The sequence below is a fragment of the Frankia casuarinae genome (genome assembly GCF_000013345.1).
Classification (GTDB): Bacteria; Actinomycetota; Actinomycetes; order Frankiales; family Frankiaceae; genus Frankia; species Frankia casuarinae.
In genome coordinates, this window is sequence record NC_007777.1 from 3,554,033 (window position 1) to 3,669,375 (window position 115,343).

The 115,343-nt window shown below is 71.4% G+C and carries 100 protein-coding genes, 1 tRNA gene, 2 pseudogenes and 1 riboswitch (2 of these 104 running past the window's edge); of the genes and pseudogenes, 30 read left to right on the forward strand and 73 right to left on the reverse strand.

Annotated elements, in window-relative coordinates:
- Together FRANCCI3_RS15080 and FRANCCI3_RS15085 are read left to right on the forward strand one after the other, a co-directional pair.
- Positions 1 to 89: the 3' end of a hemolysin family protein gene (locus FRANCCI3_RS15080; protein ID WP_011437384.1), read on the forward strand. Its footprint begins 1,423 nt before the window's first position; the window shows 89 of its 1,512 coding nt (coding positions 1,424–1,512); the start codon falls outside the window, past its left edge; the stop codon is at positions 87 to 89.
- Entirely contained in the window at positions 86 to 1,153 is a 1,068-nt protein-coding gene (locus FRANCCI3_RS15085; protein ID WP_011437385.1) for a hemolysin family protein, read from the forward strand. Before FRANCCI3_RS15080 ends, FRANCCI3_RS15085 begins: the two co-directional genes overlap by 4 nt.
- A 106-nt stretch (positions 1,154 to 1,259) precedes the next feature.
- Here FRANCCI3_RS15085 and FRANCCI3_RS15090 read toward each other — a convergent pair whose 3' ends face one another.
- The gene (locus FRANCCI3_RS15090) at positions 1,260 to 2,078 is read right to left on the reverse strand and encodes a class I SAM-dependent methyltransferase (protein WP_023840798.1); all 819 of its coding nucleotides are present in this window, start codon (positions 2,076 to 2,078) and stop codon (positions 1,260 to 1,262) included.
- A gap of 181 nt (positions 2,079 to 2,259) precedes the next feature.
- Here FRANCCI3_RS15090 and FRANCCI3_RS28770 point away from each other — a divergent pair, with 181 nt between their 5' ends.
- A complete protein-coding gene (locus FRANCCI3_RS28770; protein ID WP_011437387.1) occupies positions 2,260 to 4,767 on the forward strand; it encodes a WD40 repeat domain-containing serine/threonine protein kinase in 2,508 nt (835 codons plus the stop codon).
- A 190-nt stretch (positions 4,768 to 4,957) separates the two neighbouring features.
- Here FRANCCI3_RS28770 and FRANCCI3_RS15100 read toward each other — a convergent pair whose 3' ends face one another.
- From FRANCCI3_RS15100 to trpC, 15 genes are all read right to left on the reverse strand, one after another.
- Positions 4,958 to 7,765 carry an Hsp70 family protein gene (locus tag FRANCCI3_RS15100; protein WP_011437388.1) on the reverse strand — a complete coding sequence of 936 codons (2,808 nt, stop codon included), beginning with the start codon at positions 7,763 to 7,765 and terminating at the stop codon, positions 4,958 to 4,960.
- 247 nt (positions 7,766 to 8,012) lie between these two features.
- On the reverse strand, positions 8,013 to 9,095 hold the full coding sequence (gene meaB, locus FRANCCI3_RS15105) for a methylmalonyl Co-A mutase-associated GTPase MeaB (RefSeq protein WP_049761101.1): 1,083 nt from the start codon (positions 9,093 to 9,095) through the stop codon (positions 8,013 to 8,015).
- Positions 9,096 to 9,134: 39 nt separating this feature from the next.
- Positions 9,135 to 11,399 (reverse strand): methylmalonyl-CoA mutase, encoded by a 2,265-nt coding sequence (gene scpA, locus FRANCCI3_RS15110; protein WP_011437390.1) that lies wholly within the window; start codon positions 11,397 to 11,399, stop codon positions 9,135 to 9,137.
- Entirely contained in the window at positions 11,399 to 13,381 is a 1,983-nt protein-coding gene (locus FRANCCI3_RS15115) for a methylmalonyl-CoA mutase subunit beta (protein ID WP_011437391.1), read from the reverse strand. The genes scpA and FRANCCI3_RS15115 overlap by 1 nt, the downstream gene beginning before the upstream one ends.
- 92 nt (positions 13,382 to 13,473) lie before the next feature.
- On the reverse strand, positions 13,474 to 14,733 hold the full coding sequence (locus FRANCCI3_RS15120; protein WP_108913795.1) for a type IV toxin-antitoxin system AbiEi family antitoxin domain-containing protein: 1,260 nt from the start codon (positions 14,731 to 14,733) through the stop codon (positions 13,474 to 13,476).
- Between the two features lie 258 nt (positions 14,734 to 14,991).
- Positions 14,992 to 15,843 (reverse strand): sulfite exporter TauE/SafE family protein, encoded by an 852-nt coding sequence (locus tag FRANCCI3_RS15125; protein WP_011437393.1) that lies wholly within the window; start codon positions 15,841 to 15,843, stop codon positions 14,992 to 14,994.
- A gap of 68 nt (positions 15,844 to 15,911) precedes the next feature.
- The gene (locus FRANCCI3_RS15130) at positions 15,912 to 16,367 is read right to left on the reverse strand and encodes a tellurite resistance TerB family protein (protein ID WP_011437394.1); all 456 of its coding nucleotides are present in this window, start codon (positions 16,365 to 16,367) and stop codon (positions 15,912 to 15,914) included.
- A 92-nt stretch (positions 16,368 to 16,459) separates the two neighbouring features.
- A complete protein-coding gene (locus FRANCCI3_RS15135) occupies positions 16,460 to 18,643 on the reverse strand; it encodes a membrane protein (protein ID WP_011437395.1) in 2,184 nt (727 codons plus the stop codon).
- Positions 18,644 to 18,646: 3 nt separating this feature from the next.
- A complete protein-coding gene (locus tag FRANCCI3_RS15140; RefSeq protein ID WP_011437396.1) occupies positions 18,647 to 19,261 on the reverse strand; it encodes an adenylate kinase in 615 nt (204 codons plus the stop codon).
- A gap of 169 nt (positions 19,262 to 19,430) precedes the next feature.
- Positions 19,431 to 20,873 carry a glutamate synthase subunit beta gene (locus FRANCCI3_RS15145; RefSeq protein WP_011437397.1) on the reverse strand — a complete coding sequence of 481 codons (1,443 nt, stop codon included), beginning with the start codon at positions 20,871 to 20,873 and terminating at the stop codon, positions 19,431 to 19,433.
- Positions 20,874 to 20,932: 59 nt separating this feature from the next.
- Complete coding sequence (gene gltB / locus FRANCCI3_RS15150) at positions 20,933 to 25,489, reverse strand: glutamate synthase large subunit (RefSeq protein WP_011437398.1); 4,557 nt, start codon at positions 25,487 to 25,489, stop codon at positions 20,933 to 20,935.
- A 281-nt stretch (positions 25,490 to 25,770) separates the two neighbouring features.
- The gene (gene lgt, locus FRANCCI3_RS15155) at positions 25,771 to 26,964 is read right to left on the reverse strand and encodes a prolipoprotein diacylglyceryl transferase (protein ID WP_373420605.1); all 1,194 of its coding nucleotides are present in this window, start codon (positions 26,962 to 26,964) and stop codon (positions 25,771 to 25,773) included.
- 223 nt (positions 26,965 to 27,187) lie between these two features.
- Complete coding sequence (gene trpA / locus FRANCCI3_RS15160; RefSeq protein ID WP_011437400.1) at positions 27,188 to 28,009, reverse strand: tryptophan synthase subunit alpha; 822 nt, start codon at positions 28,007 to 28,009, stop codon at positions 27,188 to 27,190.
- 129 nt (positions 28,010 to 28,138) lie between these two features.
- On the reverse strand, positions 28,139 to 29,476 hold the full coding sequence (gene trpB / locus FRANCCI3_RS15165; protein WP_011437401.1) for a tryptophan synthase subunit beta: 1,338 nt from the start codon (positions 29,474 to 29,476) through the stop codon (positions 28,139 to 28,141).
- A gap of 54 nt (positions 29,477 to 29,530) precedes the next feature.
- Positions 29,531 to 30,334, reverse strand: a complete 804-nt coding sequence (gene trpC / locus FRANCCI3_RS15170) for an indole-3-glycerol phosphate synthase TrpC (RefSeq protein ID WP_035732068.1) — start codon at positions 30,332 to 30,334, stop codon at positions 29,531 to 29,533.
- A gap of 562 nt (positions 30,335 to 30,896) precedes the next feature.
- Between trpC and FRANCCI3_RS15175 the strand changes: the two genes are divergently transcribed.
- On the forward strand, positions 30,897 to 31,247 hold the full coding sequence (locus FRANCCI3_RS15175; RefSeq protein WP_011437403.1) for a hypothetical protein: 351 nt from the start codon (positions 30,897 to 30,899) through the stop codon (positions 31,245 to 31,247).
- On the opposite strand, the gene FRANCCI3_RS15180 is transcribed toward FRANCCI3_RS15175, so the two are convergent.
- The 10 genes from FRANCCI3_RS15180 to hisD form a co-directional block, all read right to left on the reverse strand.
- Positions 31,248 to 31,949, reverse strand: a complete 702-nt coding sequence (locus FRANCCI3_RS15180) for a Trp biosynthesis-associated membrane protein (RefSeq protein ID WP_082456682.1) — start codon at positions 31,947 to 31,949, stop codon at positions 31,248 to 31,250.
- Positions 31,946 to 33,523: an anthranilate synthase component I gene (locus FRANCCI3_RS15185; protein ID WP_011437405.1), complete on the reverse strand. Its 1,578-nt coding sequence runs from the start codon at positions 33,521 to 33,523 to the stop codon at positions 31,946 to 31,948. The genes FRANCCI3_RS15180 and FRANCCI3_RS15185 overlap by 4 nt, the downstream gene beginning before the upstream one ends.
- A complete protein-coding gene (gene hisI, locus FRANCCI3_RS15190; RefSeq protein WP_011437406.1) occupies positions 33,520 to 34,017 on the reverse strand; it encodes a phosphoribosyl-AMP cyclohydrolase in 498 nt (165 codons plus the stop codon). The genes FRANCCI3_RS15185 and hisI overlap by 4 nt, the downstream gene beginning before the upstream one ends.
- On the reverse strand, positions 34,014 to 34,184 hold the full coding sequence (locus FRANCCI3_RS24760) for a hypothetical protein (RefSeq protein WP_023840792.1): 171 nt from the start codon (positions 34,182 to 34,184) through the stop codon (positions 34,014 to 34,016). Before FRANCCI3_RS24760 ends, hisI begins: the two co-directional genes overlap by 4 nt.
- A gap of 68 nt (positions 34,185 to 34,252) precedes the next feature.
- Positions 34,253 to 35,017, reverse strand: coding sequence for an imidazole glycerol phosphate synthase subunit HisF (hisF, locus tag FRANCCI3_RS15195; protein ID WP_011437407.1), 765 nt, complete (start codon positions 35,015 to 35,017; stop codon positions 34,253 to 34,255).
- The gene (priA, locus tag FRANCCI3_RS15200) at positions 35,014 to 35,772 is read right to left on the reverse strand and encodes a bifunctional 1-(5-phosphoribosyl)-5-((5-phosphoribosylamino)methylideneamino)imidazole-4-carboxamide isomerase/phosphoribosylanthranilate isomerase PriA (RefSeq protein ID WP_011437408.1); all 759 of its coding nucleotides are present in this window, start codon (positions 35,770 to 35,772) and stop codon (positions 35,014 to 35,016) included. Before priA ends, hisF begins: the two co-directional genes overlap by 4 nt.
- Before the next feature lie 108 nt (positions 35,773 to 35,880).
- Positions 35,881 to 36,513 carry an imidazole glycerol phosphate synthase subunit HisH gene (hisH, locus tag FRANCCI3_RS15205; RefSeq protein ID WP_011437409.1) on the reverse strand — a complete coding sequence of 211 codons (633 nt, stop codon included), beginning with the start codon at positions 36,511 to 36,513 and terminating at the stop codon, positions 35,881 to 35,883.
- The gene (gene hisB, locus FRANCCI3_RS15210; protein ID WP_011437410.1) at positions 36,510 to 37,097 is read right to left on the reverse strand and encodes an imidazoleglycerol-phosphate dehydratase HisB; all 588 of its coding nucleotides are present in this window, start codon (positions 37,095 to 37,097) and stop codon (positions 36,510 to 36,512) included. Before hisB ends, hisH begins: the two co-directional genes overlap by 4 nt.
- A gap of 63 nt (positions 37,098 to 37,160) precedes the next feature.
- The gene (locus tag FRANCCI3_RS15215) at positions 37,161 to 38,354 is read right to left on the reverse strand and encodes a histidinol-phosphate transaminase (protein WP_011437411.1); all 1,194 of its coding nucleotides are present in this window, start codon (positions 38,352 to 38,354) and stop codon (positions 37,161 to 37,163) included.
- Positions 38,351 to 39,646, reverse strand: coding sequence for a histidinol dehydrogenase (gene hisD / locus FRANCCI3_RS15220; RefSeq protein ID WP_011437412.1), 1,296 nt, complete (start codon positions 39,644 to 39,646; stop codon positions 38,351 to 38,353). Before hisD ends, FRANCCI3_RS15215 begins: the two co-directional genes overlap by 4 nt.
- Positions 39,647 to 39,716: 70 nt before the next feature.
- On the opposite strand from hisD, the gene FRANCCI3_RS15225 reads away from it, so the two are divergent.
- The 5 genes from FRANCCI3_RS15225 (at position 39,717) to FRANCCI3_RS15245 (ending at position 45,735) form a co-directional block, all read left to right on the forward strand.
- Positions 39,717 to 41,549, forward strand: coding sequence for a bis-aminopropyl spermidine synthase family protein (locus FRANCCI3_RS15225; RefSeq protein WP_011437413.1), 1,833 nt, complete (start codon positions 39,717 to 39,719; stop codon positions 41,547 to 41,549).
- Between the two features lie 93 nt (positions 41,550 to 41,642).
- Positions 41,643 to 42,440 carry a response regulator transcription factor gene (locus FRANCCI3_RS15230; protein ID WP_011437414.1) on the forward strand — a complete coding sequence of 266 codons (798 nt, stop codon included), beginning with the start codon at positions 41,643 to 41,645 and terminating at the stop codon, positions 42,438 to 42,440.
- A gap of 13 nt (positions 42,441 to 42,453) precedes the next feature.
- Positions 42,454 to 44,184, forward strand: coding sequence for a sensor histidine kinase (locus FRANCCI3_RS15235; protein WP_011437415.1), 1,731 nt, complete (start codon positions 42,454 to 42,456; stop codon positions 44,182 to 44,184).
- A gap of 145 nt (positions 44,185 to 44,329) precedes the next feature.
- Complete coding sequence (locus FRANCCI3_RS15240) at positions 44,330 to 45,088, forward strand: O-methyltransferase (protein ID WP_011437416.1); 759 nt, start codon at positions 44,330 to 44,332, stop codon at positions 45,086 to 45,088.
- 215 nt (positions 45,089 to 45,303) lie between these two features.
- Entirely contained in the window at positions 45,304 to 45,735 is a 432-nt protein-coding gene (locus FRANCCI3_RS15245; protein WP_011437417.1) for an RrF2 family transcriptional regulator, read from the forward strand.
- Positions 45,736 to 46,004: 269 nt separating this feature from the next.
- On the opposite strand, the gene FRANCCI3_RS15250 is transcribed toward FRANCCI3_RS15245, so the two are convergent.
- Positions 46,005 to 46,340, reverse strand: coding sequence for an indolepyruvate ferredoxin oxidoreductase subunit alpha (locus FRANCCI3_RS15250; RefSeq protein WP_011437418.1), 336 nt, complete (start codon positions 46,338 to 46,340; stop codon positions 46,005 to 46,007).
- Between the two features lie 507 nt (positions 46,341 to 46,847).
- Positions 46,848 to 47,471 (reverse strand): hypothetical protein, encoded by a 624-nt coding sequence (locus FRANCCI3_RS15255; RefSeq protein ID WP_236701503.1) that lies wholly within the window; start codon positions 47,469 to 47,471, stop codon positions 46,848 to 46,850.
- A 248-nt stretch (positions 47,472 to 47,719) separates the two neighbouring features.
- On the opposite strand from FRANCCI3_RS15255, the gene FRANCCI3_RS15260 reads away from it, so the two are divergent.
- The gene (locus FRANCCI3_RS15260) at positions 47,720 to 48,433 is read left to right on the forward strand and encodes a VIT1/CCC1 transporter family protein (RefSeq protein ID WP_023840787.1); all 714 of its coding nucleotides are present in this window, start codon (positions 47,720 to 47,722) and stop codon (positions 48,431 to 48,433) included.
- A 127-nt stretch (positions 48,434 to 48,560) separates the two neighbouring features.
- Here the strand turns inward: FRANCCI3_RS15260 and FRANCCI3_RS15265 are convergent, their stop codons facing one another.
- The 3 genes from FRANCCI3_RS15265 to FRANCCI3_RS15275 form a co-directional block, all read right to left on the reverse strand.
- Complete coding sequence (locus FRANCCI3_RS15265; RefSeq protein WP_235186994.1) at positions 48,561 to 49,430, reverse strand: MurR/RpiR family transcriptional regulator; 870 nt, start codon at positions 49,428 to 49,430, stop codon at positions 48,561 to 48,563.
- 163 nt (positions 49,431 to 49,593) lie between these two features.
- Entirely contained in the window at positions 49,594 to 50,895 is a 1,302-nt protein-coding gene (locus tag FRANCCI3_RS15270) for a YncE family protein (RefSeq protein WP_011437422.1), read from the reverse strand.
- A 99-nt stretch (positions 50,896 to 50,994) separates the two neighbouring features.
- Positions 50,995 to 53,847 carry an AAA family ATPase gene (locus FRANCCI3_RS15275; protein WP_011437423.1) on the reverse strand — a complete coding sequence of 951 codons (2,853 nt, stop codon included), beginning with the start codon at positions 53,845 to 53,847 and terminating at the stop codon, positions 50,995 to 50,997.
- Between FRANCCI3_RS15275 and FRANCCI3_RS27085 the strand changes: the two genes are divergently transcribed.
- Positions 53,798 to 53,965 (forward strand): hypothetical protein, encoded by a 168-nt coding sequence (locus FRANCCI3_RS27085; RefSeq protein ID WP_162238922.1) that lies wholly within the window; start codon positions 53,798 to 53,800, stop codon positions 53,963 to 53,965. The two genes, FRANCCI3_RS15275 and FRANCCI3_RS27085, sit on opposite strands and share 50 nt — an antisense overlap.
- Entirely contained in the window at positions 53,962 to 54,378 is a 417-nt protein-coding gene (locus FRANCCI3_RS15280; protein WP_011437424.1) for a Dabb family protein, read from the forward strand. Before FRANCCI3_RS27085 ends, FRANCCI3_RS15280 begins: the two co-directional genes overlap by 4 nt.
- 91 nt (positions 54,379 to 54,469) lie before the next feature.
- Here the strand turns inward: FRANCCI3_RS15280 and FRANCCI3_RS15285 are convergent, their stop codons facing one another.
- On the reverse strand, positions 54,470 to 55,288 hold the full coding sequence (locus FRANCCI3_RS15285) for an alpha/beta fold hydrolase (protein ID WP_011437425.1): 819 nt from the start codon (positions 55,286 to 55,288) through the stop codon (positions 54,470 to 54,472).
- An 87-nt stretch (positions 55,289 to 55,375) separates the two neighbouring features.
- Between FRANCCI3_RS15285 and FRANCCI3_RS15290 the strand changes: the two genes are divergently transcribed.
- Positions 55,376 to 55,798: a MarR family winged helix-turn-helix transcriptional regulator gene (locus FRANCCI3_RS15290; protein ID WP_011437426.1), complete on the forward strand. Its 423-nt coding sequence runs from the start codon at positions 55,376 to 55,378 to the stop codon at positions 55,796 to 55,798.
- Positions 55,799 to 55,866: 68 nt separating this feature from the next.
- On the opposite strand, the gene FRANCCI3_RS15295 is transcribed toward FRANCCI3_RS15290, so the two are convergent.
- Positions 55,867 to 57,777: an acyl-CoA dehydrogenase family protein gene (locus tag FRANCCI3_RS15295; RefSeq protein WP_011437427.1), complete on the reverse strand. Its 1,911-nt coding sequence runs from the start codon at positions 57,775 to 57,777 to the stop codon at positions 55,867 to 55,869.
- Positions 57,778 to 57,987: 210 nt separating this feature from the next.
- Here FRANCCI3_RS15295 and FRANCCI3_RS15300 point away from each other — a divergent pair, with 210 nt between their 5' ends.
- Positions 57,988 to 59,157 carry a hypothetical protein gene (locus FRANCCI3_RS15300; protein WP_011437428.1) on the forward strand — a complete coding sequence of 390 codons (1,170 nt, stop codon included), beginning with the start codon at positions 57,988 to 57,990 and terminating at the stop codon, positions 59,155 to 59,157.
- 265 nt (positions 59,158 to 59,422) lie between these two features.
- On the opposite strand, the gene FRANCCI3_RS15305 is transcribed toward FRANCCI3_RS15300, so the two are convergent.
- The 5 genes from FRANCCI3_RS15305 to FRANCCI3_RS26320 all read right to left on the reverse strand — a co-directional run bounded on the left by FRANCCI3_RS15305 (position 59,423) and on the right by FRANCCI3_RS26320 (position 62,112).
- Positions 59,423 to 60,271, reverse strand: coding sequence for a hypothetical protein (locus FRANCCI3_RS15305; protein WP_011437430.1), 849 nt, complete (start codon positions 60,269 to 60,271; stop codon positions 59,423 to 59,425).
- A 7-nt stretch (positions 60,272 to 60,278) separates the two neighbouring features.
- Complete coding sequence (locus FRANCCI3_RS27525; RefSeq protein WP_198030986.1) at positions 60,279 to 60,518, reverse strand: hypothetical protein; 240 nt, start codon at positions 60,516 to 60,518, stop codon at positions 60,279 to 60,281.
- A 190-nt stretch (positions 60,519 to 60,708) separates the two neighbouring features.
- Positions 60,709 to 61,170 carry a radical SAM protein gene (locus FRANCCI3_RS15310; RefSeq protein WP_011437432.1) on the reverse strand — a complete coding sequence of 154 codons (462 nt, stop codon included), beginning with the start codon at positions 61,168 to 61,170 and terminating at the stop codon, positions 60,709 to 60,711.
- Positions 61,171 to 61,224: 54 nt separating this feature from the next.
- On the reverse strand, positions 61,225 to 61,437 hold the full coding sequence (locus tag FRANCCI3_RS15315) for a DUF397 domain-containing protein (protein ID WP_011437433.1): 213 nt from the start codon (positions 61,435 to 61,437) through the stop codon (positions 61,225 to 61,227).
- Positions 61,438 to 61,632: 195 nt separating this feature from the next.
- Positions 61,633 to 62,112, reverse strand: a complete 480-nt coding sequence (locus tag FRANCCI3_RS26320; RefSeq protein WP_023841280.1) for a hypothetical protein — start codon at positions 62,110 to 62,112, stop codon at positions 61,633 to 61,635.
- A 162-nt stretch (positions 62,113 to 62,274) separates the two neighbouring features.
- On the opposite strand from FRANCCI3_RS26320, the gene FRANCCI3_RS15325 reads away from it, so the two are divergent.
- Together FRANCCI3_RS15325 and FRANCCI3_RS15330 are read left to right on the forward strand one after the other, a co-directional pair.
- Positions 62,275 to 63,588 (forward strand): hypothetical protein, encoded by a 1,314-nt coding sequence (locus tag FRANCCI3_RS15325; protein ID WP_011437435.1) that lies wholly within the window; start codon positions 62,275 to 62,277, stop codon positions 63,586 to 63,588.
- Entirely contained in the window at positions 63,588 to 64,172 is a 585-nt protein-coding gene (locus FRANCCI3_RS15330) for a GNAT family N-acetyltransferase (RefSeq protein ID WP_011437436.1), read from the forward strand. Before FRANCCI3_RS15325 ends, FRANCCI3_RS15330 begins: the two co-directional genes overlap by 1 nt.
- 51 nt (positions 64,173 to 64,223) lie before the next feature.
- Here FRANCCI3_RS15330 and FRANCCI3_RS29125 read toward each other — a convergent pair whose 3' ends face one another.
- The 3 genes from FRANCCI3_RS29125 to FRANCCI3_RS15345 form a co-directional block, all read right to left on the reverse strand.
- Positions 64,224 to 65,093 carry a tyrosine-type recombinase/integrase gene (locus FRANCCI3_RS29125; RefSeq protein ID WP_011437437.1) on the reverse strand — a complete coding sequence of 290 codons (870 nt, stop codon included), beginning with the start codon at positions 65,091 to 65,093 and terminating at the stop codon, positions 64,224 to 64,226.
- Between the two features lie 192 nt (positions 65,094 to 65,285).
- Positions 65,286 to 65,357: transfer RNA gene (locus tag FRANCCI3_RS15340), tRNA-Val, on the reverse strand.
- 101 nt (positions 65,358 to 65,458) lie between these two features.
- Positions 65,459 to 65,917 carry a peroxiredoxin gene (locus tag FRANCCI3_RS15345; protein WP_011437438.1) on the reverse strand — a complete coding sequence of 153 codons (459 nt, stop codon included), beginning with the start codon at positions 65,915 to 65,917 and terminating at the stop codon, positions 65,459 to 65,461.
- Between the two features lie 460 nt (positions 65,918 to 66,377).
- Between FRANCCI3_RS15345 and FRANCCI3_RS15350 the strand changes: the two genes are divergently transcribed.
- Positions 66,378 to 66,980, forward strand: a complete 603-nt coding sequence (locus tag FRANCCI3_RS15350; RefSeq protein ID WP_232235024.1) for a DUF4234 domain-containing protein — start codon at positions 66,378 to 66,380, stop codon at positions 66,978 to 66,980.
- 240 nt (positions 66,981 to 67,220) lie between these two features.
- Here the strand turns inward: FRANCCI3_RS15350 and FRANCCI3_RS15355 are convergent, their stop codons facing one another.
- Together FRANCCI3_RS15355 and FRANCCI3_RS15360 are read right to left on the reverse strand one after the other, a co-directional pair.
- Entirely contained in the window at positions 67,221 to 67,658 is a 438-nt protein-coding gene (locus FRANCCI3_RS15355) for a DUF3052 domain-containing protein (protein WP_011437440.1), read from the reverse strand.
- Between the two features lie 219 nt (positions 67,659 to 67,877).
- A complete protein-coding gene (locus tag FRANCCI3_RS15360) occupies positions 67,878 to 68,282 on the reverse strand; it encodes a secondary thiamine-phosphate synthase enzyme YjbQ (protein ID WP_011437441.1) in 405 nt (134 codons plus the stop codon).
- A gap of 388 nt (positions 68,283 to 68,670) precedes the next feature.
- Here FRANCCI3_RS15360 and aceE point away from each other — a divergent pair, with 388 nt between their 5' ends.
- A complete protein-coding gene (aceE, locus tag FRANCCI3_RS15365) occupies positions 68,671 to 71,508 on the forward strand; it encodes a pyruvate dehydrogenase (acetyl-transferring), homodimeric type (protein ID WP_011437442.1) in 2,838 nt (945 codons plus the stop codon).
- 1,150 nt (positions 71,509 to 72,658) lie between these two features.
- Positions 72,659 to 73,495, forward strand: a complete 837-nt coding sequence (locus FRANCCI3_RS15370) for a hypothetical protein (RefSeq protein WP_011437443.1) — start codon at positions 72,659 to 72,661, stop codon at positions 73,493 to 73,495.
- 41 nt (positions 73,496 to 73,536) lie between these two features.
- Here the strand turns inward: FRANCCI3_RS15370 and FRANCCI3_RS15375 are convergent, their stop codons facing one another.
- On the reverse strand, positions 73,537 to 75,048 hold the full coding sequence (locus FRANCCI3_RS15375; protein WP_023841278.1) for a bifunctional phosphatase PAP2/diacylglycerol kinase family protein: 1,512 nt from the start codon (positions 75,046 to 75,048) through the stop codon (positions 73,537 to 73,539).
- Between the two features lie 216 nt (positions 75,049 to 75,264).
- Positions 75,265 to 75,651: a DUF5999 family protein gene (locus tag FRANCCI3_RS28580; RefSeq protein WP_011437445.1), complete on the reverse strand. Its 387-nt coding sequence runs from the start codon at positions 75,649 to 75,651 to the stop codon at positions 75,265 to 75,267.
- 403 nt (positions 75,652 to 76,054) lie between these two features.
- Between FRANCCI3_RS28580 and FRANCCI3_RS15385 the strand changes: the two genes are divergently transcribed.
- The gene (locus FRANCCI3_RS15385; RefSeq protein WP_011437446.1) at positions 76,055 to 77,497 is read left to right on the forward strand and encodes a glycosyltransferase family 2 protein; all 1,443 of its coding nucleotides are present in this window, start codon (positions 76,055 to 76,057) and stop codon (positions 77,495 to 77,497) included.
- A gap of 18 nt (positions 77,498 to 77,515) precedes the next feature.
- Positions 77,516 to 79,285 (forward strand): hypothetical protein, encoded by a 1,770-nt coding sequence (locus FRANCCI3_RS15390; RefSeq protein ID WP_011437447.1) that lies wholly within the window; start codon positions 77,516 to 77,518, stop codon positions 79,283 to 79,285.
- Here the strand turns inward: FRANCCI3_RS15390 and FRANCCI3_RS15395 are convergent.
- A complete protein-coding gene (locus FRANCCI3_RS15395; RefSeq protein WP_235462795.1) occupies positions 79,227 to 79,667 on the reverse strand; it encodes a CoA-binding protein in 441 nt (146 codons plus the stop codon). The genes FRANCCI3_RS15390 and FRANCCI3_RS15395 overlap by 59 nt on opposite strands.
- 182 nt (positions 79,668 to 79,849) lie before the next feature.
- On the opposite strand from FRANCCI3_RS15395, the gene FRANCCI3_RS15400 reads away from it, so the two are divergent.
- Positions 79,850 to 80,167, forward strand: coding sequence for a type II toxin-antitoxin system RelE family toxin (locus FRANCCI3_RS15400; RefSeq protein WP_011437449.1), 318 nt, complete (start codon positions 79,850 to 79,852; stop codon positions 80,165 to 80,167).
- Between the two features lie 27 nt (positions 80,168 to 80,194).
- Here the strand turns inward: FRANCCI3_RS15400 and FRANCCI3_RS15405 are convergent, their stop codons facing one another.
- The 12 genes and pseudogenes from FRANCCI3_RS15405 to FRANCCI3_RS15460 form a co-directional block, all read right to left on the reverse strand.
- A complete protein-coding gene (locus FRANCCI3_RS15405) occupies positions 80,195 to 80,776 on the reverse strand; it encodes a TerD family protein (protein ID WP_011437450.1) in 582 nt (193 codons plus the stop codon).
- Between the two features lie 47 nt (positions 80,777 to 80,823).
- A complete protein-coding gene (locus FRANCCI3_RS15410) occupies positions 80,824 to 81,915 on the reverse strand; it encodes an MBL fold metallo-hydrolase (protein WP_011437451.1) in 1,092 nt (363 codons plus the stop codon).
- Between the two features lie 216 nt (positions 81,916 to 82,131).
- The gene (locus FRANCCI3_RS15415) at positions 82,132 to 83,199 is read right to left on the reverse strand and encodes a hypothetical protein (protein ID WP_148214916.1); all 1,068 of its coding nucleotides are present in this window, start codon (positions 83,197 to 83,199) and stop codon (positions 82,132 to 82,134) included.
- A 322-nt stretch (positions 83,200 to 83,521) separates the two neighbouring features.
- Positions 83,522 to 83,809 (reverse strand): annotated as a pseudogene (locus tag FRANCCI3_RS29130) (lycopene cyclase domain-containing protein); the annotation flags it as partial.
- Entirely contained in the window at positions 83,806 to 84,186 is a 381-nt protein-coding gene (locus FRANCCI3_RS15425) for a lycopene cyclase domain-containing protein (RefSeq protein WP_011437454.1), read from the reverse strand. The gene FRANCCI3_RS15425 and the pseudogene FRANCCI3_RS29130, both read right to left, overlap by 4 nt.
- Positions 84,187 to 84,215: 29 nt before the next feature.
- Positions 84,216 to 84,929, reverse strand: coding sequence for a thiamine phosphate synthase (locus FRANCCI3_RS15430; RefSeq protein ID WP_011437455.1), 714 nt, complete (start codon positions 84,927 to 84,929; stop codon positions 84,216 to 84,218).
- Positions 84,910 to 85,167 (reverse strand): sulfur carrier protein ThiS, encoded by a 258-nt coding sequence (gene thiS, locus FRANCCI3_RS15435; RefSeq protein WP_011437456.1) that lies wholly within the window; start codon positions 85,165 to 85,167, stop codon positions 84,910 to 84,912. The genes FRANCCI3_RS15430 and thiS overlap by 20 nt, the downstream gene beginning before the upstream one ends.
- Before the next feature lie 65 nt (positions 85,168 to 85,232).
- Entirely contained in the window at positions 85,233 to 85,556 is a 324-nt protein-coding gene (locus tag FRANCCI3_RS15440; RefSeq protein WP_023841271.1) for an Rv2175c family DNA-binding protein, read from the reverse strand.
- A 127-nt stretch (positions 85,557 to 85,683) separates the two neighbouring features.
- Entirely contained in the window at positions 85,684 to 87,333 is a 1,650-nt protein-coding gene (locus FRANCCI3_RS15445) for a Gfo/Idh/MocA family protein (protein WP_011437458.1), read from the reverse strand.
- 237 nt (positions 87,334 to 87,570) lie between these two features.
- Positions 87,571 to 88,806: an NAD(P)/FAD-dependent oxidoreductase gene (locus FRANCCI3_RS15450; protein ID WP_011437459.1), complete on the reverse strand. Its 1,236-nt coding sequence runs from the start codon at positions 88,804 to 88,806 to the stop codon at positions 87,571 to 87,573.
- A 39-nt stretch (positions 88,807 to 88,845) separates the two neighbouring features.
- Positions 88,846 to 90,012 carry a 2-iminoacetate synthase ThiH gene (gene thiH / locus FRANCCI3_RS15455; RefSeq protein WP_011437460.1) on the reverse strand — a complete coding sequence of 389 codons (1,167 nt, stop codon included), beginning with the start codon at positions 90,010 to 90,012 and terminating at the stop codon, positions 88,846 to 88,848.
- On the reverse strand, positions 90,009 to 91,022 hold the full coding sequence (locus FRANCCI3_RS15460; protein WP_011437461.1) for a thiazole synthase: 1,014 nt from the start codon (positions 91,020 to 91,022) through the stop codon (positions 90,009 to 90,011). The genes thiH and FRANCCI3_RS15460 overlap by 4 nt, the downstream gene beginning before the upstream one ends.
- A riboswitch (TPP riboswitch) is annotated at positions 91,018 to 91,131 on the reverse strand. Its footprint overlaps the gene before it by 5 nt.
- Before the next feature lie 269 nt (positions 91,132 to 91,400).
- Here FRANCCI3_RS15460 and pknB point away from each other — a divergent pair.
- Both pknB and FRANCCI3_RS15470 read left to right on the forward strand, forming a co-directional pair.
- On the forward strand, positions 91,401 to 93,515 hold the full coding sequence (pknB, locus tag FRANCCI3_RS15465; RefSeq protein ID WP_236701474.1) for a Stk1 family PASTA domain-containing Ser/Thr kinase: 2,115 nt from the start codon (positions 91,401 to 91,403) through the stop codon (positions 93,513 to 93,515).
- Positions 93,516 to 93,605: 90 nt separating this feature from the next.
- Positions 93,606 to 95,321 (forward strand): DUF5667 domain-containing protein, encoded by a 1,716-nt coding sequence (locus FRANCCI3_RS15470; RefSeq protein ID WP_011437463.1) that lies wholly within the window; start codon positions 93,606 to 93,608, stop codon positions 95,319 to 95,321.
- Positions 95,322 to 95,340: 19 nt separating this feature from the next.
- Here the strand turns inward: FRANCCI3_RS15470 and FRANCCI3_RS25690 are convergent.
- Positions 95,341 to 95,583, reverse strand: a pseudogene (locus FRANCCI3_RS25690) (IS5/IS1182 family transposase); the annotation flags it as partial.
- 134 nt (positions 95,584 to 95,717) lie between these two features.
- Here FRANCCI3_RS25690 and FRANCCI3_RS15480 point away from each other — a divergent pair.
- Positions 95,718 to 97,073, forward strand: coding sequence for an IS4 family transposase (locus tag FRANCCI3_RS15480; RefSeq protein WP_011437465.1), 1,356 nt, complete (start codon positions 95,718 to 95,720; stop codon positions 97,071 to 97,073).
- Here FRANCCI3_RS15480 and FRANCCI3_RS24775 read toward each other — a convergent pair whose 3' ends face one another.
- Both FRANCCI3_RS24775 and FRANCCI3_RS15485 read right to left on the reverse strand, forming a co-directional pair.
- Positions 97,074 to 97,319 carry a helix-turn-helix domain-containing protein gene (locus FRANCCI3_RS24775; protein WP_011437466.1) on the reverse strand — a complete coding sequence of 82 codons (246 nt, stop codon included), beginning with the start codon at positions 97,317 to 97,319 and terminating at the stop codon, positions 97,074 to 97,076.
- Between the two features lie 11 nt (positions 97,320 to 97,330).
- Positions 97,331 to 98,110, reverse strand: a complete 780-nt coding sequence (locus FRANCCI3_RS15485; protein ID WP_011437467.1) for an aminotransferase class IV family protein — start codon at positions 98,108 to 98,110, stop codon at positions 97,331 to 97,333.
- Between the two features lie 323 nt (positions 98,111 to 98,433).
- On the opposite strand from FRANCCI3_RS15485, the gene FRANCCI3_RS15490 reads away from it, so the two are divergent.
- Positions 98,434 to 98,808 (forward strand): hypothetical protein, encoded by a 375-nt coding sequence (locus FRANCCI3_RS15490; protein WP_035731665.1) that lies wholly within the window; start codon positions 98,434 to 98,436, stop codon positions 98,806 to 98,808.
- Here FRANCCI3_RS15490 and FRANCCI3_RS28235 read toward each other — a convergent pair.
- The 7 genes from FRANCCI3_RS28235 to FRANCCI3_RS15520 form a co-directional block, all read right to left on the reverse strand.
- Positions 98,757 to 99,497, reverse strand: coding sequence for a hypothetical protein (locus tag FRANCCI3_RS28235; RefSeq protein ID WP_236701473.1), 741 nt, complete (start codon positions 99,495 to 99,497; stop codon positions 98,757 to 98,759). The two genes, FRANCCI3_RS15490 and FRANCCI3_RS28235, sit on opposite strands and share 52 nt — an antisense overlap.
- A 125-nt stretch (positions 99,498 to 99,622) precedes the next feature.
- Positions 99,623 to 100,267, reverse strand: coding sequence for a DUF4277 domain-containing protein (locus FRANCCI3_RS28240; protein WP_235187024.1), 645 nt, complete (start codon positions 100,265 to 100,267; stop codon positions 99,623 to 99,625).
- 89 nt (positions 100,268 to 100,356) lie between these two features.
- Positions 100,357 to 101,757, reverse strand: coding sequence for a class II 3-deoxy-7-phosphoheptulonate synthase (locus FRANCCI3_RS15500; RefSeq protein WP_011437469.1), 1,401 nt, complete (start codon positions 101,755 to 101,757; stop codon positions 100,357 to 100,359).
- 188 nt (positions 101,758 to 101,945) lie between these two features.
- Positions 101,946 to 102,971, reverse strand: coding sequence for a 6-phosphofructokinase (locus FRANCCI3_RS15505; protein ID WP_011437470.1), 1,026 nt, complete (start codon positions 102,969 to 102,971; stop codon positions 101,946 to 101,948).
- 127 nt (positions 102,972 to 103,098) lie between these two features.
- Complete coding sequence (locus tag FRANCCI3_RS15510; protein WP_011437471.1) at positions 103,099 to 103,629, reverse strand: polyadenylate-specific 3'-exoribonuclease AS; 531 nt, start codon at positions 103,627 to 103,629, stop codon at positions 103,099 to 103,101.
- A gap of 4 nt (positions 103,630 to 103,633) precedes the next feature.
- Positions 103,634 to 104,899: a hypothetical protein gene (locus FRANCCI3_RS15515; protein ID WP_108913565.1), complete on the reverse strand. Its 1,266-nt coding sequence runs from the start codon at positions 104,897 to 104,899 to the stop codon at positions 103,634 to 103,636.
- Positions 104,900 to 105,207: 308 nt separating this feature from the next.
- Positions 105,208 to 106,089, reverse strand: coding sequence for a lysophospholipid acyltransferase family protein (locus tag FRANCCI3_RS15520; protein WP_011437473.1), 882 nt, complete (start codon positions 106,087 to 106,089; stop codon positions 105,208 to 105,210).
- A gap of 614 nt (positions 106,090 to 106,703) precedes the next feature.
- Here FRANCCI3_RS15520 and FRANCCI3_RS15525 point away from each other — a divergent pair.
- Genes FRANCCI3_RS15525 through FRANCCI3_RS15535 form a run of 3 tightly spaced genes read left to right on the forward strand, consistent with a single transcriptional unit; the run spans position 106,704 to position 109,655 of the window.
- Positions 106,704 to 107,501, forward strand: coding sequence for an alpha/beta hydrolase (locus tag FRANCCI3_RS15525; RefSeq protein ID WP_011437474.1), 798 nt, complete (start codon positions 106,704 to 106,706; stop codon positions 107,499 to 107,501).
- On the forward strand, positions 107,494 to 108,360 hold the full coding sequence (locus tag FRANCCI3_RS23570; RefSeq protein ID WP_011437475.1) for a hypothetical protein: 867 nt from the start codon (positions 107,494 to 107,496) through the stop codon (positions 108,358 to 108,360). The genes FRANCCI3_RS15525 and FRANCCI3_RS23570 overlap by 8 nt, the downstream gene beginning before the upstream one ends.
- Positions 108,361 to 108,410: 50 nt before the next feature.
- Positions 108,411 to 109,655, forward strand: coding sequence for a hypothetical protein (locus tag FRANCCI3_RS15535; protein ID WP_011437476.1), 1,245 nt, complete (start codon positions 108,411 to 108,413; stop codon positions 109,653 to 109,655).
- 100 nt (positions 109,656 to 109,755) lie between these two features.
- On the opposite strand, the gene FRANCCI3_RS15540 is transcribed toward FRANCCI3_RS15535, so the two are convergent.
- From FRANCCI3_RS15540 to FRANCCI3_RS15560, 5 genes are all read right to left on the reverse strand, one after another.
- Entirely contained in the window at positions 109,756 to 110,700 is a 945-nt protein-coding gene (locus tag FRANCCI3_RS15540; protein ID WP_035958555.1) for an ROK family glucokinase, read from the reverse strand.
- 110 nt (positions 110,701 to 110,810) lie between these two features.
- Positions 110,811 to 111,386: a hypothetical protein gene (locus FRANCCI3_RS23575; RefSeq protein ID WP_011437478.1), complete on the reverse strand. Its 576-nt coding sequence runs from the start codon at positions 111,384 to 111,386 to the stop codon at positions 110,811 to 110,813.
- Positions 111,383 to 112,597 carry an ArsA family ATPase gene (locus FRANCCI3_RS15550; RefSeq protein ID WP_011437479.1) on the reverse strand — a complete coding sequence of 405 codons (1,215 nt, stop codon included), beginning with the start codon at positions 112,595 to 112,597 and terminating at the stop codon, positions 111,383 to 111,385. Before FRANCCI3_RS15550 ends, FRANCCI3_RS23575 begins: the two co-directional genes overlap by 4 nt.
- Before the next feature lie 6 nt (positions 112,598 to 112,603).
- Complete coding sequence (locus FRANCCI3_RS15555) at positions 112,604 to 113,038, reverse strand: SRPBCC family protein (protein WP_011437480.1); 435 nt, start codon at positions 113,036 to 113,038, stop codon at positions 112,604 to 112,606.
- Positions 113,039 to 113,190: 152 nt separating this feature from the next.
- Positions 113,191 to 113,958, reverse strand: a complete 768-nt coding sequence (locus FRANCCI3_RS15560) for a metallophosphoesterase family protein (protein WP_023841261.1) — start codon at positions 113,956 to 113,958, stop codon at positions 113,191 to 113,193.
- 308 nt (positions 113,959 to 114,266) lie between these two features.
- Between FRANCCI3_RS15560 and FRANCCI3_RS15565 the strand changes: the two genes are divergently transcribed.
- Positions 114,267 to 115,343 carry the 5' portion of an AMP-dependent synthetase/ligase gene (locus FRANCCI3_RS15565; protein WP_011437482.1) on the forward strand. It continues 723 nt past the right edge of the window, so the window shows 1,077 of its 1,800 coding nt (coding positions 1–1,077); its start codon is at positions 114,267 to 114,269; its stop codon lies off the right edge, out of view.

Sequence of the window (115,343 nt, forward strand, 5' to 3'; positions counted from 1 at the left end):
CGGCAGACCCGGCAGACCCGGCAGACCCGGCCGCCGAGGGGGCCGAGGAGGCCGAGACCGCCTCGGCCGGAAGGGCGGGGTGGGGATGACCGACCTGCTGGCGATCGTCGCCACCGTCGTCCTGCTGGCGCTGAACGCGCTGTTCGTCGGGGCCGAGTTCGCGCTGATCTCGGCCCGGCGGTCGAACTTGGAGCCGATGGCCGAGGCGGGCTCACGACTGGCAAAGATCACCCTTGGGGCGATGGAGAACGTCTCGTTGATGCTCGCCGGGGCGCAGCTTGGCGTCACCGTCTGCACCCTGGGCCTCGGCGCTCTCGGGGAACCGGCGGTCGCGCATCTGCTCCGCGGGCCGTTCGAGGCGGCCGGGATGCCCTCCGCCCTGCTGCACCCGGTGGCCTTCGCCATCGCGCTGGGCCTGGTGACCTTCCTGCACGTGGTCGTCGGCGAGATGGTCCCGAAGAACATCGCGCTGGCGATGCCGGAGCGTGCGGTCCTGCTGCTCGCCCCGCTCCTGGTCGGAGTCGTCCGAGGCGGCAAGCCGGTCATCGCGCTGCTCAACACGATCGCGGCCGTGTCGTTGCGGCTCGTCGGTGTCGAACCGAAGGACGAGATCGCGAGCGTCTTCACCCGCGACGAGGTCGCCGGACTCATCGAGGAGTCGCATCGGGAGGGTCTGCTCGCCGAGGACGAGCACGACCTGCTGACCGGGGCGCTGTCGTTCGAGGAACGCACCGCGCGTGCCGTCCTGCTCCCGCCGGACGGGCTGGTCACCGTGTCCCCGGCGGTCACTCCCCGGCAGGTCGAGCAGCTCGCCGCGCGCACCGGATTCACCCGCTTCCCGGTGCGGGACCCCGAGGGCGGGCTGATCGGCTACCTGCACCTCAAGGACGTGCTGGAGACCCGGCCGGAGCGGCGGTCCAGCTCGGTCGCGGCCAAGTGGATCCGGCCGCTGGCCCGGGTCGGCGCCGACGACAACCTGCGGACGGCACTGGCGACAATGCAGCACTCCGGCGCGCATCTGGCCAGGGTCACCGACGCCGACGGTACGGTCCTCGGGCTCGTCGCGCTGGAGGACATCCTGGAGGAGCTGGTCGGGGAGATCCGCGACGACGCCGTTCGCACGGCCGTGGTCCCCACCCACCAGCCCGCCTGAACCGTCCGGTCCCGTATCTCCCGTATCTCCCCGGCTACCTTGCCTATCCAGGCCTATCCAGAGGCTTTTGTGCCTGATTTATCCCTCTGGATAGGCAAGGTGGGGATCAGCGGCGGGGGTCCCGGGCGACGATGACCGCCATCGACGGCGCCCACCAGTAGCTGCAGTCCGCCGGCGGCTGCAGGCCGTCAACGACGCGCACGCTGAAGGTGCGGAAGTAGCGGAGCAGGGCCCGCTGATGCCGCCGGGACACCGAGTCGATCTCGTTCGAGTAGTAGGTGAACGAACCGCCGTCGGCCAGGTGGTCGGCGGCGTGCGCGAAGAAGTGCTCGGCGAAGGTGGAACTGCGCACGAAGTACTCGTCGACCTCGGTCTCGTCAAGGGGGTAGGTGTCAAAGAGGATGCCGTCGAACCGGCCGAGGCCGGGCATGGTCTCCTGCCAACGCCCGGTGACGATCTCCACCCCGCGGCGCCCCGCGGGGCGGGCCCACTGCTCGGCGACGCGCACCGTGGCCGGGTTCGCCTCGATGATCGTGTGCCGGGCCGGACCGATCTCCTGGACGAACCCGGCGGACAGGCCCAGGCCGAACCCGACCTCGAGGACGGTACCGCCCGGCCGGGTCACCTCGGCGGCCAGCGCCCGCATCAACGGCGCCTCCCAGGTCTGCATCACCTCCTGGCCGGAGACGAGCAGCGTGCCGTCGACCACCGCGGGGACCGCCGCGTCGATGGCTGTGTCGATCGTCGGACGAGGCGCCCCGGCCACCATCGTGCCGGCCGTCTCATCCAGCGCGCTGAGATCGGCGACGAACTCGTCAAGGGCCCGGTCGAGCAGCAACCGCCGTGGCTCCTCGGAGACCGGGGCGAGCAGGGAGCGCGAGGTCGGGGTCAGTGTCACGTCGAACTTCGCCGCACGGCGGAGCACAGGACCTCCCAGATCATGCATCTTTGCCGGTATTGCGCTATGTTCCATCCATACTGGTTCTGTCCATACTGCGATCTTCCATCCCTTACTGCGATACTCGGCCTGTGCACCCGCACCCGTCCAGGCATCCGCCATATCTGAGAGGGTCGCCGGTCTCGGCGCACCTTGGGAGCGGGGCACGGTGACGGGGACGACACCACCTCCGCTGCCCGGCGACGCCGTGCGCCCGCTTCAGCTGACCGATCCGCGGCGGCTCGGGGTCTACCAGGTGATCGGCCGGCTCGGGCAGGGCGGCATGGGCACCGTCTTCCTCGGCCGGGCACCCGACGGAAGCGCCGTCGCGATCAAGATGATCAGGCCGGAGCTCGCGCAACGGCCCGAATTCCGCGCCCGGTTTGCCCGCGAGGCCGAGAGTGCTCGTCGGGTCCGCCGGTTCACCACGGCCGCCGTGCTGGACGCTGATCCGTACGGGCCCCAGCCCTATCTCGTGACCGAGTTCGTCGAGGGTCCGACGCTGTCGAGGCGCGTCTCCGTACGGGGGCCGCTGCGGCCCGCCGATCTCGAACAGCTCGCGGTCAGCGTGACGACCGCCCTGAGCGCCATCCACGCGGCCGGGATCGTGCACCGCGACCTCACCCCCGGCAACGTCCTGCTGTCCCCGGTCGGCCCCAAGGTGATCGACTTCGGCCTGGCCCGCGAGTTCAACGCGGACACCGACCTGAGCCACAACGTCCGGCACGCCATCGGTACGCCCGGTTACATGTCCCCGGAGCAGATCCTCGACGCACCGATCACCTCGGCGGTCGACATCTTCGCCTGGGGCGCCGTCATAATCTTCGCCGCCACCGGGCACGCGCCGTTCGGCACCGGTCGCATCGACGCCATTCTCTACCGCATCGTCAACGAGCCGCCGCGGCTCGACGGAGTTGGCGGCGAGTTGCGCAACCTCGTCGAGATCGCGATGGCGAAGGACCCGGCGGCCCGGCCGAGCGCGGAGGAGCTGCGGACGGCGCTGATCGGCGGGGGTACCCTCCCCGCGCGCCCGGAGCCCGGCTCCATACCGTCCGGACCGCCCGGCGCCGGGCCCACCGGACGTGCCCGCCGCTGGGCTCGGCGCCGGCCGTCAGGCGCCGCGGGGTCGGCGCCCAGGTCGGAGCCGCCGCCCCGCGGCACGGGCAGCACCGGCAGCACCGGCGGTACCGCCGCGAACGTGGCGGACATGCCCGTCACCCAGCTGTCCCCGCCGCCTGTCGCCTCGCCGCCGCCGATCCCAGCCCGGACCCCGCCGCCGATACCGGCCCGGACCTCCCCGCCGCGTGGACAGCCCGGGTCGGTACCCCCGCATCCAGCAGGAACCCCACACCCGCCGGCACCCAGCCCATCACCGGCCCCATCCAGGCTGCGGTGGTCTCGGACGGCACTGCTCGTCGCCGGACTCGCCATCGCGATCACCGCCGCAACGGTGCTGATCATCGTGCCGCGCGGCGGTGGCCCGTCGCCGGTGTCGGCGGCCGACCGCGCGTCCATCTCGTCGCGCCTGGCCGCGGACGCGGCGGCCCAGCGGGCCCGGCAACCGGACCTGGCCGGCCGGCTGAGCCTCGCGGCCTACCGGATCGCCCCGACGGAGGCCGCGCGCGCGGCCGTCCTCGCGTCCTTCGCCCAGTCCACCGCCGCGCGGATCCCCGCCGGCCCCGCGGCCTTCTCCGACATCGCGCTCAGCCCGGACGGCACGACCCTCGCCGGCACCGACGACACCGGCAGCCTCCACCTCTGGAAGGTCGACGCTGCCGGCCGGCCCACCGCCACCACCGGGGGCTCCGCGAACGACCATGCGCACGGCGTCGTGTTCGACCGCTCGGGCACCCGACTCGCGACGGGTGGGGAGACCGACGCCGGCCGGCTATGGGACATCGCCGATCCGGCGCGCCCCCGGCCGCTCAGCACGCTCGACCCCCAGGCCACGCCGGTCCATCGGCTCGCGTTGTCGAGCAGCGCGCATCTGCTCGTCACCGCCGGCGAGGACTGGTCGGTGGGGCTGTGGGACGTCGCCGACCCGGCGCGGCCCGTCTCGATCCAGTTGCTGATCGGCCGCGCCGGGCCGGTGACGGATGTGGCACTGCGGCCGGACGGCGCCGTCCTCGCCATCGCCGGCGCCGGCGGCCCCGTGCAACTGTGGAACGTCCGCGACCCCCGCAGGCCCGTCCAGACGGCCTCGGTGCCCGGCCACACCGGTGCGGTGAACACCGTCGCGTTCAGTCCGGACGGACGGCGGCTGGCCACCGGCGGCGACGACCGGATCCTGCAGGTCTCCGACGTCGGCGATCCCGACCATCCGCGGGTCCTGCGCCGGCTGTCCGGCCACACCGCCCCCGTCGCCGCCGTCGCCTTCACCACCGACGATCATCTGGTGAGCGCGGACGGCGGTGGCGCGGTCGCCTACTGGGACCTCTCCGCCCCCACACCCCCGATGACCCCCCTGGGCGTCCTGGACGCACCCGCCCGGGCGGTGGCCGGGACCGGCACCGAGACCGTCGCGCTGACCACCGACAAGGGGTCGGTCCTCCTCGGGACGCTCGACCCGGCCAGGCTGCGCCGGCTGGCCTGCGCCAAGCCGGGCGCGGCCCTGAGCCCGGCCGAATGGAGCCGGCTCGTTCCCCGCCTCCCCTACACCGACTCCTGCTCCGGTTAGGACCGCTCCCCGGTCCGGTTAAGGCCCGTTCTCCCGCTCCGGTGCGGACCGCTCCCCGGCGCCGTCCGGCACGTCACGCCCCGGGGCCCGGCGACGCCGACAGCCGAGCTCACCCGCACGCCCGGTCCTCACCCGCGGCCGCTCGCCGGTGACCGCCCCCGCACGCGGGGGCGGTCGGGGGCGGGGGCGGCTAGGCCGGTACGGGTCCCACGCCGGCCGTCAGGCTCGCGAGCTTGGCGACGTTCTCCCCGACCGTGTCGTCGTTGCGGGGGACGTAGTGCGCGTCGAAGGCGATCTTCCGGCCGTTCGCCAGGTAGTAGCGCAGGAAGGCGGCGGTCGCTGGCCGGCGCAGGGCGTCCGTGCGGGCGTAGACGAACAGCGGCTTGCACAGCGGCAGGTAGAGGCCGGTACCGACCGACACGGCGTTCGGCGCGACGCACCCGTCACCATTGTTGATTTCGACACCGCGCAGCTTGGTGCCGAAGGTCTCGTAGGTGGGGAAGTCGAGGTAGCCGATGGCCGAGCGGTCGGCGGCCACGTCGTTGGCGACCCCGCTGAGATCGGTCTGCCGGTAGTCGCGGGACCGGTCACTGGCGTCACTGATCGTGGCGTTGAACACCTGCGCCTGCACGGAGCCGCGCGGCGGCCCGACAAACGTGATCGGCTCGTCCGGGAACGACGGGTCGATCTGGCTCCACCGGGTGACGGCGGAACCGGCCCCCCACACCTGCTTGACCTGCTGCAGGGTCAGACAGTGCAGCCAGGTGTTCCGCGGGTTGACCACGATCGGCAGGGTGTGGTGCGCCACCTCGAACCCGACGACCTTCTTCTCGCAGTCGGGGTTCTTGATGAACCCGGGATTGAGTTCGAACGAGGCGTCGGCGATGTCGGCCTTGCCGCTGCACAGCGCGGCGAAACCGTCCTCGGTCGTCGTGGACTCGATGCTGACGGTGACGTTGCGCTGGACCTGACGAAATTCGTTATAGGCGGTCTCGGTAATCGGGGCGACCTCCGAGGATCCCGCCACCCGGACGAGGTTCGCGGCGGAGGCGGGTGGCCCGGTCGGGCCGGTGGCGGATGGGGCCGGCGACGCGGTGACCGCCGGGGCGGCCACCGCATCCGCCCCGGAGCCCGCCCCGGAGTCACGGCCGGTCAGCACCACGGCGAAGGTCGTCCCGAGAGCCAGGAAGAGGACCACGACAATGGCGGCGACGACCGCGGCCCGCCGGGAGCCGAAGATTCCCCGGCCGTCCCCGGCGGAGGCACCGTGCGGGCCGCCCACACCGCCCGTCGAGAAGTCCGAGGGCAGGTCGAGCTTCCCCGGCTGCCCGAGCAGAACGTGGTCCCGATCGGCGCCCACCGTCATGAGGCCGGGTGGGATCCGGTGACCGGACGTGTCGGACGGGCCCGGCCCGCCGACGACGATCCCCGGCGGCGGGGAATCCGCCGCGCCACCCGAGGAGATCATCGTGTCGTCCCCGGCGCCCAAGCCGTGCGGCGCGGAGCCGTCCGGGCCGCTGAGCACCGTCGCCGCGGCCGTCACGCCGTCCGCCTCCGGCACGCCTCGGATCCCGGCCGGACCCGCCGCGCCCGCGAACCCCCTCGGCCCGGACAGCCCCCTCGGCCCGGACAGGAAGGGCGGCCGCGAGACCAGGTCCGCGGCGTCCGGCGGCCGGATCACCGCGGTGACGTCGGAGGGTTCCTGAGCAGAGGGTTCCTGGGCGTCACCGACCTCGCCCGACGCGCCGAAACCGCCGGCGGTCACCGCCCCGACGGCTCCAAAGGCCGCGGGCGCACCCGGAACACCCGGAACACCCGGAACACCCGGAACACCCGGTGCACCCGGTGCACCCGGTGCACTCCCGGCGCCGACGGCGCCGAACCGGTCAGCGAGGTCGGCGGCGAGCAGTGCCGCGCCCATCGCCACATCCGCGTCCGAACCGTGGTCGATCCGGCCGATCCCGCTGAAGGTCTCCCGCAGCCGGCGGGCCACCAGCGGAAGGTGGGAGATCCCGCCGGACAACAGGATCCGGGACAGCTCGGCGGAGGTCACCGGCACCGAGCGGAGCGCCCGGCGAAAGGTCATGATTGTGTCATCGACAATCGGGCCGATGAGGGTCTCCAGCTCCGCCCGGCTCAGCGTGACGAAGGTATCGGCTCCGGGAAGGGAGACCGGAACGTCAACCTCGTCCTCACCGGAAAGGATCTCCTTCGCCTGCGCGCATTCCCGCCGCAGCCTGCCGAGCGCGGTCCGGATCATCGGGTCGGAACGGTCGAGCGCCGCACGCTCGACACCCGCGCCGGTCAGCACCCGGTCGACCAGGAGCTCGTCGAGCTCGAGGCCGGCGCCGTGGCGCAGACCCGCGGCCAAGCCGAGCAGCTGGAACCCGAACGGCGAGAAGGACAGGATCCCCGTGTCGAGGAAGCCGGCGCCGAAGTCGTACCATCCGACCAACTCGACGGTCTGGGTCGAGGAGCCGTGAGACAGCAGGGTTCCGATCGCGTCGGCGGCCGGGAACGCCGCGACGGGCACCGTGACATCGGAGAGCTGGCTCACGGCGTCCGCGAACACCTCGCGCCGGGCCGCCGACCAGAACGTCGGGAACGTCACGACGACCTGGTCCGGTTCCGACCCGAGCTGCTCGGTGGCGGCCGTGACGAGGTAGGACACCAACCGGGCAATCAGCCCCTCCCGGCTGTAGGCGGCACCCCCGAGCAGAACGGGACCGCTGTCCCCGAGCGGGCGCAGGAGGTCGGTTGCGGCACGCTCGGGGTCGACCAGCGACCGGCGGTCCGCCGAGCGCGCGAACTGCAGGCCACCGGCCGGGGCGGCGTAGATCACCGACGGCAGGCGACGCTGACCGCTCAGTTCGAGCACGCGGGGCCAGCCTCCGTCCGCCACCCCGACGATCGTGTTCGCGGACCCGAGGTCGATACCCAGCTGATAGCTCACCGCGTCTCCCGAAACCCACGCGATCATCACGGCGACCGGAGCCACGGTACTCCGCTCGGCCGCCGGAGATCCTTCCACTCCCGTTACCACGATCATCGTAGACGTTTGACCAGGCAATATTTGTGTCCGGGAGCGGACAAAATATTTCCGGCTCCCGTTGAGCCGGTGAGCAGGTCCCTGAGTTGCCGAATGGTGCCGGACGGTGCCGAATGGTGCCGAGCCCCGGCCCGACCGGCCTGCCGTGGGCGGAACTGTGGAGGGTTAGGCACAGTCCAGCGGCCGTGGGCCGTTCCTAACCCTCCACACTTTTCCGTCGTGGCTTTCCGTCGCGGCTTTCCGCGGCGTCGGAGGGTGCCGCGGCCCGGCCCTCGTGGGCGGCCAGGCCATCATGCGCGGCGAGGATGGCGTCGGCGGCCAGGCTCGGGGGGAGGGTGCCGTCGCGGACCCGCCGTTCAAGGTCCGGAGTGATCTCGCGGACCCCCGGATCGGCCCGCAGGCCCGCGAGCAGCCGATCGTGGACCATCGCCCACATCCAGTCGACCTGCTGGCGGCGGCGGCGGGCGGCGAGTTCGCCGGAGGCGTCGAGGGTGTCCTGATGCTTGACGATCTGCGCCCAGACAGTGTCCAGCCCCGTCCGCTCCACCGCGCTGCACGTCAGCACCGGGGTGTTCCAGTCCCGGAGACCGGCGGGGCCCTGCAGCAGCCGCAGCGCGCCGGCGAGTTCCCGGGCGGCACGGCGGGCGTCGAGCTCGTGCGGCCCGTCGGCCTTGTTCACCGCGATGACGTCGGCGAGCTCCAGCACCCCCTTCTTGATGCCCTGGAGCTGATCCCCCGTGCGGGCCAGGGTCAGGAACAGGAAGGTGTCGACCATGTCGGCGACGGTCGTCTCCGACTGGCCGACGCCGACCGTCTCGACCAGGACAACGTCGTAGCCCGCCGCCTCCATGACGACCATCGCCTCGCGGGTCGCCTTGGCGACGCCACCGAGCGTCCCCGCGGTGGGCGAGGGCCGGATGAACGCCGCCGGATCGGTGGACAGCGCCGCCATCCGGGTCTTGTCCCCCAGGATGCTGCCGCCGGTACGCGTCGAGGAGGGGTCGACGGCGAGCACCGCCACCTGGTTTCCCTTCCCGGTGAGCATGGTGCCCAGCGCGTCGATGAACGTCGACTTGCCCACCCCGGGCACCCCGGTGATGCCGATCCGACGGGCCTTGCCCGCGTGCGGCAGCAACGTCACCAGCAGCTGCTGCGCGAGCTCCTGGTGGTCGGGCCTGGTGGACTCGACGAGGGTGATGGCCCGCGCGATCCAGGTCCGCGACGAGGCCAGCACCCCGTCGGCGTACTCACCCGGATCGATCGGTCGTCGGGTCACCATGCCGGATACCATGCCGGATCTGCCGTCACTCGGGGCGGGTCAGGCCGCGGGGTGAGCGGGGTGAGCGGGGTGACCGAGCTGGGCCGACAGGGTCGCGAGCAGGTCCAGCGCGGCGTCGGCGATGACCGTGCCGGGCGGGAAGATCGCGGCGGCGCCGGCGGCCCGCAGCTCGTCGAAGTCGCCGGGAGGGATGACCCCGCCGACCACGATGAGGATGTCGGGCCGATCGAGCGCGGCGAGCTCCTCGCGCAGCGCGGGCACCAGGGTGAGGTGGCCGGCGGCCAGCGAGTTGACGCCGATGATCTGGACGTCCGCCTCGACGGCCTGGCGGGCGACCTCGGCCGGGGTCTGGAACAGCGGGCCGACGTCCACGTCGAAGCCGAGGTCGGCGAACGCGGTGGCGATCACCTTCTGGCCGCGGTCGTGACCGTCCTGGCCCATCTTCGCGACCAGGATCCGGGGCCGGCGACCCTCGGCGCGTTCGAAGGCGGCGGCGGCCTCGCGGGCGGCGACGATGTTACCGGCGGGTCCCGCCTCGTCCCGGTACACCCCGGAAATGGTACGGATCTGGCCCGCGTGACGCCCGTAGACCTTCTCCAGCGCGTCGGAGATCTCCCCGACCGTCGCCTGAGCCCGGGCCGCGTCGACGGCGAGCGTCAGCAGGTTCTGCTCCAGCCCGGGGCCGCGGCGCCCGTCGCGGGCCGCGTCGGCCGCCGCGGTCAGGGCGTGCAGCGCCGCCTCCACCGCGGCCGGGTCACGGTCGGCGCGCAGCCGGCGCAGCTTCTCGATCTGCTCGGCGCGCACCGCCGAGTTGTCGACCTTGAGCACCTCGATGCCCTCGTCCGCGTCGACGCGGTACTTGTTCACTCCGATCAGCGGCTGGCGGCCGGAGTCGATGCGGGCCTGGGTGCGGGCGGCGGCCTCCTCGATACGCATCTTCGGGATCCCAGCGTCGATGGCCTGCGCCATGCCGCCCGAGGCCTCGACCTCGTCGATGTGCTCCCAGGCCCGGCGGGCCAGGTCGTGGGTGAGCCGCTCGACGTAGTAGCTGCCGCCCCACGGGTCGATCACCCGGGTGGTGCCGGACTCCTGCTGCAGCAGCAGCTGGGTGTTGCGGGCAATACGGGCCGAGAAGTCCGTCGGCAGGGCCAGCGCCTCGTCGAGGGCGTTGGTGTGCAGCGACTGGGTGTGCCCCTGGGTGGCGGCCATCGCCTCCACGCAGGTGCGCACCACGTTGTTGAACACGTCCTGGGCGGTCAGCGACCAACCCGAGGTCTGCGAGTGGGTCCGCAGCGACAGCGACTTGGCGCTCTTCGGGGTGAACTGGTTGACCAGCCGCGACCACAGCAGCCGGGCCGCGCGCAGCTTGGCGACCTCCATGAAGAAGTTCATGCCGATCGCCCAGAAGAACGACAGCCTTGGTGCGAACGCATCGATGTCCAGCCCCGCGCCCAGCCCTGCCCGGATGTACTCGACCCCGTCGGCCAGGGTGTAGGCGAGCTCCAGATCGGCCGTCGCCCCGGCCTCCTGCATGTGGTAGCCGGAGATCGAGATCGAGTTGAACCGCGGCATCCGCCGCGAGGTGAAGGAGAAGATGTCCGAGATGATCTGCATCGACGGCTGCGGCGGGTAGATGTAGGTGTTGCGGACCATGAACTCCTTGAGGATGTCGTTCTGGATGGTCCCGGCGAGCTGCCCCGGGGCCACCCCCTGCTCCTCGGCCGCGACGATGTAGAGTGCCAGCACCGGCAGCACGGCGCCGTTCATGGTCATCGACACGCTCATCTTGTCCAGCGGGATACCGTCGAACAGCTGGCGCATGTCGAGGATGGAGTCGATGGCGACGCCGGCCATGCCGACGTCGCCGGTGACCCGTGGGTGGTCGCTGTCGTAGCCGCGGTGGGTCGGCAGGTCGAAGGCGACCGACAGGCCCTTCTGCCCGGCGGCGAGGTTGCGCCGGTAGAAGGCGTTCGACGCGGCGGCGGTGGAGAACCCGGCGTACTGGCGGATGGTCCACGGCTGGGTGACGTACATCGCCGGGTATGGGCCGCGCAGGAAGGGCGCGATCCCCGGGTAGGTGCCCAGGAAGTCCAGGCCCGCGGTGTCGGCGGCGGTGTAGAGCGGCTTCACCGCGATGCCCTCGGGGGTATCCCAGGTCAGCGCGTCGGCGTCCTTGCCGGTCGCCGCCTCCAGGGCGGCCCGCCACTCACCCTCCGCCGTGTCCGCCCCGGCCGGCGTGGTGCCCAGCTCCACCGCGGAGAAGTCCGGGATCATCGTGGCACGTTGCGAGCTGTCCGTGGACATCAGGCCACCCCAACCTCGGCGAGCGCCGCCCGCAGCACGGCGACGGCGTCGCATCCAGTGAACACGTACCCGCCGATGCCCGCGGCGGCGTCGGTCCGCGCGCGCGCACCGGCCTGGCCCGCGAGCCACACCCGGCTCGCCCCGGCGGCCCGCAGCGCCTCGGCGACCGGCCCGGCGTGCTCGGCGTATACCTTGTCGGCCGAGCACAGACAGGCCACGGTGGCCCCGGAGGCGCTGAACGCCGCCGCGATCGACGCCGGGTCCGTGCCCGGGCCGGACGTCGGAGTCTCGAACCCGCCCGCCTGGAACAGGTTGGCGGCGAAGGTGGCGCGCGCGGTCGAGGCCGCCGCGCTGCCCAGGGTGGCCAGGAAGACCACAGGCCGGCCGCCCGTCGCCGCCAAGTGCGCGTCGGAACGGGCGCGCAGCTCCTCGAAGGTGAGGTCGTAGGTGACCTCCGGCAGCCCGGCGCCCACCGCCGTGGCGGCCTCCCCGCCGGCGCCGGCGGGGCTCGCGGCGGGCACGGGGCTCGCGGCGGGCACGGGGCTCGCGGCGGGCACGGGGCTCGCGGCGGGCACGGCGGGCCGCTCGGGGAGCTTCTCGCCCAGGTTCGGGAACTCGCTCACCCCGGTGATCGGGTCCCGCCGGTGGGCGATCGCGTCGGAGCGCGTCGCCCAGGTGGCCGCGATCCGCTCGGCGACGAGCCCGGACCGCAGGCCGGCGACGATCCCGCCGGCCCGCTCGATCTCGGTGAACCAGGCCCAGGCCGCCTCGGCGAGCCCGGCGGTGAGCGACTCGACGTACCAGGAGCCACCGGCCGGGTCGGTCACCCGGATCAGGCTCGACTCCTCCTGCAGGAGGGCCTGGGTGTTGCGGGCGATCCGGCGGGAGAAGTCGTCGGACCGGCCGAGGCGCGTGTCGAACGGCAGGACAGTGACCGCGTCGGCGCCGCCGACACCGGCGCCGAAGCAGGCCAGCGTCGTGCGCAGCATGTTCACCCAGGGATCCCGGCGGGTCATCATCGCCGCCGAGGTGACCGCGTGCTGACGCTGGGCCCGGTCGGCCGGCTCAGCGCCGCACATCTCGGCGACCCGTGACCACATCCGGCGGGCGGCCCGCAGCTTCGCGATCGAGGAGAACTGATCGGCGGTGACCGCGTAGCGAAACTCGATCTGGGCGAGCGCCTCGGCAAGGCTCAGGCCGGCCTCGGTGAGCTCCCGCAGGTAGGTGACGCCGGTGGCCAGTGACGCCCCAAGCTCCTCGGCGTCACTGCCACCCGCGCGGTGGTACGGCTGGGCGTCGACGACGAGGGCGCGGATCCCGGGGAACTCCCGCACGCACCGGCCGGCGAGCGACACCGCCTCGGCGAGGCCCACCGGGCCGCCGGCCGGCAGGCCGGTCCGCGCGGCCAGACCGATCGGGTCGGCGCCGAGGCTGCCCGTGAGCTGCGAACCGGGCAGGCCGCGGGCGGCGACGAGGCCGAAGAACTCCTCGGCGGCCGCGGCGGTGAGCTCCCCCGCGTCCAGCACGATCGGCGCGAGGTCGAGGTAGACCTCGCGCAGCACCGCGCCGAGCCCGCCGATCGGCAGACCGGCGGGCCCCAGCCGCAGCCAGAGCGAGGTGGCGCCGTTCTCCAGATCGGCGAGGACCGCTTCGGCGGCGAGCGTGGCATCGGGGTTGTCATGCAGCGCGCGGACATCCCACCCGCCGGTGCCCGCGCCCTGCGCCCGCCCACCCCGCACGAACGGGGCGAACCCCGGCAGGCCCACCCCGCCGGCGGGGGTGTTCTCGGCGGTGTAGAGCGGACGGATCCGCAGACCGTCGTAGGTCCGCGTGGCCAACAGCTCCTCGACCTCGCCGGGAGTAGTCGCCTCGGTCGCCACGCCGGACTTGCGCAGCACCTGCAGGACGAGCGTCTGCCAATCGGCGCGCGTCGCCTCCGGAAAGTCTGCGGCCAGCGACAACCCGGCCGATGGAACGCTCATGTTCCGGATCGTAGGCCCGGGGGACCCAGGCGGCCTGGAATGTACTTCCCGTCACAACGCCTTGCGCGCGTTTCGCCGGATCGTGTCCCTGCTCACGATGCCCACAGCCGCTCAGCCACCGCGGCTGTGCCGGCGGCGGACGCCTCAGCGACCGCTCTGGACGCCTCGGCCCGCTCGGCCGCCCGCGCCGCCAGGACCCGGGTCACCGCCGAGACGACCCGCTCCGGATACCAGGTCACGTCGGCCACGCTGAAGCGCAGCACCGTCCAGCGCAACGCGGCGAGGATGTTGCCGCGATGACGGTCCTGGTAGATCATCGCCGGCGGGCTGGTGGCCGAGAAGGTGTCCGCCTCCACGTCGAGTCGCTGCGCCGGCCAGGCGAGATCCAGCCGGGTGATGATCTGACCGGTCCCGTCCATGACCGGCCACTGCAATTCCACGGGCGCGAGCCCGTTGTCGGCCAACAGCAGCCGCAGCCGGGTCTCCAGGGGGGTCTCGGCCCGGCCGTCGGCCAGCGACCACCAGTCGGTCGTCTGCCGGAAACCGCGCCGCCCCTCGGCGGCCGCCCGTGCCCCCGCCAGGCTCGGCACCAGGCCGCGGTGCAGGGCTGCGTCCAGGTGGGCGACCGCCACCTCACGCGACTGGGCGGCCAGCACGAGATCCGCCAGCGTCCGCTCCGGCGAGGTGAGTGGGATCCCACCCAACTCGACGCGCTGGTCGACGTCGAGATCGCTGAAGTGCAGCCGGATCCCGCGCGGCTGGGCCCGGGTCTGCCGAGCCGGAAGAAGAAGGTGCACGGGTTCGGCGGAGCTTTCCGGAACCTCGAGCGGAAAACCGTGGAGCCGGGCGGCGGTGATCCCGCAGACGACGGCTCGGGGACGCCCGATGAGCGCGGCCCTTACCCGTGCCGAAAATGGCGAGAAGAAGACCGGGAGAATCGGCGTTGTATTTTCACCGCCGACGACCGACGCCGCGTGTCCGGGGCCCGCGGTGATGGCACCATGGCGCTTTCTTCGTCGGCGCGCGACGTCGTTCCGGACAAGTCCGGCGGATTCCTTCTCCCGGATTTCAGAATGCTCGGCGCGCCGCCGGTCCCCCGGCCGCGGGACGTCGTTGACGGAGCCGGGGAGCTCCGTCGGGCCGAGAGGTACGACGAAGACACCGCGCACCGGATGGCTCCACTGGCCAGAGTGGACGAGCTGGCGCAGCTGGCCGCGGGTCAACCCAGCGGCCATCGCCTGCCGGTAGGTGATCGCACCCCCCTGGCGACCGGCGATGCGGACCGCGGGGTCGAAACCGGGATAGCGCACGGGACGGGTCGGCGGGGACGAGGCCGAAGCGGAAAACGTCATGGACCGAGAATCCATCAGGTAGCCCCGGTAATCCAGCGCCACAGGCCACCTGTGGATAACTCCTCACAGGAGGACGACGAACGTAGGGCCCAGCGGTAACCCAGCCGGCTGTCACCGGAACCATTTCCTCAAGCTGGCTTCGGAAGCGTAGCCGCTACCTGGCCGAGTTGCTTGCGCGAATGTACGATAACGACGGCGTGCACCGTCCGATAACGTAAGATAGTCCACGGACGGCCGGTTCGACGGACGGCCGGCTGGTCAGCCACGGATCAGCAACGCGATCGCCACGGTCGCACCGAGCGTGATGACCACGCCACGTAGAACGTTCGGTCGTAGCCGGCGGGCCACCCGGGCACCGATCGTCCCACCGAGCAGGGATGCGACCACGAGGATGCCGGCGAACCCCCACGAGGCCTTCGCGGTGACCAGGAAGACCGCCACTCCCACCGCGTTGGCCCCGAACGCGAGCAGCGTCTTCAGCGCGTTGGTGCGCTGCAGGTCGTCGGTGAGCAGAATGCCCAGCACCCCAAGGAGCAGCACCCCGAGCCCCGCGCCGAAATACGATCCGTAGGCTCCCGCGACGAAGATCCCGAGCCGAGTCGGCCAGGTCACCCGGTCGGAGGCGAGCGAACCGGAGGCGGGCGACAGCAATGCGGCCGCGGGCGAACCGGATGGCCCGGATGGCGCCGACTCCGGCGGCCCGCCACCCGCCGCCGTGCTGGCTCTCCGGCGTGCCACCACGGCCGCGAGCCGGGACTGAGCCGCCAGAAGCAGACAGGAGACCAGCACCAGGTACGGAACCAGCGCCCGGAAGCTGTCGGAGGGCGTGGCCAGCAGCACAACGGCGCCGGCCAGACCGCCGAGCAGAGCCGGCGGTCCCAGGGCACGCAGCCGGACGGCCTGCCCGGCAAGCTCGCGGCGGTAGCCCAGCGCCCCACCGGCGTACCCGGTGACCAGCCCCACCGATGAGGTGATGTTGGCGGTCAGCGCCGGCAGACCGGTGGCGAGCAGCGCCGGGAAGGCGATCAGGGTCCCGCCGCCCGCGATCGTGTTCACCGCGCCCGCGAGCAGACCCGCCCCGCCCGCGAGCAGGGCATCGGCTGGTCCCACGTGTCCTCTATGCCGATGGAAGGAAGGGTGACGGGGTGACGGGTTCGGCGCAGTGCGGCCGGTCCGGCTCAGAGGTCGAACTCCTCCGGGTTGATGCCGACCGCGAAGCACGCCTCCCGCACGACGGCCTGCTCCGTCTTGTCGAAGTTGCCATCGGCCCCGCCGATGACGATCCCGATCTGGATGACCGCCCTGGCCTCCGCCGGCTTCTTCTTCGTCTTCCCGATCTCCTGGAGGATGGAGACCTTGCCGAACTCGAAATCGGCCTGCAGCTTGCCGACATAGTCGTTGAAGCGACGCTGGAGATCATCCGCGGGAAAGTTGTTGAGCACGTCGTTGGAGATGATCAGTGCGGCGACCCGCTGCCGCTCGGCCGGGTCGATGGTCCCGTCCGCCGCGGCGACCAATGCGCACATCGCCATGCTGGCATCGCGGAAGGCACCGCTCTTCAGGTCGTTTTTCTTGGCGTTCAGCTGGCCCTGCATCGTCTGGGCGGACTGACGCAGCTGGTTCCAGATCGGCACCTGGGCTCCCTCGCACGGTGACGTATCACTAGATGGTTCCTCGCAGGTCAACGCATGACCGCCCGGACATGCTCCCACCGGCTGGCCGAGGGTCAGGAACCGGCACCGCCGCGAACGCGGTTGAGCCGGTCCACCGCCGCCTGCGCGTCACCGATCGTGGCGAAGTCGACCGCGACGAACGTCGGGATCCGCCCGCGCTCCTGGCGACAACGCTGTGCCCGGGTAAACACGGTCTCGGCGGCGTTCGCGCCGAGGGCGGCACGGCGGCTGGGCGCGGCGGCGGTGAGCCAGTGGTTCATCAGGAGCAGCGAGGCACCGTCCACGCCCCGGTTGCGGGCGCAGGTTCGCAGATCCTCGGGTTTCTTCGCATCGAACGGAGTGTCCTCGGCATACCGGTAGAAGCTGCGCAGGAACGTGCCCGGCAGGTCCTGCCGCTCGGTGAAGACCACCAGGCGTCGGCCCGAGGCGACCATCTCGCGCAGGGTCGGCCATCGGCCATGCGGATCCTCCGGCGGCGTCGTCACCATCCCCGCGAGGCCCGCGGCCGCCACGCCGCCGGCGATCTCGCTCGCCGGCACCTCATTATCCTGGATGATCAGCGTCACGACCTCGGTGGGATTACGGTTCATCCAGTCCCGGACCCGAGTCAGCTCCGCCACGAAGTCGAGGGAGCCGAGCTGGCACAGGTCATGGCACAGCCAGGTGCCGGGGCGTTCCGACCGGGCGCCTCGCGTCAGCGGGGCGAGCGCGTCGCGGGTCGCGGGCGGCAGGGTCTGCAGATAGGCGTCGACCTGGGTCGGCGATGTCCAGTGGTGCACGTCGAGCAGCAGGGCGCGCACCCCCAGGTCGAGCTGGTGCGTGATCGCCGGGTCCTGGGCAGGCCCGAGAAACCGGTCCTCGCTGGTGGCCATCGCGTTGTGGGTGGCCAGGTAGCTCACCTGGTCATAGCGCCGGTCGCACAGCGCCTGCTGGCTGTTGCAGAGCTTGCGGGCCTCGGCGGCGGCGCCCGGGAAGGCCGTCCAGGTCACGATGATCATCAGGGGCGCCGCGAGGGCGAACGCCGTGGCGACCCGGCGCCGCCGGCCGGTCCGGTTCCACCGGGCGGACACCGCGACGAGCCGCGACAATCCGTAGCCGACCAGGCCGGCCACCAGCGTCCAGGCCACGATCCGCAGGAAGTCGCTCTCGAGCGTGCCGTAGGCGCGCGAGGAGAAGTCGACCAGCACTGCGCCGGCTCCCGGCGGCAGGGGCGACGACGACCTGTCCAGCGAGGTCAGCGGATTCGGCAGCGCGATGCGCAGGACGACGCCGAGCAGCCCCGCACCAACGCCGGCGAGGACCACCGCACCGGTCGCGGCCCGGACCCGGGACACCCCCCGCCGCCCGGCCAGCACGACGATGCTGACCATGGCCGCCGTCATGATCAGGGCGAGCAGGAGGGAGACCCACACCAGGGTCGCGGCGACGTCGTGCAGCCGGTCGATCGCGACGATCATCGGCCGGTCACGCAGATCCGACAGACGGACCCCGAGATCGAGGGTGGATCCGTGGAGATACACCTGGAGCCGGCCGATGGCCGTCTCGTCGCCCCGGAAGACCTCCGGACCGACCAGCGCCAGCGCTCCGGCGATGTTGCCCGACCTCAGCAGGGCGCGCAGCGGAGCCTCGATGCGCGCCCGGGTGTCGGCGTCCACCCGGTCCAGCACCACGGGCAGGACGCGGTCGGTGTCCTGCGGGGAGAGCTCGATCGTGGGCAGGGACTTCGGCGGGCGCCCGGCGGCGATGTCGTCGAGCGCGGTGACGACACCGTGGGTGAACTCCTGCACGGTGGTGACCTGGTAGCTGGTGCCGGCGCCCAGTTCACCGGCGACGTACCGGTTGGCCAGGCCCGAGATGTTGTCGAAGATCGGCCGGAGATCGACGGCGAGTTCGACGTCGTCCGTGTCGGCCCGCAGGTAGGCGACGATCCGGTTGATCTGCTCGTCGGTCATCGCCTGGATCGTCGACGGGGGCAGCACCGTGCGCAGGTTCGCGGTGACGAGGGAGCTGTCGATCGGGAGGCCGGCCAGCAACGTGTCGACCGCGGGATCGGGCAGTACCTGGGTGTAGACGCGGTCGAAGGCGTCGGCCCGGTTCAGCGACTGCGAATAGAAGGCCGGGTTCAGCACGGTCCGCCACGCGGTGATGACGACGACCAGCGGCAGCCAGCAGAGCACGACGAGGGCGACGAGGGCGACGTGCGCGAGGCGCCCCCGCTCCCCTCCTCGGCGACCCATGGCCTACCGACAGACAGGCAGACCCGGATGGGCCCGCAGACCCGGATGGGCGACGTCCGCCAGCATCTCCTCGATGCGGGCCGCAACCTCGTCCGGGCTGCCGGAACCGTCCACCGTGCGCAGTAGGCCACCCCGCTGGTAGTAGCGGCGCAGTGGTGCGGTCTCCTGCTCGAAGACCTTCAACCGGCGACGGGCGGTGTCCTCCGCGTCGTCAACCCGGTCCTCGGTGCGGGACCGGCGCCGGATGCGGTCGAGCACCTCGTCGACGTCGACGTCGAGGTCGACGACCGCGTCGAGCGGGCCGCGGGTCGCCACGAGCATCCGGTCCAACGCCTCGGCCTGGGGGTAGGTCCGGGGGAACCCGTCGAACAGGAACCCCACCGCACAGTCGACGCCGCTCTCGAGCCGGTCGGCGACGATGTCGAGCACGATCTCGTCGGGGACCAGCTCGCCCGCGCGGACGTAGCGCTCCGCGCGACGGCCCAGCGGCGTACCCGCGGCAATCTGCCGGTCGAACAGCCGGCCGGTCGAGATCGAGGGGATGCCGTGCCGGGCGCTGATGCGAGCGCCCTGGGTTCCCTTGCCGGAGCCAGGTGGACCGAGCAGCACGAGCCTCATGGCACTGAACGGTACCGCCGCAGGTCACCAGGCGGGTCGGCGAGTCCGGTCAATCGCCGCGGATCCGGCATGGAGCAAGGCAGATCACATGAATCTTCGGCCGAAAAGTGCTCCGATGTTCCGGCCGCACGCCGGGGCTGGCTGCACGCCGGGGCTGGCCGGCTCCCGGTCAGCGACGCGTCGGCGTGATGGGCTCGGGCAGGTCCGTCCTGCCCATCAGCCAGCGGTCAGTGGCGGCGGCCGCGGCACGTCCCTCGGCGATCGCCCAGACGATCAGCGACTGCCCGCGTCCCATGTCCCCGGCGACGAACACGCCGGGGACCGAGGAGGCCCACCCGGCGTCGCGCGCCACGTTGCCGCGCGCGTCCAGCTCCACCCCGAGATCGGTCAGCAGGCCGGACCGTTCCGGACCGGTGAACCCCATGGCGAGCAGCACCAGCTGGCAGGGCAGCTCGGTGTCGGTACCCTCGACCTTCTCGAACTTCCCGCCGACGAGGCGCACCTCGTGCATGCGCAGCGCCCGCACGTTGCCGTCCTCGTCACCGAGGAAGCGCTCGGTGGAGACGGCGAAGACCCGCTCGCCGCCCTCCTCGTGCGCGCTGGAGACCCGGTAGATGATCGGGTACGACGGCCACGGGTTGGCCGGGGCCCGCAGCTCCGGCGGCCGGGGCATGATCTCGAGCTGGTGCACGGAGAGCGCGCCCTGGCGGTGGGAGGTGCCCAGGCAGTCCGCGCCCGTGTCACCGCCGCCGATGATGACCACGTTCTTGCCCTTGGCGGAGATGGGCGACTCGGGCAGGTCCCCCTGCGCGACCCGGTTCGCGGGCACCAGGAACTCCATCGCCAGCTGGACGCCACCCAGCTGGCGGCCGGGAACGGGCAGGTCCCGGCCGACCGTCGATCCGCCGGCGAGGACCACCGCGTCGTGGGAGGAACGCAGCTCGTCCGCGGAGATGTCGAGGCCGACGTTGCAGGACGTGACGAACGACGTGCCCTCGGCCGCCATCTGCGCGAGCCGGCGGTCCAAGACCCGCTTCTCCATCTTGAACTCGGGGATGCCGTAGCGGAGCAGGCCGCCGATCCGGTCGGCCCGTTCGTAGACCACGACCTCGTGGCCGGCCCGGGTGAGCTGCTGGGCGGCGGCGAGACCGGCCGGGCCGGAGCCCACGACCGCCACCCGCTTGCCGGTACGCAGCGACGGCGGAACCGGGACCACGGTGCCGTCGGCCCAGGCGCGGTCGATGATGCTGACCTCGATCTGCTTGATGGTCACCGGATCGTCGCCGATGCCGAGCACGCAGGCCGCCTCGCACGGCGCCGGGCACAGCCGCCCGGTGAACTCGGGGAAGTTGTTCGTCGCATGCAGCCGCTCGATGGCGTCCACCCAGTCGCCGCGCCGGGTCAGGTCGTTCCATTCCGGAATGATGTTCCCGAGCGGACAGCCCTCGTGACAGAACGGGATGCCGCAGTCCATGCACCGGCTGGCCTGCGTGCGCAGATGCTCCTCGGGGAACGACTCGTACACCTCGCGCCAGTCGGTGATCCTGACGTCCACGGGACGGCGCTTCGGCAGCTCCCTGCGGTGCTTGAGGAAGCCGGTCGGGTCAGCCATGCCGCTCCTGTCGGGTCCGTGCGATCGCGATGATGGTCGGGTCGTGCTTGGCGGCCCGGTCAGCCACGAGCCGCCGCCATGATGACCTCGTCGGCGACGAGCCCCTGCTCCTGCGCCTGCCGGATGGCGGTCAGCACCCGCTTGTAGTCCCGTGGCATCACCTTACGGAACGACCCGCGCACGGTGTCCCAGTCGGTGTAAAGCCGGGCGGCCACCGTCGAACCGGTCTCCCGGCGGTGCCGGACGAGCAGGTCCCGCACGATCGTCTCGTCGGCGTCGTCCAGCGCCTCGACGTCCACCATCTCGGTGTTGATCCGCGCCTCGACCGGGTCGTACAGGTAGGCCACGCCGCCGCTCATGCCCGCGGCGAAGTTGCGCCCGATGGCCCCGAGCACCAGCACGGTGCCGCCGGTCATGTACTCGCAGCCGTGGTCGCCGACCCCCTCGACCACCGCGGTCGCCCCGGAGTTGCGCACGCAGAACCGCTCGCCGACGATTCCGCGGAAGAACGCCTCGCCGCCCGTCGCCCCGTAGAGCAGGACGTTACCGGCGACGATGTTCTCCTCGGCCCGCAGCGGGGACTCCTTCGGCGGGAAGACGAAGATCTTGCCGCCGGACAGGCCCTTGCCGGCGTAGTCATTCGCGTCGCCCTCGAGGGTCAGTGTCATGCCGCGGGGCGCGAAGGCGCCGAAGCTCTGCCCCGCGGAGCCGGTGAACCGCAGCTGGATCGTGTCGTCGGGCAGCCCCGCCGCGCCGAAGCGCTTCGTCACCTCGTAGCCGAGCATGGTGCCCACGGTCCGGTTGACGTTGCGGATCGGCATCTCCAGCCAGACCGGCCGGCCGTCGTCGAGCGCTCCCTCGCACAGCTGGATCAGCGAGTTGTCCAGCGCCTTGTCCAACCCGTGGTCCTGGCTGGACGTGCAGTTCAGCGAGCCGCCGAAGGGCCGCTCCGGGGTGTGCAGCAACGGGGTGATGTCGAGGCCGGAGGCCTTCCAGTGGTCGACGGCGGCGCGGGCGTCGAGCAGGTCGACCCGGCCGACCGCCTCCTGCAGGCTGCGGAAGCCCAGCGCGGCGAGGTAGGTGCGCACCTCCTCGGCGATGAAGGTGAAGAAGGCCTCGACGAACTCGGGCCTGCCGGTGAACCGCCTGCGCAGTTCCGGGTTCTGGGTCGCCACACCGACCGGACAGGTGTCGAGATGGCAGACGCGCATCATCACGCAGCCGGCAACCACCAGCGGGGCGGTGGCGAAACCGAACTCCTCGGCCCCCAGCAGCGCCCCGACGATGACGTCGCGGCCGGTCTTCAGCTGCCCGTCGACCTGCACGACGATGCGGTCGCGCAGGCCGTTGAGCAGCAGCGTCTGCTGGGTCTCGGCCAGCCCCAGCTCCCAGGGGGCACCCGCGTGCTTCAGCGAGGTCAGCGGCGAGGCGCCCGTCCCGCCGTCGTGCCCGGAGATCAGCACCACATCGGCGTGCGCCTTGGAGACCCCGGCGGCGACCGTGCCGACGCCGACCTCGGCGACCAGCTTGACGTGCACCCGGGCCTTGGGATTGGCGTTCTTCAGGTCGTGGATGAGCTGGGCGAGGTCCTCGATCGAGTAGATGTCATGGTGCGGCGGCGGGGAGATGAGCCCGACACCGGGCGTCGAGTGCCGCGTCTTCGCGATCCACGGGTAGACCTTGTGGCCAGGAAGCTGCCCCCCCTCCCCGGGCTTCGCCCCCTGGGCCATCTTGATCTGGATGTCGTCGGCGTTGGCGAGGTACTCGCTGGTCACCCCGAACCGGCCGCTGGCGACCTGCTTGACCGCGGAGCGGCGCAGGTCCCCGTTCGCGTCCGGCGTGAACCGCTCCGCGTCCTCGCCGCCCTCGCCGGTGTTCGACTTCCCGCCGAGCCGGTTCATGGCGATAGCCAGCGTCTCGTGCGCCTCGGCGCTGATCGAGCCGTAGGACATGGCACCGGTCGCGAACCGCTTGACGATCTCCGAGGCCGGCTCGACCTCCTCGATCGGCACCGGCGTGCGCACCCCGGTACGCAGCTCGAACAGACCCCGCAGCGTCGCGTTCTCCCGGGACAGACCGTCGACCCGGGCGGTGTACTTCTGGAAGGTCTCGTACTGCCGGGTGCGGGTGGCGTGCTGGAGCAGGAAGACGGTCTCCGGGTTGAACAGGTGCAGCTCACCCTCGCGGCGCCACTGGTACTCGCCGCCGACCTCCAGCGTGCGGTGCGCGTGCTCGGAGGCGATCGGCGGGTAGGCCCGCCGGTGCCGCGCTGCCACCTCCGCCGCGATGACGTCGAGTCCGATGCCGTCGAGGCGCGACGGGGTACCCGCGAAATAGGCGTCGATCAGTTCCTGGGACAGCCCGATCGCCTCGAAGACCTGGGCACCGGTGTAGCTCGCCACCGTCGAGATGCCCATCTTGGACATCACCTTCAGCACGCCCTTGCCGAGCGCCTTGATCATGTTCTTCTCGGCCTGCTCCCGGGACACCCCGACGATCTCGCCCTCGGCGATGAGGCTGTCGATCGACTCGAATGCCAGGTACGGGTTGACCGCCGCGGCGCCGTAGCCGGTGAGCAGCGCGATGTGGTGCACCTCACGGGCGTCGCCGCACTCGACGATGAGGCCGACCTTCGTCCTGGTCCGCTCCCGGATCAGGTGGTGGTGCACGGCGGCGGTCAGCAGCAGCGACGGGATCGGGGCCTTGCGCGTGTCGGAGTCCCGGTCGGAGAGCACGACGATGCGGGCACCGTCGGCGATGGCCTCGCTGACCCCGGCGCAGATTTCCGCCAGCCGGGCGGCGAGCGCCGCGCCGCCCCCGTCGACGTCATACAGGCCACGGACCGTCACCGAGGCGAAGCCGGGCATGTCACCGTCGTCGTTGATGCCGATGATCTTCGAAAGCTGGCTGCTGCTGATCACCGGATAGGGCAGGTGCACCATCCGGCAGGACGCCGGGGATGGCGCGAGCAGGTTGCCCTCCGGGCCGAGCACCCGGCCCAGGCTCGTCACCAACTCCTCGCGGATCGCGTCCAGCGGCGGGTTGGTGACCTGCGCGAACAACTGGGTGAAGTAGTCGAACAGCAGCCGGGGACGGCTGGAGAGCACCGCCACCGGCGTGTCGGTGCCCATCGAGCCGATCGGCTCCGCGCCCGTGCGCGCCATCGGCGCGACGAGCACGCGCAGCTCCTCCAGCGTGTAGCCGAACACCTGCTGGCGACGCAGCACCGAGGAGTGCCCGTAGAGGAGCTGCTCCCGCTCGGGCAGGTCGTCCAGCTCGATCAGACCGGCGTGCAACCACTCCGCGTACGGCGCCGCGTTCGCGAGCTCGGACTTGATCTCCTCGTCGCTGACGATGCGCCCCTCGGCGGTATCCACCAGGAACATCCGCCCCGGCTGGAGCCGGCCTTTCTGCACCACCTTGTGCGGCGGGATGTCGAGCACGCCCACCTCGGAGGCCATCACGACCAGGCCGTCGTCGGTGACCCAGTACCGCGAGGGCCGCAGCCCGTTACGGTCGAGCACCGCCCCGATGACCGTCCCGTCGGTGAACGCGATGGAGGCCGGGCCGTCCCACGGCTCCATCAGCGTGGAGTGGAACTGGTAGAAGGCGCGCAGCGCCGGGTCCATCTCGGTGTGGTTCTCCCACGCCTCGGGGATCATCATCAGCACCGCGTGCGGCAGGCTGCGACCGCCCAGGTACAGCAGTTCCAGGACCTCGTCGAAGCTCGCCGAGTCGCTCGCCCCGTCCGCGCAGACGGGGAACAGCCGGGAGAGGTCACCGGGGATCAGGTCGCTGGCGAGCAGCGCCTCGCGGGCCCGCATCCAGTTCCGGTTCCCGCGGACAGTGTTGATCTCCCCGTTGTGGGCGACGAACCGGTACGGGTGCGCCAGCGGCCAGCTCGGGAAGGTGTTCGTGGAGAACCGGCTGTGCACCAGCGCGATGGCACTGGTGAACCGGGGGTCGTCGAGGTCGGGAAAGTAGGCCGAGAGCTGGTGGGTGGTGAGCATCCCCTTGTAGACCAGGGTCCGCGACGACAGCGACGCCAGGTAGACGCCGGTCTCCCGGCGGATCCGCTTGCGGGCGCAGAACGCCCGACGTTCGAGGTCGGCCTGGTCGAACCCGTTCCCCGCGCCGCCCTCAACCGGACCGGCGGCGGGCAGACTGCCGGGCAATGCGAGGAACAGCTGCCGCATCCGCGGCTCAACCTCGTGGGCCGCGTGCCCGACGATGTGGCTGACGACCGGCACCTCACGCCAGCCGAGGACCCGCAGCCCCTCCTGGCGGACGATGCGGCTGATGGTGCGCACGGCTTCGTCCCGCTCCCCCGAGACCTGCGGCAGGAAGGCGATCCCGACGGCGTAACGCCCCGGGGCGGGCAGCGTGAAGTCGACGACGTCACGCAGGAACAGGTCGGGGACCTGCACCAGGATGCCGGCTCCGTCGCCGGTGTCCGGGTCGCTGCCCGAGGCACCCCGGTGGTCGAGGTTACGCAGCACGGTCAGGCCCTGCTCGACCAGCTCGTGACTGCGCCTGCCGTGTACATCGACGACGAAGCCGACGCCACAGGCATCGTGTTCGAAGGTGGGGTCGTAAAGACCTTGCGCACTCGGCATCCGGCGAAGTCCTGTCCATCTTCAGGGGCTGAAGGGGGTGCGGACAACGCTGTCCGAGTGGTGTGACGGCACGGCGACGCTGGCCCGGCGCCCCGTGTCTCTACCGAGTGTGCCACGCGGCCCGCTCATGCGCCGCGATCAAATATGTCCAGGAGATCACCGCCAGATGACGTCATACCTCCCCGCCCGGCCTCGGTCACTACAAGTAGGGGAAGGTCGACGGTCCAGCCGACGCCCGGGGCCCCGCCGGAGACGGCGTCTCCGGCGTCTCCGGCGTCTCATCAGGGCAGCTGCGGCTCCTCCGGCGGAACGGCCGACGTGTGCCCACCGCTCGCCGGCAATCTCGTCGCCAGGCCGCGGCTCTGCTGCGAACCAGCCGGTACGCCGGTGGTGGCAGTGGTGGCAGTGGTGGCAGTGGTGGCGGTAGTGGCGGTGGTGGCGGTGGTGGCGGTAGTGGCAGTGGTGGCGGTCGACCCGGAGGCATCGGGCACCGCGGCGGCGGGCACCGACCCGGCGGAACCAGGATCGGCCGGATCGGGACCGCCCAGATCAGGATCGACCGAATCGGGACCGACCGAATCGAGAGCGGCCGAATCGGGACCGGCCGAATCGGGAGCGGCCGCCCGCTGGTCGGCGGTACCGGCGGTCGTCACCGTGGACCGCGCCGCGGGCCGGGAACGGGCGATTCCGAGGGCCTCCTGCTCCTCCCTGGACAGATTCGGATCCACGGGACTGCGGGTGACCGCCAGCGCCAGCAACGCCCCCAGACAGACGACGATCGAGGTCCAGATGTTGACCCGCAGCCCGAGGATCTGGTTCGCCGTGTCGATGCGCAGCATCTCGATCCACAACCGGCCGAACGTGTAGAGCGCGACGTAGAGGCAGAACAGCTTGCCGCGGCCGAGCCGGTGCCGCCGATCGACGACCAACAGGATCCCGGCCACCACCAGGTTCCACAGGCACTCGTAGAGGAAGGTCGGCTGATAGGTGGACACGCCGGGGATGATCTGGTGCTTCTCGTCGATGCGCACCGCCCAGGGCAGGGTGCTCGCCTTGCCGTACAGCTCCTGGTTGAACCAGTTGCCCCAGCGTCCGATCGCCTGGGCCAGGATGATGCCCGGCGCCGCGGCGTCGCCGAACAGGGCGAGGCTGATGCCGTAGCGCCGGGTCGCCAGCCACGCGCCGAAGGCCCCGCCCGCGATGGCGCCCCAGATACCCAGCCCGCCGTTCCAGATCTTGATGACGTCCAGCACGTTGCCGTCCCGGCCGAAATAGGCGGCCGGAGTGCTGACCACGTGGTAGACGCGGGCGCCGACGATGCCGAACGGGACGGCCCAGTAGGCGACCTCGCTGGCCACCATGGGATCCATGCCGCGAGCGCGCAGCCTTCTTCCCGTCACGAATACGGCGACGAAGACGCCAATAATGATCATCAGGGCGTAGGCACGCAGCGGCACCGGCCCGAGATGCACCACGCCACGCGATGGGCTAGGAATAGCGGCGAGAACCACGGTCGCCAGGCTATCCCGTGGACCCGTCCATCACGCGCGGGGTGCCCCGGCCACGTGTCGCACAGTCACGTGTCGCACAGTCACGTGTCTCGCTCGGTGCGCGGCGGGATGATATATGCGGCGCTCGATGTGGGCAATACTCGATGTGGGCGACAGATGTGACGGCCGGGTCGGGGCGGCCGGGAGTTCACGCCGGAACGGGAGCGCGCACCCCTCCGGCGAGTTCCGCGGCGAGCCGACGGATTCCGGCGAGGCCCGCTGAGGCGCCGGCTCCGGAACGTTCCGCCTCAAGCAGGACCTTCACCAGCGCGGAGCCGACGATCACACCGTCGGCGAAGCCCGCGACCTCGGCGGCCTGCGCCGCGGTGCTCACCCCGAGCCCCACCGCCACCGGGAGCTCGGTGGCGGCCCGCACCCGGGCGACCAGATCGGCCGCCCGCTCGCCGACCGCCGCCCGGGTCCCGGTGACACCCATCAGCGAGGCGGCATAGACGAAGCCGCGCGCGACGCCGGCGACCAGCCGGAGACGGGTGTCCGAGGAGCTGGGAGCGACGAGGAACACCGGGGCCAGGCCGTGCGCGGCGCACGCGTCGAGCCAGGGCCCGGCCTCCTCGGGCGGCAGGTCCGGAGTGATTGCTCCGGCGCCCCCGGCGGCGGCCAGATCGGCCGCAAACGAGGCCGCGCCGTAGCGGTCGATCGGGTTCCAGTAGGACATGACCAGGGCCGGGGCCCCCGTCGCGGCGACGGCCTCGACGGTGCGGATCACGTCCCGCGTCGTGACCCCGCCGCGCAGGGCCGCATCCGCCGCGTCCTGGATCACCGGACCATCCATGGTGGGGTCGGAGTAGGGCAGGCCGACCTCAACAACGTCGACTCCCGCCGCCACCATGGCCCGCATGGCCTCGATCGCCCCGTCCACCGTCGGGAATCCCGCGGGCAGATAGCCGACCAGCACCGACCGCCCCTCCTCGCGGGCCGCCGCGAACACTGCGTCCAACCGACTCTGCACCGTGCGTCCGTTCCGTCGAGCCCGAGGGCCTTTATGGCCTGTCTGTCCTGCGCGTTCTGTGCGTCCTACGCGTCCCGTGCGTCCCGTCTTGGTTGCTGCCGGTCCCGAGACAGGATCCCTCAGGGTCCCTCAGACCGGTCGCGCCGGACCGCCGACGGGGCCCCCGCCGGCATCGGCCTCGTCGAGGAGGTCGAACCAGCGGGCGGCGGTGTCGACGTCCTTGTCCCCCCGACCGGAGCAGTTGACGACGACAGTCGTGCCCGGACCGAGCTTCCGGGCGACGTCGAGGGCACCCGCGAAGGCGTGCGCGCTCTCGATCGCGACCAGGATGCCCTCGGTACGGGCCACCAGCGCGAGCGCCTCCATCGCGGCGGTGTCGTCCACGACCCGATAGCTCGCCCGACCGGTCTCGTGCAGCAGGGCATGCTCGGGGCCGATGCCAGGGTAGTCCAGACCCGCCGAGATCGAGTGGGAGACCTGGGTCTGCCCGAACTCGTCCTGCAGCAGGAACGTCCGCATGCCGTGCAGCACGCCCGCGGAACCGCCGGCGATCGCCGCGGCGTGCCGACCGGTGGCGACCCCGTCCCCCCCGGCCTCGCAGCCGATCAGCGCGACCTCGACGTCGGGGATGAACGGGTGGAAGATGCCCATCGCGTTCGAGCCGCCACCGACGCAGGCGACGACGGCGTCGGGCAGTCGGCCGACACGATCGAGCACCTGGGCGCGCGCCTCGACCCCGATGATCCGCTGGAAGTCGCGGACCAGCATCGGGAACGGATGCGGGCCCATCACCGACCCGATGCAGTAATGGGTCGTGTCAACGGTGGCCACCCAGTCGCGCATGGCCTCGTTGATGGCGTCCTTCAAGGTTCGGCTGCCGGAGGTGACCGCAACGACCTCGGCGCCGAGCAGGCGCATCCGGGCGACGTTTAGGGCCTGCCGGCGGGTGTCCTCCTCGCCCATGTAGACGACGCAGTCCAGGCCGAGCAGGGCGCAGGCGGTGGCCGTGGCAACACCGTGCTGACCGGCTCCGGTCTCGGCGATAACCCGGGTCTTGCCCATCCGCCGGGTCAGCAGGCACTGCCCGAGGACATTATTGATCTTGTGGGAACCGGTGTGCGCAAGATCCTCACGCTTGAGCAGGATGCGGGCACCGCCAACGTGCGCGGTGAGCCGGTGGGCGTCGGTGAGCGGAGTGGGCCGGCCCGCGTAGCTCGCCAGCAGCCCGTCCAGTTCCGCGGTGAAGCCGGGATCCACCCTGGCCGCCGCGTAGGCTGCGGTGAGCTCGTCCAGCGCCGCCATGAGGGCCTCGGGGACGAAACGACCACCGAAACGCCCGAAGTGCCCCGAAGAGTCGGGGAACGCCTGCCAGCTCGACGTGTCCGGACGGACCGGACCGGAGCCCGACGGCGTCCCGGTTCCGGCGGCCGCGGGGCGAACTGACTCGGCAGCGGTTCGGGTGGTCACGGTGCGACTGTATAGGGCCGAGCCCCGGATACCGGGGCACGGGCGCCGGCGGCCTCAGCGCCCGACCCGGGCCGCCGGATGCGCGCCGGCCGCCACCAGATCGGCGACCGTCTGACGAGGATCGCCGGTGACGGCTGCCTCGCCGACCAGTACCACGTCCGCCCCCGCAGCGGCGTAGGCGAGCAGATCGTGCGGCCCCCGGATGCCGGACTCGGCGACCGCGAGCACTTCCGGGGGCACCATCGGCGCGAGCCGGGCGAAGGTGCTCCGATCGATCTTCAGCGTGTGCAGGTCGCGGGCGTTCACCCCGACCAGTTGGGCGCCGGCGTCCAGCGCCCGCACCATCTCCGCCTCGTCATGCACCTCGACCAGCGCCGTCATGCCCAGGGACTCGATCCGCTCGCGCAGGCCGACGAGCCGCGGCTGGTCCAGCGCCGCGACGATGAGCAGGACGATGTCCGCCCCGTGCGCCCGGGCCTCGAAGACCTGGTAGGGCGACACGATGAAGTCCTTGCGCAGCAGCGGGACGTCCACCGCGCGACGCACGGCGTCGAGGTCGGCCAGGGAGCCGCTGAAGCGCCGTTGCTCGGTCAGGACACTCACCGCGGCGGCGCCCGCCGCCTCGTACTCGGTGGCGAGGGCAGCGGGGTCGGTGATGGTCGCCAGCTCCCCCTTCGAGGGGGAACGGCGCTTCACCTCGGCAATCACCGAGACCCGGGAGTCCCGGAAGACGGCAAGCGCGTCCTTCGGGTCGGGAACGCGTTCCACCCGCCGCTTGAGATCTGCCAGAGAGGTCTGTTGCTCGCGGGCGGCAAGATCGATCCCGACCCCGTCGAGGATCTCGGTGAGAACGCTCATCGCCCCGCGCTCGCGACTGTCGCGGTCATGCCGCCGATGGTAGGCCAGGCAGGCACGGTGTGCCCGGCCCCCCCACATGCGGCTACGATCCACGACTCCACATAGTTGACTTTCCCGTGAGGAATCGGGTAGCGGCCCGAACGCACCCATCTTCACGGACGCTGCACTGTCAGCCACTTCGGATCCGCCTGCACCGATCAGCTACGGTCCGCAATCGATCTTGCGTCGTGAGCCCGTTGACAGAGTAACGCGACGAGGCCGGTGAACCACCGTGTGCAGAGGCACCACCGGGTTACCACCTCGATCGTCGGGCGACGACATCACGAGATCCGGGCGGCCGCACGACAGGTTCTCGGGATCGGCGGCCGCAACGCGCCGCGCACACTCGGGACCGCCGCGCCTTCGCCGACCGGAAACACGCATGGCACGCCGCACATGTCCTCGGGCGGACCCGAACCCTCGGGCGGACCCGGGCAGCGCCCCAGGGACGGCGTGGCGGGCTGGCGTCGATCGTCGGCGCCCCCTATACTCGAACATGAGTTCGACACCGAGGAGAGTTCCGATGGACAGCCGCCCCCTCTCGTCCCCCCTCTCGTCCCCCCTCGGCGCCGCCCGGGTGCCCGCGGCGCGCGACGCCCCGGGCGCGCACCGGCGGCCCCGCCTCGAGCCCGAGCTCGCCGAGCAGCTCGACGAGCTGTCCCGCTGCCTGATCCGGATGGACGCCGTCATGATGATGCTCGAAGCCGACCTGGACCGCCGGGCGCTGGCTCTCACGGAGCTGGTCGACCCGTTTCCCGACCTCCCACCCGCGGACCTGGCGCCCGCCGACCCGCTGGCCGACCCGCTGGCCGGTGGCGCTCCCGGTTCCGGCTGGCCGGCCCGCCAAGCCGGGCGTCGCGGAGACGCCAGGTGATCAGGTCGGGTCGTGGCCCCGCTCGATCGCGTCCCAGGCGTCGGCCGGAGTGGCATCGCGGGCCTGGTAGCGGCCGGACATTGCGGGCCATGACCGGCCGCGCAGGACGACGAGGGCGCCGACGAGGATGAGCAGCAGCCCGCCCGCAAACGACAGCCAGGGAGCGATCGTCTGGCTGACGTCATCGATCCGCGCCTGGCCACCGGGCACGAGCTGGCGGACCTGATCGGTCTCGCGCAGCGTCGGGAGTGGATCCCAGCCGATGCGTCCGGCCACGTAGGCGATACCGGCCCCGGCGGCCGCGGTGAGCACACCGATGACCAGCCGCCCGATGCGCCGGGTGGCCACGATCGCCACGGCCGCGGCAAGCCCGACCAGGGCGAGAGCGGTCGCCGTCGATGCGAGCGCCCCGCCGGTCCAGTGCACGGCGAGTGGCGCCGCGACGGCGCCGCCGTCCGCCCCACCGCGGGGCCCGCTCACCCGAGCGGACACCCAGGTCGCACCGCCCGACACGAGCACGACGCCGGCACCGAGCAGACATCCCAGCACCGCGAGGGTGCGTTCCCGGTGGCCGCGTCGCATCGCCTCGGCCGCGTGCACATCGCCTCCGGGACGGTGGCCCGGCGAAGGCGGCTCCGCGGTGCCGGCCCGGTCGCGCGGGGAGGATGGGCGCCCCGCGGGGGGGGACCCTGCGGCCGTCATGACGGCGGTCGCAACGACTCGGCGACCTCGACGGCGCGCAGGACGGCGGCGGCCTTCGCGCGGCTTTCCAGATCCTCGGTGTCGGGATCGGAATCCGCGACGATGCCGGCTCCGGCCTGAACGTAGGCCATACCGTCGCGCATCACTGTGGTGCGGATCGCGATCGCGGTGTCCAGATCACCGCCGAAGTCCAGGTAGCCGACCACGCCCCCGTACAGGCCCCGCCGGGTCGGCTCCAGCTCGTCGATGACCTCCATCGCCCGCACCTTGGGCGCCCCCGAGAGCGTCCCCGCCGGAAACGTCGCGGCCAGCACGTCCACGGCGCTGCGGTCCGGAGCCACCTCACCGATCACCGTGGAGACAATGTGCATGATGTGCGAGAACCGTTCGATGGCCGCGAACTCGACGACCCGGACCGAACCGGGGTTGCAGACCCGCCCGAGGTCGTTGCGGACCAGGTCGACCAGCATCACGTGCTCGGAGCGTTCCTTCGGATCCGCGAGAAGCTCCGCCGCAAGCTCGGCGTCCTGTTCGGGAGTGCCTCCCCGGGGCCGGCTGCCCGCGATGGGGTGCAGCAACGCCCGGCGGCCGGTGACCTTGACGTGCGCCTCCGGGGAGGATCCGACGACGTCGTGGTCGGCGAAACGCAGCAGGTACATATAGGGACTCGGATTCGAGGTCCGCAGCACCCGGTAGACGTCGAGCGCATCCGCGGTCGTCCGCCGTTCGAAGCGCTGCGAGACGACGATCTGGAAGCACTCGCCGGCGCGGATCTCCTCGATGGCCCGCTCGACCGCGGTCTGGAAGGCACCGGGAGGCGTGGCGGAGACGAAGTCGCCGACCCCCGCGGCGGTGCCCGCCGTGGTCGCCACGGTCGGCTCGTTCCACTTCGCGAGATCGCTGGTCATGGCCTCCAGCCGGGCCACCGCGTCGTCGTAGGCGGCGTCCAGGTCGATCCCGGCCGGGTGTGCGGCGGCGTCCGCGTCCCCACCGGTGGTGCCGGTGGCGCCTGCGTCACCGGCACCATTCCCGCGGCCGGTGAAGACGTTGGCCACCAGCAGGCAGGAACCATCCCGATGGTCCAGCACGGCGAGATCGGTGGTGAGCAGCATGCGCAACTCGGGAAGGCCGAGGTCGTCGACGGCGTGCGCGGGGAGCCGCTCGATGCGGCGCACGATGTCGTAGCCGAGATAGCCGACCAGACCACCCATGAGCGGAGGGGCCTGTGGGCTGTTCGAGGCCTGCAGAGTGCTCTCCACCGCACGCAGGATGTCGAGCGGGTCACCGTCGACCGGCACTCCGGGAGGCGGCGCACCGTCCACCCACACCGCCTGCCCGTCGCGCTCGGTCAGCGTCGCCGCGGCCCGCACACCGATGAACGAATACCGCGACCACACCCCGCCATGCTCCGCCGATTCCAGCAGGAACGTCCCGGGGCCGCCGGCGAGCTTGCGGTAGACGCCGACGGGTGTCTCCCCGTCGGCGAGCAGCCGACGGGTGACGGCGACGACCGGATGCGCCGCCGCCGCGGCCCGGAACTCCTCCCGGCCGGGGATGATCTGCCCGGTCGTCATCGGTCCGCGCCGGCCTTGCTCACGCCGGCCCTGTCCACGCCAGCGGGGTCACCGGCGGCACCGGAAACGCTGGCGGCACCGGAAACGCTGGCGGCACCGGAGAGGTCGCGGGGCCGGGCGGTATCCGCGGCCTCGACGGTCACCGTGGGCAGAAGATTGCCGTCGAAGCAGGTCCGCGTGCCCGTGTGGCAGGCCGGGCCCACCTGGTCCACCCGGACGAGGACGGTGTCCCCGTCGCAGTCGAGCGCGACCGACCGCACCCATTGCCGGTGCCCGCTGGTCTCCCCCTTGACCCAGTACTCCGCGCGGCTGCGGCTCCAGTACGTGGCCCGGCCCGTGGTGAGGGTCCGGTGCAGCGCCTCGTCGTCCATCCACCCGAGCATCAGCACCTCGCCGGTGTCGTACTGCTGGGCGACGGCGGGGAACAGGCCCGCGTCGTTGCGGCGCAGCCTACGGGCGATGGCGGGATCCAGAGCGGAAGGGCGAATGGTCACCCCACCATTCTGCTCGCGCCCGGCGCCGCAGCGGTGCCGGGCGACGGGCCGCCCGCCGCTCCCGTCCCGACCCCCGCCGCCCAGGATCGGTGCAGGCGCTGGTACACGCCGCGCATCGCGATCAGATCCCGGCGCGGACCGCGCTGGACGATCCGTCCGGCGTCCACGACGACGACGTCCTGTGCCGCCTCGGCCGTCGGCGCCCCGTCGGCGCCCCGTCGGCGGACGCGCCTGGTCAGCGCACGGGTACACCCGCGCCGCGCAGCGCCGTCTTCACCTCGCCGATGCGCAGCTGCCCGAAGTGGAACACGCTCGCCGCGAGCACCGCGTCCGCGCCCGCGTCGATCGCCGGCGCGAAGTGGGCCAGGTCGCCGGCCCCGCCGCTGGCGATCACCGGGACATCGACCTCGGCACGCACCGCGCAGATCATCTCCAGGTCGTAGCCGTCCCGTGTGCCGTCGGCATCCATCGAGTTGAGCAGGATCTCCCCGGCGCCGAGCTCGACCACCCGCGCCGTCCAGGCCACCGCGTCGATGCCGGTGCCCTTGCGGCCGCCGTGCGTCGTGACCTCGAAGCGCGGACCGTCGGGACCGGGTGGGCGCCGGGCGTCCACCGAGATGACGATGCACTGGTTACCGAACCGGTGGGCGCACTCGCGCACCAGCTCGGGCCGGGCCACCGCCGCCGTGTTGATGCCGACCTTGTCGGCCCCCGCCCGCAGCAGGCGGTTCACGTCGTCGACCGAGCGGACCCCGCCACCCACGGTCAGCGGGATGAACACCTGTTCGGCGGTCCGCCGCACGATGTCATAGGTGGTCTCCCGATCGCCGCTGGACGCGGTGATGTCGAGGAACGTCAGCTCGTCGGCACCCTCGGCGTCGTAGAGGCGCGCCATCTCGACCGGGTCGCCGGCGTCGCGCAGGTCCGTGAAGTTCACGCCCTTCACGACCCGGCCGGCGTCAACGTCGAGGCAGGGAATCACCCGGACCGCGACGCTCATCGACCCACCGCACCCGCACATCCGTTTCCGATATTCCCGATATTCCCGGCAACGGCCAGGGCCTCGGGCAGCGTGAAGGCGCCGGCGTAGAGCGCCTTGCCGATGATCGCGCCCTCCACTCCGGGCACCACGGCGATCGCGGTGAGGTCGTCGAGCGTGGCCACGCCGCCGCTGGCGACCACCGGCCGGCTGGTGGCCGCGGTCACGGAGCGCAGGAGCTCGACGTTCGGCCCGGTGAGCGTGCCGTCTCGGCGCACATCCGTCACCACGTACCGGGCGCAGCCGTCGGCGTCGAGGCGGGCGAGCACATCGAACAGCTCGCCACCGTCCCGCGTCCAGCCCCGGGCCGACAGCGTGGTCCCCCGGACGTCGAGACCGACCGCGATACGGTCACCGACCCGGTCGATGGCCCGGCGGACCCAGTCGGGATCCTCGAGCGCAGCCGTGCCGATGTTGACCCGGGCCGCGCCGGTGGCCAGCGCCGCGTCGAGCGATGCGTCGTCGCGGATGCCGCCGGAGAGCTCGACGGCCACGTCCACCGCGCGTACCACCTCGGCGATGAGCTCCCGATTCGACCCCCGGCCGAAGGCAGCGTCGAGATCGACCAGGTGGATCCACTCGGCGCCGTCGCGCTGCCAGGTCAGCGCCGCCTCCCGCGGGTCGCCGTACGAGGTCTCGGAACCGGCCTCGCCCTGGACGAGTCGGACGGCCCTGCCGTCGGCCACGTCCACGGCGGGCAGCAGAGTAAGCGTCACATCGGCCACCCTACGGTCCAGCGGGGCGCTGGAGCCGCCCTAATTACAGGACATCCGCATTACAGGACATCCGCCCTCGCGTTCACGCTCACTCAGACCAGGGCTCGCTCAGACCAGGCTGCCGAGCCAGTTCGCCAGCAGGTGCGCTCCGGCATCCCCGGACTTCTCCGGGTGGAACTGGGTCGCGGCGAGCGCACCCCGTTCGACGGCGGCGGCGAACGGCTCGCCGTGCTCCCCCACGGTGTCCCCGGCGGCCGGATCGGCCTTCGCCGCGTACGAGTGGACAAAGTAGAACCGCGTGTCCGCGGGCAGTCCGGCGAACAGGATCGATCCGGCGGGCGGCGCCACAGTGTTCCAGCCCATGTGCGGCAGGATGTCGGCGGCGAGCCGGCGGACCTCGCCAGGGATCACGCCGAGCCCGACCGTCCGCACCCCGTGCTCGTCACCGAGCTCGTACAGCACCTGCATCCCGACGCAGATCCCGAGCACGGGCCGTCCCGCCGCTACCCGCTCCCGCACCACGGGCGCGGCGCCCACGGCGTCGATGCCTGCCATACAGGCCGCATAGGCGCCCACGCCCGGTACGACCAGGCCCGCCGCGCCGCGGGCCACGTCAAGATCCGCGGTCACCGTCACGTCGGCGCCGACTCGGGCGAGCGCGCGCTCGGCCGACCGCAGGTTTCCCGAGCCGTAGTCCAGGACAACCACCCGGGGACGCCGGCCGGGTCCGTCTCCGCTCACAGCACACCTTTCGTGGAGGGTATCCCGGCGACGCGGGCGTCGAGCGCCACCGCGTCGCGCAGAGCCCGCGCGACCGCCTTGAACTGGGCCTCGACCACGTGATGGGCGTTGCGGCCGGACAGCACCCGCACGTGCAGCGCGAGCCGGGCGGACGCGGTGATCGACTCGAAGATGTGCCGGGTCAGCGTCGTGTCGTAAGTTCCGATCATCCCGACGAGATCCGGTTCGACGTGCACGCAGTACGGCCGGCCGGACAGGTCGACGGCGGCTTGGGCGAGCGCCTCGTCCAGCGGGACGGTGGCATCCCCGAACCGGCGGATACCCGCCTTGTCGCCGAGCGCCTCGCGCAGGGCGGACCCGAAGGCGATCGAGGTGTCCTCGACGGTGTGGTGGGCGTCGATGTGCAGATCCCCCCGGGTACGCACGGTGAGGTCGAACCCGCCGTGCTTGCCGAGCTGGGACAGCATGTGGTCGAAGAACGGGACGCCGGTGTCCGACGAGGAGATTCCCGTCCCGTCGAGGTCGAGCTCGACCAGGACGTCCGACTCCAACGTCTTGCGTTCGATTCGCGCGGTGCGTGCCATCGGGGGCTTCCTCGGTCTCTGTAGATCTCAGGCCGGGCCAGGGGCTCAGGCCGGGCCAGGGGCTCAGGCGGTGGCGAGGCTGATGACACCGTCCGCGCCGATGACGCTGCCGGTGAGAGTTCTGCCCAGCGCCCCGAGAAACGCGTCCACCTCGTTCGGCAGCCCGGCGGTGACCCGCAGCCAGCCGGTCAGACCGACATCGCGGACCAACACTCCCGCGTCCAACAGGCTCTGCCACACCGCCCGCTGATCGGCGAACCGGCCGAAGAACACGAAGTTGGCGTCGCTCGGAGCCAGCCGCAGACCGAGCGCCGGCAACTCCCGGACGATGCGGTCGCGCTGGGCCTTGACCGCCTCCACCGTGCCGAGCAGCTCGTCGGCGTGCGCGAGCGCCGTGCGCGCGACGGCCTGGGTGAAGCTCGACAGGTGGTAGGGCAGCCGCACCAGGTACAGCGAGTCCACCACGGCGGGGTGCGCGGCAAGATAGCCTACCCGGGCACCGGCCAGCGCGAACGCCTTGCTCATTGTCCGGGTGACGACGAGCCGCGGATGACGGGGCAGCAGCGTCAGCGTGCTGGGCACGCCGGCCCGGCGGAACTCGGCGTAGGCCTCGTCGACGACGACCATGCCGCTGCCGGTGGCCTCCACCGCCTCACAGGCGGCGGCGACGACCTCGGGCGGCAGGGCCGTGCCCGTCGGATTGTTCGGTGAGCAGAGGAAGACCAGGGCGGGTCGGTGCCGGGCGATCGCGTCGGTGACCACGGCCGGGGAGAGCGTGAAGTCCTCCGCTCGCTGCCCGGCCACCCACTCGGTGGCGGTGGCCAGCGCGATGAGGCGGTGCATCGAGTAGGACGGCTCGAACCCGAGCGCCACCCGACCGGGCCCGCCGAACGCCTGGAGGAGCTGCTGGAGGATCTCGTTGGAGCCGTTGGCGGCCCAGACCTGACTGGTGTGCACGCCGAAGCCGGCGTCCGGTGTCAGGTAGTAGGCGAGGTCGGCACGCAGCGCCTCGGCGTCCCGGTCGGGATAGCGGTTCGCCTCGGTGGCGGCGAGGGCCGCGGCCTTGCCGATGGCGTCGACCAGCCCGACCGACGGCGGGTGCGGGTTCTCGTTGGTGTTGAGCCGCACCGGCACGTCGAGCTGCGGAGCGCCGTAGGGCGAGAGCCCGCGCAGGCTGTCGCGCAGCGGCAGGCCGTCAGCGTCCCACGGGCGCCACGGCCGGTCCTCGGCACCGCTCCCGGCCGCCTTGAATATCATCGGAGTCGAACCTCCACCGCGTCGACGTGAGCTGTGAGGTCCTCCGCCCCGCCGAGCGCGGCGATACGCGGGGCGACGGCGGCGAGCCCCTCCCGCGTGCACTCGACCACCTGGACCTGACGTTGGAAGGCGGTGACCGCCAGACCGCTGGAATGCCGGGCGGTGCCGCCGGTGGGCAGGACGTGGTTGGACCCGGCCAGGTAGTCGCCGAGCGGGACGGGAGCGTAGTCGCCGACGAAGACCGCTCCGGCGTGGCGCACCCGGGCGGCGACCGCGGCGGCGTCCGCGGTGTGGATCTCCAGATGCTCGGCGGCCCAGCCGTCCGCCACCGCGAGACCCGCGTCGACGTCCGCGACGAGCGCGACCGCCCCCTGGCCGGCGAGCGACTCCGCCACCCGCTCCCGGTGGCGGGTGGCGGGCACCTGCTTGCCGAGCTCGACGTCGACCGCGTCGGCGAGTTCCACCGACGGGGTGATCAGCAGGCAGGCGGCCATCGGGTCGTGCTCGGCCTGGGCGATGAGGTCGGCTGCGACGAAGGCCGGATCCGCGGTGGCGTCGGCGAGGATCGCGACCTCGGTCGGGCCCGCCTCGGCGTCCACCCCGACGACCCCACGCAGCAGGCGCTTGGCCGCCGTGACGTAGACGTTGCCGGGCCCGGTGATCACATCGACCGGCGGGCAGCTCGTGGTCCCGTAGGCGGCCATCGCCACGGCCTGGGCTCCGCCGGCCGCGTAGACCTCCTCGACACCGAGCAGCGCGCAGGCGGCGAGGATCACCGGATGCGGCAGCCCGCCGTTGTCCTTCTGCGGCGGGGAGAAGACCGCGAGCGAGCCGACCCCGGCCTCCTGGGCGGGCACGACGTTCATCACGACGCTGCTGGGGTAGGCGACCCGCCCGCCCGGCACGTACAGGCCGACCCGCTCCACCGGCACCCAGCGCTGCGTCACCGTGGTGCCGGGCGCGACCTCGATCGCCACCGGCTCCCGCAGCTGCGCACGGTGCACCAGCCGAGTCCGGCGGATCGCCTCGGTCAGCGCGTCGCGCACGGCCGGATCCAGGACATCCGCGGCGGCGGCGAGAACCTGGGCGGGCACCCGCAGGCTCGGCGGGCGGACCCCGTCGAACCGCTCCGCGGCGGCGAGGACGGCCGCGTCGCCGCGGTCCCGCACGTCCGCACAGACCGGCCGGACCGCATCGACGGCGACGTCGACGTCGACGTCGGCCCGCGGCAGTAGCCGTCGGATCTCGGCTGCGGCAGGCACCGCGCCACGCAGATCAAGCCTTCTGAGCACGACAAGAGATTAGCTGGCCTCGGCGGGACCGGTAGAATCGTGTGTCCGCCGCAGGTGCGACGCTGGTTGCGTGTCCCCTCCACATACCCTGTCAGGACCGGATCACCCGGGCCGGGCGCCGGGTCCGGCCGAATCCGGCGAGTCGTTGGCGACCCTGCTGGCGGGCTACCGGGTGCATGCCCGGGCGCCTCGCGCGGCGGTGGCGGCGCTGACCGAGCAGCCACGCACCCTGCGCCAGCTGGTCCAGAGTTCGGGCCTGCCCCGACGGAGCGTGGAGGAGATCCTCGCCAGCCTCGGCGACGATCTGCGGACCGGCCCCGACGGGCGTCACGTGCTGCGCCCCGCGTCGATCGACCGCTACCGCGGCCTGATCCGCTATGACGAGCTGAGCGGACAGACTCCGCTCGATCCCCTCGCCGCCGTGATCACCCGCCACGGTCCGCTGGTCACGACCATGCATGATCTCATCGCTGCCGCGCCCCGACCGCGGGCCGACCTCGACCACGTACCCGCGACGGCGACGACCGTCGTGCGCCGGGCCGTCTGGCTGCGGACGCGTTACGACCTGCGCGGCGCGCATCTGCTGTGCATAGGTGATCATGATCTCACCTCGCTGGCGGCGGTCTCGTTGATCGACGGGCTCACCGTGACCGTCGTCGACATCGACGACGAGCTGCTCGCCTACCTGGACAGCTCGGCCCGGTCGTTGGACGTCCGGCTGCGGTGCCTCTACGCCGACCTGCGCTTCGGCCTGCCGCCGGCGGTGGTGGGCACAGCCGATCTGGCATTCACCGATCCGCCCTACACCCCGGAGGGCGTGGCGCTGTTCACCGGGCGCGGCGCGCAGGGTCTCGCGGACCGCGAACATGGTCGCGTCCTGCTGGCCTACGGGTTCAGCGACCGGGTACCGACGCTGGGTTGGAAGGTGCAGCGGGCACTGATCGATCAGGGCTTCGTGTTCGAGGCCATCTGGCCAGGCTTCCACGTCTACGAGGGCGCGGAGGCGGTGGGCGCCAGAGCCGACATGTACGTCTGCCAGCCGACCCCGGCCACCTGGAAGCAGCTGGACCGCTCGGCCACGGCGGCCACAACCGCGACGGCCGCCATCTACACCCGGGGCCGGCAGTCCACGCAGAGTCGGCCGACGCGCCTGACCGCCCCGGTCCTCGACGCGGTGGCCGCCTTCCTCGCCACCGGCCCGGCGGGTCGCGCCGTGTTCGTTGGCGAGCGGCGGGAGGTCGACGCGGTCCACGTGCGTCTCGCGACCGTGTTCGACCGGGGGCTGCCCGCGTTCGCCTCGACCGGCCCCGGCTCCTCGACCGGCCCCGGCGCCTCAACCGAGGACGGAACGGTCAGCGTGGCCACCGACCTGTCGGACGATCCGGGCCCCTGGCTGACCAGGCTCCTCCTGGCGGTCAACGCGGACCGGCTCGCCGTCGTCGTCTCCTCCGATCATCCCGATCTGGGCGTCCGCCGCCGGCGGGCCCAGGATGACCCGCTGCGGCAGCTGCGGGCGAAGTGGACCGCCACCCCCGCCCGGGACCTCGGGGACCTGCGGCTCGTGACGTTCACGGCCGTCGGCCCGGCGGCGCTCGCCCCCGCCGACCGGCTCGCCCGGTGGCTGCTGGACCGCCCGCATGGCAAGATCGGCAACGTCTGGCGGGACGGGCTCATCCGGATCGTCCGGGAGGATTCGGGGCGCACGCTCTCCCAGCGCGACGCCCGGGCCGCCGTGACCCGGGCCGCGCGCGATCCCGACCTGCTGGCCGCCCGACTGATCGATCTTCCCCGGCACGCCCTCGAGGGAATCCTCGCCGCGGTGTCGTCCGGCGACACGCTGCCGGCCGAGCCGGTGAGACCGGGCTGGATCCGGCAAAATGGGCAGACGCTGCGAAACGAGTAGATATTGACGGAATCGGAGCTGGCGACGGCGGAATCGCGGTGGCACCCGCGGGGCCGGCGGCCGGACGCGCCCGGCGCCGCCTACTGTCATGCTATGGCGACGCTTGCAGGCAACGGCTCCCGAGCACACGCATCAGACCTGCAGCGGTATCCCGATCCCGCCGGCGCCCGGGTACTGGTGGTCGAGGACGACGACGGCCTCGGTACCCAGCTCGTGCGCGGTCTGGACCGGGCCGGCTACACCGCCGACCGGGTGCGGACCGGGGAGGCCGCGCTCGCCCGGGTCGAGGGCGTGTCCCCGCCCGACCTCGTGCTCCTGGACCTGGGGCTGCCCGACATCGACGGCGCGGAGGTGTGCCGGCGCATCCGCGAGCGCGGGGACACCCCCGTGATCGTGGTGACGGCTCGGGGGGACGAGGCGGACCGGGTCGAGGCCTTGGACCTCGGTTCCGACGACTACCTGGTCAAACCATTCGGATTCGCCGAACTGCTGGCCCGGATACGGGCGGTGCGGCGGCGCGCCGCCCGGGCCACCGGTGAGAGCTCCGACGTGGTCCGGCACGGACCGCTCGTCCTCGACCGGCGCAGCCGGCGGATCTCCGTCGACGGCCGTCCGGTCCAGGTGACGGCGCGGGAGTACGATCTGCTGGCCTTCCTGGCCCGCGATCCCGGCCGGGTCCGGACCCGACGGGAGATCTTCACCGCTGTCTGGGGCGACTGGTTCGGCTCATCGAAGGTCCTCGACGTACACATCGGCGCGATCCGCCGCAAGCTCGGGATTCCCGAACTGATCGAAACGGTGTACGGGGTCGGCTTCCGCCTGGGCGGGCCGCCGACACCCGGCGCCGATCCGACCCCCGGTGACCGGAGCGCGCCACCCCTCGGCCGATGACCCGGCACATCCAATGACCCGGCGCATCCTGGCCGCCCAGCTCGCGCTCACGACGGCGCTGCTTGTCGGCCTGTGCGTCCCGATGGGGCTCGACGCCACCCGTCACGACCGGGCGCTGTTCGGCCTGCGGCTCACGGCCGCGATGCAGGCCTACTGCGCCGAGGTGAAGTGGCGGCGACTGTCCGCCGGCGCGGCCCCGCTGCCCGCCGCCGTACGCGACAGTACGGCCGTGCCACCGGACGAGCTCCGGCTGTTCGACCCGAACGGTACGCCCGTGGCCGACACCGGTGACGACATCCCGATCATGGGCTGGGATCTGGATCGGGCCCGCCGGGAGAACGTGGTCATCAACCCGAACGCGGCCAATCGACACCGGATGATCCTTGTTGCTCCGGTGTCCAACGCGCAGGGTCTGGTCGGCATCCTGGCCGTCGCGCGCAGCGATGCCGGGCTGCGCGCCTCGATCATCCACCGGTGGACGATGATCGCCCTCGCGGGCGTCCTGGTCACGCTGGCCGCATTGGGGATCTCGATACTGCTGGCCCGCTGGGTGGGCCGGCCGCTGCGCCGGCTCGAGCAGGCAGCGACCGAACTCGGTGCCGGTGATCTCACGATCCGGGCCAGAGCCGTCGGTGGCCCGCCCGAGGCACGCAAACTTGCCACGACGTTCGACGCGATGGCGGGACGGCTCCAGTTGCTGGTCGACAGCCAGCGCCGGTTCCTCGCCGACGTCTCCCACCAGATCCGCACCCCGCTGACGGCGATGCGCCTGCGCCTGGAGCTGCTGCAACAGGACGTGGACGCGGACACCACCGACGAGGTCGCGGGCACCCTGGTCGAGGTGCACCGGCTCTCCCGGATGGTCGACGGGCTGCTGGCGGTCTCCCGGGCCGAGCATGCGCCGATCCCGACCCAGCCGATCCCCCTCGCGGTCGTCGCCGAGGAACGATGCCTGATCTGGCGACCGGTCGCAGCCGCCGCCGGAGTGACGCTGACCTGCGACGTCGACGCGGACCAGGTCGTCCAGTGCACCCCGGGGCACCTGGAGCAGATCCTCGACAATCTCCTCAGCAACGCGCTGGAGGCCACCCCGTCCGGCGGCCGGGTCAGCGTCACGTCCGGGACGAACCCACCGGCCCAGCCACGCCCGGTGGGCGCCGGAGGCACCGCGGAGGCGGGCCTCGGGACGGGGAGCGCCGCGGACGAGTTGGACGAGATGAACGTCACCGGGCCGCAGAGCACCATGACGGCGGAAAGCATGACGGCGGAAAGCATGACGCGGCTCACGGTCGCCGACAGCGGACGCGGCATGAGCGCCGAGCAGCGGGCCGCCGCCTTCCGCCGGTTCAGCTCCAACCTCAGTGCCGACCAGCGAGAAGCCGACCAGCGAGGAGAGGTGCCCGGCCGGGCCGATCGGCGCGGGAACGGCCTCGGGCTCGCCATCGTGCATGCCCTGACGACCGCCGACGGCGGGACGGTCACTCTGGCCGAGGGTGACAACGGGGGTCTGTGCGTCGTCCTTGACCTGCCCCGGACACATCCAGACCGACGGCCGACGGCCGCCCGGCCGGCACCCGCGCAGAGATCCGTGGACGCGGCGGGCGGCACCCGCATCGCGGCCACGCCGGGTTCTGGGGGCACGGACGGCCCGGGCCCTCGGCGGACATCGGCCACCATCCACGAACTACTGGAAGTAGTGGATTACGTCACGACAGATTACGCCATGGCCGACGACAGGCCGTGACGACCGGACAACGGCTTCACCGGACTCCCGATTAACTAGATGATCTTTACTGGTTCTTTCCGAGCCGAGGAGCGGTCCGTAACCACAATGCGCCCCGGGCCAGTTATTTTCGAACTGAGCCACCAGGGATGGAGTTCCACTGATCATGGCAAAAAGTCCGGCACAGAAGATTCGTGAAGTCGCGACAACCGGCGTCGGCACGCTTCGCCGCGAAGGCGCAAAAAACGGCAAGGGATTGAAATCAGCCTATCTGGCCGATCCGATCCACAGCTATCTGACGGAGCACAGCTCACCTCCGGATCCGATCCTCGACGCGCTCTCCGCCGTGACGGCGACGCTCCCCGAGGCGGAGATGCAGGTACCGGCCGAGCAGGGGACGTTCCTGACCATCCTGACGGCCTCGATCGCCCCGCGCCGCGCGGTCGAGATCGGTACCTTCACCGGCTATTCCGCGCTGTGCATCGCACGGGGTCTGCCCCCCGGCGGCCGACTTCTCTGCCTGGACATCAGCGCGGAATGGACCTCGATCGCCCGCCAGTACTGGGCTCGGGCCGGTGTTTCCGATCACATCGACCTCGCCCTCGGACCGGCGGCGGACAGTCTCGGCATGCTCCCCGAAGAACCCACCTTCGACCTGGCGTTCATCGACGCGGACAAGACCTCGTATAGGAGGTATTACGAGCTTCTCTTTCCCCGGATGAACCCGAACGGGGTCATCATCGTCGATAATGTGCTGCAGTATGGGCACGTGGTGCGCTCCCACTCGGACAATCCTGCTGTCGTCGCCGTCAAACAGTTCAACGAGCTTCTCGCCGGCGACTCCCGGGTACAGGTTGTCATGCTGCCCATTGCGGACGGACTGACCATCGTCCGGAAACTGCCCTCGCCGCGGACACCCGTATAGGCTCCCCCGGCCGGGGGTCCGCGGTCGCCATGAGGAGACCGGCACCGGCCGGTGCCGGCCAGTGCCGGCGCGGTGTCACACCCCCGGCCGCGCTCCCGCCGAGGTCTGACCTCGGCAGGCGGCACCCGTGGGACGCAGGTGCCGTCGGGACAATCTTCTACGAAGAGTAGAAGGCAAGATGGTCGGGTGACCGTCACCTCGACAGGCGCGCTCCCATGCACCTGACCCAGTCGACCGACCTGGCGCTGCGGGCGCTTATGCTCACGGCCACCCGGGAGGATCGCCTCACCGTCCGCGACCTCTCGAAAGCCCTCGATGTTCCGCTCACCCACATGGCGAAGATCGTGCAACGCCTCCAGCGGCTCGACCTCGTGGTCACCGTGCGCGGGCGCACCGGCGGGGTACTGCTCGCCCCAGGCGCGACGCAGGTCACCGTCGGGCACATCGTCCGTGCCCTCGAGGGCACGGACGAGTTCGTCTCCTGCGACGGTCCCCCGTGCCCGCTGCGATGCGCCTGCCGACTGCGCCCCCTCCTGCGACGAGCCCAGGAGAACTTCCTGGTCACGCTCGACGAGGTGACCCTCGCCGAGCTCACCGACGAACCCGCCGGTGAACTCCTGCGCTCCCTCGCGCCACCGGTCCGCTGACACCCGGCCCCGCCCGCCACGAAACACCCTGGAACTATCCGGGGCTGGACGAGCGGACCCCCCCGTTCCGTCGGACCTGCGGGATAGAATCGCCTGGAACGCAGGCCGGTTACGGGAGGGATCCCCCCACAACGTCTCGGCGTCAGGCCGGCGCCTCGGACCCGAGGCCCGCCAGCACCGGCCCTTCCGCACATTCCCTCGGTTCGTTTTTCCCGCTACTGCTCCGCTTTATCGTGCTCCGCCCCGGCGAATACCCGAGGTCACCCTCGTCAGTTTCCGTAGGCGGCAATGAAGGGCGTGTCAGCCTTGATCTTGCCGAGTTTCGTGGCGCCACCCGGCTCGCCGAGCGGCGCGTCCCGACCGGGCAGGACGGCACTGAAGAACAGCGCCTCGCTTTCGATGAACTCCTTGTCCTTCGCGGGAACACGGTCGTCGCTGATGGCCGCGCCGACCGGGCAGGACACTGCGCAGGCGCCGCACTCCGTGCACTCATCCGGATTTATGTACATCTTACGGTCACCCTCGTAGATGCAATCGGCCGGGCACCCCTCCAGGCAGGAGCCGTCCTTGACATCGATACACGCGGCGGTGATGACAAATGGCATGAGAGCCCTCACTTCCGATCGACCATACCGGACCACATCCGGACGGCAGTCAATCTCATGGCTGGCCTCCGACTGCTTCTCGGCTGGTTTCGACCGAGACGGATGGCCGTGCGGCGAACCCGAATTAATGGTATAGGTTCGCGGGGCGCCGGCAGGTCGTGCACCGTGAACGGCATGTAAACAAATTATCCACGAGGCAGGCCTCATGGATATCCCCGAAATCCACTCGAAGGAAAATCTCAAAGATATTTTTATCAATAACATTATCTTGACCCGAATCACGCTTGAATACCCGCCAACATTTCCCGGAGGACGCCATCACGGTACCGACCCGGCACGAGGCAGCGGGGTAGCGGGCTAGCGGGCTAGCGGGGTAGCCCCCGGGAAAAATCCGGACGCCGGTACCCGCCGGCCGTACCCATCGGGCGTACCCACTGATCACACTCCGGGAAGGACGCTGATCATGCGACGTCACCGGCGTTCTCCAGACCCCGTCCGGGCGGGGATTCAAGATCCAGACGGAGGTTCGAGGGCCCGAGGGGCAGTCGCTCGTTGCAGGTGGGACGGAATTTCCATCCGGACGATCTCGCCGTAGGCGAGGAATCTCATGAGCACGAAGAACCAGTGCGCCGGCCACACCTGCAGTCGGACGGGGGGTTGGCCGGCAAGCATGATGACCATGCTGTCGCCGTCCACGCCGGACGCCCGCAGGTACGGGTAGCCGATATCGATCCAGCCGGTCGTGAGCGCCAGCGCGAGGCGCCAGTTCGTCAGAAAAAGATGCCCCTGGCAGACAGGGCGCCACTGGACCGCGGCGAGCGCCTCGGCGCGCCTGCGCTGGCTGCCGTTGTACAGGGCGCTGCCGAGCAGGGACGCACCGAGTAGAAGGGGACTACCGAAGGCGACGAACCACCCCTGGTTGTAGGTGACGTTCTGGCCGATGTACTGCCAGACGCGGACGGGTGCCTGGGCCAGCACGGCCTCACCCGCACCCAGCGCGATCTGCACGGGTTGTGCCCGCGGACGCCATCCGCGCGTGAGCGCCTCACCGAGTTCCGCACCGGCCAGCCAACTCTCCTCGTACGAGGTGCGCGGTCCCGGCCGCATCGGACGATGTCGGGGCAAGGTCACCAATCCCACGTCGCGCGATCGCTGTCAGCCTTGATTGTCCATCATTGCCGTTCATCAGCGGATTCCCAGCGGTCTACCTCGAGGAACAGGCAGAGATGATTCTTGATCCGTTGAGTGTGCCATGCTGATCGCCGCGATCTCGGCCGGGCGCGAACAGGCCGGGTCACCTGGTGGAACGGGTGATTGTCACAGTTGTGCCACAGCCGCCGAGACGATGCCGATCGTCAACACCGTGCTGTAATGCCCCCATGGCGACATTCGGTGCGGTGCGGCGGCACCGGGAGCGGCACAGCACGAACCGTTCGGGCTGGCTGCGCGCGGCCGTCCTCGGCGCGAACGACGGCCTGGTCTCCACCTCCAGTCTCATCGTCGGCGTCGCCGCGAGCGGCGCCTCCACCGGCGCGGTCCTGACCGCCGGGATCGCGGGTCTGACCGCGGGGGCGATGTCGATGGCGGCCGGGGAGTATGTGTCGGTGAGCTCCCAGGCCGACGTGGAACGCGCGGACCGGGCCAAGGAGAGCGCGGAGCTGGCGGCCGACCCGGTGGCCGAGCTTGCCGAGCTGGTCGGCATCTACGAGCGGCGCGGCCTTCCGCGCGACCTCGCCACGCAGGTCGCCGTGACACTGACCGAGCGGGGTGCGCTGGAGGCGCACCTGCGCGACGAACTCGGCCAGAGTGAGGCCACCCGGGCGCGCCCGGTCCAGGCCGCCGTCGCGTCGGCGGGCAGCTTCACGGCCGGCGGGCTGGTGCCGTTCCTCGGGATGTCGGCCCCGGCGGGGGCGGGCCGCCTGATGCTCGTCGTCGTGGTTACGGTGATCGGTCTCGCCGTCGCGGGCATACTCGCCGCGCGGGCCGCCGGTATGGCGCTGCTGCGTCCGACCCTGCGCGTCGTGCTGGGCGGCGCCGCGGCCATGCTGGTCACCGCGCTGGTCGGTCTGATCACCGATGCGGCCGGCGGCTGACCGACCGCCGGGACATACCTTGCCCACCACCGATCCACCGCTGGTCCGCGGGCTCATACCGTTCCTCGGTGGACGCGGGGGCGAACCATGGACCGTCGGCACCGGCGCCGCCGGGTCTGGTAGGCGGCTACATCCGGTGTTCGACGATCACGTCGGCGGTCATCGCCAGCGCGCCAGGGCTGCGCGGGCTGCGCACCACCACGAGGGCGAACAGGGCGTCGAGCACCGACAGGTGCACGATCCGGCTGGTCATCGCCTCGATGCGATACGCCGTCTCCCGACTGCCCACCACCACCGCGTGCCGCACCAGCTCGGTCAACGGTGACCGGGCAAAGCTCGTGATCGCGGCGGTATGCGCCCCGGCGTCCACGGCCGCCCGCATCGCCGCCAGTGTCTCCGCCGTCGAGCCGGTGTGGCTGACCGCAACGCACAGATCACCCGCCGCCAGCATCCGGGCGGTGACGTGCTGCACATGCGCATCCCCGGCGAACCGCGCATCGACCCCGACCGTGGTCAGCCGGTAGGCGGCATCCATCGCCAGCGGCGCCGACGTCCCCACCGCCACGAACAACGTCCGCGGCGCGGCGACGACCAGGTCGGCGATCGCCGCCAGCACGCCACCGTCGATCCCCCGCGCCGCCTCGGTCAGCGCACTCGCCGCCCCGCCGAGCACCTTCCCGGCAATCTCATCCGGGCCGTCGGCCGCGGACACCTCGTCCACCAGCTGCCGCTCCACCGGCAGCGTCTCCCGGATCAGCGCCAGCTTGAGTTCCTGGTAGCCCCGAAGCCCCAGGCTCTGGCAGAACCGCACCACCGTCGCCGGCGAGCTTCCCGACACCTGCGCCAGCTCGCTCACCGACTGGTGGATCATCGCAACCGGGTCCGCGAGGACCTGCCGCGCCACCCGCTGCTCCGCCGACGACAACGACGCCGACAAAGCCCGAATGCGCTCCAACACGGCGGGCGCGGCAGCGTCGCCCTCGACCCTCACAGTCACGTCACTAGTCACGACACGTCACGCTAAGCGCGTAGGCGCAACGGTCAGATACCCAAAGGTAAACCAAGAATGAATCTTCTACAGTAGAAGAGATCATGAAAATCCGTTTCAGTCAACCCGGTCGCTCCCGGCCAGGATGAGGGGCCCCGAGCTCGTCCGACCCTCAGCGCATGATCCCAGTATGGCCGAGGGAGTAGCGACCGGGTTGCGGCCAGACCGCGAGACCGTGCGGCTCACGGCCGACGGGGATCCGAGCCAGCAGCCGGCCGGCCTTCGGCTCCGAACCTCCGGGCCCGCCGGTGTCGAACACGTACACGACGTTGCTGCGGCGGCCGGACAGCCACAGCCGCGAGCCGTTGGCATCGACGTTGCCCATGTCCGGGGTTCCCCCACCGGGGATCGGCCAGGTGGCCACGACGGTCCGGGTGGCGAAGGAGATGACCGAGACCGAGCCCTGGTCGCCGGAGTGCGGGAACGGCGGTTTCATGGAGTCCATGTGGCCACCCCGGTTGGCGACGTACAGGAATCGGCCGTCGCGGCTCGGGTACAGGCCGTGGGTCTCCGGCCCGGTCCGGACGAAACCGACCCTGGTGAAGCGATCCCCGTCAACGAGGTGGACACCGTCGGCGTTCATGTCCGCCACGTACCAGATCCGGCCGGCCGGATCGATCTTGATGTCCTGTGGAGCGGCGTCCCGGCCGAGGTCCAGATATCCGATGACCCGCTGACGCGGGATGTCGATCTTGACGAGTCGTCCGGCGAACTCGCAGGTGGCGATCGCATAGGAGCCGTCGACGGAGAAGTCGACGTGGTTGACGCCCGCGCAGGCCGTGCCCACGTCCAGGCTGTGCCGTAGGGCGAACGTGTGCGGATCACGGAAGTCGATGTGGTGGTTCGCCTCGGCGATGACCATCGCGTTGGCCCCGTCGGGGGTGAAGTACAGGTTGTACGGGTCCGCGACCGGTACCGCGGGCCCGGCGGGCCGACCGGTCCGCGGATCGATCGGTGACAGGCTGTTGCCGCGGTTGTTGTTCACCCACAGGGTCCGCAGGTCCCAGGAGGGGACCACATGCTGAGGCTCGCGGCCGGCGGCGTAGGTGTCCACGACCCGCAGCGTGCGCTGGTCGATGACCGTGACGGTGCCGTCGCGCAGGTTCGGGACGTACACGAGAGGCGGATCGTCGCGGACCACCGGGCTCAGCATCCCGGCACGCGCGTGCGCGTACACGTCCACGACGCCGCCATCGCCACGGGGCAGGGCAGAGTCGGCTCCCCGGCCCGGCGCGGGAACGGAACCCGGCGGGCGGGCGGCACCGGCCCCCGTAGCCTGGTCGCTCCTGACCCGGATCAGCCACACCACCAGCAGTGCGACCACCAGGGCCGCCAACCCGGCCAACATGATCAGACCACGCCGCCGGGACCTGGTCCCCGGCTGGCGGCGCTGCGCTGTCGACCCCTCCGGCATGCGGCCAGAGTAGAAGGCCTGAGCGGGCGAAGCCACGATCGACGGCGCGGCCGTCCAGCTCGACCCACCAGGACTCCGCGGTACGCGGCACGCTCACACTCATCTGGCGGTGGGGGTACGCAGTGCGGGCAGGTCCCGGAGCTGGCGACGGGACGTGATGCCGAGCTTGCGGAAGATATTGCGCAGGTGGGCGTCGACGGTGCGGGGGCTGATGAACAGCCGTGCCGCGACCTCCTTTGACGTGGCGCCGTCCGCGACCAGGCGGGCGATGTGGGTCTCCTGCGCGGTGAGGTCGTCGGTGTTGCCCGACGTGCGGCCGCGCACGTCGGCGCCGGCCGCACGCAGCTCGGCGGCGGCGCGGTCGGTGAAGGCCGCCATGCCGATGTCGGCGAACCGGTCGTAGGCGGTACGAAGCTGCCGGCGGGCGTCGCGTCGCCTGCCCTGGCGGCGCAGCCACTCGCCGTAGAGCAGGTGCGCCCTGGCCAGATACGGGGCGAGCGGGCTCTTCTCGAGGTGACCTATGGCCGCGGCGAAGTCGTCCTCGTCGCCGGTGACGAGTGCGCGGGCGTAGGCGCCGACGCCCAGCGCCCACGGTGTGCCGCTGCCCTCGGTGCGTTCGGTGAGCGATACCGAACCCGACCGGGCCACCTCGTGCTCGCCGCAGCGGACCGCGGCCTCGACCAGTTCCGGCAGGGCGATCGCGGCGACGAACAGGTCGCCGTGCCGGGTGGCCGCCTCGGCGGCGGCAAGTGCCGCCGGGTAGTCGGTGAGGCCGTTACTCAGGACGGCCGTGGCCCAGTCGGCGTTGGCGATCGTCTGCCCGGTGCCGCTCGCGGTCGCCTCGGCGGTGAAACTGTCGATCACCGCCCGCGCCTGTGCCTCCCGGCCACGCAAGGCGGCGAGGTGCAGCTGCGGATACGCCAGCGGCTCCACCCCGACCGCGTCCGCCACCGCCTCCTCCTCGGCGATCGCCGACGTGGCGGCGGCGAAGTCACCGGTGTGCACCGCGCCGGCCGCCGCCATGCCAAGACCGAGGCGGAGCGTGAGCGGCGACCCCGACTCTCGGGCGGAGGCCAGCACCCAGTCGGTGATCACGCCGTGTGCCTCGGCGTCCCAGAGCTCCACGGCGAGCATCCCGGCGAGCGCCGGTCGCCGTGTCCACTGTGGACGGGAGGCGAGGATCTCGCGGACCGGCCGCGCCGCCGCGTGGTGTCCTTCCGTCGCCAGCCGCAGCAGCGCGTCCAGGAGGTCCGGCGGGCCCGATGCCGGCGGCGCCGAGCGCGCTGCCTCGACGACCATGTCCATGACCCCGCTGGCCCGGCCGACGACCAGGGCCATCTCGACGGCGTCGAGAAAGCAGTCCCGCGACCACCGTGGGTCGGTCGCGGCGAGGCGCTGGGCCGCGCGCAGCATGAACGCCGGACCGTCGCCGTCGCGCCGGCGCACGAACGTGATCCGCCCGCGCATCAGCTCCACCCTGGCCAGCGCGACGGGGTCGGTCCCGTCCACCGTGACCGCGGTGAGCAGGCCGTCCGCCGCGTCGAGTGCACCGGAGTCGAGGTGGGCCTGCGCGGCCGCGAGTGTGCGTTCGGTGCGGCGCGCGGGGTCACGGGATAGGGCAGCGGCCCGCGCGAGGAACGCCGCGGCAGCCGCCACTCCCCCACGTGCCGCGGCACGGGTGGCGCAACGGTTCAGTTCCGCGGCGGTGTCCTCGTCGGGGCCGGCACCGGCCTGCGCGCGATGCCAGGCCCGCCGGTCGGGGTCCCGTTCCGGGTCCGTGACCTCGGTGAGCGCCTGGTGCGCGGCGTGGCGGTCCTCGACGGCGGCGGCCTGGTAGACCGCGGACCTGGCGAGCGGGTGGCAGAACCGCACGCGCGGGCCGAGCTCGACCAGCCCGGACGCCTCGGCGTGCGCGCCGGCCGCCGGGCCGACACCGAGTCGTTCGGCGGCGGCCCACAGCAGGCCGGGGTCACCGGTCGGGTCGGCGCTAGCCACGGTCAGCAGCAATCGCACGTCCTCGGGCAGGGGCACGAGACGATCCTGGAAACTGCGTTCGACCCTGCTGGGCACCGAGGACGCGTCGGGCAGGGCAAAGCCGCCGGCGCCGGGCAGTTCGAGTAGCGCGAGCGGGTTGCCCCTGGCCTCGGCGAGCACGCGGTCCCGCACGGTCTCGTCCAGCGTGGCGCGGGTGTCCACCAGCAGCCGGCGGGCGTCGTCGTCGGCCAGCCCGGTCACCTCGACGCTCGGTAGCTCGTCGAGTCCGTGCCGTGCGGCTAGCACCATCGCCACCGGTTCGGCCGAGATGCGCCGCGCGAGGAACGTCAGTATCCGTGTCGATGCGTCGTCGAGCCAGTGGGCCTCGTCGACGAGGCACAGCACCGGTTCCGACCCCGCCGCGGTGACCAGCAGTTCCAGGGCCGCCATGCCGATGCGGAACATCTCTGGTGTGCCGTCGGCGAGGCCGAACGCTGCCTCCAGTGCCGCGCGGTGCGGCGGGGGTAGTGCCGCGAGGTCGCCCAGGGCCGGGACGCACAGCTGGTGCAGCGCGGCGAACGGGAGCTCGGTCTCAAACTGGGATCCGGTCGCCTCGATGACCCGCATCCCCTGCGCCGAGCGCCGCAGGTGGTCGAGCAGAGCGCTCTTGCCGATGCCGGCCTCGCCGCGGAGCACCAGCACCCCGCCCTCGCCGTTCTTGGCGCCCGCGACCAGCACCTCGAGCCTGCGGCGTTCCTCGCCCCTGCCGACGAACGTCCGGACCGGTGTCCCCACAACGGGAACAGTATGCGCGCCGATGTAGGTGGTTTTCACCGACGCGGGCGGTGCCGGACCAGTGCGAGCCTCGTGTCGAGCCACTACCCGACTCGACGGAGGGAGTCCCGGTGTCCATGACCACGGGCCACCTGTGCGAGTCCCCGACGCGCGCCGCTCGGGCGACCGTGCTCGCGGCGGCATCGAGGTCTCCGGCGTCGCCGGAGCCTTCACCTGGACCGGGATCGCGGCCCTCGCGGGCGCGATCGCCGCGGCACTGCTGATCCGTTCACCCCATCTAGGAAAGGACGACACCCGATGATCTACCACACGGTCCGCATGACCCTTCGCCCCGACGCCCCGGCGGACAAGGTGGAAGAAGCGGTCGAGAGCTTGCGCAACCAAGGTCGTGTCATCCCGTCGGTGACCTCGTTCGTGGTCGGCCGCGACGTCGGCGGCGAGTTCGCGTGGGGCGCGACCTATGTCATCGAGGACCTCGACGGATACTGGGAGTACCTCAAGCACCCCGCCCACCGGCATACCGACGAGATCGGGCTCCCGTTGGTCGACACGTTCGTGTCGTTCGACGTCACCGACCACAAGGACCCGGAGATCGCCGAGAAGATCGCCGCCCTGCACAAGCGTCGCTACGAGGAGGACCCCGCCCTCGCGAAGCTGGTATCCGGTCTTGCCTCCTACACCGGCAGCAGCGCTCCCGGCACGCACGCCTACTGACCGCTCCGACGAATCGAGACACCGTGGCCCGCCGAGCCCCTGACGTCCAACACCGAACCTATGGATGGTTCTCCCTTGTTCAGCTGGGATGTCAGTAACTGCCCACGTCGAGCAGTGCACCAAGCAGTTCCTCGGGCGTCTCGACCTGCGGCAGGTGGCCGGACCGGGGCAGCAGCGTGAACGTCGACAGTGGGATCGCGGCGGCATAGGCCCTGCCGTATTCCGGGTCAACGATGCCGTCACTTTCGCCCCACAGAACGTGGGCTGGGATGTCGAGACCACCCAGCCGCTCGGCCAGCGTCGGGTCCGACATGACCGGGCCCGTGTACCCGACCAGCGCTCGCACATCCGGGCTCGGCCCGGCATCGCCGGTACCCGGCGAAGCAGGCATCTTGCTCGGGTCATGGAAGGAGAACGACCGGATCTCAGTAGGCGAGAGACCGCGGACATCGAGCATCGGATGGCCGTCGACGTCAATACCAATACCGTCGATGATCACCACGCCGCTGACCCGGGGGCTCTGCTGCAAGGCGATCTCGGCAGCGAGCCACCCACCGAAGGAGTTGCCGACGACGGTCACATCCGTGAGGTCGAGTTGCTCGATCATCGCTACATATATCCGGGCGAGCTCGATGACTCCCGTCAGCGCTTCGGCCTTCGGCGTACCGCCGAAGCCGGGGTGAGTGGGCAGCAGTACCCGGGAGTGGGTGCGCTCGGCGAGCAGATCGGCGAAGCCGGTCATGGTGACCGTGCCACCTCCACCGTGCAGGAGCAGAAACGGCCGGGTGCGGTCGCGGTCCTGGACGGTGATCTCGACCGCTCCCGCGGAGCCGACCTGGAGCGTGTGGGTGTGGGTGTGGGTGTGGGTGTGGGTGGGCCGGAGGGAGCCGGCCATGATCGGAGTACTCATGATTCCTCTCTTATTGACAGGAATATAAGTAACCTTATATCAGCTTCATGATACAAGCAACCTTACTCGACGCGCTAGGCTCAGGCCGTGAGATACCGCACCGCGGACGTCGCCTTGTCCGTCAAACGCCTGCAGTACCGCCATCACCGCGCGCTGAGCCGCGCGCTGGCACCATTGGGACTCTCACTCGCGCAGTGGGACACCCTGCGTCACCTGCACCGGCACCCGGACGCATCGCTGCACGACCTCGCAGTGCTGACGTTCCAAACCGACCAGTCCTTCGGCTCCCTGGCGGCCCGGATGGCCGCCCGCGGGCTGATCGAGCGGGTTCCGGGGCCGGGCCGTGCCGTGCGACACCGGCTCACCGAGGAGGGCGCGCGGCTGCGCGCGGCCGGCCAGGACGCCGTGGACGCCGTCTTCGATTCCTCGTTCCGCGCCCTGTCGGCCGACCAACTCGACCAGCTGGGCGCGCTCCTGGACGCGGCCCTCGGGCCCGACCCGACCGCGTAGTGGAAGGCCGGCCCAAGCCCTCTGGTGCCGCGCCGCCTGCCCGGCATGATCACGCGAGGCGCACATGGTCAGCCCGCGGCGAGCAGGTCGACGGCCGGTCGAGTCGGGACCGCCCGCTGCCGCTCCGCGGCGAGGAACGGCCCTTCGCCGCTCGGGTCCATCACGCCGGACTCGGCCCAGCTGAAGCGGCCCGCGAGCACCTCCTGCGCCGCCGTGTAGTTGCGGGCGTCGTCGTTGCGCCACAGCGCCGCGAAGGACGCCTCGACCCGGCGTCGCGCCTGCCGGCAGAACAGGTCGGCCAGGTCGGTCGCGGTCGGCTCGCCCTCCTCGTCGAGCATCCGGGCCCGCACGACCGCCGCGCTGATGGCGAACAGTTCGGCGCCGATGTCGACGAGACGCCCGAGGAACGCCTGCTTCTTCTCCAGCCCGCCCTGCCAGCGAGCCATCCCGTAGAAGGTCGACCGGGCGAGCTTGCGCGCCGAGCGCTCCACGAAGCGCAGGTGCGTGCTGAGCCGGCCGAATTCGAGGAACGAGCGCGGCGACGTCCCACTGCCGACGGCGAGGCCGGGCAGCCAGCGGCCGTAGAAGGCAGCCGCCCGTCCGGCGCTGCGGGCCTTCGCCGCGACCGGCGCGTCCGGGGAAATGATGTCGCCGGCCACCGCGAGGTGGGTGTCCACGGCCTCCCGCGCGATGAGCAACCGCATGATCTCGGTGGAGCCTTCGAAGATCCGATTGATGCGCAGATCGCGTAGCATCTGCTCGGCCGGTACCGGTCGTTCCCCCCGGTTGGCCAGGGACTGGGCGGTCTCGTACCCGCGGCCGCCGCGGATCTGGACCAGCTCATCGGCGATCAGCCAGGCCATCTCGCTGGCATACAGCTTGGCCAGGGCAGCCTCGATCCGGATGTCCCCGCGTCCCTCGTCGGCCATCAGGCCGGACAGCTCCAGCATCGCCTCCAGCCCGAACGTGGTGGCGGCCGTGAACGCGATCTTCTGGGCGATGGCGTCGTGCTGGCCGATGGGCCGGCCCCACTGGACGCGGTCCCGCGACCATTCCCGGGCGATGCGCAGCGCGTACTTGGCGCCGCCCACGCAGGTCGCCGGCAGGGCGAGGCGGCCGGTGTTCAGCGTCGTCAGGGCAATCTTGAGCCCATCGCCTTCCCGCCCGAGGCGGTCCGCGGCCGGGACCCGGACCCGCTCGAAGCTGGTCACCCCGTTCTCGATGCCGCGCAGACCCATGAACTCGTTGCGGTGCTCCACCTTCACGCCGGGTGCGTGGGCGTCGACGATGAAACACGTGATGCCACCGCGATGACCGGCCGAGCGCGGGACGACCGCCATGACCACCAGCCGATCGGCGATCACACCGTTGGTGGTCCACAGCTTGCGGCCGCTCAGCTCGTAGGCGGCGCCGCCCTCGACCGGCACCGCCTGGCTGCTCATCCGGGCCGGGTCGCTGCCCACATCGGGCTCGGTCAGCAGGAACGCGCTGATCTCCTCGCGGGCCACCTTCGGCAGATACGTCCGCTTCTGCTCCTCGGTACCGAACCCCAGGACCGGCTCGGCCACGCCGATCGACTGGTGCGCCGAGAGCAGCGTGGGCAGGCTCGAATGCCACGAGCTGGACAGTTCAAGCGCCCTGTTGTAGTACACGGTGGTCAACCCGAGTCCGCCGTACTCCTCGGGGATCTTCATGCCGAGGGCGCCTATCCGCCGCAGCCCGTCGATCACCTGCTCGGGCAGCCGCCCGTCCCGCTCGATCTGCAACGGGTCCACCGTTTCCCGCAGGAACGACTCGAGCTGGGCCAGGAACGCCTCCCCCCGCCGCCGGTCGCCCTCCTTCGGCCGCGGGTGCGGGGAGATCAGATCGAGCCGGAGATGACCGAGGAAAAGCTCCTTGCCAAACGAGGGAAGCCGCCACTCGGCCTCCCGGGCCGCCTCGGCGACCCTGCGCGCTTCCCGTTCTCCCACCTGCGCCATGTCTCGCCTCCCCGTCCGTGAGCGGCATCCCGTCCGTCAGCGGTATGCAGTCCGTCAGCGGTATGCAGTCCCTGCCTACCCGTACTCCTACCCGCACCGCGCCCATCCGCACGAGCTGGGTGAGCCCCACCGAGCGGTGTAGATCGGGGCTGCTGGACCCCCATCCCCAACACGATCATCAGCCACCCAACGCTGAGCGGGTACGCGCGGATGATCCTGATCTGGCTTCTCTCCCACACACCCGAGTACTTGGCCACCGTCAACGCGGACGCTGTCGAGCGCGAGTTCCGGGGCTGGGGTCGGCGGGTCGTTGCCGCCGCTCTCAAGGAGCTTGAATCCTCCGGGCATCTCGTTCGGAGACGGGTTCCGGGTCCGGGTGGTCGGGTGATCTGGGCTCCGTTGGCGGTCCGGGCCATGCCAGAGAGTGGTGATGCGAACACGCCAGCGGAACTACCGGTTTCGGATGGTCCGTCAGCGGAACGTCCGTATGTGGATAACCCCAACCACAGGGCAGAAACCACCCCGCCCGACCCGATCGAGGCCAGCACCGCGGAGGACGACCCGCCGGATCCCCGCCCCTCGCTGCCCTCTCCCGACCCCAGCGCGGCCAGCTCCACCACAGGCAGCAAGGCAGGCGGGGAGTCAGCTCCCGCCGTACCCGCCGGTGCCGACCTGGTCCAGACGCTGATCGACCTGGTCCGTGCGGTGACCGGGCAGACGATCGACCGGGACCTTGCCGGCAAGGGGGTGGCGATGGTCCTGCGGGCGAAGGACGGCACACCGCGGCCTGTGTCGGATCCGGTGGCCTACCTGCGGACAGCGGTCGAGACGGCGCCCACACGGTTCCTGGAGACGTTCGTCCCGCCGCGTGCGGGCAGCGCCCACAGCCGGCCGCGGCGCGGCTTCGACCCGAACGCGACGATCCACGAGCCGCGTGGCATGACCGGCCTGGACATCGACCCTGCTACGGGGTGGCCGGTCGACATGAACCCGGGTGGACGCCCGCTGCGCCGGAAGGAGACCGCCCGCGCCTTCGAGGCTGAGCAGGCCCGGGTCACAGCGTCCGGTCCGGCCGGTGACCCGTCGAAGCTGGTGTGCCTCACCCACCCGACGGCCACGTTCCACCCGGACGGGACGTGCCCGGAATGCCGCCCAGCAGCCACGCACACCGCCGAACCGGGATGGACGGCGTGGATGTCTGCGCCCACGCCCCGTACGGCCAGCACGGGCCTGCCTGCGTGGTGTGGCTCCTGCGGTGGGGACGCCGGTCACTCCCCGGCCGTCATGCAGGCCAACCCGTCGTACCGGACGGACACCGGCCGGCCCCGCGGCACCCCTTGCCCCCGGTGCCACCCGGATGGGATCCGCGCCAGCGCATGAACGGGCATCGGACACCCCTCGGGCCGGTCACTGGCGCTGGCGTGGTCGGCGTGCGCCGGCCCGGCGCGGGTCACCAGCGACCGGTCCGTGTAGGCGCCGGCGAGCTGACCCCGGCGCAGCATCCATGCTCCGCCGTCACGTTCCCACCAGGACGGCACGAGCAGATGCCGCGGGGTGTCGGCGATCTGCTCGTGCCAGCGGGAGCCGGGATGCGTCACCTGGCCGGCCAGGGCGCGGGCATGAGCCCGCCACTGTTCCGGCGCCATCAGGACAGGATCTCCGCGGCGACCCGGTGGAGGGCGGGGCAGAGCCCGACCTCGTCCCGGTAGTGGGTGAAGTCGGAGAGGATGTCGGCGGCGTTGACGAGGATCGCGTACCGGCCGGACGGGCTCGACAACACGTCCGCGAACGTGGTGTAGATCCGGGAGGCAACGTCAGGGACGGCCAGGGCGGTGCAGTACAACCGGGCCGCGCCGTAGCCGGCGACGTTGGTGCCCCAGTGCTCCCAGTCCAGGATCATCAGGTTCGGGACGGTGACGTTGCCCCAGTGCAGGTCGAGATGTTCGGTGCTGCCCCACCCTGGCACGGCATCGGCCGGTGCAGGACGACCGAACACGGCGTGCAGCAGGTTGGTGTACCGGTCGATCCGGTTTCCCCAGATCTCCCGCCCGGTCGGCTGCCGGGAGAGCGCGTCCAACGATGCACGCAGGTCCGCCAGCCACGCCGAGGACAGGTCGAGCGGCCGCCCCAGGTACTGATCCCCGGGTGTGGCGGGCGGGTCCGGCACGTAGGTCATCAGCTCGGCGCAGACCGGCACCGGCACAGGGTCGGGGTGGGTCCATTCGGCGCTGTCGAGCAGCGTCGGTTTACAGATCCCGGTCAGGGGCCCGGCGTCGCGGGTACCGTGCCACGGCTCCACGTCCATGGCGTCTTCGAGGAACGGGGCGACCCGCAGCCACGCCGTCTCTCCGCGGTGGGTGACCGGCCCGCCGATGACGTTCCCGGACGCGCTGAGGGCCGGCGCGCCCTGCGGCTGCACCCCGAGCTGTGCAGCGCCGTCACGCCAGACCGACCCCATCCAGGCGTCGTCGACCCGGACCGGCACCCACCTCATCGCCTGCTCACTTCCCCTTCGGCTGGCAGTTCGACCCCTTGTTACCGGTATCGGACGGGGTGCAGGACGGGGCGCACGACGACGCCGGGGCGCACTTCGGGTTCGGTTTGCACGCCATCGGCACTCCGACATGCCGGCGGGCCTGGTCGAGCGCCTCGACCTGGGCGCCGAACGCCTCCCCGGCCAGGATCGCGCCGAGCCCGGTCCGCCGGACGTTGCCGCGACCGCATGGCGGGTGAACACACACGGAGACACCGTGCCATCCGGCAGAACCGCGGCAGTGCCGTGCCCGCAGCCCCCGCACGTGTCGGCCACGTCGACGCCGGCCGGCGCGGCACGACCGAATCCGCGGGCCTGGTCGCGGCCGGTGTCGGTGACCCCGAGGGCGACCAGGTCGGCGTGTGCGGCGTCGATGTCCGCACCCGCACCGGTGTCGATCAGGCCGACACGCAGCGGTACCGAGCGGCGGACCGCTTCGGCGATGTTCGCGCGGGTCCGGGCATGCGAGCCCGGCCGGCCCGTGACCGTCTCATGGCCGGCTGGGTCGGCCGCGTAGTGTAGCTGGTCGCCAGCCGCACCCCGGGCAGGGTGAAGACCTTCCACAGGGCGGCCGTGACGTGCAGCAGGTTCGTGTAGATCTCCACCTGTAGTCCGGCGGCCAGCGCATGGCCGACCAGGCCGGCCAGGCCGGGGTGCAGCGTCGGTTCCCCTCCGATCAGCTGCACCATCCCCACACCGAGCTCGGCCGCGGCGTCGATCACCGCACGCCAGTCGGCCGCACTCATCGTCCCGTGGTCCCCGAGCGGCGACGAGTCCGCGTAGCAGTGGCCGCATGCGAGCTGGCACCGGCCGGTGATCTCCAGCCATAAGAACGTCGGGGCCTCAGCAACAACAGTCATGATCGTGCTCCCTCGCGTTGAGGTTTACCTCCGGGCGGCTACCCGGCGGCGCGATCAGAGGTCGTCGTACTCGCCGCGTTTCACCGCGGCGACGAGATCGGCCCACGCCTGCGGCGTGATCCTTATCGGGGGGCCGAGGGACGAGCGGATCAGGACCCGGTGCTCCCCGCGGGCTACCTCGACCACGTCGACCGCGTTCCGGTTCATCCGTGACGGGCGGCGCCACGGCGATGTCACGTCGGCCGGGGCCAAGCTGGACGGCTGCACGGGACGGGTCCTCTCATGGTGGGGCCCGCCTGCCGCGGCGGAGCGGGTCGGCGCCGGGGCAGACGGGGAACGTGGGGCCTCCCACCCGCAGGCCGGAATCCGGGACGCCTGTATCCGACAGGCGCCCCACCTCGGGTGGAAGGGCCGTGCGGGAGGAGACCGCCAGGTTTGTGGACGACGAGGCGGCCCCTCGTCTCAGGGGCCGGGCAGTCCGGCGGGGATCGCCGGCCGGGACGGCACCGACACCCAGCGCAGAATGTCCGGGTGTCGCGCGGCGTAGTCGTCGGCCGCGTCCAGCGAGGGGAAGCCGAGGACAGTCCCTACCGGGTCGTCGTCGTGGTCGAGGACGACCACCGTCCACAGCCGGTCGCCCTCGGGGTCGACTGGTGCCCGGCGAGCCTCAGCGACCCTGACCCCACGGACGACCCGGGTTCGCAGCGGCCCGTCCGGGTCAGCCACCGCAGCATCCCACACGGCCTGCGGTGTCCGGGTGGGGAGGGGCGGGAGGGGGCCGCCGCTCGCGTCTGCGGCTGGCCCTCCTCCCGCCCCGGCCACGGGGCCCTGCCCGGCCAGGGAACGCCCCGCGGCGGTGAGGGGCAGGCCAAGGCGGACCCGGTGGCAGGCGGAGGGCATCCGGCCGGCGGACCCGCCTGGCGCCCGCATGGGGGAAGTCACGATGCGCTCCTCTGCTGGTCCGGGAAGGTGGCCGGCGTGTGTCCCTCCGCGCACGACCCATCACACAGCGCGTGACACCTCGATGGGAGGGTGAGATCTTCTGTCCCATGGGTGGGAAAAAATGTCTCACCCATGGCGCACCGACGGCCGAGGGGAAACGTCGTGCACGCTGATGGGGTCGAGGCACTGAAGGCGCAGTTGGCCGAACGGTTCTGCCAGCTCCAGGCCGAGAAGGGCCTTACAGGCACTGAGCTGGAGAAACGCACCACCCACAACCGGAAGAACGCCTCCGCCATCCGCAACCGCGGCCGGCTCCCGACCCGCGACATCCTCCAGGCGTACGACCAGGTGTTCGGCACCCGCAGCGAGCTAACCGACCTCGGTGAACGAATCCGCGCGGCGCAGAAGGCGGTACGGCTGACCGAGTTGACCGCCGCGGCGGGGGTAGATATCCCCGAGCCGCAGGCCGCAGAGTCGGAAGGGGAGGTGAGGGGGACGGACAGGCGAACGTTCTTCGAGCTCACCGCGGCCCTTGCAGCCGACACCTATCGGCGGCGCGCGCGGCTCGGTCCTGATGCGCTGACCCTCGCCAGCCTTGATGGGGCGGTGGACCGTCACGCAGCCGCCTTCACGAGCACGCCTCACGACGCGCTCGCGCCCGAGGTGTTCAGGACCTGGCAGTCTGCGGAGAAGCACATCGAATCCGGGGTCAAGCCACGCGCACACGCGAAGTTGACCCGTGTGGCTGGGTTGTCCGCTTACATGCTCGCCCGGCTTGCCTTCAACATGGGCGACCAGGACGCATCCCAGCAACTCGTGATCCAAGCCCGGGACCACGCCGAACAGATCGATGACGATGTGCTGACGGCGTCTGTTGCCGCGATGGACTCCACTCTGTGCTTCTACAGGCAGCAGTACGACGAGGCGGCGAAGATCGTCCGTAAGGCTGGGGCAGTCGCGGATCACCCCTACACCCGGGCCCGCCTGTTCGCCTACGAGGCCCGCGCCTACGCCGCGTTCGGCGACCCGACGGCCACGCGGGAGGCGCTCGCACGCATGAATGCGGCCGTCATCGAGACACAACCACGGCCGGGGAGTTCCCCGTTCGGCCGAGCGAACGCCGACTGGTTCACCGCCGGGCTGCTCGCCCGGCTGGGTGCTGGTACGGAGGCCGAGCCGCTCGCGCGTCAGGCTGTCGAGGCGTTCGATAGCGGCCGGGCCACAGGCTTCGAGGACCACGGCCATGCCCTTATGGTCCTGGCGACTACTCTGCTTCGCCGTGAGCGTCCGGACCCGGCGGAAGCCGCGATGCTTGGCAGCCGCGCATTGGAGCTGGTAGCGGACCGGCCTACGCACACCGTCGTTACGCGCGCCTGCCGCCTCGTCAACGATCTCTCCGGGTACGGCTCGGTGCCGGAGGTGACCTCTTTCCGGGAACAGCTCACTACCGCCCCGCGTCCCGCTTTGATGGGCTGATGACGTTGGAACTGGCCGAGCCCACGCCCCAGGTCTACGTGCCGACCGTGACAACCCGCCGGCTGAGCCTCAGCGGCTGGACAGCCGTGGACATCCCGGCGTACACGGCGATGGCAGCCCACCCGGATATGAGCGCGTACACCGGTTCACCGGCAGACGAGGGCGCGGTCTGGCGAATGTTCGCTTTCCAGGTGGGGCACTGGGCGTTGCAGGGGTTCGGGATGTGGCTCGCGCATGACCGGACGACCGGCGAGTTCGTGGGCCGGGTGGGGCTGTACGAGGAGTACGGCTGGCCCGGCACCGAGGTGGCCTGGACCATCCGCCGGGAACGGTGGGGCGAGGGCCTCGCTACCGAAGGCGGCGCTGCGGCCCTGGAGTATGCCTTCGAGGTGTTGGCCCGGGAGCGGCTGATCAGCATCATCCACCCGGAGAACGCGGCCTCGATCCGTGTCGCGGAGAAGCTCGGCCTCGCTCTGGCCGAAGGTCCGGTAGACCGGGGCGGGAGACCCCGGAACATCTACGCGATCACCCGCCACGACTGGGCCGCTCGCCGGCAGGCCAGCGCCCCCGCCGACACAGGCTGAGCGGCCGAACCGGGAGGCCGCATGTGATCGTATGGGTGGCCATAAGATCACTCAGAACACCCGCGGTCGGCCCGCCTTCCCTCGCTGCGAAAGAAGTGCGAAGGAACTGCGAAAGAACCCCCGGGTGGCCGATGTTGACCTTCGCGGAGCCGGGAAGGTCAACATCCACGGTCGGCGCACACAGACCGGACCGCCTCCGTGGCCTGGCGGAGCGTGTCGAACAGGCTTTACGCGGCCGGGTCCTCCGCCTCGCCGCGGCCGCCAGCCCGAAGCCGCACTTCGAGGTGCATCCGGACGGCGCTGTACCGACGGTCCCCCTCCGGGGACGACACCCTGATCACATCCATGACCTCGGCGAGCACGGTCGCTGCCTTCGAGCCGAATCTTCATGCTGCCCATTCTCCGTGCGTGGTGTGCCGGCCCGGCCTCCCGGGGTCGCTGGCCCGTCCCGAACGGGACGGCACGGGCCCGGCGGCCCTTCGCCACGATGTGGATCACGTCCTGGGTGAAGTCGACGTCTTCGACGGTGAGGTTCGCGATCTCGGCGCGACGCGCACCGGTGTCCATGAACAGGCGGATGATCGCCTCGTCGCGGCGGGACACCAGGTCCCGGCAGGCACAGCCGGCGAGCAAAGTCCGGATCTGATCGTCGGTGAGAACGGGCACCGGCTGTTCGGGGACGACGGGCGGGCGCATCCGGTCGAGCGGCGACCGGTCGAGATCCTCTTCCTCGGCGAGCCACTGGCCGAACTGCTGCAACGCCCGGAAGACGAGGGACACGGTTGCCGGGGCGTGGGTGGCCGCGTAGTCCGCCAGGAAGGCTTCGACGTGGGAGCGTTCCAACTCGGCCGGGTCGGCCGGGCCGCCGTTCGCGGCGAGGTGGCGGCCAAGCGCGCCGCGCTCACCCGTCTCGACGATCATCTGATCGGCGGCTGAGATGCCCCACTCCCCCCGACGGCGGCCCGGCAGGCGTGCTACACCGGTTGCTACAAACGGTCGGATTTCCCGGCCCCAGAGGCGCCCCGTCGGGGGGTTCGGGGGGTCGTCCCCCGACTAGCATCGCGGCTGCTGGCGCAGTTGATCGCAGATCAACAAGCATGCGGAACCAGCCCGTGGGCGCGGCAGGGATCGAACCTGCGACCACTCGCTTGTAAGGCGAGCGCTCTTCCGCTGAGCTACGCGCCCGGGAGATGACGAGGCCGACTAAGACTACGCAGCGGCGAGCCCCGGCGGGAGCCGGCCCTCCACGACTCCCCAGACGCAGGCCGGCTCCCGCAAGGACGATCTTAGAGGATGGCGAGCGCCTTGAGGTACTCGGCCTGGTCCCGCGCGTCGGGGATGTTGTTGACGACCTTCCAGCGGACAACACCCTCCTTGTCGATGACGAAGGTGCCCCGCAGGGAGATGCCCCGCTCCGCGTTGAAGACGCCGTACGCGCTCGCGACGGCGCCGTGCGGCCAGAAGTCGGCGAGCAGCGGGAACTCGTAGCCCTGCTGGTCGGCCCAGACCTTGTGGGCGAACGGCGAGTCGACCGACACGGCCAGCACCTGGACGTCGTCGTTCTGGAACGAAGCGAGATCGTCCCGCACGGAGCACAGCTCGCCCTGGCAGACGCCGGTGAAGGTCAACGGGTAGAACAACAGGACCACGTTGCGCTTACCCTGGAACTCGGACAGCGTGACAACCTCGTTGTTCTGGTCCTTCAGCGAGAAGTCCGGGGCGACGGAGCCAACCTCGACGGCCATGGGCTCTTCCTCTCCACAACGGTGGGGAACTGATCAGGGACCGGTGACCACAACGGGTGATCACTACGGCGGCGGGCCCCGCGCCAGATCCGGCGAAGGTACTCACCGATCGGCATGGATGTCCCGATCCAGCATGCCATTGCCGGCTACCTCGAAGCTGGCCACCCATCCGCGGCGTGCCCTACACGACCTTCCGGATCTCCGCCGTACCGCCTGGAACCGCACCCGACCTGGACGTTCACACGCATGCTCGACAATCAGATCACGGCGATCAGATCGGGACGAAGGGTGTCCTTCCCGGTCCGGTGACCCCGATGCGGCGGGTGCGCGGGTTTTCGAGGCCAGAGTGCCCTAGTCTGGCCGATCGACGCGGGAGCCGCACCCGCCGGACATGCGTGGGGGCATGGTGCCGTGCCCCGCGGCCACCACTGGTATGGACACCGATGAGGACAGGGCCACGTTGACCAATCAGAGTTCCACCCCGCACGGATACCCCGCCCGGGAACCCCACCCGATCGACGGGCCGGGCACATCCACCGGCGGATTTCCGATCTATGCGTTTCGTGAGTCTCTGACCGGCCACGAACCGCAGCAAGGCTACCCCGCCACCCCCGACTACGGGACACCGGGTCTGGCCGGACCACCTGGTTCCCCCGACACGTTCCAGGGGTCCGGCCTACTCGGGAGGAGGCGTAACCCCTTCGCGGTGTGGCTGGGTCTTCCTCTGATCACCCTGGGTGTCTACCCGTTCGTCTGGATCTACCGGACGAACAAGGAACTCGCCGAGTATGACCGGCGCATCGAGGTGAACCCGACGCTGTCGCTGCTGGCCTTCCTGATCGGCTGGGTAATCATCGTCCCGCCGTTCGTCGCGGCTTGGCGGCTCGGCACCCGCGTCCGCGACGCCCAGCGTGCGGCCGGGGTAGCCGAGACGAATCCGGTCCTGGCCTTCGCTCTCTTCCTCATCGGCGGCGGCGCGCTGGTCCTGCAGTTCGGAATCAACCGCATCTGGGACCGCTACCCCGGGGCGGTCGAGGGCCAGCAGGTGCCGCTCTACCGGTGACCGCCCTACCGGTGACCGCCCGCCGCCCGGCCCACCTGGAGCGCCGCCCACGGCGGCGAGAGACGCCCATACACCCCGCGTACGTCCCGGAGGCACGCGAGCACGGCGGTGCGCGCCTGCCTCGACCCGGACCCCGAAACCGGGGGAACCGGCCCGAACCGACCAGGCCCGGCCGAACCGACCAGGCCCGGCCGGGCCCGGACCGGCCAGGCCCAGCTGGGCCGGACCGGGCACCCTGGGTCAGCGGTGACGCACCCGCTGCGACTTCGGCGCCGCCAGCCGCTGGCCGGACCACTCCTGGGCGACGCTCAACGTGCTGGTCTGGACGAGACCCGCGGTGGGCACCGCGTCCAGCACGTCACTCGGCTCGACATGGCCGGCACGCCCGGCCTTGGGCGTCAGCAGCCAGATCACGCCGTCGTCGGACAGCTGCCGCCGTGCGTCGATGAGGGCGTTCGCCAGGTCCCCGTCATCCTCCCGCCACCACAGCAGGACGATGTCGACGACGTCGTCGGAGTCCTCGGGGACAAGCTCGGTCCCGCTGGCGCTCGTGACGGCGTCCAGCAGGTCCTGGGCGATGTCGTCGTCCTCGTTGAGCGACTGCACCTGGGTCCCGGCGGAGACTCCCAGCCGCTCCGCTCGGCGCTGACCCTCGGCGTTCGCCGCGGTCGGACTCACCCTCCACTACCTCCTGCTCGTATGTCGACGCTCCGCGTAGCCGCGAGGGCGTCCCGTCTCGGTGGACGCATCCAATGATGATCCTCATCGATCGGTGCGCCTCGACCTAGTCCACCGGACCTTCCGGTGACTGCGCAAGTGCCACGCCGTCGGTTGTGGACAAGCGACGGCGTGGTCAGCCTGATGTGACTCCCCGCCAGTACCCCGGAGAGAGCGGAATCATCCCGCCAGGAACGACATCCGGACCGTTCGATCGGGGTTGTCCACGTTGAGGTCCACCAGCGCAATGGACTGCCAGACCCCGAGCGCGAGGCGGCCGTCGATCACCGGGACCGTCAACGAGGGCGGGATGATGGCCGGCATCACATGCGAGCGGCCGTGACCGAGCGTTCCATGTGCGTGGCGCCATCTGCCGTCGGCGGGGAGCAGATCCGCGAGCGCCGCGAGCAGGTCGGCATCACTACCGGAGCCCAACTCGAAGATGGCCACGCCGGCCGTGGCATGCGGCACGAAGACCGACAGCAACCCATCACCGGAACCGGCAAGGAACCGCCGCGCATCGGGTGTGAGGTCCACCACACTTTCTCGCCGGCCGGTGCGCACGGACAGCGTCGTCGTCTTCATCCGGGTCTCCATCAGGGTGATTGTCCACCACGGCGGGGCCCGGCATCGGCCGCACTACGGACGACATGCCAACAACGCACCGCACATCGCCCAGGTCCCGACCCGGAAGTAACAAGACGTACGTGACGAGGCAGCTGCGATAGAGCACGATGGTCCATGACAGGCCCGTTCTCCGGGTGACCCCCCTCTCGGCCACCGAGGGTCGGCCATCACCCAGAGCACAGGCGTCGTATGGGATGAGCGAGCGGCCGGGATACGGCGGCGCATTGATCATGCATGTTTCCACCCCGGTACGTTGCGAAAGTGACCACTGGGCCGACGGTCATACGATCAGGACCTTTTCGCATGGTCGTGACGGCCCCGGGAAGCTCGAGGAGCAGGAGAAGGCGTGGCGCAGGACACACCCCGGAAGTTCTCGGTCATCACCGATGGGCTACCGAGTCAGCTGCCGGATATCGATCCCTCCGAGACCAGCGAGTGGCTGGAGTCGCTCGACGCCGTCATCGAGGAGTCCGGCCGCGGCCGGGCCCGCTTCCTCATGTTGAAGCTCCTCGAACGGGCCCGGGAGAAGGCGGTCGGTGTTCCCGGTCTCACCAGCACCGACTACATCAACACCATCAGCCCGGAGCGGGAGCCCTGGTTCCCCGGCAACGAGCACATCGAACGCCGCATCCGGGCCTATATCCGGTGGAACGCGGCCATCATGGTGAGCCGCGCCAACCGCCCCGCGTTCAATGTCGGCGGTCACATCGCGACCTACGCCTCAAGCGCGAGCCTCTACGAGGTGGGCTTCAACCATTTCTTCCGCGGCAAGGACCATCTCAGTTCCTCGCCGGGAAGTGCCTCGGGTGACCAGATCTTTATTCAGGGTCACGCGTCCCCGGGCATCTACGCCCGCGCCTTCCTGGAAGGCCGGCTGACGGAGAAGCAGCTCGACGCCTTCCGGCGCGAGGGCGAGTCGGGCGGCCTGTCGTCCTACCCTCACCCTCGGCTCATGCCTGATTTCTGGGAGTTCCCCACGGTTTCGATGGGACTCGGGCCGATCGGCGCCATCTACCAGGCCCGGTTCAACCGCTACCTGCTCAACCGCCAGATCAAGGACACCTCGGGCAGCCGGGTGTGGGCGTTCCTCGGCGACGGCGAGATGGACGAGCCGGAGTCAATCGGCGCGCTGGGCGTGGCCGCCCGCGAGGAGCTCGACAACCTCATCTTCGTGGTCAACTGCAACCTGCAGCGCCTCGACGGCCCGGTCCGCGGCAACGGCAAGATCATGCAGGAGCTGGAGTCGCTGTTCCGGGGCGCCGGCTGGAACGTCATCAAGGTGGTCTGGGGCCGCGACTGGGACCCGCTGCTGGCCAAGGACACCGACGGCGTGCTGGTAAACCGCATGAACACCACGCCGGACGGGCAGTTCCAGACCTACTCGACGTCGTCGGGCGAATACATCCGGGAGCACTTCTTCGGCTCGGACGCCCGGCTGCGCCGGATGGTCGCGGACCTCTCCGACGACGATCTGCGCAAGCTCTCCCGCGGTGGCCACGACTACCGCAAGCTCTACGCGGCCTACAAGGCGGCGACCGAGCACGCGGGCCAGCCCACGGTCATCCTCGCGCACACCATCAAGGGCTGGACCCTGGGCAAGGACTTCGAGGCCCGCAACGCCACCCACCAGATGAAGAAGCTGACCAAGAGCGAGCTCAAGGAGTTCCGCGACCGGCTCTATCTGGAGATCCCGGACTCGGCCCTGTCGGGTGACCTGCCGCCCTACTGCCACCCGGGGCCGGACTCTGAGGAAATCGCGTACATGCGGGAACGCCGGGCCGCGCTCGGTGGGTCGATCCCGCGTCGGGTCGTGCGGGCCAAGCCGCTCCCCCAACCGCCAGCGAAGATCTTCGACGAACTCCGGAAGGGCTCCGGCAAACAGCCCGTCGCCACGACGATGGCCTTCGTCCGGCTGCTGAAGGACCTCATGAAGACCAAGGAGATGGGCGCGCGCTTCGTGCCGGTCATCCCCGACGAGGCCCGCACCTTCGGCATGGACGCGATGTTCCCGACGGCGAAGATCTACTCGCCGCACGGGCAGCGCTACGAGGCCGTCGACCGCGAACTGCTGCTGTCCTACCAGGAGTCCGAGACCGGTCAGATGCTGCACGAGGGCATCAGCGAGGCCGGGTCGATGGGCTCGGTGATCGCCGCTGGCACGGCGTACGCCACCCACGCGCAGCACATGATCCCGGTCTACGTCTTCTACTCGATGTTCGGCTTCCAGCGCACCGGCGACCAGATGTGGGCGCTCGGCGACCAGCTCGGCCGCGGGTTCCTGCTCGGGGCGACCGCCGGTCGGACCACTCTCAACGGCGAGGGCCTGCAGCACCAGGACGGCCACTCCCTGCTCCTGGCGTCGACTAACCCGGCCTGCGTGGCCTACGACCCCGCCTTCGCCTTCGAGCTGACACACATCGTCCGGGACGCGCTCGACCGAATGTACGGCGAGCGGGACGACAACGTCTTCTACTACCTCACTGTCTACAACGAGCCGGTGCCGCAGCCTGCCGAGCCCGCGGGTCTCGACCCGGCGCAGATCATCTCCGGGATGTACCGGTTCCGCTCGGCTGAGGACCTGGCCGGCGGGCTTCCGGCGGCGGGGGCCGGCGTGGGCTCCCCGCCGCGGGCGCAACTGCTGGCCAGCGGGACTTCCATCCACTGGGCGCTGGCGGCGCAGGAGATCCTTGCCGCCGACTTCGGGGTCGCCGCCGACCTGTGGTCGGTGACCTCGTGGAACGAGCTTCGGCGAGATGCGCTCGACTGCGACCGCGCCAACCTGCTCAACCCCGAGGCCGACGACGCCGTGCCGTACGTGACCCGTGCCCTCGAAGGGGCCGCCGGCCCGGTCGTGGCGGTCTCCGACTGGATGCGCGCGGTGCCCGACCAGATCTCCCGGTGGGTTCCGCAGCCGTTCACCTCGCTGGGCACCGACGGGTACGGCCGTTCCGACACTCGGGCCGCCCTGCGCCGGCACTTCAAGGTCGACGCCGAGTCGATCGTCGTCGCGACCCTGGAAGCCCTCGTCCGGGCCGGTGAGGTCAAGGCCACCACGGTCGGGGACGCGATCAGGCGATTCGGGTTGCGTGCCGACAAGGCCGGCCTGGACGGGCCCGAGGCGATCGTGGCCGGCATCAGGATCGTGGCCGGCGCCGAGCAGGACGAGCGGCCGATCTCGGGCTGACCGACCCACTCAGGCCCCGGACCACTCAGGTCCCGGATTGCCCAGGCCTTCGGGCCATCCGGGACCTCCCCGGCGCCGACGGAGCCACCTGCGGGCTCCCCGGCGCCGGGGCCCGAGGTCACGGTGCCGGACCGGACCCCCGCGTGGCCCACCCGGCGCGGAGCCCGGGTGGCTGGGTCCGGAAGGTGGGGCCCGGAAGGTGGGGCCCGCGCGATGGAGCCCACCACACCGCACCCGCCGGACCGGATCCCACGGCACCGGAGCCGCCGGGCCGTCCGGCCCCACCGCGCCCGCATCACCGCCTCCAGACCGACCCATCCGGCCCACCGCGTTCGGGCCATCGCCTCCAGGCCCGCCCATCCGGCCCATCCGGCCCACCGCATTCGGATCGGTACCTCCGGGCCACCCCGGCCAGGCAGCGGGCCGCGCACCGAACCCCTTGGCGTCCGATCTCGGCCCCGCGGCCTCGGGTTTCATTCTCCGGGCCCACCGCGTTGCCCCCCTGCATCCAGGCGCGCCCGGTTCCGGCGGGCCCGGCCCGGACCCCCCGGAGGAGTTACCCAGCGCATCGGCACTGTCCGTGATGAACTCCACCGCGCTCGGCTTCATCGGGGTCCACCGCCGTCCCCGATTCGGTTACGCCCCGGGTCTTTCGCGGTACCCCATGTTCCACTTGATGACGCGTTGAGTTCCGCATCGCCGCCGCGGACACTAGTCTCTCGAGGGTGATGTCCAAAGGTTGGTCACGCGGCGTTACCAGCTGTGAAACCGCCGGCGGCGAAGCCCTCCGGCACGTACTCCCGGCCCCCGTCGGTGTCGGAGAGCAACGAAAACCCGCCTGCCGATCATCGCACGGCCACGTCGCGGTCCGGTACGGTCAGGCATCTGTCAGGTCGCTGTCAGGTCAATTGTCAGGTCAATCAGGAGCCGGCCGGCCAGCCGATAACCAGCCGACCGGCCGGCGCGCGGCTGCGGGTCGTGACGAGGCCCGCGCGGCGTCTGCTGCGACGGTCGAGGAGGACGAGGTGAATGGTGTGGCGACGACCACCGCACCCGCGGCGGCATCACCTGAACCGCGGACAGGCGGGAGCGCGGTGAGCCCACGGCGGTCCCAGTGCGGCGTCGCAAGCCGCGTGGACGGGACGGCGGCATGATCCTGCGGGCCCGTCGCATCGAGCGGCTGGAGGAACATCCCAACCTCCGCGGCATTCTCGGCATCCTCGCCCAACTCGTCCACACCACCGACACGGAGCTCGTCTCGCTCGCCGCCGCCTGGCGCAACTCGGGGTACCTCGCCGCTGCCCGGGACAAGGCGCTCTCCCCCGACTCTCCATTGATCGTCGAGGTGCTGGCCGCCTTCGACGCGTTGAGCGCGATCTACGCCGACGACCTCACCGGCGCGGAGTACGTCACCGTCGAACCGACGATCGCCGCCACGGCTCTGCGCGCGATGCGCGACGCGGTCGCCGCCTCCTACTCCCGGCCCATCCTCGGCCGCGCGGAGTACGCGGCACTGATGCGTCCGTGGCGCACGGTCTACCCCCGCGCGCGCTCGCACGAACCCGACCTCGGCCCGGCCGCGGCGGACGTGAAGCGGGTTCTCGCGGCACTCCCGGTCCTCGCCGGGCGCTGCCACGATCCGGACAGCCTCGAGGTCTTCGACGGCCTGCTGGTGTCCGCACTCACCCGCGACGACTCCGCGCATCAGATGGCGATGGACGCCGCCTTCGCGAGCGCCGTGGTGACCGGGCGTCGCCGGGTGTGGACCCTGGTCCGGCGCAGCGCCGCCGAGGGTTTCTGGCGGTTGTGCCCGTACTGCCGCGGCCATCGGGGCACCGATTCGAGCGAGGACCGGCGGGTCATGGAGCTGTGCGCCGACCTGGCCTGCGCGCTGCTCGTCGAGGATCTCCTCGATACCGACCAGTTCACCCGGCTGACCAGCCCGCTGCACACGCTCATCCCGTTGCAGCACCGCCGCGGTCGCTGACGCCGCCGCGGTCCGCCCGGCTGCCGGTCCACCGGCCCGGCTCAGCCGGATGCGCCGGGCCGCCGCGGCCGGTAGACGATCAGTCGGGCTCCGCCCGGAGTGATGACGATGCGTTCCACTCCCTCCGTGACCTCGCCGTCACAGGCGAACGGCAGCGGGCCGGGCTGACGGGATGAGATCGTGACCCGTTCGACCGTGTGTTGTTCGTACACCCGGCTGCGCCCGAGACGGCCGGTCAGCACCGCCCCCACCAGCCGGAGCCGGGCAAGCGACGCCGCGGCGTCGACCACCCGCAGGTCCAGCAGCCCTTCGTCGAGGCGGGTGCGGTAGGTGGGGGCGAACCCGTCGGGCTGGTAGATCCCGTTGCCGACGAAGATCAGCCAGACCCGGCGGTACTCGGAGTCGATCTCGACCTCGAACGGCGTTTCGTGGCGCAGCACCCAGCTCAGCGCGATGAGCATCGCCGGCCACTTGCCGATGCGGCGCTCGAACCGCGCACGGATGGCGACCATGTCCGGGTAACCGCCGAGGCTCGCGGTGTTCACGAAGATGCGGGAGAACCGACTGAACGTCGCGCCGATGCCCTCGGCCCGGCCGATGTCGACGGCGACCGCCGAACCCTCCCGTATCGCCTGCACCGAGTCACCCGCCCCGGCGAGTCCGACGTCCGCGGCGAAGTGGTTGAGCGTGCCCGCGGGGAAGACCGCCAGCGGCACGCCGTGCGCCAGCGCGGTCTGGGCGGCCGCGTTGATGGTGCCGTCGCCGCCGGCGACGCCCAGCACACGGGACCGCGCCGCCGCGGACCTCAGCACGGTTCTTACGTCGCCGCCCGCGTCGACCTCGACGACCCGGGCCCTGGGCAGGTCGGCCCGCAGCACGGCGAGCAGGTCCGTGTGGTTACCCGGACCGGAACGGGCGTTCACCACCACGGTAAGGCCGTCGCCGTCGGGCAGGGCGGGCGCCCACGCCGACGCGGGGCTGGCCCGGGCGGGGGCCCACGGCCGACGCGGCATCACCTTCGTCGTCGCCAGGCCCGCCCCTATCCCCAGCAGCACGCCGGCGGCCACGTCCCCGGGATAGTGCACCCCGACGTACACCCGGGAGAACGCCACCGCGGCGGCGAGCACAGCCACCGGCACCGCCGCGCCGGGTGCGTCCAACGCGACTCCGGTGGCGAAGGCGGCTGCCGACGCCGCGTGCCCAGAGGGGAACGAGAACGTCGTGAGATCCTCGCGAAGCCGCCGCAGCGGGGGAATCGTGTGAGTCGGTGGGCGGTCCCGGCGGAACACCACCTTCATCGGCCCGTTGGCGAGAACGCTCGCGACTCCCAGGGCGAGCAGGCCACGGACGGCCGCCGGGCGACGGCGTCCCTTCGTCGCACCGAGCGCCCCGGCCACCCCCCACCAGAGCAGACCATGATCGGCAGCGTGGGACAGCCGCGGCAGCGCCGGGTCGAGCAGCGGTCTGCCGCCGGCCAGCGCCGCGAACAGCGACCGGTCCGCACTGGTGAAGGCGTGCAGGAACGTCCGGCCCAGCGCGATGTCACGGCGCATGAGGATCCGGACGCGCCGACCGACCCGGTTCTCCGCGGGCCAGCGGGGAGCGGTCCCGTTTCCCGGCCTCGTCACCGACCTTGACGCCACGCCGGCACCGTACCCGTAAGGGGGACACCCAGATCAACTGGGATGAACTTCACATCCTCCCGAACTCCACGGAAGGAGCGAGCAGAAGGAGCTCGCTGTCAGGCCGCGCCTGTCAGAACGCGACCGTCAGAACGCGACCGGGGCCTGGCTCGCCCATCTCGGAGCCGGCGGCCGTGCCACGCCCCCGGGCCGGGGCAGCGCCCGTCGTGGCTCGACGGTGCGACCTGTCGGCAGGATCTCGCCGGTGTCCTCGAACAGAATCACCCCGTTACACAGCAGGATCCAGCCCTGGTCCCAATGCTGGCTGGCCACCCGGGCAGCGTCGCGATCCGCACTGTCCGCCGTGGGGCAGGGCGGACAGTGCGGGCAACCACGTCGCCGGAGCGCGGCTGTGCGTGAGGCGTCAGCGGGCAGGGGAACTGAGGACGGCTCGGGCGAGGAGGGCTCCGGGTCGTCGGTGGGCACCGGGGACGCCGATGCCGGGTCTGAAACGCGAACAGCTTGCACGAGCACCAGACGTTACGCCTCTCCGTAAGAAGCGTCACACCGAGGCGCGTGTGAAGGGGCCGACGTGTCTGCGACCCTTGACTCGCAAGTCAGCGTGGGCAACGGCCGTGACCAGCGCGGATGCGAAACGCGGCACATCGGGAACCAGCCGGACGGACCACGGGGTGTCTACAGCGAGATACCGGTAACAGGACCGGACCATCGGATCGGTAGGTTACGGGGCGGTGGCCGAGCGGTTCCGCCATCCTGACCGCAACAATGACGTGGGCCGGTTCCGCTGATGCGCCCACCTGCATGAACGGCGCCCGTTGTCCCCGGCGACCGGGCATCGACACGGCAGAGCCACGGACAGGCACCGGTGAACGGCCACGGACCCGGACATGCCCGGCCACAAGGGGGGGTACGGACGATGGACGGTGCCACGGGTGTCGGTACCGGTACCGACGCCTTCGGGGGCATCCCCACCGGCGGGGGTTTCGGCCCGCGTGCCGGCGGACAGCCGGTCGAGGTGTCGGTCGTCATGCCGTGTCTGAACGAGCAGGAGTCGGTCGGCGTCTGTGTGCGCAAGGCCCTTGCGGGACTGGCCACCGCGGGTGCCGCGGGCGAGGTCGTCGTTGTCGACAACGGATCCACGGACCGGTCGGCGGACGTCGCCGCAGCCGCAGGTGCCCGGGTCGTCCGCGAGACCCGGCGCGGCTACGGCAACGCCTACCTGGCCGGGTTCGCCGCCGCCCGAGGCCGGCTGATCGTGATGGGCGACGCCGACGACTCCTACGACTTCTCGGATCTGGGCGTCCTGCTCGCTCCGCTGCGCGCCGGGCGGGCCGACTACGTGCTCGGGTCGCGCTTCGCTGGAGAGATCCTGCCGGGAGCGATGCCCTGGCTGCACCGTTACGTCGGCAACCCTGTGCTCACCGGCATCCTGAACCGGCTGTTCGACGTCCGTTCCTCCGACGCGCACTCGGGCATGCGGGCCTTCAGCCGAGAGGCGTACCTGCGTATGCAGCTGCGCTGCGAGGGGATGGAGCTCGCCTCCGAACTGGTGATCGCCGCGGGCCGCGCCGAGCTTCGGATCGAGGAGGTGCCGATCACTTACCATCCGCGGGTCGGGGCCTCCAAGCTGCACTCCCTGCGGGATGGTTGGCGGCACCTGCGGTTCATGCTGCTGCTGGCGCCGAGGCACCTGTTCGTGCTGCCCGGCCTGGTGCTGCTGGCGCTCGGGATCGTGGGCCAGGCGGCGCTGCTGCCCGGCTCGCTCAATCTCGGCTTCCACCGGCTGGACCTGCACTTCTCGATCCTGTTCGCGCTGCTGGCGCTACTCGGCTGGCAACTGGTGCTGCTGGGGGTCTGCGCCGACGTCCACAACCACGCCCTCGGCTGGCAGGAGCGCCGCCGCTGGCCGCTGCCGCTCATCCACCGCCTGTTCACCCTCGAACGCGGGCTTGCGCTCGGCGCGGGCCTGTTCATCGTCGGATTTGTCGTGGACGTGGTCGTCCTCGTCCGCTGGCTGGTCAACAATCTCGGACCGCTCAACGAGATGCGCCCGGCCCTGCTCGCGATGACGCTGATGGTGTTGGGCGCGCAGACCGCCTTCGGATCCTTCTTCCTGCGGCTGCTGACCGCCGGACCCAGCGGGGGGCATCAGCGGGCGTCGGCCCGCGGTACCCGTGCCGGCACGGGTACCGGCACGGGTACCGGCACGGGTACCGGCACGGGTACCGGCACGGGTACCGGCACGGGTACCGGCACGGGCTCCACCCAGGCCGAGGCGAGCGGTCCACGGGCCGACACGCCCGGCCTCGGCCTGTGCTTCGAGGCGCCGGAACACCCGGCCGAGGTCGTCAGGTTCTGAGAACGGCGGATATTCATCATGGCCGTCCTGGGCAGAATGGTCGTCTCGGGCAGACGCCGCTTTCCACCGCTGCCCGGTGACGCCGCGCCCGTCTCCCTATGCGATCCCGCTGTCTTCGGGGATGACCCCGCCTCCGGGAATGACCCCGCGGATGACCTCGCCGCCCCGGGCCGGGTGCCGTCCGGGGAGCACCCCGGCCCGCTCTACGGCCCGAACGCGCGGCGCCGTGAATCGGGTCCGGCCTCCGCCCAGCCGGCCCGACCCGCCCAGCCGGCCCGACCCGCCCGGCCGGTCGCGCGGCATCTGCCCTTCGCGGTTCTCCTGGTCGCCGGGATGACCCTGCGGGTGGTCACCGGGTACGCCTACCGGCCGGCGTTCGAGTTCAGCGGAGACTCCTACGCCTACCTGCGACTTTCCACCCTGCACGCGCCCGACCCGATGCGGCCGGCCGGATACCCGGCCTTCCTGCGCCTGCTGTCGCACACCGGCGACCTGTGGTGGGTGACGGTGGTCCAGCACGTCGCGGGCCTGGCGCTCGGGGTGGGGATCTACGTCCTGCTGGTCCACCGCCGAGTGGCGGCCCCGGTGGCGGCCCTCGCCGCCGCGCCGGTCCTGCTGGACGCCTACCAGCTGGTCCTCGAGCACTACGTGATGGCCGAGACCCTGTTCGCGGTCCTGCTGGTCGCCGCGATGATCGCCCTGACCTGGTCGGCACGACCGTCGGTGTGGGCGTGCGGGCTCGCCGGCCTGTTACTGGGCGGGGCGGGCCTGGTCCGCACCATCGGGGTCGCCATGGGTGTGCTCGCCGTGGGCTACCTGCTTCTTCGTCGCGTCGGATGGCTCCGGCCCGCCGCCTTCGCCGTGATGCTCGCCGTTCCACTCGTCGGATACGCGGGCTGGTTCCACCACGCGCACGGGAAGTACGCGCTCACCGGTGGGGACGCGGTGTGGATGTACGGCCGGGTGGCACCGATCGCCGAATGTGATCGCCTACACCTGAGCACGCGCCAGCTCGTCCTGTGCTCCCCGCATCCGGTGGCGGGGCGGCCCGATCCCAGCTACTACGTCTGGAACGGCAACAGCCCGCACTGGCGGCTCGACATGCCCGACGACAAGCGGGACGCGCTGCTGCGCGACTTCACCCGCCAGGTCATCCGGTATCAGTTCGGTGACTACGCCCGGATGGTCGGCGGGGAGATCGCGCACTACTTCGCCCCGGGCCGACCGGTCGGGCACCGTGACTGGCCGGACGCGACCTGGCGGTTCCCGACCGGTAACGAACCGCGCTACCTACACAACGGCGAGCCACTGCTCGGCTTCCACGGGGACGCGCCCAGCCGCGTCATCCGCGAGCCGTCCGCCGGTTTCCTGCGGAGCTACCAGCATCTCGTCTTCACGCCCGGTCCGGCCCTGGCCGGGATGGTGATCCTTGCCGTCGTCGCGATCATGATCCCGGGACGGGACCGCCGTGCGCCGCCGGGGAACCGTGGCTCCCGGCGCCGGAGAGGCCTGCGGGACCGGGCCGCCGAAGATCGACGGCTGCGGGCGGACATGGCCCTCCTCGTGGCGGCCGGGGCCGCCACGCTCATCGTCCCGGCCGCGACGGTGTGCTTCGACTACCGCTACCTGCTCCCCGTCCTCGTGCTCTTCCCGCCTGCCGCCGCGCTCGCGACCCGCCGGTTCGTGCTGCTCAATCGATCGCGCCGGGCGCCCGCGGAGGAGCCGGGGATCAACGGCTCCAGCCGAGCCCCAGCCGGGGTGCCTCCATCGCCGGGCAGGTGTCCATGACGACGTCCAGCCCGGCCTCGCCCGCACGCGCCGCGGCAGCCTCGTCCCGCACACCGAGCTGGAGCCAGACCCCCTTCGCGCCGATCTTCACCGCCTCGTCGACGAGCGGGCCGGCCAGCTCCGACCGGACAAACAGGTCGACGACGTCGACGGGAAACGGGATCTCGCTCAACGTCGCGTATCCCTGCTCCCCCGCGACCACGGGTGCCGAAGGATGCACCGGCACGACGTGCTTGCCGTGCCGTCGCAGGTAGTCCGCAATGCTGTAGGCGGTCCGGCGGGTGTCGTTGGACAGCCCCACCACCGCCCAGACCTCGGTGTCGGTGAGCATGCGGCGAATGGTGTCGTCATCTCCGAAGCGCATACCCGCATAACCGCCCATGCCGCCCGGTTCATCCGGACCGCGGAAGGACTTCTCAGTTCCCGGCAACGATTCCCGGCAACGGGGGCGAGAAGCACGAGCCCCGGTGGAGGCGGGCGCATAGGATCTTCACGTGGAGAACGTGGAGCTTTCCCCGCTTCCGGCCGCCGGGGGACGGCTGGCCGCCGGGGCTGGAGCCGGCGGTGAGTGACAAGCACGAGGTGACGCTGTCCGCCTCGGCCGAGCGGGACCTGTCGAAGCTGGCCGAGCTCACCCGCGGCGAGGTCCGTCGGTTCCTCGACGGTGCCCTGCGCGACGATCCGCGCAAGGCCGGCACTCCGATCCCCGGCGAGCAGGTCGGCATGCACGAGGCCAGCGGGCGGACCTGGCGGATCCTCTACCGGATCGACGCCAACACACGCTCTGTGCGCGTTATGGTCGTCGCGCCGCGAGGTGCCCGCTCCCGGATCGTGCCAACGATCGGCAACGCCCGCCCCGCAACCGGATGGCGCCGGGTCTGAGCCCGGGCGGTCACGAGGCCCGGGCGGTCAGGAGACGTTGACGCCGAAGTCCAAGGCGATCCCGCGCAACCCGGAGGCGTATCCCTGACCGACAGCGCGGAACTTCCATTCCCCACCGTAGCGGTACAGCTCACCGAAGATCATCGCCGTCTCCGTGGAGGCGTCCTCGGTGAGGTCGTAGCGGGCCACCTCCGCGCCGTTCGTCGCGTCCGTCACCCGGATGAACGCGTTGCGGATCTGGCCGAAGGCCTGCCGACGCGAGTCGGCATCGTAGATGGACACGGTGAACACGACCTTCGCCGCCTGCGGGGTCAGCATCCGCAGGTCGACGTTGATCTGCTCGTCGTCACCGCCGCCGCCACCGACCAGGTTGTCACCCAGGTGCTTCACCGCACCGTCCGGACTCACCAGATTGTTGAAGAACACGAAATAGCCGTCGGAGAGGACCTGGCCGGCGTCATTCACAATGATCGCGCTGGCGTCGAGATCGTAGGCGGCACCGGTGGTCTGCCGCACCTGCCACCCCAGGCCCACCGTCACGGCAGTGAGGTTGGGGGCGACCTTACTCAGCGAGACATTGCCGCCCTTGGACAGCGACACGGAGGTCATATCCTCACCTTAGTACGAATGGTCCCCGCCCTGCCGACCGGCGGGCCCTACGGCTCGATCAGGCGCCACCGGTCTGGTGTTCCCGGCTCGGAACGCGCCGCGCCGGTTGCCTCCAGCGTCGCGAGGTACGACATCGTGTCCATCACGGCGTTCTGCAGCGCCACCCCCCGCAGGTTGCGGAACGGCCGATGCCAGGTCACGTATCCGGCGACGTCCCAGACCCGCGAGGCACCCGCGCGCAGTCCCTCGACGACCTCGGACAGCCGGCCGGCGTGATGCGCGTCGAGCTCCGCGAGCCGGCGCTCCAGCCCGGTGAACCGGTACTCGTGCGCCGGCAGCACCTCCTCGGCCGGCAGGCTCCGCAGCCGGGCCAGCGAACGCAGGTAGTCCCCCAGCGGATCAGGAACGGCCTCCTCCGGCGCGGATACCCCGACCGCCGTCGAGGGCAGGACGTGGTCCCCGGAGAACAGCAGCCGGTTGGTCGGCTCCCAGAAGCAGAGGTGTCCCGGCGAATGGCCCGGTGTCCACAGCGCGGTGAGATCCCAGCCCGGGATGTCCGGCCGGTCGCCGTCTTCGAGGAGGATGTCGGGTCGCGATAGGCCCGGGGCCGGCTGCTGGTAGCCCGCCAGCAGCCGCTCGGTCATCTCGGCGGGCGCCCCGGCCCGGATCATCAGCTCGGAGATCCGGTCGGCGTAACCATGTTCGAAGTGCCGGAGCATCGCCTCGTCCAGGCGATGCAACGAGACCCACGCCCCGGATGCCTCCCGGATCCGGTTCGCCAGGCCGTAGTGGTCCAGGTGCGCATGGGTCACCACGACGCCCCGCACGTCGGCCACCGACATCCCGATCATCGCCAGTCCGGCCTGCAGCTCGTCGAACGCCTCGTCGAAGTCCCAGCCCGCGTCCATCAGGAACGGGCCCGTGGAGGTCTCGAAAACGTACACGAACACGTGCGCCGGTTTGGCCCAGGGCAACGGGACGGGAATACTCCACAGTCCCGGACGCACCTGCTCGACCGGTGGCAGGGGCCGACGCCACCGCGCGGCACCGTCCCGGCCGGCCCGCTCCACGGCCGGCTGCGGCCCGGTCTGACGCGGCACACCGACATCCCCGAGAGCAGCGTCCACGACCTCACCCACCCGTTTTCTCCGGCGCCCGACGGCGCGTGCATCGCGTACCGCGGCGCCCCGGGCCTGCGGCACCCGTCTCTGGGCCTGCGCCACCCGACGGAACCTTGGCGCGTCCCGGCCAACCTGTCATGCTATACCGCGCCGCCCGGTACCCCCCGAACCGGGCGGCGCCATACTTTCCCACCGCCGTCACCGCCGTCACCGCCGTCACCGTCACCGCGCCGGTCAGGAGGGGCAGGGCAGAACGGTGAGGGATCCCGGTGCCCGGGAGCGCCGCCCGTCGAGATCGGTCACCGTGGCCGTGTAGGTGATCGCCCCGGCCACACGGGCCGGGCCCACCGGGCCGGACCACGTCGACCGGTTACCCGTCGCCCGGTCAAGGACCAGCGACACACTAGCCCTGCCTCCGTCGGGGAGGTTCACCACGAGCTCCGCGGCGAAGATGCCGGTCGCGTCCACGACGGACACCGTCACCGTGGACACCGTCACCGGGGACGCGGTCACCGGGGACGCGGTCACCGGGGACGCGGTCACCGGGGACGCGGTCACCGGGGACGCGGTCACCGGGGACGCGGTCACCGGGGACGCGGTCACCCTCGCGGCCGGCGCGCAGCCGGACGGGTACAGCGTCGTCGGCGCCGCGACCATCGACACCACCTGTGGCGAGCCGTCGACCCTGGCGGTGACCCGCACGTCGCCCCCGCCATCACCCTTGCGGGGCCTGACTGGAACGGTCACATCGATCGGTCCGGACGGTGCCGCCGCCCGATCAAGAGTGATCACCAGGGGGACGACGGCCCCCGGATCGATCCGCGACCGGCCGGGCACCACGGTTAGCCAGGACGGGCTGGCGCCGATCACGACGTCGACCGGCGCCGTGCCCTCGCCACGCAGGTCAAGCCGCCAGACGGAGTCGACGTCACCCAGGTCGACCCTGGTCGAGCTCAGGCTTAGGGCCGGGCCGGCGGGCCGCGCAGCGACCGGGACGGCCGGTGACCCGGGCGGCGGTCCGGTCCGCGGCCTCGCGGCGGTCGGGGCAACCCGTGGCGAAACCGACCCGATGCCGGTGCTCGGGGAGGCCGCGGACGCGGTGGAAAGGGCCGGACCGGCACCCGGCCGGGCAGTGACCGGGGCCGCCGTCACGTCCGCCGGCCCGTCCTCGTCACCGGGCGTGGGTGCCGGCGCTGCGACCGGCGCACCCGGCCTGCCTCCGGAGGAACCCGCACGATGGTCGCCGGCCATCCGCCCACGCACAACCACCAGACCCGCAACGATGACGACCAACACAGCCACCACAGCGATGATGCGTCCCCACCGGATCGGCAGGATCCGGCCTGAACGCCCCCAGGGAGAACGGTGACGTCCCGGCGATCCCGGGCCCCCCGCACCATCATGCGTCATCGTGACGAGATTAAGCCGACGGATTCTCGCTAGGGGACCAATTCGCTCGTTTCCGTCACGAAGTACGCCGAGATCTCTCTCGGCCCTCGGGTCGAGACGGGATGCCCCGATTCTCCCCATTGACCCCGTTGTCGCCGTTGTCGCCGTTGTCGCTGGCCTCCCGGCTCTCCCCGGTCCGCCGGCTGCGAGGCCTGCCGGGCGGCCCGCCCCGCAGCCGGCGCCCCCACCAGACCCACCATGCCAACGTCTGGGTCACCAGCGCGAAGCCGAACAGCAGATCCTCGACCGGAGCGTGCGCGATCCGCGGGCCGAGGATCCGGCGGGGGTCGTAGACGACGATGCCGAACCCGGTGAGGATCCCATTGGAGATCAACTGGAACAACGCGATGATCGCATAGGAAGTCCAGAAAACCCGCCGGGTCAGCAGCCGGGTCCGCAGGACCCACAGGTCCATCGCGATCGCCAACGCGACCCCGACGACCGCCAGGGCCGTGTAGCTCACGGCCGATCACCATCGGGAGTCCCATCGGAACGCGTCGCGCTCGGATGGGCGGGCTCGTCGCCGACGTCCCAGCCCCGCACCGCGCGCACGGCCTCCAGCGTCAGGATCGCGCACATCGGCACCACGGCGAAGAACAGCAGCTCCTCCAGGGGAAGGCCCCCCGGAAGCAGGATCCCGGTGATGCGGCGCCGGTCGAAGCTCCAGTGCCCCGCGGAGACGGCGAACAGGTCCCAGACAACGAAGATCACGATGACGGGGGCGAGGGTCAGCAGCAGCCGAACCGGCCGGGCGTACACCCGGGTGCCCAGAAACACCTCAAGCGGCGCCGTTCCGAGCAGGCATCCCGCCAGGACCGCGAGGTAGCTCAGATGGCGCATCGGCGGCTCGGACGGCGCATCGACAACTCTCAGACAGCTCTCAGACGCTGAGCGAGGGCAACAGCGCTCGCGGCCGGATCCTCGACCCCGGTGAGGCCCCGCACGACCACCACGCGGCGCGCTCCCGTCGCAAGAATCTGATCCAGGGTATCCGGACCGACGCCACCGGTGACGAACCACGGCTTCACGCCCGGAGCGAACGGAGGAGCGTGCCGCGCGGCCAGCCGGGGCAGACCCAGGCCGACCGGCGGCCGGCCCTCCTTGGTGGGCGTGGCGTGCACCGGCCCCACGCACACGTAGTCGACGTCGGGGTCGGCGAGCGCCGCGAGGAACTGGTCGGGATCGTGCGTCGACTGTCCGATCAGCACGTCCGGGCCCACCAGGCGCCGGGCAAACCGCGGCGGGATGTCGCCCTGACCGACGTGCAGGATGTCGACCCCGGCGAAGGCGGCGAGGTCGGCGCGGTCATTCGCGCTGACCAGCACTCCCCTGGCGCCGGCGGCGGCCTGCACCCGCCGCAGCCCGCCGAGCTCCTCGTCCCATTCGAGCCCCTTCTCCCGGAGCTGGATCAGATCGACCCCGGGGGCCTCGGGCGTGCCGACCACGGCGCTCAGGAAGGCGTCGAACTCGGCCCGACGCGGCGTGCACAGGTACAGGCGGGCGTCGGCCAGCCGCCGCAACCGGTCCGCCCGGGCTGGCCCACCGGCGCGCGGCGACGATCCCTCAACCTCCGGCGACAGCACGCACGATCTCCAAAATGTCGCCGTCGGCGAGCCGGACGGCGGGAATCTCGGACGGCGTCAGAGCCACGCCATTGTGCTCGACCACCACCGAACCAGACGGCAGGCCCAGCTCGGCGAGCAGGTCGGGCAGCGGCTGGCCACCCGGGATGCCCCGCGGCGCACCATTGACGACGACCCGCGCCCGGGCGAGCGGCTCCGGGTGCGCACGCGGGTGCAAGTGCGGCGGACGATCGACCATTTTTCGACCCTACGGGAGCAGCGCCCGCCGTGCGGGCGGTGGGTACGGCCGGGACCGGGCCGGGGCTAGAAGGCCGACGCCTGGGCCCGCCGTTTGACCTCCTTGCCACGGTTCTCGATAAGTGCCTGCATGGGGGTGCCCGGCAGACTCGGATCCTCCCGGAAGATCCAGTCGAGCGCATCCTCATCGGTGAACCCCGCGTCGGCCAGCACCGTGAGCAAGCCGGGCAGCCCCTTGACGACGGCGCCGTCCCGGATGAAATCGGCAGGCACCCGCAGGACGCCCCCCTCCCGCCGGGCCAGTAGCGTCCGGTCGCGCACCATCTGCCGGACACGGGTCACGGGAACCTGCAGCTGATCGGCGACGTCAGGCAGGGTCAGCCAGTCCATGGTCAAGAGTAAACACCTAAGTCTCGATGGCGTCGTATGGTGCCGGCGCGGCCGCGGACGTTGGCCGCGCCCCTCGGCGAGGGGATGACCAGGCGGTTTCCGGCCGGGACGGTCCGGCCGGAACGGGTCAGAGCGCAGCCACCTGGGCGCCGCCCGCGGCCGCCGAGCGCACCGCCGCCTCCAACACCGCGACCACCGGACGGGCGGTCTGCACGCCGTAGCCGGACAGCGGCCAGCCCGAGACGAGACAGTCCGCCAGGTCCCGGTGAAACGTACTGCCCGAGGTGGGTGCCAGCGGGATGTGGCTGCGCACCCCGTCATGGGTGATCAGCACGAGCGACCCCGCCTCCGCCTCGAGTATCTCGGCCTCGGCCTCGACCTCGGACCGACGACCGGCGTGCCGTCCCAACCGCGGCACCAGCTTCCCCTCCCCGTCCCGGAAAGCCCCGCCGTCCCGGAAAGCCCCGTCCAGGATCAGCGAGCCGGTGGACCCGAGCACCTCGAACCGCGGGCGCCGGGCCACCGTCAGATCGGAGACCGTGACCTGCGCCTCGGCCCCACTCGCGAAACGCAGCAGCAGCCGGCTGTGGTCAGCGTTGCTGACGTGGTGCCAGACCCGCTTGACGGTGGACGCGCTGACCCATTCGACGGGCTCGTCAACGAGGGCGAGGATCTGGTCAACGCAGGCGCTGCCCCGATCATGGAGCTGCCCACCACTGATCCGCTCGTCGTCGTGCCAGGTGCCGGCTGGCCGGCGGAAGCCGCCCCGGTGGGCGTCCAGCCGCAGCGGCTCGCCGACGGCGCCGCGGTGCACGGCGGCGCGGACCGCCCGGTAGCCCGGGTCGTCCCGACCCTCCGGATACACCGCGAGCACCAGGGACCGGGCCTCCGCGAGCTCCGCGAGCTGGTCGGCGTCCGGGGTCGACAGGCAGAGCGGGGCGTGCACGACGACGTGCTTGCCGGCCTCCAGCGCACGACCAGCCCATTCGAGACGGGTGTGGGTCGGTGTGGCCACGATGACGACCCCGAGATCCGGATCGTTGACCAGGTCGTCCGGGTCGTCGACGCGGCGCGGCGGGCGACCCGCCGCGTGCGCCGGGAGCCGGCCGGCACCGCCGTCGCAGAGGGCGGCGAGTTCCAGGCCCTCGGTCGCGTCCACCGCCGAGTGGTGCGTCCCGGTGATGTCCGGGGTGCCCAGCAGCCCGACCCTGGCCGGCGCGGCGTCGAGCACGCCGAGGCAGTGCCGCAGCCAACGTCCCACGAGCCGCTGGTAGGCGGGATCGGCGAGCACGGCGGGACCGGTACCCAGGGTGAATATGCCGAGGCCCGTGGAGGGCCGCCAGGTGCAGACGGGATGCTCGCCCATCTCGTGCCGGACCAGGAGCAGCCGCTCCACGTCGTCGGCAATCTTGTCGGGGATGATCCAGCTCTCCCGGGGGCGGAAGTCCGCGGACCGGGCCATGACCGCGCCGCCCTGCGGCCCGACGGTCAACCGCAGGTCGTAGGGCGCGGTGGTCCGCCCCGGGATGAAACCGGACGCCTCGATGAGCGGACTTCCCGGCGGCAGCGCCCGCATGGTCGGCCCGGCGAGCAGGACCGGGACGGTCTGCCGGGCCCGGTCCAGCAACTCCTGCTCGACGTGGTCGAGCGGACGGTCGATGAGCACGAGAAGCGCGTCGGCCGACCGTGCCGAGGTCGGGCCGAGACCCGCTGCCCGCAAATGGTCGCCGAGCGCGTTCACACCGGCCAGGTTCGACACCAGGTGAATGCGAGGCACGTCTCCGCACTCTAGTGACTGTTCCCGACGTTCCGGCGATTGGGGTCATCAAACAAAGATCCAAATAAAGATCCGCGCAAAGATTTACACAAGGATGCATACATAACGCAATGCCGGGCAAGAGTACCAATGATCCTGATATCCAGAAATCCCGCCGTCCGGCCGATCGGAACGCCTGGAACGCCTGGAACGCCTGGAAAATCCGGAGCACCGGGAACACCGGGTCGTCACCGGGCGTCATCGACTTGCCGCGGCCAGTTCCTTCATCGACACGGAGATATCGGCGAAACGCTCCCGATCCGGGATACCGTCGGCCGCCATCAACCGGCGACCGGCGACCATGTCCATCGGGCGCCCCACAGTGACCAGCGCCTCGAGACGGCCGTCCGGGGCGAACCACCCGGCCGACCAGCCAGACGGACGCCCGCCGTCGGGCGGCACGACGACGCCCGGATCGCCCCGGAACACCGGGGCAGCCTCTGCCGAAGGGAGTCCCGCGAACTGCACCATGCGGCCGAACTGTTCCGACCAGAAGTAGGGCACCGGGTCATAGACGGCCTCCCCGCCGAGCAGCGTGCTGACCGCGACCGCGGGCGACTGCTGGGCGCAGTCCCAGTGCTCGACCCGCAGCCGCCGACCGTAGCGACGCGACCACCAAGCAGCACAGTCACCGACCGCGACCACCGGCGGCCGGTCGCCGTCGGCACCGTCGGCACCATGGGTCCACCGGGCGGCGAGATGCTCGTCAACCACGACTCCCCGGTCGAGGGCGAGCCCGGAACCGGCGAGCCAGGCGGTGCCGGGCCGCACCCCGACGCCGACGACAACCTCGTCCGCAATCAGCTCCTCACCGCCAGCCAGCACCAGCCCGTCGGGGGTGACCCGCTCCACGGCCGTGGCCAGGCGCAGGGTAACCCCGGCCCGGGCGTACCACGCGATCGTGCACCGGCCCACCTGCGCGCCGAGCGCGGCGAACAGCGGCGAGGCGGCTGCCTCCACGACGGTGACCTCGGCACCGATCGCTGCCGCCGCCGTGGCGACCTCCGCGCCGATCCAGCCGGCACCAACGATGACGAGCCGGACGCCGGGACGCAGGGCGCCACGCAGATCCCGGGCGTCGTCAATGGAACGCAGGACCCGCTGTGGGCCGTCGCCCGGCAGGGTTACCGGGTCGGCTCCCGTCGCCAGCACCAGGCCGTCGTAGTCCAGCGGCCCCGCGTCGGTCTCCACAGTGCCCGGTCGCAGGCCCGTCGCCCGCCGTCCGAGGCGCACCTCGACCCCGTCGAGGTCGAAGGGCAACGTCGTGTCGTCGATGCGGCCGGAGAGCACCGCCTTGGACAGCGGCGGACGATCGTAGGGCCGGTGCGGCTCCGCCCCGAGCAGGATCACCTCTCCCGCGAAACCACGCGCGCGCACCTCGGCGGCGGCCCGGCCCCCCGCCATTCCCGCGCCCACGACGACTATTCGCTGCATTCGAGCAGACTATCGACGACCCGCGACGCCGGGCCGCCGTCACCGCACCGGGTCGACAAGCGGAAAGGCGTCCTTCCACACCGGCTCGTACCCGGCTTCGGCGAGCATCGCGGCGATCTGTGCCGGCGAACGCTCGTCGGAGATCGAGAACTGTTCCTGGGCCGTGCCGGGCGTGGTGTAGCCGCCGGGTTCGGTGGAGGAGCCGGCGCTCATGGTGGTCACGGCGATGCGGACGAGCCCGTCGCGCAGCACCGCCGGCTCCCGGGTCGACAGCGACAGCGCGAGGTCCGGCTCGAACAGGCGCAGGGCCGCGTACGCCTGGACGAACTCCGCGTCGTCAACGACGACGACCGGCGGGAACCCGCTGGCACTCGGCTTGATGCGCGGCAGCGCGATCGAGACCTCGGTCCGCCAGTAGCGACGGGAGAGAAAGGAGGCGTGCGCGGCCAGCGCGAGCACGTCAGCGCGCCAGTCCGGGGCGAGCCCGAGCAGCGCGCCGATCCCGAGCCGGCGCACCCCGGCCCGCGCGGCCCGTTCGAACGAGGACAGCCGCCGGTCGTAGTCACGCTTCCAGCCGGCGACGTGCACCTCGGCGTAGCGGGCCCGGTCGTAGGTCTCCTGGTAATGGACGACTCCCTCCAACCCGGCACGCACCAGCCGGGCATAGGTGTCGTCCGACCAGGTCTGGGTCTCGATGCTGATCGAGGGGAACATCGGCCGTAGCCGCTCGACCACCGCGACGAGGTAGTCGGCCGATACCTCGACGCGATGCTCGCCGGAGACGAGCAGCAGATGACGGAACCCCCGGTCGACCAGCAGGCGTCCCTCCGCCACCACCTCCTCAAGGTCCAGCGTGCGGCGCACCACCGGCAGGCCCTTGGCGAAGCCGCAGTAGGTGCAGGACGACAGGCAGGCGTTCGACACGTACATCGGGGCGAACAGCCGGACCGCCCGACCGAACCGGAGCAGGGTCGCCTCCCGGGCGGCAATCGCCAGCTCCTCCAACCGGGCGGTGGCCGCGGGTGAGAGCAGGATCGCCAGCTCCGCGAGACCGATCCGGGGGGTGGCCGACCCACCGGATCCGGGCCGAACCCGCCGCAGCACCGTGTCCACCTCGGCGGACGTGGCCCGCCGCGACATCGCGGACAGCCCGGCCAGGTCGTGACCGGCAAGTTCGCGCGCGAACTCCCCTGGCGGGGCGCTCACCTGGACGCCTCGCCCACCACCGCAGCCGGGGACGTCGCCCGGGACACCGAGGGCACGGGCGACGCCGGTGACGGGTGGGACGCCGGTGACGGGTGGGCGCCGAGGAACCCGGTGAGCGGGGAGGAGGCGGACGCCACCGTGGCCGGGCCGGCAGCCCCTCGGCCGGCCAGGAAACCCAACCGGCCGGCGGCGGTGGCGAGCGCGAAGGCCCGCGCCATGCGCGCCGGATCGGCGGCCACCGCGATAGCGGTGTTGACCAGCACCGCGGCCGCGCCGATCTCCATCGCCTCGGCCGCGTCCGAGGGCACCCCGAGCCCGGCGTCCACGACCACCGGCACCCCGGCGCTCGCCACGATTGCCTCGATCGCGTCCCGGGTGCGCAGCCCGCGGTTCGAGCCGATCCAGCTGCCCAGCGGCATCACGGTGGCGCAGCCGACCTCCTCCAGCCGGCGGGCCAGCACCGGGTCGGCCGAACAGTAGGGCAGGACCGTGAAGCCGTCGGCCACCATGAGCTCGGCGGCGCGCAGGGTCTCCAGCGGATCCGGCGCCAGGGTGCGCGGATCCGGGGTGACCTCCAGCTTGACCAGACCGGTGCCCGTCGCCGCCCGCCCGAGGCGGGCCAGCCGCAGCGCCTCGGCCGCGTCCACCGCGCCCGAGGTGTTGGGCAGCAGGGTCATCGACGGCGGGATGAAGTCGAGAACGTCGCCGTCACCGATCCGGCCGATGTCGACCCGGCGCAGCGCCACGGTGACGATGGTGGCACCGGATGCGACGAGGCTGTCCCGCATCACCCGGTGACTCGCGAACTTCCCGGTGCCGATCAGCAGCCGGCTGCCGTAGGCCCGCCCGGCGATGACGAGATCGTCCGCCCCCGCGGCACCGGGTCCGGCCTCACCACCACCCCCGCCGCCGACGGCGGAACCTCCACCGGCGAGGCCATCGGGACAGGAACCGTCGGGGGGAGAATCGCCGGGACGGGAACCGGCAGGACGTAGGGGGTGCTGCGACACGATCTTTCATCCTCCCCACGCGCGCATGACCGCGATCGGGTATACGGGTCGCCGACGGGATACTGGCCAGCCTCTCAGCCCACGTCCGTGGGCTCCCCGGAGCAATCGACAGTGTAACCGCTGCTTCCTGGCCGCGGCTTCGGGTGTCCCGCCGCGACGCCGATCTGCGACGCCGATCTGCGACACTGATCCACGCCCGTCGACGATCATCGCGGCCTTGAGAACCGATTCAATGTGGGCACCCGGGTTTCACCCGGTGGACACCATGCTGCGCGACGAGGTACTTCTCGCTCGAACGACGTATCCGGGTTAACCTCGCGGGGCTCGGTAGCGGCATCCTTCGACAACGATCGTAAACTCTCCCTCGTGGATGCCACCGTGGCCGACCCCGTCGTAGGTCGGCTTCTCGACGGCCGCTACACGGCGCAGGAACGGCTCGCCGTCGGCGGGATGGCGACGGTGTACGTCGCGCACGACAACCGGCTGGACCGGCTCGTCGCCCTCAAGGTCATGCATCCCACTCTCAATCACGACCCGGAGTTCGTCACCCGTTTCCATCGCGAGGCCAAGGCCGTGGCACGGCTCAACACCCCGCGCGTCGTCTCCATCCTCGACCAGGGTTCCGACCACATCCCCGCCGGTCTGGTCAACTACCTGGTGATGGAGCTGGTGCGCGGCCGGTCGCTGCGCCAGCACCTGGGCGCCCGGGGTCGGCTCCCGGTCACCGAGGCCATCGAGATCATCGAGCCCGTGATCGAGGCCCTCGCCGCCGCGCATGCCGCCGGCATCATCCACCGCGACATCAAGCCCGAGAACATCCTGCTCGGTGACGACGGCCAGGTGAAGGTCGCGGACTTCGGCCTCGCCCGTCCGGTGAGCCAGCCCACCCAGGCACTCACCGGCGGCGTGGTGATGGGCACTGTCGGGTACCTCGCCCCCGAGCAGGTCACCCACGGCGTCGCCGACACCCGCAGCGACGTCTACGCCGCCGGTGTGGTGCTCTTCGAATCCCTGACCGGGCAGCTCCCGCACAGCGGCGCCACCCCGATGTCGGTGGCCTACCAGTCGGTCCACGGCGACGTGCCGGCGCCGTCCACCATGATCGAGGGCATTCCCGCCGAGCTGGACGGTCTTGTTCTCCGGGCCACCGCCCGCGACCCGGCGCGCCGGCCGGTCGATGGTGCGGCCCTGCTGGCGGAGCTGCGGCGCATCGAGCCGTTCCTGCCCCCGCAGGACGCCTACCCGAGCGGGTTCACCGGCGAGATCGAACGGATCGGGTTGGCCGAGCGGCCTTCAGGGGCCCGGGAGCCCGGGTACCCCCAGGAGCCCGGGTACACCCAGCCGTTCCAGGCCGAGGACTACGACGACTCCCGGGGCGCCGGGCCGGGGGCCGCCGCGGAGCGCGCGTTCGCCGGTGCCGGGCCGGGCCAGCCAGGCACCGGCGCGCTCTATCGATCCGCCTCCCCGCCCTCGCCGACCGCCACGGCCTATCTCGGGGGCGGTGGCGGGCGCGGGCGGCGACGGGCCGCCGCATCGCCACGCTCCCGAGGGCTCATCCCGGTCGTCGTCGGTGGCATGGCCGTCCTGGTCCTGCTGCTCGGGATCCTCGCGTTCCGTTCCCTGTCCGGCGGAGGGACCGAGGTCCCGCTGCTGACGAACCTGAGCAGATCCGACGCCGAGAAAATGCTGCGCGACGCCGGCTTCCAGTTCACCTACCTCGACCCGGTCGCCAGCGCCACGGTACCGGTCGGCCACGTCGCCCAGCAGGATCCCCGGGACGGATCGAAGGTCGACAAGGGCGCGCTCATCACCCTGCGGCTGAGCTCCGGCCCCGCGACGGTGCGCGTGCCGGACCTGGCGAACCTCACCGAGACCCAGGCCAAGGCCCGGCTGGCCGAAGTGGACCTGACCCTCGGCGGCCTGAGCCCACAGTCCAGTGACACGGTGCCGGCGGGCCATGTGATCGGTACGAACCCCGGGGCCGGCACCGCGCTCAAGCCGAAGGACCAGGTCGTCGTGATCACTTCGACGGGCCCCGCGACGAAGCCGGTGCCGGCCGACATCATCGGCAAGTCGTTCGAGGAGGCCAAGGCCGAGCTCGTCGGCCTGAACATCGGCCTCGTGGTGCAGCGCACCGACGCCGTGAACGACGCCGTGCAGCCCGGTGAGGTCTTCGGGGTCTCTCCCGACGTGGGGCAGCCGATCTCACCCGGCGGCACCGTCACCCTCACCGTAGCCGAGGCCGACGGGTTCGACAACGGTGACGGTTCCGGGGGCGACGGCAGCGGGATCCAGGTCCCGGTGCCGAACGTGGTCGGGAAGAGCTACCGGGAAGCCGAGAACATCCTGCAGCGCCGGGGGTTGAAGATTGACCGTATCGGCTGGATCGGCGGGCCGGGCGACCGGGTGACATCGCAGTCCGCCAAGGCCGGGAGCAAAATCGAAAAAGGAAGTACCGTGCACGTCAACACAACGTGGGACCCCCTCGGCTGAGCCGCCATCCTCCACCAGGTTGATCATATTGTGCAACGAATCGCGCGGTGGGCGAAAGATCCGCGACCGCTTCCCCGGGGGGACGACGGCGTGAAGGCAGCGCGTGGTCGTGGCCGGTGGCCCGCCGGCCCGCGGCGGCCGACGTCGTGGTGGCGGGAGTCGTCGTGGTGGCGGGAGTCGTCGTGGCGGGGCATGGCCGGCGGTGGACGGCGGGCCGAGCGGGTCGCCGACCTGCTGGACGGACAGCGCCCCCCGTATGACGAGACCGACGCGCGGCTGATCGACACCGTGGCGGCCCTCCGGGACCTGCCGTCACCGCGGCTGCATCCGGCACGGCACGCCGCCCTGCGCGGACAGCTGTTCGCCGCCGTCACCGGCTCCCCGGCATGCGATCCCGTCCGTTCCCCCGCCGCCGTTTCCCCCGGCACCTCCGTGAAGGGCCACGAGACCGAGGCCCGTCCCACAAGAACCCGTCCCGCACGCACGCCTCCCGAGGGCGTCGATCCTGACCTGCCGGGAAACGATCCGGTCGACGCGCGGTGGGTACGCCGGACCGGTGCCCGCGGTGTCTCTGCCTGCGGTGTCTCCGGCCGGGGCAGGATGACCCGGGCCGCCCGGCCGCTGCTGGCCGGAGCACTCACCGCCGCCGTCACCACGGCGGCCCTCGCGGTCAGCTCGGGGGACTCGCTACCCGGCGATACCCTGTACGGCGTCAAACGACAGGTCGAAGACCTCCAGGTGTCGCTGGTCCGCGATCCGGTCGAGCGGGCGAAGACCCGGCTGGGCATGGCCGGCTTGCGGATGAGCGAACTGCGCACGATCACGGTGAACGACGGCGGGGTGATCGCCCCGGAAACCGGTGCCGGCGCTCCGGAGACGAGCCCGCGGGTGCCGGTGGTGAACCCCACGGCGACCGCCGCACCACCGACCATCGCGGTGTCACCGACCATCGCGGTGTCACCCGCTGCGGTGTCACCCACTGCGGGGACGTGGCCTCCCGGTCCCCGCACACCCGCCGTCTCCGGCGACGCCGGCGAATCCGATGGCCCCGACGCGCCGAGCGACCCGCCCGGCCCCGGCAACGGGGACCGCCTCGACCCCGAGCTGGTCAACGCGCTGCTGCGGGACTGGATCGCCGAGGTGCGCGCCGGCACGCAGGTACTGCTGGCCCGGGTCGCCGCCGGGGACACGGACGCCTGGACCACGGTGAACGCCTTCACCACCGAGCAGTCCCGCGGGCTGAAGAACCTGCTGAGATCGCTTCCCGTGGGCTCGGTCGGACCGGCGCATGCGGCTCTGGATCTCATCGACGACGTCAGGCGCAGGCTCGGCCCGCGGGCACCAGCGCCGGTCCGGGCCCCCTCACCCGTCCGCCAGATCTCTCCGATCGTGCCGACCGGTGACGCCCTCACCCCCCCGCCCTACGTGGCGCCGCTGCTCTCCGCACCTCGGCCCACGGCGACCGGGGCCACCGCCGCGCCCGCCCTCAGCACTCCCACCCCCGGCACTCCCACCCCTGCCGGCACCGGCATCGGCTCGCCGGGGCCCCCGAGCCCGGCGCCGGGTGGTGCCACGAGCGGAACGACCATCCCGACCCCGACCCCCGCCACGACCCCGACCCCCGCCACGACCCCGACCCCCGCCACGACCCCGACCCCCGCCACGACCCCGACAGACGACACGACCCCGACAGACGACACGACCCCGACCCCCGCCACGACCGCATCCGATGTCACGCCGACCACGGTGGGCGCGCCCTCGCCGCAGAGCCCCCCGAACGGGGCGCCGACGCCGGGATCCCGCTAGAATCTGTTCCGAGTTTGGATCATGGGGTTGGCAGGCTGCGTAGCCAGAGGATGGATCCGCGCAGGTGGAGTCCTGCGGCGTAGCTTTCGGGTGTCTTGTCGTAGCGGGTGGCCAGACCCCGCCATTCCTTGATCTTGCTGATGCCGCGCTCCACGGTGTTGCGGTCTTTATAGAGCGCGGCGTCGTGGCGGACCGGGCGACCTCCGGCGCTGCCGCGCTTCTTACGGTTGGCCGTCTGATCGGCCTTCTCCGGAGGACGAGCCGTGGTACTCGCTCTTCCCAGGACCCCCGCGTCACGGGCTCGGGTCCCAATGCCGCTTCCACTAACTGGATCTTGATGGTCGTCGGTGTGTCGGTTCCGGCTGTTCTGTCTGGTTGCCGGCATGATCGGGGTGTGTGGCGGACAGTGAGGCGGTTGCGGGTAGCCAGCTGACGGACTGGATCTCTCTGGGGGTCCTGACGTCGTTCGTCCCGCGTGATGCGGTCGATGAGGCGATCGAGGCGACCGGGGCGGGTGCCCGGCGCTCCGACACGACGATCCCCCCGCAGGTCGTGGCCTATTTCGTGATGGCGCTCGCGTTGTTCGCGGACGACGACTACGAGACGGTCGCCCGCCGGCTCGCCGCCACGCTCACCGATCTCGACGTGGTGGGGCCGCGGTGGGAACCGACCTCGTCAGGGCTGACCAAGGCCCGCCAGCGGCTCGGTGCGGCGCCGCTGGCCGAACTGTTCGGTCAGGTCGCCGGGCCGGTCGCGGACCTGGACACGGTCGGGGCGTTCCTGAGCCGGTGGCGGCTGATGAGCATCGACGGGCTGGAATGGGATGCCCCCGCCTCGAAGGAGAACATCGCCGCGTTCGGCCTACCGGCCGGCCGCGTCGACGCGCCAGGGGTACTGCCGAAGGTCCGCGCGGTGACCGTGTCCGAGTGCGCCTCGCACGCGCCGGTCCTGGCCGCGTTCGGCCCGGCCGGTGGGGCGAAACCCGCCAGCGAGCAGGCACTGGCCCGGACTGTCTACCCGCGGCTGGCCTCGGACTGGCTGCTGCTCGCGGACCGTAACTTCTACTCGTGGGCGGACTGGTGCACCGCGGCGGACACCGGTGCGGCGCTGCTGTGGCGGGTCAAGGCCACCCTGCGCCTGCCCCCGCTGCGCGCGTTGTCCGACGGTTCCTATCTGACCGTGCTGGTCAACCCGAAGGTCACCGGGAAGGCCCGGGAGACCCTCGTCACCGCGGCCCGCGCCGGCGCGCCGCTGGACCCGACGAAAGCCCGTTACACCCGCCTCGTCGAGTACGACGTCCCCGACCGTGAGGGCGACGGGAAACACGAGATCACCGGCCTGCTCACCACGATCTGTGACCCGCGGGAGGCGACCGCGACCGCTCTGGCCGGGGCCTACCGGCAAAGATGGGAACACGAGGTCGCGATCGAAGACGCCAAACAACTCGTCGGCGTCGGCCAGGCCCGCAACCGGCTCGCCACCGCCGCGCAACGCGCCGTCCCGTTCGGCCTGACCTGCCAGACCCTCGCCTTCACCTGGTACCTCACCACCGGCCACCACCACGACGACGCCGCGGAGCACCGCGCCCGCGCGCCCTGGTACACCACCAAGACCCGGCCCTCGACCGCCGACCTGCTCGCCAAGCACCGCCGCGTCCTCATCGCCACCAAATACCAGCCCGCTCACCCCGAACAGCCCACCCCAGCCGAAATCCACACCCTCCGACTGGCCTGGGAGATCACCGCCGCATAACTACGAAAGTCGAGGTGTTAGTAGGAGTGCGAAACGCTCCTGGACGGAGGCCGGCGAGCAGGCGAGGGAGGTGTCGAGAGCTGCCTGATTGACCGGCCGGGGGGTGATGGTGTTGCTACCGGCCTCCCACTTCGAGACCATGCGCTCGCTGACGCCGATATGTGCCGCGAATGCTTGCAGGCTCATCCGTTTGGCCTGACGTAGTGCCCGGATCTCTCGTCCTGTCCAGCGGATCACGGTAGCCATCCGTGAGCTTCCTACTCCAGGGAATCGCCGGGGATGGCGATATAGGTGGCATGGAGTTCCCGTAGAATTGGATGGTCGTCGAGAAGGTTCACACCATCAATCATGTGGATCGGGCGGACGCCGATCGAAGTGTTAGTAGCAAAAGCCGCCTGCATGCTGCCGAGCATATCCAGGGTAACAGGGGCGGTGACGTGAGTGCCGACCTGCTGCAGGAGTCCCATGGTTACTCCAGGCAGGACGTCGGCTTTGGGCCAGATGACGTTGTCGCCATCAAAGAAACCGACGTTCCAGGTGGCGCCTTCGGAGACGACTCCTGTGGGATCGGTGAACAGCGCATCATCATAGCCGTCGAGTTGGGCACCGCGGCGATGGTACAGAGAGCCGAACAGGCCGACGTGTTTCACCATCGGAAGATCCCGCAAGTAGACGCAGGCCTTCACGCGTAGCGCCGGCAACACGGTCGGCGCGACCGGTCGAGTGGTCACCAGGATGTGTGGAGCGGCCGTCGCACCCGGGTGCCCGAGTTCCAGTGCTGGGTCGAAGACGGTGACGCGGACGACGAGCGAGCCGGTTCTGCCTCCGACCGCGTGACGGACCAGCTTCAGGACGTGTTCCGGATCGAGGTCGGCTGCAAAGACGATGCGGCAGTCACGGACCAGCCGGCTCAGGTGCAGCGGCAGGCCCCGTACCCGGCCATCATCGACGCGCATCGAGGTGAAGTGCCCGAGGTTGGTCAGGGCCAGCGCCGCGAGCGCCTCAGGGGTGACCGGGTGGCCGTCGAGTTCCGCCATGTCCTGGAGTCTGGCAGCCGGGGGCAGCCCGGCAAGCGGATGGGTGTCTGGGTCCGCCAAGTTCAGTGAAAGTTCGGTACTGGGACGGTGCAGTGACCTTGTGGGTGGAGCTCGTGTCGCGGCAATCTGGGGACTCTCTACAGAGTCATAACCCGCTAGTCCCACCCACTTCCCGATCTTGGACACTGAGCTGGCGGTCGGGATCCCAATGCTGCCTCCACCCGCAGAAGCGGTCCGGGAGACTTCACCTCGCGCCCATTTATCGAGACGCTTGTTCAGAGATGCATGGAGATGACGAAAGCATCTATTCGCCATGGGCCCACGTGACCAGACCCACGAACGAACCCGGGGCCGCCGGCCGGACGCCCGCCGAGGGCCACCAGCCCAGCCCTGACCGGTCGTCGTCCAGCGCCGTGCTGCGTTCCGGAGTCGGACAGGGCGTGGTGGCCGGGGTGGGGAGGGAGCCGGTCGGAGCGGCCGTTGACGGCGCTCACTCCCCACCGCTCCCGATCCGGACGCCACATCCGGGCTGGGGTGTGGTCGAGCTGGACGTGAACGGCCGAGTTGTCCGGATCATCGTCGGTGAGCCGGAGTTCCGCAGCCCTGCCGATGCCGATCTGTACGCCCGCAGCAGAGGTCTTCCTGATCACCGCGTCGCGCCGGTTGACCTCGGCAGTCGGGTGCCGCCCAGGCTCTGAGACAGAGGCTGCCCCGGCCCGTCCATCCCGGCGCAGCTTCCCGGGATCCGAAACGGGGCCGCCCCGTCCACAGACGGCCCGTCCAGCACCCCGCCCACGGTGCGGCCTGCGACCGCGAGCGGGCCCTTGAACGCGCCGTAGCGACGTTCGACGACTTCCTGGCCTTTGTAGCGGGCGAGTACCTCGGCGGGGCCGATGGTGTCGGGCAGGTTGGTCAGCAGGGCGTACCAGCCGTCGGTGGCGGCCTCGGCGTCGAGCGCGGCGGAGTCGAAGTGCCAGGTCAGGGCCGGTTTCCCGGTGTCCGGATCGACGCTGGTGGCGGCGACGAGGTAGCGGGTGACGCGGTGTTTCGTCGCCAGCAGGGTCAGGCGGGCTTTCACCGCGGCTTCGGTGCGGTAGAGGTGGTGGCTGCCCGCGGCGCGGGTGAGGGTGTCGAGGTCGGTGCGGGCGCGGTCGAGTTTGAGTGCGCGGGCGGCTTTGGCGGCCTGGTCGTTCGCGGACGACCAGATGAACACCGTGCGCACGGTGACCGCCGCGTCGGTCTTGCGGGGCCCCCGCAGGGTTGTCACGCCCTCGCGGGCCCGGTAAGTCGCCCGGGCGTGGATCGGCTTGTCCTGGTCGCGCGCCGCGACGTGGTCGACGAGGGTGGCGGTGGCCCAGTCCTGGGCGGCTAGGACCTGCGCGGGCACGGCCGTCGTCGGTGCCGGCGCGAGGAACGTGACCCCAGGCGTGGAGGTCAGCGCGGTCAGGTTGGGGTAGGAGACGAGTTTGCTGTCGCCGACCAGCAGGAACCGCCGTTCGCCGGCGATCGTGGTCAGGGCGCGTATCGCGGCGGTGACCTGGGAGACCTGACTGACCTCACCGGCGCCGCCGTCGTAGGCGCGGTGGACCAGCGGGATCCCGCCGTCGCCGGTGACCGCGGGCCCGGTCTGGACCTTTTGAGGTCGGGGCGGCGGTCCTTGGGATGGCCGTACTTCGGGGTCGCGTAGTCGCCGTCGACCTCGGGGTAGGCGCCGTGCAGCGAGATCGACGTCATGCCCCAGTGGATCCGGGACACGTCGAGGCCGAACGCGGTGATCGCCGCGGCGCCGACCGAGCCGACGACGGCCTCGCAGACCGGGGCGAGCGCGTCCAGCGCCCGACCGACCCGGTCGTCGTTCAACACGTCCGGCGCGAGGCCGAACATCTCCTCGACCGCCCACTGGCGTGCCCACCGTTCGACGTGCAGCAGCGGGGTCGGCGAGGTCAGCCGGTTGGCGACCAGCGCGGCAATCACCTGCCCGTGGCTGGCCCGGTTGACCTTGTCACGCATCGGGGCGAGCCGGTCGATCGTGCCCGCGACATCGAGGCGGGCCAGGTAGTCACGCACGACGGGCAGCGCGCCGAGCGGCTTCTCGACGCTCGGCGGCCCGTAGTCCATCGCGACCGTCACAGCCAGGAACAGTCCCAGACCCGTCACTACCGATCGCGGTCACCCCGACGTGATCCGAACAAGAGATCAAGCAGCTGGCTCATCGCACGCACGCACGTGCGGAAGACAAGTCCAGCTCACGAGGGCCACGGCGCGCCGCGTTCTCCCCGCGTGTTCTGCAGCATCTCGGCGACGAGGAAGGCCAGTTCTAGCGCCTGCCCGGTGTTCAGACGGGGGTCGCAGGCGGTCTCGTAACGGCCGCCGAGGTCGTCTTCCCCGATGAGTTCGGCCCCACCGAGGCACTCGGTGACGTTCTCCCCGGTCAGCTCGATGTGCAGGCCACCGGGGTGGGTGCCCAACGCCTTGTGGACCTCGAAGAAGCCGAAGACCTCGTCGAGGACATCGTCGAAGTGGCGCGTCTTGACGCCGCCCACGTCACGGGTGTTGCCGTGCATCGGATCGCACGACCACACCACTGGCGGCCCGGCGGCGTTGACCTTCTCGATGATCGGGGGCAGCGTGTCCCGGACCCGCTTTGCCCCCATCCGGGAGATCAGGGTGAGCCGGCCGGGGACATGGTCGGGGTTGAGCCGCTCGGCAAGCTCGAGGACCTCGTCCGGGCCAGCCTTCGGCCCGATCTTGCAGCCGATCGGATTGCCCACCCGGGACAGCAGGTCGACGTGGGCACCGTCGAGGTCCCGGGTCCGCTCGCCGATCCAGATCATGTGGGCGGACAGGTCGTACGGGTCGCCGGTGGCGTCCTCGATCCGGGTCAGGGCACGCTCGTACTCCAGCAGGAGGCCCTCGTGACTCGTGAACAGCTCGACCCCGGTCAGCGCGGCGGTCCGATCGAGGTCGATGCCGCAGGCGGCCATGAAGGCGAGGGCACGCTCGATGTCCGTCGCCATCACCTCGTAGCGGCGACCCGCCGCGGAATCCCGCACGAACGCCTTGTTCCACTCGTGGACCTTCGACAGGTCGGCGAAACCTCCGGTGGCGAAGGCCCGCACGAGGTTCAGCGCGACTGCGCTCTGGTGGTAGGCGGCGACCATCCGCATCGGATCGGGCTGCCGCGCGGCGGCCGTGGGCGCGATGTCGTTGACGGCGTCGCCCCGGTAGGAGGGCAGCCCGGTGCTGGCCTCGATGTCCGCGGACCGCGGCTTGGCGTACTGCCCGGCGATGCGGGCGACCTTCACCACCGGCGTGCTCGCGCCATAGGTGAGGACGACCGCCATCTGCAGCAGCGTCTTGACCTTGTCCCGAATCTTGTCGGCGGTGTTCGCCACGAAGGTCTCGGCGCAGTCACCGCCCTGCAACAGGAACGCCTCGCCCCGAGCGACCAGCGCGAGACGGTCGGTCAGGGACCGGATCTCGGGCGCGGTGACCAGCGGGGGGAGGGCCGCAAGCTGGTCATGGGCGGCTCTCAACTCTGCCGGGTCGGGCCAGGACGGCTGCTGCTTGGCCGGAAGGGTCCGCCAGAGATCCAGTACGCTCACCACACCAGGGTACGGCCCAGGTCGAGCTCGAGCGGTCACCATCGCCCGACATCTTCCCGGGAATCGGCGTCTTCCCTTGGACAGGCATCCGCCCGGAACTCGGCACCCGGCCCTGGCTCCCGAATCGGGACCGGATCCTGGACCGAAATCAGATCCTGGAGCGGGATCGGTTCCCGGACCGGGATCGGTTCCCGGAGCGGATCCGGCCCGACGGCCCGCCCCTCCCCCGGTCAGCCGAAGAAGATCTCGGCCTCGTGGTAGAGCTCCTCGGGCACCGTCTTGAGCTCGCGGGTCGCATCCTGCAGCGGAACCCGGTCGATGCGGGTGCCGTGCAGGGCGACCATCACCCCGAAGTCGCCTTCGTGCACGGCGTCGACGGCGTGCAGTCCGAAACGCGTCGCGAGCCATCGATCGAAGGCCGTGGGCGTGCCGCCGCGCTGCAGATGCCCGAGCACCGTCGCGCGCGCGTCACGACCGGTGCGGGCGCGGATCTCGGTCTCCAGGACCGCCCCGATGCCCTGCAGGCGGACATGCCCGAAGGCATCGACCTCACCCTCCCTGGCGACCAGGGTACCCGTGATCGGGACGGCACCCTCGGCCGCGACGATGATCGGCGCGTAGTGGGTGGCGAACCGGGCTTCGACGAAGGCGCACACCTTGTCGAAGTCGAACGGCCGCTCCGGGATGAGAATGACGTTGGCTCCCCCCGCCATGCCGCTGTGCAGAGCGATCCACCCGGCATGACGGCCCATGACCTCAACGATCAACACCCGGTGATGGCTTTCCGCGGTGGTGTGCAGCCGGTCGATCGCCTCCGTGGCGATGTTGACCGCGGTGTCGAAACCGAAGGTGTAGTCCGTCGCGGAGAGGTCGTTGTCGATGGTCTTGGGCACTCCGACCACGGGCAGTCCCTCGGCGTGTAGTTGGGCGGCCACCCCCAGGGTGTCCTCCCCGCCGATCGCGATGAGCGCGTCCACCTCGGCTGCGGCGAGGTGCTCGCGCACCAGCGCCGGCCCGTCCACGGCGGCGTAGGGATTGGTGCGGCTGGAGCCGAGGATCGTGCCGCCACGCGGGAGGATCCCCCGCACGGCCGCGATGTCCAAGGGGACCGTCTCGCCGGTCAGCGGCCCTCGCCAGCCGTCCCGGTACCCGACAAAGCTGTGGCCGTAGACGCTCTCTCCCTTGCGCACGACGGCCCGGATCACCGCGTTGAGTCCCGGGCAGTCGCCGCCGCCGGTCAGTACGCCGATCCTCATCCCGAGTCCTCTCGTCGACCGTACACCGCTTTCTCCGGCGGCAGCGTAGCGGGAGAGCCACACTTCAGGACAACAGCGCGGTCACGTGGCGTGGCAATGACGAGGCCGCCACGGCCACGTCATCGACTCATCGGGATGGGTTCGACACGGCGGCGACCTGGGCGCGCAGCGGGGCGAGAACCCGCCACCGGGCGAGGTTGTGCAAGGCGTCGGCGAGCGCATCGTGGGCGTTGGGCGGCGGTGCGGGAAGAACCGGCCGGCCCACTTCCTCCCACAGCTGACGCAGGTCCCGGGTGAAGCGGGGCAGCTGGGCGGGCAGGGCGGTCATCGTGCCAAAGAGCTGGCAGAGCACCACGTGGTCATAGGCCCCGTACCAGGCCCACAGCTCGGGGGCACCGCCCGCGGTCAACAGCGCGGCGACCTCGTCGCGGATTCGGGCCCGCGGCTTCCACGCCTCGTCCGATGGCGACGGCAGCTGGTCGAGGACGTTGCGACGGACCCAGGGCACAGCCCACGACGGGTCGAACTCGGTCGACACGGCATAGTACCGCTGTGTGCCGTCCTCGCTGACGATTCCGACGCTGACCAGATCGAGCCAGTGATGACCGGTGTCGGCGCGTTCGATGAACTCGGTGTCGTAAAAGAAGCGGGTTCCCACCGGCTCAGTCTCCTCCGGCCGAGGTGTCCGCCATGGTCGGCCGCTCGACCGCGGACCACCCCGGGCCGGGGCCCGAGCGCCGGCGCCACGGGCGCAGCAAGGCCCCGAGCAGCAGCGCCGCCAAGGCGGCACCGACCAACGGCAGCAGCCACAGCAGCGGCCCGGAGTACTCCTCCGTGGCGTCATCCCCGGACGCCGCCACCCGCGGACCGTCCGGTCCCGGCGACCGCCCTCCCGCCGGGACGATCGCCGGCGTCGCGCGGCAGCCGGCCGAACCCGCGACGGACGGCGGAGTCACCGCGGGACCGGTCGCCGGAGAGACCCGGACCTCGACCCGGGCGGCGCCGGGATCACTGACGAGGCAGAGCAGACCCGCCCCGGGCGCGGACGTCACCCGCGCCCCGGTGACCTGCACCTGGTAGCCCGTCGGATAGGACCAGGCCGGCACGCTGATCGCGGTCGCCGTGCCGGCAGCGAGGGGCGGCCCGGCCGACGGCGCGGTCCGATAGGCCACCGTCAGCACCCGCGACGCGTCGAAGCGCAACACCTCCGGTACCCCGGCGATGGCCACGGGGTAGGGGCGGACGATGTCCGCGGGCGGGGCGGGCGCCCGGCGTTCGGCGCCGCCGAGCCCGACGGGCGCGGCGGTGCCCACCGTGCCCCCGGTCGGGCTCGGGACGTCGTAGAACCAGCTCAGGCCGAACGCGTCGGCGGAGGCGACGAGACCGCGGACACTGACCGCCGACCCGTCCTTCCAGCCGACCAGGTATCCGGTCGGATCATTGACCGCCACCGTCGATGCGGCGTCGAACGGGGCAGGCCGCTCCCGCCACAGCAGGTGCGCGCCGTCATGCGCGGCCACCGCCGCAACGAGACCCGCACCGCCGCCACCACCATCGGGCACCTCGTAGCCGAGCAGGCCCGGCACATCGCGGAACCGCGTCGCCAACCGTTCGAGCCCCGCGGCGAGGCCGGCGACGGAGGGCACGTAGCCCGCCGAGGAGGGCACGATCCGCAGCGTGACCCGCAACCCGCGGTCGGTGAACATGCGGGTGAGGGCGGCGGCCTGGTCGAGTCCGGGGTCGGCGGGCGTGGTCGCCGCGCCGGCACCGTCGAGGACCGGCCCACCGGAGGTCGCCGGGAAGCGGCCGCCGCTGGCCATCGGGACCGCCAGGCGCACCCCGGTAAATCCGAAGCCGACCCAGGTGTCGATGTCCCCGGCGGTGGGCGTCACCCCGGCCGGCACCGTGATTCCATGCAGGACGACCACCCGGCGATCACTGTCCGTAAGATACGTTCCCGAGCGACCGATCGTATCGGCCGGGGCAGCGCCCACGGACGGTCCAACGGGTCCAGCAGGTGCGGCGGGTCCAGCGGGGGAACCGGCCGCCGAGGCCCCGGGCACCGGGCCCGTTCCCGCGAGGCAGCCGACGATCAGGCCGAGCGCGACCAGAAGTGGACGCCGTCCCGGGAATCGCCGGGGATGTTCGAAGCCGCCGCGACGCCGACCGATCGCCGTCCAGCCAGGAACGCTGTCACCACACACCGGACCATCCTGCCGTGCCCACCGCAAACGGGTCAGACCGCCCGGTCGATCCGGTCTTTGGTGGCACGTGGGTTCGCCGGCGCCGTGACCGGCAGCCCGAGCTGATCCGGAGACCGAGCCGGCGTCGCCGCCCCAGGGGAACCCGGCGCTGTGCCGGTGGACGCCGGGGAGACCGATGCCGTGCCAGTAGACGCCGCGGCCGCCCCGGCAGCCGCCTGTGCCCGGGCGGCCGCGAGCTCCTCCTTGGCCCGCTTCGCGTACAGGTCCACGTACTCCTGGCCGGACAGGGCCATCAGCTCGTACATGATCTCGTCGGTGACCGAGCGCAGGACGAAACGATCATCTGCCATGGCCGCGTAGCGGCTGAAGTCGAGCGGGCGGCCGATGCGGATGCCGACCCGACGGATCTTCGGCACCAGCTGGCCCGGCGGCTGAACCTCGAAAGTCCCGATCATCGCCACGGGGATGACCGGGACCCCGGCCTCCAGCGCCAAGCGCGCGACACCGACCTTGCCGCGGTAGAGCCGGCCGTCCGGGGATCGGGTGCCCTCCGGATAGATCCCGAGCAGGCGGCCCTGGCGGAGCACCCGGACCCCCGAGCGCAACGCGCCCTCGCTCGCCTTGCCGCCGCTGCGATCGATCGGGATCTGGCCGACGCCGCTGAAGAACACCCGCTTGAACCACCCCTTGACGCCCGCCTCGGTGAAGTAGTCGCTCTTCGCCAGGTAGGTGACACGGCGGGGGACGACCAGCGACAGGAAGAGGTGGTCCAGGAAGGAGAGATGGTTGCCGGCGAGGATCGCGGGCCCCTCCAGGGGGATGTTCTCCGCCCCCTCGACCCAGGGACGCCAGAACAGTCGCAGGACAGGTGTCAGGAATACCTTGACCACCCAGTAGAACAAGACAGCTCCCACCTGGTCACCGCCGCACGACGACGGCCCGCCGGGGGCGCCCGTGGCCAGTCGCCCGTCTTCATCCGCCGACGCCGATCACACCTGGCCCGAACCTCCCACGAACCGACCGGCCGGTCGGGCACCGGGGCGCACGCCGCCGGTCCACGACCCGCGGCCTCGTCGGGGTCCGCCACGGAGACCCCGACGATCCTTGCGACCCCACCGCGCCGGGTCGCCCAGGGCCGGGTCGCCAGGATGATGGGCTTGTTCGAGCCTAAGGAGAGGTCATCACGACGTCCACCGAACGGGGTCTACCCCGCTCGGCGTGTCATTCTCCGGTGCCGGCCAGGAAACCTGACGGCGGGCCCCCAACCCCCCGCGGACCGCGCCTCGATCCCGATGTCCCGCGCGCGTGGCCACCCATCACCGATATCATCAGGCGGAGACTTTCCGTCCGGCGGCTTCTGCGCAGCGATGTTGCGCAGCGATGTTGCGCAGCGAGTGAGACACGCACGACCGTGGCCTCAGCCCGCGGACCGTGCGAGCATGCGTTTACCGGCGTTTTCCCTCCGCGCGTCGCCGGACCCGCATCGCGGCATACGGGCGGGCGCGCGAGGCACGAAGGGCGGATCACGATGGCGGGTGTCACCGGTGCGGCCGTCCTCCCGGGCGCGGAACCGTTCGAGTTCGAGGGTGGGTCGGTCGGCGTGCTGCTGGTCCACGGGTTCACCGGCTCCCCGGGCAGCATGCGGCCCTGGGGCGAGTACCTCTCCGCAGTCGGACTGACAGTCTCGTGCCCGCTGCTGCCCGGCCATGGCACCCGCTGGCAGGACATGGTGCCCACTACCTGGCCGGACTGGTACGCTACGGCGGAGACCGCGTTTCTGCGGCTGCGGACCACCTGCGAGCAGGTCTTCGTCATGGGGCTGTCGATGGGCGGGACCCTGGCCCTGCGGCTGGCCGAGCAGCACGGCGGGGACCTCGCCGGCCTCGTCACGGTGAATCCCAGCCTCACCACCGACCGGTGGCACGCGGCGTTCGCCCCGCTGCTGAGCCGGGTGATCCCCGCCGTGCCTGGCGTGGCTGGCGACGTGAAGGCCGAGGGCGTGCCCGAGGTCGGTTACGACCGGGTACCCCTGCGCCCGTTCGCGTCGCTGCGCCAACTGTGGGCGGTGACCCGGCCGGAGCTCGGTCGGATCGTCTGTCCGGTCCTCACCTACCGCAGCGTCGTCGACCATGTGGTGGAAGCCAGCTCCGGCGCGATTCTGCTGGCCGGGCTGCGCGCCCCGGCCGAAGAACGACTGTTGGAGAACAGTTACCACGTCGCGACGCTCGACAACGACCGAGAAACGATCTTCGACGGAAGTCTGGAATTCGTCCGGCGGCACGCGCCACGCGCGCTCGTGCCCGACGCGCCCTGCGGCGATGACTGAGCGGTCACCGGGTTCAGGACCCGGCGAGCACCGGCCCTCGCCGGCGGACGGCGCCGCGCCCGAGGGGGCTCCCCTCGGCGGGCCGGGCGGCGCCCCCGCCGGTGGCGGTGGCACCTCCGCGAACCGCGAGGAGCCGACCGGCGGCGGATCCACGCCCGGTGCCGCGCCCACGGCCGGCCGGGGTGGCGGCGGTCTCGACGGCGACAGCGACGGATCCGCGACAACCGCGGGGGGCGACGCACCGCGGCCCTCCCCGCGCTCCCAGAAAGCCGACGACGCCGCGTTCTTCGAACTCATCGCGCGCTTCGACGAGGAGCCCGAATCCCACCGGTGGCCGGCTGCGGAGGATCTGGACGACACCCGCCGCCCCACTGTGATCATCCTACGTCCGCCGTTCGAGCCGGCTGCTCCGCCCGTGTCGGAGGACCGGACCGAACCCGGGCTCGACCAGTTGCCGTTCCCGTCCGCGGGCGGCGAGGGCGGCCGACGGGGACGCGGCGGCACCGAGGACCTCGTCGTCGACCTCGGCGATCTGCCGGGTTCCGGCCAGCTCCCGGAGGGTCTGGACGACCCGGATCTGGATCCGGATCCGGATCTGGACCCGGACGGCGAGCACTACGAGCCGCCACCCCCGCCACCGCTGCCACGGATCAGGCCCGTGACACGCTGGGCGCTCGGTTCGATCGCCCTCGGTGTGATGTTCCTCGTCGTTCCGGACCTGATCGACTTCAACCAGTCCCGAACCCAGAACGTCGCCGGGGTTCTGCTGATCCTCGGCGGGGTCGGCACGCTGGTCGCGCGGATGGGAGACCGTCCGCCCACGGACTTCGACGGCCCCGACGACGGCGCGGTGGTCTGAGCGCGGCGTGGCAGCCGTCGTACCGGCACCGAGATGGAAGGGCGTGGGGCGTGCAATATCACGAAAAGGTCGAAGTCCACGGACATCTCATGGATACGGGCGTGCTGGCCCGGGTTCTCGATGACGTGCTGGACTATGGCGGTGACTATCGGGTCGTTCGTATCGACCTGGGGCGCAGCCACGATGACGAGTCCCACGCGGTCATCACGGTGGGGGCCGACTCACCGAGTCAGCTCATGCGCATTCTGATGCGGATCCAGGTCCACGGCGTGAACAAGATCGAGTCTGGCACGGCCCGGTGCGAGCCGGCCGACCGCGACGGCGTCTTCCCCCCGGACTTCTACTCCACCACCAATCTGGAGACCGTCGTCCACCTCGACGGCCAGTGGGTGCCGGTGGAGCATCCCGAGATGGACTGCGGCCTGGTGGTCTCGCACGGCCGGGTGCGAACGGTACCGGTCACCGACGTGCGCGCGGGAGACATGATCGTGTGCGGCGTGGACGGGGTGAAGGTCGTCCTGCCGGTCACCGCCCATTCCAGCCGGATCTACGAGGAGTACGAATCCCTGGCCGCCCCGCTGCCGAGCTCCACCCAGCCGCAGGCGGTCCTGGTCCGGGCGATCGCCCGCCAGATCCGCGAGGTGAAGGCCGAGGGCTCGCAGGTGCTCTGGGTGGCGGGTCAGGCGGTGGTGAGCACCGGAGCCGGGCCGGCGCTGGTCGCCCTCGTCGGGGCTGGCTATGTCGACGTGCTGTTCGCCGGCAACGCGCTGGCGACACTCGACGTGGAGGCTGCCCTCTACGGATCGCCGCTGGGGCTCGGGCCGCTGCGCAGCGGCCGGGTGCAGCGCGGCAGCGAGCAGCACATCCGCGCGGTCAACACGATCCGCCGGGAGGGATCCATCCGGGCCGCCGTGGAGTCCGGCGTGCTCACCCAGGGGATCATGCACGCGATGGTCAAGGCCAACAAGACCTTCGTGCTCGTCGGATCGGTCCGCGACGAAGGCCCGCTGCCCGACGTCCACACCGACGTCCTGGCAGGCCAGCGGGCGATGCGCGCCGCGCTACGGGGGGTGGCGTTCGCCCTCATGATCGCCAGCGCCCAGCACTCCGTGGCCACCGGCAACATCCTGCCGGCCTCGGTCCCGGTGGCCTGCGTGGACGTCAACCCCTCGACGGTGCACGCCCTCATCGAACGCACCAGCGCGCACGCGGTCGGCGTCGTCGCCGACACCGGGCTGTTCCTCGAGGAGCTCGCCGCCGAACTGGTACCCGACTACCGGGCCTCCCCCGCGTAGCGGCTTCGCCGCGACGCGGGGACCCCTGTCACAGGGCGCCGTACGGGGTCTCCGCCGAATCGCCTTCGGCGACCCTCCTGGGATCGCCGTGGGGGTCGGGTCAGAACCGGGCGAGGTCGGCCGCGCCTACGAGGCCCGCTTGGGATCCGAGCTCGGCGATGACGATGTCCGGCTCGGAACGGTAATCCCGCCCGGGCATAGCGGCCAGGAGGCTCTGCCGGGCCGGGCCGAGCAGCAGCTCGCCGGCGTCGGAGACGCCGCCGCCGATGACGAAGCGGTTCGGGTCGAGCGCGGCGACCAGCATCGCCATGCCCTCGCCGAGCCAGTGGCCGATCTCGGTGAAGCACCTGATCGCCGCCGGGTCCCCCTTGCGCGCCGCCTCGGTGACGTCCGGGCCGGTCAGCGCGTCGACGCCACCGCCGCAATGCTCCAGCATGGGCACGGCCGCACTCGGATCCACGGTGGCGATGTTCTTCGCCAGCCGGACCAGCGCTCGCCCGCTCGCATACTGTTCCCAACACCCTCTGTTACCACAACCGCACGGATACCCGTCGGGTACCACCCGCATGTGACCCATCTCGGCGCCGATACCGGACGCGCCCCGGTAGAGCTCACCGCCCAGGACGATGCCGCTGCCGATGCCGGTTCCCACCGTCAGGCAGACGAGGTCACGCCGGCCACGGCCGGCCCCGAAACGGTACTCCGCCCAGGCCATCGCGTTGGCGTCGTTCTCCACGACGACGGGCAGGCCGATGCGCCCCCCGACCTCGTCGCGCAGGGGTTCGTCGCGCCAGGCGAGGTTCGGTGCGAACAGGACGCGGGACCGGTCCGAGTCGACCCACCCGGCCGCGCCGATGCCGACCGCGCGCACGGCGTGGTCGGCACTGAGCTCCGCGACGACGCTGGCGATGGTGTCCGCGACCTCGGCGGCCGAATGGCCCGGGGTGGGCCGACGCAGGGAAGTGATGATCGTCCCCGCACCGTCCACGACGCCGGCGGCGACCTTCGTCCCGCCAACGTCGATGCCGATCGTCAGGCCCTCCATCCGGTTCTCCGCCGGCAACGGGCCGGGGGCCGCGCCGGCACGCTCGGCGCGCGGAACCGTCAAGCTGCCCGGAATATCCAGGTTCTTCGAACTATCAGGAGTAGCGATGCTCACGTGATATCGATCCTCTGCACGCGGGGTCTAAGCGCGGTGGCTGGTTGGGTGCCGGTGGTGTCCCCCGGCCATGGATGATCTCCGGATGCGGGGCGCGCCGTCTCGCGCCGTCGCGGCGTGGCGGGCCCGGGAGCGCCCTCCCCACCGGCACCGAGGGCGGCGCGGAACGCCGCGGTCAGGGATCCGGCCGCCGCGAGGAGATGGCCAACCACCTCGGGGCGGTCGCCAGCGAGGCTCGACAGGAGCCGGCACAGTGGGCACACGGCGCAGGGCCAGGTGTGATCCGCGGGTCCCGGCGCCGGATCCGCCTGGGGATCGGGCATCGCCGCCGCATCGTCGGCAGCGGGTCCCGCCGCCGACGATGCGGCGGGACCGGGATGCCCGGCGGGACCGGGGGGCAGATGCGAGGCGGCCCAGTCCCGCAGGGCGTCAGCGAGCAGGGCGGCTTCGACCGCGAGCGACCCGCGGCCGGGCAACGCGGACGGGTCGGGGGGAGGCGTGCCGGGGGGAGGCGTGGTGAAGTCGGGCCCAGCGCCGGCGGGCCGGCCCGGGGTGGACCGCTGCGTGGTCATACCCGCACCCACTGCCGCGGGTCCGGAACGAACGAGACGACCAGCCGGTCGTCACGCAGCCGGGCGGTGCTCACGTCGCAGCGACGCAACGCCGCGGGCAGCGGAACAGCCCGCCGGTACGACCCCACGGTCACCACCAGGTCATCACCCAGCCGGGCCAGATCGATCTGGGAACTGTCGACGAACGGCAGGCCGAAGGACAGCGCGAACCCGTCCTCGGTGCGTTCCACCCGCGGCTGGCCGCTCGGGCCGATGAGCGGCTCCCCGAGAACACTCCCCGGATCGAGCTCACCGTAGGTCGCCGCGCCGAAAGCGGCCAGCTCCTCCAGGCCGATCGGTTCGCCCGCCCGGTAGCCGACCGGGAGGACCGGGGTGGGCATGAAGGCCGCGGTGATGTCGGCGAGCTGCTCGCGGTGAACGGCGGCCCACCCCGCCCGCCAGGCGTCCGCGTTCGCCGGCGGAAAGATCCGGTTGACGACGACGCCGTCCAGAGTGAACCCGTGCAGCGACAGCGCCGTAAAGCTGCCGCGGGCCGCGGCGAGCGCCGAGCTCTCGGGGGTCGCCACCAGCCGGACGCTGGTGGTGGCGTGGTCGGTGAGGATCGCGCGCAGGTCGACCGCCGCCCGGTGCAGGCGGGAGACGGTGTCGTAGGCGGGGGCCGCCAGCGCGCTCCACCGCCCGCCGAGCGCCGCCGCCCAGCCGAAACCGGGTCGCAGCCAGCGCGCGAAGGCACCGTCGGGCGGCAGCAGCCGGCGGCAGTACCACGACAGCGTCTCGGGAAAGGCCAGCAGCCGCACCAGCGCCGCCGCCGGGCCTCCGTCGACCACCACCAGGTCGTAGTTCTCGCTGGTGAGACCGTCGCGCAGTTCGAGCAGCGTCAGGGTCTCGACGGCCCCCGGCAGGAAGGCCAACTCCTCCAGGTCGAACGGATCGACGTTGATGGCCGGCCAGGTGCCCGCCAGCACCTCGCGTACGGCCGGCCACCGGGTCTCGACCGCGCGGCGCAGGTCGACCTGCTGGCCGTGCAACCCCGGTTCAAGCTCGGTCGGCTCGGCGCCGATCGGGTGGTCGAGCGCGCCGGCGAGCCCCGCGGCCGGGTCGACCGACAGCACGAGGGTCCGGTGACCCCGTTGGGCGGCGAGGATCGCGGTCGCCGCCGCCACCGTGGTGGTACCGCCGCCGCCCTTCCCCGTGAAGAGCACACACCGCACGTGCGCTCAGCTCTCGACGTACTTCTTGAGGTCCTTGAGAGCGGCCTCCACGATGCCGCTCTGCACCTTCCGCCGGAGCAGACCAGGAATCTTGATCTTCGTCTCGGCGGTGAGGTCGTAGGTCACCTCGGTGCTACCGTCACCCAGGTCGCGCAGGGTGTAGCTGCCGTCCTGCGATGACATCGCCTGGCCCTCGACCATGCTCCAGACGACCTGATCATCGCCCTTCCAGGTGTACTCGTTGACGAACTCGTCCTTGATGACGACGGCGTTGATCCGAAACCGGGCGCGCCGGGGACGGCCGTCCGGGCCCACATCGAGGATCTCGGCCTCCTCGATCTGGCCGATCCAGGTCGGATACGCGGAGATGTCGGCGATCGCCCCCATCACCGCGGCGGGCCGGGCGTTGATGACGATCGTCGATCGGGCGTGGTCCGCCATGGCAGACAGCACCTCCACATTCTTCGAGCGCGGCTGAAGAGCACGGCGTCGCCGGCCCACCGGCAACCCGGATCTCTCCGGGGCCCGGGAACAATCCCCGACCGATCGCCTGAGGCTACCGGAACACCGAGCGCGCCCGGCCGAGCGGCCGGCTACCACTCAAGAACGAAGGGCGTCCCCCGAGCATGGAAATGTCCGACGTTCACGCAGCGTGTGCCGTCGATCTCCAGGCTGGCCGTCAACGGCTGGTGCACATGCCCGAAGAGCACGTAGCGCGGCCGGGTCGCGTGAATGGCTTCGAGGATCGCCACACTGCCGCGCTCGAAGCGGCGTGCCTCGATGTCGTAGACCAGCTCGGGGATGTGCGGGGGGATGTGGCAGCACAGGACGTCGACCTCGCCCACCGCGGCGACCTTGGCGGCGAAGGCGTCGTCGTCAATCTCGTAGGGGGTGCGCATCGGGGTCTGTAGCCCCCCGCCGACGAAGCCGAACCGCAACCCCCCGATCGTGGTGGTCTGCCCGTCCAGCAGGGTGACGCCGTCGCGCAGGTACTCGGGATACAGGTGCGGCAGATCGACGTTGCCGAAGGTCAGGTAGGTCGGGGTCGGGAACGCCGCGAACAGCGCCTCGTACTGACGGCGGATGGCCGCCTCCACGATCTGCGTACGGTCCCCGCCCAGGCTCGCCCACAGCGTCCGGGACCATTCCCGGGCCTCGTCGAACCGCTGGGCGTTACGCAACTCGATCATGCGACCCACGGCCTCGGCGCCGAACAGGTCGCCCATGATGCCCCGGCCGTGATCGTGGTAGTCGATGAAGAGGATGAGATCACCCAGACACACGAACGCGTCGGCCCCCTCGCCCGCCGCCGCCAGCGCATCCGCCCGCCCGTGCACGTCGCTGACCACGTGGACCCGCATGGCTGGAAGCTTAGGCGCCGACAGGGGTCCGTCGCCCCTACTCGAACGGTCCATCCGGCCGATGAGGGATGCCGTGCGGATCCCGGGCATATCTCAGGACGTATCCCCGGCGGTCGCGCTCACCGGCGACGATCACCGGCCGGACACCGTCGAAGGGAACCCTTTGCACCCCGCAAGGTCGCAAACCGCCTGCCCGGAGGCTAACGTCTGATGCCCTGGCCTGGCCTTCCGTTCTTCCGTTGTTCCGTGCTTCCGTTGTTCCGTGGCGTCGTCCTCCGGCGCGCACAAGCCATCTGGTAGGAGTAGCAGTGCGCGAGTACACCTCCCCGCCCCTGGTCACCATCGCCGACGATGCGACCCTGACGGACGCCGTGTTCCGCAACGCGGCGGCACATCCGGACAGTACGCTTATCCAACACAAGATCGACGACGAGTTCGTCGGCATGACCGTCCGCGAGTTCCACGATCACGTCGTGGCCACCGCCCGGGGCTTCATCGCCCGCGGGGTGCGGCCCGGGGACCGCGTCGGTCTGGCGAGCCGGACCCGGTTCGAGTGGACGATTGTCGACTACGCGGCGTGGCTGGCCGGAGCCGTCTGCGTGCCGATCTACGAGACCTCCAGCCCGGGCCAGATCGAGTGGATCCTGCGGGACGCCGGCGTCGAGGTTCTCGTGGTCGAAAACGACGAGCTCGCCGAGCGGGTCGCACAGATACGCGACGGGGTCCCCGCGCTGCGGGAGGTCCTCGTCATCGAGCACGGGGCGCTGGCCGGTCTCGCCGTGGACGGCGCAGGCATCGCGCCGGAGCGGCTGACGGCGGCCCGGGCGTCCGTCAACGCCGACAGCCTCGCGACGATCATCTACACCTCGGGGACCACCGGCCAACCGAAGGGCTGCGAGATCACCCATCGCGCCCTGCTGTTCACCGCCGAGGCGGCCATCGCCACGCTGCCCGAGCTGTTCGCGCCCGGTGCGTCCACACTGCTGTTCCTCCCGCTGGCGCACGTGTTCGCCCGCATGCTCCAAGTGGGCGTGGTCCAGGGGGCGTTCACCCTCGCCTACACCCCGGACTCGCGGACCCTGCTGCCCGATCTCGCCAAGGTACGCCCGACCTTCCTGCTCTCCGTGCCCCGGGTGTTCGAGAAGGTGCACGCCGGGGCACGCCACAAGGCGCACGCCGAGGGCAGGGGTTGGATCTTCGACGCCGCCGAGAACACCGCGGTCGCCTACAGCCGGGCTCTCGACGGCGGCGGCCCCGGCCTGCTCCTGCGGCTGCGGCACCGGCTGTTCGCCGCGCTGGTCTACGGCAAGCTCCAGGCTGCGCTCGGTGGGCGGGCCCGCTACGCGGTCAGCGGCGGGGCGCCGCTGGGTGAACGCCTCGGCCAC

Excerpts from the sequence above, each read along its gene's own strand:
- FRANCCI3_RS15085 (WP_011437385.1), top strand. The coding sequence starts at position 86 with ATGACCGACCTGCTGGCGATCGTCGCCACCGTCGTCCTGCTGGCGCTG.
- meaB (WP_049761101.1), bottom strand. The coding sequence starts at position 9,095 with ATGGTGACCCGACGACCGATCGATCCGGGTGAGTACGCCGACGGGGTG.
- scpA (WP_011437390.1), bottom strand. The coding sequence starts at position 11,399 with ATGTCCACGGACAGCTCGCAACGTGCCACGATGATCCCGGACTTCTCC.
- FRANCCI3_RS15115 (WP_011437391.1), bottom strand. The coding sequence starts at position 13,381 with ATGAGCGTTCCATCGGCCGGGTTGTCGCTGGCCGCAGACTTTCCGGAG.
- FRANCCI3_RS15120 (WP_108913795.1), bottom strand. The coding sequence starts at position 14,733 with ATGACGTTTTCCGCTTCGGCCTCGTCCCCGCCGACCCGTCCCGTGCGC.
- FRANCCI3_RS15135 (WP_011437395.1), bottom strand. The coding sequence starts at position 18,643 with ATGGGTCGCCGAGGAGGGGAGCGGGGGCGCCTCGCGCACGTCGCCCTC.
- FRANCCI3_RS15140 (WP_011437396.1), bottom strand. The coding sequence starts at position 19,261 with ATGAGGCTCGTGCTGCTCGGTCCACCTGGCTCCGGCAAGGGAACCCAG.
- FRANCCI3_RS15145 (WP_011437397.1), bottom strand. The coding sequence starts at position 20,873 with ATGGCTGACCCGACCGGCTTCCTCAAGCACCGCAGGGAGCTGCCGAAG.
- gltB (WP_011437398.1), bottom strand. The coding sequence starts at position 25,489 with ATGCCGAGTGCGCAAGGTCTTTACGACCCCACCTTCGAACACGATGCC.
- trpC (WP_035732068.1), bottom strand. The coding sequence starts at position 30,334 with ATGAGCGTTCTCACCGAGATCCTCGACGGGGTCGGGATCGATCTTGCC.
- FRANCCI3_RS15175 (WP_011437403.1), top strand. The coding sequence starts at position 30,897 with ATGGACAGCCGCCCCCTCTCGTCCCCCCTCTCGTCCCCCCTCGGCGCC.
- FRANCCI3_RS15180 (WP_082456682.1), bottom strand. The coding sequence starts at position 31,949 with ATGACGGCCGCAGGGTCCCCCCCCGCGGGGCGCCCATCCTCCCCGCGC.
- FRANCCI3_RS15185 (WP_011437405.1), bottom strand. The coding sequence starts at position 33,523 with ATGACGACCGGGCAGATCATCCCCGGCCGGGAGGAGTTCCGGGCCGCG.
- hisF (WP_011437407.1), bottom strand. The coding sequence starts at position 35,017 with ATGAGCGTCGCGGTCCGGGTGATTCCCTGCCTCGACGTTGACGCCGGC.
- hisB (WP_011437410.1), bottom strand. The coding sequence starts at position 37,097 with ATGGCACGCACCGCGCGAATCGAACGCAAGACGTTGGAGTCGGACGTC.
- FRANCCI3_RS15215 (WP_011437411.1), bottom strand. The coding sequence starts at position 38,354 with ATGATATTCAAGGCGGCCGGGAGCGGTGCCGAGGACCGGCCGTGGCGC.
- FRANCCI3_RS15230 (WP_011437414.1), top strand. The coding sequence starts at position 41,643 with ATGGCGACGCTTGCAGGCAACGGCTCCCGAGCACACGCATCAGACCTG.
- FRANCCI3_RS15235 (WP_011437415.1), top strand. The coding sequence starts at position 42,454 with ATGACCCGGCGCATCCTGGCCGCCCAGCTCGCGCTCACGACGGCGCTG.
- FRANCCI3_RS15240 (WP_011437416.1), top strand. The coding sequence starts at position 44,330 with ATGGCAAAAAGTCCGGCACAGAAGATTCGTGAAGTCGCGACAACCGGC.
- FRANCCI3_RS15245 (WP_011437417.1), top strand. The coding sequence starts at position 45,304 with ATGCACCTGACCCAGTCGACCGACCTGGCGCTGCGGGCGCTTATGCTC.
- FRANCCI3_RS15250 (WP_011437418.1), bottom strand. The coding sequence starts at position 46,340 with ATGCCATTTGTCATCACCGCCGCGTGTATCGATGTCAAGGACGGCTCC.
- FRANCCI3_RS15260 (WP_023840787.1), top strand. The coding sequence starts at position 47,720 with ATGGCGACATTCGGTGCGGTGCGGCGGCACCGGGAGCGGCACAGCACG.
- FRANCCI3_RS15270 (WP_011437422.1), bottom strand. The coding sequence starts at position 50,895 with ATGCCGGAGGGGTCGACAGCGCAGCGCCGCCAGCCGGGGACCAGGTCC.
- FRANCCI3_RS15275 (WP_011437423.1), bottom strand. The coding sequence starts at position 53,847 with ATGCCGCCGCGAGCACGGTCGCCCGAGCGGCGCGCGTCGGGGACTCGC.
- FRANCCI3_RS15280 (WP_011437424.1), top strand. The coding sequence starts at position 53,962 with ATGATCTACCACACGGTCCGCATGACCCTTCGCCCCGACGCCCCGGCG.
- FRANCCI3_RS15285 (WP_011437425.1), bottom strand. The coding sequence starts at position 55,288 with ATGAGTACTCCGATCATGGCCGGCTCCCTCCGGCCCACCCACACCCAC.
- FRANCCI3_RS15295 (WP_011437427.1), bottom strand. The coding sequence starts at position 57,777 with ATGGCGCAGGTGGGAGAACGGGAAGCGCGCAGGGTCGCCGAGGCGGCC.
- FRANCCI3_RS15300 (WP_011437428.1), top strand. The coding sequence starts at position 57,988 with ATGATCCTGATCTGGCTTCTCTCCCACACACCCGAGTACTTGGCCACC.
- FRANCCI3_RS15305 (WP_011437430.1), bottom strand. The coding sequence starts at position 60,271 with ATGAGGTGGGTGCCGGTCCGGGTCGACGACGCCTGGATGGGGTCGGTC.
- FRANCCI3_RS15310 (WP_011437432.1), bottom strand. The coding sequence starts at position 61,170 with ATGACTGTTGTTGCTGAGGCCCCGACGTTCTTATGGCTGGAGATCACC.
- FRANCCI3_RS15330 (WP_011437436.1), top strand. The coding sequence starts at position 63,588 with ATGACGTTGGAACTGGCCGAGCCCACGCCCCAGGTCTACGTGCCGACC.
- FRANCCI3_RS29125 (WP_011437437.1), bottom strand. The coding sequence starts at position 65,093 with ATGATCGTCGAGACGGGTGAGCGCGGCGCGCTTGGCCGCCACCTCGCC.
- FRANCCI3_RS15345 (WP_011437438.1), bottom strand. The coding sequence starts at position 65,917 with ATGGCCGTCGAGGTTGGCTCCGTCGCCCCGGACTTCTCGCTGAAGGAC.
- FRANCCI3_RS15360 (WP_011437441.1), bottom strand. The coding sequence starts at position 68,282 with ATGAAGACGACGACGCTGTCCGTGCGCACCGGCCGGCGAGAAAGTGTG.
- FRANCCI3_RS15370 (WP_011437443.1), top strand. The coding sequence starts at position 72,659 with ATGATCCTGCGGGCCCGTCGCATCGAGCGGCTGGAGGAACATCCCAAC.
- FRANCCI3_RS15375 (WP_023841278.1), bottom strand. The coding sequence starts at position 75,048 with ATGCGCCGTGACATCGCGCTGGGCCGGACGTTCCTGCACGCCTTCACC.
- FRANCCI3_RS15385 (WP_011437446.1), top strand. The coding sequence starts at position 76,055 with ATGGACGGTGCCACGGGTGTCGGTACCGGTACCGACGCCTTCGGGGGC.
- FRANCCI3_RS15390 (WP_011437447.1), top strand. The coding sequence starts at position 77,516 with ATGGCCGTCCTGGGCAGAATGGTCGTCTCGGGCAGACGCCGCTTTCCA.
- FRANCCI3_RS15395 (WP_235462795.1), bottom strand. The coding sequence starts at position 79,667 with ATGGGCGGTTATGCGGGTATGCGCTTCGGAGATGACGACACCATTCGC.
- FRANCCI3_RS15405 (WP_011437450.1), bottom strand. The coding sequence starts at position 80,776 with ATGACCTCCGTGTCGCTGTCCAAGGGCGGCAATGTCTCGCTGAGTAAG.
- FRANCCI3_RS15425 (WP_011437454.1), bottom strand. The coding sequence starts at position 84,186 with ATGCGCCATCTGAGCTACCTCGCGGTCCTGGCGGGATGCCTGCTCGGA.
- thiS (WP_011437456.1), bottom strand. The coding sequence starts at position 85,167 with ATGGTCGATCGTCCGCCGCACTTGCACCCGCGTGCGCACCCGGAGCCG.
- FRANCCI3_RS15440 (WP_023841271.1), bottom strand. The coding sequence starts at position 85,556 with ATGGACTGGCTGACCCTGCCTGACGTCGCCGATCAGCTGCAGGTTCCC.
- FRANCCI3_RS15450 (WP_011437459.1), bottom strand. The coding sequence starts at position 88,806 with ATGCAGCGAATAGTCGTCGTGGGCGCGGGAATGGCGGGGGGCCGGGCC.
- FRANCCI3_RS24775 (WP_011437466.1), bottom strand. The coding sequence starts at position 97,319 with ATGGCTACCGTGATCCGCTGGACAGGACGAGAGATCCGGGCACTACGT.
- FRANCCI3_RS15485 (WP_011437467.1), bottom strand. The coding sequence starts at position 98,110 with ATGGCGGAACTCGACGGCCACCCGGTCACCCCTGAGGCGCTCGCGGCG.
- FRANCCI3_RS15500 (WP_011437469.1), bottom strand. The coding sequence starts at position 101,757 with ATGGTGACCGCTCGAGCTCGACCTGGGCCGTACCCTGGTGTGGTGAGC.
- FRANCCI3_RS15505 (WP_011437470.1), bottom strand. The coding sequence starts at position 102,971 with ATGAGGATCGGCGTACTGACCGGCGGCGGCGACTGCCCGGGACTCAAC.
- FRANCCI3_RS15525 (WP_011437474.1), top strand. The coding sequence starts at position 106,704 with ATGGCGGGTGTCACCGGTGCGGCCGTCCTCCCGGGCGCGGAACCGTTC.
- FRANCCI3_RS23570 (WP_011437475.1), top strand. The coding sequence starts at position 107,494 with ATGACTGAGCGGTCACCGGGTTCAGGACCCGGCGAGCACCGGCCCTCG.
- FRANCCI3_RS15540 (WP_035958555.1), bottom strand. The coding sequence starts at position 110,700 with ATGGAGGGCCTGACGATCGGCATCGACGTTGGCGGGACGAAGGTCGCC.
- FRANCCI3_RS23575 (WP_011437478.1), bottom strand. The coding sequence starts at position 111,386 with ATGACCACGCAGCGGTCCACCCCGGGCCGGCCCGCCGGCGCTGGGCCC.
- FRANCCI3_RS15555 (WP_011437480.1), bottom strand. The coding sequence starts at position 113,038 with ATGGCGGACCACGCCCGATCGACGATCGTCATCAACGCCCGGCCCGCC.
- FRANCCI3_RS15560 (WP_023841261.1), bottom strand. The coding sequence starts at position 113,958 with ATGCGGGTCCACGTGGTCAGCGACGTGCACGGGCGGGCGGATGCGCTG.